General features: G+C 73.1%; 109 protein-coding genes, 4 tRNA genes and 1 other RNA gene (1 of these 114 cut by a window edge). 38 read left to right on the top strand and 76 right to left on the bottom strand.

The genetic code is table 11. From position 1 onward, the window contains the following. Positions 1 to 455 precede the first annotated feature (455 nt). Positions 456 to 1,991 carry a DNA polymerase III subunit gamma and tau gene (locus tag LN652_RS14570; protein WP_230441333.1) on the bottom strand — a complete coding sequence of 512 codons (1,536 nt, stop codon included), beginning with the start codon at positions 1,989 to 1,991 and terminating at the stop codon, positions 456 to 458. Positions 1,992 to 2,013: 22 nt separating this feature from the next. Then, an RNA gene (gene ffs, locus LN652_RS14565) (signal recognition particle sRNA small type) lies at positions 2,014 to 2,111 on the bottom strand. 91 nt (positions 2,112 to 2,202) lie between these two features. Between ffs and LN652_RS14560 the strand changes: the two genes are divergently transcribed. Continuing rightward, positions 2,203 to 2,288, top strand: a tRNA-Ser gene (locus LN652_RS14560). A gap of 68 nt (positions 2,289 to 2,356) precedes the next feature. Here the strand turns inward: LN652_RS14560 and LN652_RS14555 are convergent. From LN652_RS14555 to LN652_RS14520, 8 genes are all read right to left on the bottom strand, one after another. Next, the gene (locus LN652_RS14555) at positions 2,357 to 3,658 is read right to left on the bottom strand and encodes a UDP-N-acetyl glucosamine 2-epimerase (RefSeq protein ID WP_230441332.1); all 1,302 of its coding nucleotides are present in this window, start codon (positions 3,656 to 3,658) and stop codon (positions 2,357 to 2,359) included. Between the two features lie 39 nt (positions 3,659 to 3,697). Continuing rightward, entirely contained in the window at positions 3,698 to 4,762 is a 1,065-nt protein-coding gene (locus tag LN652_RS14550; RefSeq protein ID WP_230441331.1) for a sugar phosphate nucleotidyltransferase, read from the bottom strand. 58 nt (positions 4,763 to 4,820) lie between these two features. Then, on the bottom strand, positions 4,821 to 6,056 hold the full coding sequence (locus LN652_RS14545; RefSeq protein WP_230441330.1) for a S8 family serine peptidase: 1,236 nt from the start codon (positions 6,054 to 6,056) through the stop codon (positions 4,821 to 4,823). Beyond that, positions 6,053 to 7,474 carry a type VII secretion protein EccB gene (locus tag LN652_RS14540; RefSeq protein ID WP_230441329.1) on the bottom strand — a complete coding sequence of 474 codons (1,422 nt, stop codon included), beginning with the start codon at positions 7,472 to 7,474 and terminating at the stop codon, positions 6,053 to 6,055. Before LN652_RS14540 ends, LN652_RS14545 begins: the two co-directional genes overlap by 4 nt. A gap of 3 nt (positions 7,475 to 7,477) precedes the next feature. Beyond that, positions 7,478 to 8,860: a type VII secretion integral membrane protein EccD gene (gene eccD, locus LN652_RS14535; RefSeq protein WP_230441328.1), complete on the bottom strand. Its 1,383-nt coding sequence runs from the start codon at positions 8,858 to 8,860 to the stop codon at positions 7,478 to 7,480. Between the two features lie 151 nt (positions 8,861 to 9,011). Beyond that, entirely contained in the window at positions 9,012 to 9,302 is a 291-nt protein-coding gene (locus LN652_RS14530) for a WXG100 family type VII secretion target (protein WP_211734006.1), read from the bottom strand. 38 nt (positions 9,303 to 9,340) lie between these two features. After that, positions 9,341 to 9,652, bottom strand: coding sequence for a WXG100 family type VII secretion target (locus LN652_RS14525; protein ID WP_230441327.1), 312 nt, complete (start codon positions 9,650 to 9,652; stop codon positions 9,341 to 9,343). Positions 9,653 to 9,794: 142 nt separating this feature from the next. Further along, positions 9,795 to 11,174 (bottom strand): EsaB/YukD family protein, encoded by a 1,380-nt coding sequence (locus LN652_RS14520; protein ID WP_230441326.1) that lies wholly within the window; start codon positions 11,172 to 11,174, stop codon positions 9,795 to 9,797. Positions 11,175 to 11,291: 117 nt separating this feature from the next. On the opposite strand from LN652_RS14520, the gene eccCa reads away from it, so the two are divergent. After that, positions 11,292 to 15,296 (top strand): type VII secretion protein EccCa, encoded by a 4,005-nt coding sequence (gene eccCa, locus LN652_RS14515; protein WP_230441325.1) that lies wholly within the window; start codon positions 11,292 to 11,294, stop codon positions 15,294 to 15,296. Between the two features lie 186 nt (positions 15,297 to 15,482). On the opposite strand, the gene LN652_RS14510 is transcribed toward eccCa, so the two are convergent. Continuing rightward, positions 15,483 to 17,096, bottom strand: a complete 1,614-nt coding sequence (locus LN652_RS14510; protein WP_230441324.1) for a helicase HerA-like domain-containing protein — start codon at positions 17,094 to 17,096, stop codon at positions 15,483 to 15,485. A 57-nt stretch (positions 17,097 to 17,153) separates the two neighbouring features. On the opposite strand from LN652_RS14510, the gene LN652_RS14505 reads away from it, so the two are divergent. Both LN652_RS14505 and LN652_RS14500 read left to right on the top strand, forming a co-directional pair. Beyond that, the gene (locus LN652_RS14505) at positions 17,154 to 17,462 is read left to right on the top strand and encodes a type II toxin-antitoxin system VapB family antitoxin (RefSeq protein ID WP_230441323.1); all 309 of its coding nucleotides are present in this window, start codon (positions 17,154 to 17,156) and stop codon (positions 17,460 to 17,462) included. Next, complete coding sequence (locus tag LN652_RS14500; RefSeq protein WP_230441322.1) at positions 17,459 to 17,962, top strand: LytR C-terminal domain-containing protein; 504 nt, start codon at positions 17,459 to 17,461, stop codon at positions 17,960 to 17,962. The genes LN652_RS14505 and LN652_RS14500 overlap by 4 nt, the downstream gene beginning before the upstream one ends. A gap of 26 nt (positions 17,963 to 17,988) precedes the next feature. Here the strand turns inward: LN652_RS14500 and LN652_RS14495 are convergent, their stop codons facing one another. Then, positions 17,989 to 19,506, bottom strand: a complete 1,518-nt coding sequence (locus LN652_RS14495; protein WP_230441321.1) for a potassium/proton antiporter — start codon at positions 19,504 to 19,506, stop codon at positions 17,989 to 17,991. A 185-nt stretch (positions 19,507 to 19,691) separates the two neighbouring features. On the opposite strand from LN652_RS14495, the gene LN652_RS14490 reads away from it, so the two are divergent. The 3 genes from LN652_RS14490 to LN652_RS14480 are packed head-to-tail and all read left to right on the top strand — an operon-like array spanning position 19,692 to position 22,450. Continuing rightward, positions 19,692 to 20,114 carry a hypothetical protein gene (locus LN652_RS14490; RefSeq protein WP_230441320.1) on the top strand — a complete coding sequence of 141 codons (423 nt, stop codon included), beginning with the start codon at positions 19,692 to 19,694 and terminating at the stop codon, positions 20,112 to 20,114. Between the two features lie 4 nt (positions 20,115 to 20,118). Beyond that, positions 20,119 to 21,051 carry a hypothetical protein gene (locus LN652_RS14485; protein WP_230441319.1) on the top strand — a complete coding sequence of 311 codons (933 nt, stop codon included), beginning with the start codon at positions 20,119 to 20,121 and terminating at the stop codon, positions 21,049 to 21,051. Between the two features lie 55 nt (positions 21,052 to 21,106). Beyond that, positions 21,107 to 22,450 (top strand): hypothetical protein, encoded by a 1,344-nt coding sequence (locus LN652_RS14480; RefSeq protein ID WP_230441318.1) that lies wholly within the window; start codon positions 21,107 to 21,109, stop codon positions 22,448 to 22,450. 26 nt (positions 22,451 to 22,476) lie between these two features. Here LN652_RS14480 and LN652_RS14475 read toward each other — a convergent pair whose 3' ends face one another. The 3 genes from LN652_RS14475 to LN652_RS14465 all read right to left on the bottom strand — a co-directional run bounded on the left by LN652_RS14475 (position 22,477) and on the right by LN652_RS14465 (position 24,825). Then, positions 22,477 to 23,859 carry a VWA domain-containing protein gene (locus LN652_RS14475; protein WP_230441317.1) on the bottom strand — a complete coding sequence of 461 codons (1,383 nt, stop codon included), beginning with the start codon at positions 23,857 to 23,859 and terminating at the stop codon, positions 22,477 to 22,479. Positions 23,860 to 23,866: 7 nt separating this feature from the next. Then, positions 23,867 to 24,739, bottom strand: coding sequence for an AAA family ATPase (locus LN652_RS14470; RefSeq protein ID WP_230441316.1), 873 nt, complete (start codon positions 24,737 to 24,739; stop codon positions 23,867 to 23,869). A gap of 1 nt (position 24,740) precedes the next feature. Further along, positions 24,741 to 24,825: transfer RNA gene (locus LN652_RS14465), tRNA-Ser, on the bottom strand. An 84-nt stretch (positions 24,826 to 24,909) separates the two neighbouring features. On the opposite strand from LN652_RS14465, the gene LN652_RS14460 reads away from it, so the two are divergent. From LN652_RS14460 to LN652_RS21945, 3 genes are all read left to right on the top strand, one after another. Next, positions 24,910 to 25,371 carry a hypothetical protein gene (locus tag LN652_RS14460; protein WP_230441315.1) on the top strand — a complete coding sequence of 154 codons (462 nt, stop codon included), beginning with the start codon at positions 24,910 to 24,912 and terminating at the stop codon, positions 25,369 to 25,371. A gap of 63 nt (positions 25,372 to 25,434) precedes the next feature. Then, positions 25,435 to 25,525, top strand: a tRNA-Ser gene (locus tag LN652_RS14455). A 171-nt stretch (positions 25,526 to 25,696) separates the two neighbouring features. After that, positions 25,697 to 25,825 (top strand): hypothetical protein, encoded by a 129-nt coding sequence (locus tag LN652_RS21945; RefSeq protein ID WP_268932184.1) that lies wholly within the window; start codon positions 25,697 to 25,699, stop codon positions 25,823 to 25,825. Between the two features lie 170 nt (positions 25,826 to 25,995). On the opposite strand, the gene LN652_RS14450 is transcribed toward LN652_RS21945, so the two are convergent. The 4 genes from LN652_RS14450 to LN652_RS14435 form a co-directional block, all read right to left on the bottom strand. Then, positions 25,996 to 27,000 (bottom strand): TrmB family transcriptional regulator, encoded by a 1,005-nt coding sequence (locus LN652_RS14450; RefSeq protein ID WP_230441314.1) that lies wholly within the window; start codon positions 26,998 to 27,000, stop codon positions 25,996 to 25,998. A gap of 132 nt (positions 27,001 to 27,132) precedes the next feature. Beyond that, on the bottom strand, positions 27,133 to 28,968 hold the full coding sequence (locus tag LN652_RS14445; RefSeq protein WP_230441313.1) for a phosphoenolpyruvate carboxykinase (GTP): 1,836 nt from the start codon (positions 28,966 to 28,968) through the stop codon (positions 27,133 to 27,135). A 225-nt stretch (positions 28,969 to 29,193) separates the two neighbouring features. Continuing rightward, positions 29,194 to 31,449, bottom strand: coding sequence for a putative bifunctional diguanylate cyclase/phosphodiesterase (locus tag LN652_RS14440; RefSeq protein ID WP_268932183.1), 2,256 nt, complete (start codon positions 31,447 to 31,449; stop codon positions 29,194 to 29,196). A gap of 40 nt (positions 31,450 to 31,489) precedes the next feature. Continuing rightward, complete coding sequence (locus LN652_RS14435) at positions 31,490 to 33,325, bottom strand: phosphoenolpyruvate carboxykinase (GTP) (protein ID WP_230441312.1); 1,836 nt, start codon at positions 33,323 to 33,325, stop codon at positions 31,490 to 31,492. Positions 33,326 to 33,474: 149 nt separating this feature from the next. On the opposite strand from LN652_RS14435, the gene LN652_RS14430 reads away from it, so the two are divergent. Then, positions 33,475 to 33,547: transfer RNA gene (locus LN652_RS14430), tRNA-Arg, on the top strand. On the opposite strand, the gene LN652_RS14425 is transcribed toward LN652_RS14430, so the two are convergent. Further along, a complete protein-coding gene (locus tag LN652_RS14425; RefSeq protein WP_230441311.1) occupies positions 33,537 to 33,740 on the bottom strand; it encodes a hypothetical protein in 204 nt (67 codons plus the stop codon). The two genes, LN652_RS14430 and LN652_RS14425, sit on opposite strands and share 11 nt — an antisense overlap. 121 nt (positions 33,741 to 33,861) lie before the next feature. Between LN652_RS14425 and LN652_RS14420 the strand changes: the two genes are divergently transcribed. Both LN652_RS14420 and LN652_RS14415 read left to right on the top strand, forming a co-directional pair. Further along, positions 33,862 to 34,398: a hemerythrin domain-containing protein gene (locus LN652_RS14420; protein ID WP_230441310.1), complete on the top strand. Its 537-nt coding sequence runs from the start codon at positions 33,862 to 33,864 to the stop codon at positions 34,396 to 34,398. Between the two features lie 59 nt (positions 34,399 to 34,457). After that, positions 34,458 to 34,754 (top strand): helix-turn-helix domain-containing protein, encoded by a 297-nt coding sequence (locus LN652_RS14415; protein WP_230441309.1) that lies wholly within the window; start codon positions 34,458 to 34,460, stop codon positions 34,752 to 34,754. 15 nt (positions 34,755 to 34,769) lie between these two features. Here LN652_RS14415 and LN652_RS14410 read toward each other — a convergent pair whose 3' ends face one another. From LN652_RS14410 to LN652_RS14380, 7 genes are all read right to left on the bottom strand, one after another. Then, a complete protein-coding gene (locus LN652_RS14410) occupies positions 34,770 to 35,375 on the bottom strand; it encodes a ClpP family protease (protein ID WP_230441308.1) in 606 nt (201 codons plus the stop codon). Next, complete coding sequence (locus LN652_RS14405) at positions 35,372 to 35,983, bottom strand: ClpP family protease (protein ID WP_230441307.1); 612 nt, start codon at positions 35,981 to 35,983, stop codon at positions 35,372 to 35,374. The genes LN652_RS14410 and LN652_RS14405 overlap by 4 nt, the downstream gene beginning before the upstream one ends. A gap of 63 nt (positions 35,984 to 36,046) precedes the next feature. Beyond that, entirely contained in the window at positions 36,047 to 37,057 is a 1,011-nt protein-coding gene (gene speB, locus LN652_RS14400; protein ID WP_230441306.1) for an agmatinase, read from the bottom strand. A 33-nt stretch (positions 37,058 to 37,090) separates the two neighbouring features. After that, positions 37,091 to 38,572, bottom strand: coding sequence for an MFS transporter (locus tag LN652_RS14395; RefSeq protein ID WP_230441305.1), 1,482 nt, complete (start codon positions 38,570 to 38,572; stop codon positions 37,091 to 37,093). Continuing rightward, positions 38,569 to 39,132: a TetR/AcrR family transcriptional regulator gene (locus LN652_RS14390; RefSeq protein WP_230441304.1), complete on the bottom strand. Its 564-nt coding sequence runs from the start codon at positions 39,130 to 39,132 to the stop codon at positions 38,569 to 38,571. Before LN652_RS14390 ends, LN652_RS14395 begins: the two co-directional genes overlap by 4 nt. 60 nt (positions 39,133 to 39,192) lie before the next feature. Next, a complete protein-coding gene (locus LN652_RS14385; protein WP_230441303.1) occupies positions 39,193 to 40,329 on the bottom strand; it encodes an SGNH/GDSL hydrolase family protein in 1,137 nt (378 codons plus the stop codon). After that, entirely contained in the window at positions 40,326 to 40,646 is a 321-nt protein-coding gene (locus LN652_RS14380) for a TetR-like C-terminal domain-containing protein (protein ID WP_230441302.1), read from the bottom strand. The genes LN652_RS14385 and LN652_RS14380 overlap by 4 nt, the downstream gene beginning before the upstream one ends. 360 nt (positions 40,647 to 41,006) lie before the next feature. On the opposite strand from LN652_RS14380, the gene LN652_RS14375 reads away from it, so the two are divergent. From LN652_RS14375 to LN652_RS14365, 3 genes are all read left to right on the top strand, one after another. Then, the gene (locus LN652_RS14375) at positions 41,007 to 42,404 is read left to right on the top strand and encodes an FGGY family carbohydrate kinase (protein ID WP_230441301.1); all 1,398 of its coding nucleotides are present in this window, start codon (positions 41,007 to 41,009) and stop codon (positions 42,402 to 42,404) included. Further along, on the top strand, positions 42,340 to 43,608 hold the full coding sequence (gene xylA / locus LN652_RS14370) for a xylose isomerase (protein ID WP_230441300.1): 1,269 nt from the start codon (positions 42,340 to 42,342) through the stop codon (positions 43,606 to 43,608). Before LN652_RS14375 ends, xylA begins: the two co-directional genes overlap by 65 nt. 140 nt (positions 43,609 to 43,748) lie before the next feature. Beyond that, positions 43,749 to 44,792: an ROK family protein gene (locus LN652_RS14365; RefSeq protein ID WP_230441299.1), complete on the top strand. Its 1,044-nt coding sequence runs from the start codon at positions 43,749 to 43,751 to the stop codon at positions 44,790 to 44,792. Positions 44,793 to 44,803: 11 nt separating this feature from the next. Here the strand turns inward: LN652_RS14365 and LN652_RS14360 are convergent, their stop codons facing one another. From LN652_RS14360 to LN652_RS14335, 6 genes are all read right to left on the bottom strand, one after another. Further along, positions 44,804 to 46,036: an ROK family protein gene (locus tag LN652_RS14360; protein ID WP_230441298.1), complete on the bottom strand. Its 1,233-nt coding sequence runs from the start codon at positions 46,034 to 46,036 to the stop codon at positions 44,804 to 44,806. 9 nt (positions 46,037 to 46,045) lie between these two features. After that, positions 46,046 to 47,320 carry a sugar ABC transporter permease gene (locus tag LN652_RS14355; RefSeq protein WP_230441297.1) on the bottom strand — a complete coding sequence of 425 codons (1,275 nt, stop codon included), beginning with the start codon at positions 47,318 to 47,320 and terminating at the stop codon, positions 46,046 to 46,048. Between the two features lie 18 nt (positions 47,321 to 47,338). Beyond that, positions 47,339 to 48,115 carry an ATP-binding cassette domain-containing protein gene (locus LN652_RS14350; protein ID WP_230441296.1) on the bottom strand — a complete coding sequence of 259 codons (777 nt, stop codon included), beginning with the start codon at positions 48,113 to 48,115 and terminating at the stop codon, positions 47,339 to 47,341. A gap of 106 nt (positions 48,116 to 48,221) precedes the next feature. Beyond that, positions 48,222 to 49,316, bottom strand: coding sequence for a sugar ABC transporter substrate-binding protein (locus tag LN652_RS14345; RefSeq protein ID WP_230441295.1), 1,095 nt, complete (start codon positions 49,314 to 49,316; stop codon positions 48,222 to 48,224). Between the two features lie 208 nt (positions 49,317 to 49,524). Next, on the bottom strand, positions 49,525 to 50,712 hold the full coding sequence (locus tag LN652_RS14340; RefSeq protein WP_230441294.1) for a hypothetical protein: 1,188 nt from the start codon (positions 50,710 to 50,712) through the stop codon (positions 49,525 to 49,527). Between the two features lie 20 nt (positions 50,713 to 50,732). Next, entirely contained in the window at positions 50,733 to 51,335 is a 603-nt protein-coding gene (locus LN652_RS14335; RefSeq protein ID WP_230441293.1) for a Dps family protein, read from the bottom strand. An 84-nt stretch (positions 51,336 to 51,419) separates the two neighbouring features. On the opposite strand from LN652_RS14335, the gene LN652_RS14330 reads away from it, so the two are divergent. The 3 genes from LN652_RS14330 (at position 51,420) to LN652_RS14320 (ending at position 52,436) form a co-directional block, all read left to right on the top strand. Continuing rightward, the gene (locus tag LN652_RS14330) at positions 51,420 to 51,857 is read left to right on the top strand and encodes an SRPBCC family protein (RefSeq protein ID WP_230441292.1); all 438 of its coding nucleotides are present in this window, start codon (positions 51,420 to 51,422) and stop codon (positions 51,855 to 51,857) included. A 68-nt stretch (positions 51,858 to 51,925) separates the two neighbouring features. Continuing rightward, on the top strand, positions 51,926 to 52,201 hold the full coding sequence (locus tag LN652_RS14325) for a DUF7218 family protein (RefSeq protein WP_230441291.1): 276 nt from the start codon (positions 51,926 to 51,928) through the stop codon (positions 52,199 to 52,201). A 61-nt stretch (positions 52,202 to 52,262) separates the two neighbouring features. Continuing rightward, on the top strand, positions 52,263 to 52,436 hold the full coding sequence (locus LN652_RS14320; protein WP_230441290.1) for a CsbD family protein: 174 nt from the start codon (positions 52,263 to 52,265) through the stop codon (positions 52,434 to 52,436). 104 nt (positions 52,437 to 52,540) lie between these two features. On the opposite strand, the gene LN652_RS14315 is transcribed toward LN652_RS14320, so the two are convergent. Further along, positions 52,541 to 53,392 (bottom strand): DICT sensory domain-containing protein, encoded by an 852-nt coding sequence (locus LN652_RS14315; RefSeq protein ID WP_230441289.1) that lies wholly within the window; start codon positions 53,390 to 53,392, stop codon positions 52,541 to 52,543. A gap of 119 nt (positions 53,393 to 53,511) precedes the next feature. On the opposite strand from LN652_RS14315, the gene LN652_RS14310 reads away from it, so the two are divergent. From LN652_RS14310 to LN652_RS14285, 6 genes are all read left to right on the top strand, one after another. Then, the gene (locus LN652_RS14310) at positions 53,512 to 53,697 is read left to right on the top strand and encodes a hypothetical protein (RefSeq protein WP_211734085.1); all 186 of its coding nucleotides are present in this window, start codon (positions 53,512 to 53,514) and stop codon (positions 53,695 to 53,697) included. Between the two features lie 117 nt (positions 53,698 to 53,814). Next, positions 53,815 to 57,171 (top strand): exodeoxyribonuclease V subunit gamma, encoded by a 3,357-nt coding sequence (recC, locus tag LN652_RS14305; protein WP_230441288.1) that lies wholly within the window; start codon positions 53,815 to 53,817, stop codon positions 57,169 to 57,171. Beyond that, entirely contained in the window at positions 57,171 to 60,524 is a 3,354-nt protein-coding gene (locus LN652_RS14300; RefSeq protein ID WP_230441287.1) for a UvrD-helicase domain-containing protein, read from the top strand. The genes recC and LN652_RS14300 overlap by 1 nt, the downstream gene beginning before the upstream one ends. Further along, positions 60,521 to 62,299, top strand: a complete 1,779-nt coding sequence (gene recD, locus LN652_RS14295) for an exodeoxyribonuclease V subunit alpha (RefSeq protein WP_230441286.1) — start codon at positions 60,521 to 60,523, stop codon at positions 62,297 to 62,299. Before LN652_RS14300 ends, recD begins: the two co-directional genes overlap by 4 nt. 9 nt (positions 62,300 to 62,308) lie before the next feature. After that, positions 62,309 to 62,914, top strand: coding sequence for an ACT domain-containing protein (locus LN652_RS14290; RefSeq protein WP_230441285.1), 606 nt, complete (start codon positions 62,309 to 62,311; stop codon positions 62,912 to 62,914). A gap of 68 nt (positions 62,915 to 62,982) precedes the next feature. Further along, on the top strand, positions 62,983 to 64,596 hold the full coding sequence (locus LN652_RS14285) for a sensor histidine kinase (RefSeq protein WP_230441284.1): 1,614 nt from the start codon (positions 62,983 to 62,985) through the stop codon (positions 64,594 to 64,596). Here LN652_RS14285 and LN652_RS14280 read toward each other — a convergent pair. The 14 genes from LN652_RS14280 to LN652_RS14215 all read right to left on the bottom strand — a co-directional run bounded on the left by LN652_RS14280 (position 64,521) and on the right by LN652_RS14215 (position 76,087). Next, the gene (locus LN652_RS14280; protein WP_230441283.1) at positions 64,521 to 64,793 is read right to left on the bottom strand and encodes a hypothetical protein; all 273 of its coding nucleotides are present in this window, start codon (positions 64,791 to 64,793) and stop codon (positions 64,521 to 64,523) included. The two genes, LN652_RS14285 and LN652_RS14280, sit on opposite strands and share 76 nt — an antisense overlap. Beyond that, on the bottom strand, positions 64,790 to 66,838 hold the full coding sequence (gene flhA, locus LN652_RS14275; RefSeq protein WP_230441282.1) for a flagellar biosynthesis protein FlhA: 2,049 nt from the start codon (positions 66,836 to 66,838) through the stop codon (positions 64,790 to 64,792). Before flhA ends, LN652_RS14280 begins: the two co-directional genes overlap by 4 nt. Positions 66,839 to 66,927: 89 nt before the next feature. Further along, a complete protein-coding gene (locus tag LN652_RS14270; RefSeq protein ID WP_230441281.1) occupies positions 66,928 to 68,094 on the bottom strand; it encodes an EscU/YscU/HrcU family type III secretion system export apparatus switch protein in 1,167 nt (388 codons plus the stop codon). Between the two features lie 6 nt (positions 68,095 to 68,100). Next, positions 68,101 to 68,874, bottom strand: a complete 774-nt coding sequence (locus tag LN652_RS14265; RefSeq protein WP_230441280.1) for a flagellar biosynthetic protein FliR — start codon at positions 68,872 to 68,874, stop codon at positions 68,101 to 68,103. A gap of 3 nt (positions 68,875 to 68,877) precedes the next feature. Further along, positions 68,878 to 69,147 (bottom strand): flagellar biosynthesis protein FliQ, encoded by a 270-nt coding sequence (gene fliQ / locus LN652_RS14260; RefSeq protein WP_230441279.1) that lies wholly within the window; start codon positions 69,145 to 69,147, stop codon positions 68,878 to 68,880. A 15-nt stretch (positions 69,148 to 69,162) separates the two neighbouring features. Beyond that, the gene (gene fliP, locus LN652_RS14255; RefSeq protein WP_230441278.1) at positions 69,163 to 69,918 is read right to left on the bottom strand and encodes a flagellar type III secretion system pore protein FliP; all 756 of its coding nucleotides are present in this window, start codon (positions 69,916 to 69,918) and stop codon (positions 69,163 to 69,165) included. A 151-nt stretch (positions 69,919 to 70,069) separates the two neighbouring features. Further along, positions 70,070 to 70,582, bottom strand: coding sequence for a FliO/MopB family protein (locus tag LN652_RS14250; protein WP_230441277.1), 513 nt, complete (start codon positions 70,580 to 70,582; stop codon positions 70,070 to 70,072). Between the two features lies 1 nt (position 70,583). Beyond that, positions 70,584 to 71,345, bottom strand: a complete 762-nt coding sequence (fliN, locus tag LN652_RS14245; protein WP_230441276.1) for a flagellar motor switch protein FliN — start codon at positions 71,343 to 71,345, stop codon at positions 70,584 to 70,586. Next, entirely contained in the window at positions 71,342 to 72,298 is a 957-nt protein-coding gene (locus LN652_RS14240) for a flagellar motor switch protein FliM (protein WP_230441275.1), read from the bottom strand. Before LN652_RS14240 ends, fliN begins: the two co-directional genes overlap by 4 nt. Positions 72,299 to 72,356: 58 nt before the next feature. Then, positions 72,357 to 72,791, bottom strand: a complete 435-nt coding sequence (locus tag LN652_RS14235; protein WP_230441274.1) for a flagellar basal body-associated FliL family protein — start codon at positions 72,789 to 72,791, stop codon at positions 72,357 to 72,359. Continuing rightward, on the bottom strand, positions 72,788 to 73,681 hold the full coding sequence (locus LN652_RS14230) for an OmpA/MotB family protein (protein WP_230441273.1): 894 nt from the start codon (positions 73,679 to 73,681) through the stop codon (positions 72,788 to 72,790). The genes LN652_RS14235 and LN652_RS14230 overlap by 4 nt, the downstream gene beginning before the upstream one ends. Position 73,682: 1 nt before the next feature. Then, positions 73,683 to 74,453, bottom strand: coding sequence for a motility protein A (locus LN652_RS14225; RefSeq protein WP_230441272.1), 771 nt, complete (start codon positions 74,451 to 74,453; stop codon positions 73,683 to 73,685). Beyond that, a complete protein-coding gene (locus tag LN652_RS14220) occupies positions 74,453 to 74,734 on the bottom strand; it encodes a flagellar FlbD family protein (protein ID WP_230441271.1) in 282 nt (93 codons plus the stop codon). Before LN652_RS14220 ends, LN652_RS14225 begins: the two co-directional genes overlap by 1 nt. Positions 74,735 to 75,043: 309 nt before the next feature. After that, positions 75,044 to 76,087 carry a hypothetical protein gene (locus tag LN652_RS14215; RefSeq protein WP_230441270.1) on the bottom strand — a complete coding sequence of 348 codons (1,044 nt, stop codon included), beginning with the start codon at positions 76,085 to 76,087 and terminating at the stop codon, positions 75,044 to 75,046. Between the two features lie 87 nt (positions 76,088 to 76,174). Here LN652_RS14215 and LN652_RS14210 point away from each other — a divergent pair, with 87 nt between their 5' ends. Continuing rightward, on the top strand, positions 76,175 to 76,324 hold the full coding sequence (locus LN652_RS14210; RefSeq protein WP_230441269.1) for a hypothetical protein: 150 nt from the start codon (positions 76,175 to 76,177) through the stop codon (positions 76,322 to 76,324). A gap of 421 nt (positions 76,325 to 76,745) precedes the next feature. Here the strand turns inward: LN652_RS14210 and LN652_RS14205 are convergent, their stop codons facing one another. The 24 genes from LN652_RS14205 to LN652_RS14085 form a co-directional block, all read right to left on the bottom strand. Beyond that, positions 76,746 to 77,321, bottom strand: coding sequence for a T6SS immunity protein Tdi1 domain-containing protein (locus LN652_RS14205; protein WP_230441268.1), 576 nt, complete (start codon positions 77,319 to 77,321; stop codon positions 76,746 to 76,748). Positions 77,322 to 77,468: 147 nt separating this feature from the next. After that, the gene (locus tag LN652_RS14200; RefSeq protein WP_230441267.1) at positions 77,469 to 77,930 is read right to left on the bottom strand and encodes an NUDIX domain-containing protein; all 462 of its coding nucleotides are present in this window, start codon (positions 77,928 to 77,930) and stop codon (positions 77,469 to 77,471) included. A 115-nt stretch (positions 77,931 to 78,045) separates the two neighbouring features. Further along, positions 78,046 to 78,501 carry a hypothetical protein gene (locus tag LN652_RS14195; RefSeq protein WP_230441266.1) on the bottom strand — a complete coding sequence of 152 codons (456 nt, stop codon included), beginning with the start codon at positions 78,499 to 78,501 and terminating at the stop codon, positions 78,046 to 78,048. Continuing rightward, on the bottom strand, positions 78,498 to 80,726 hold the full coding sequence (locus tag LN652_RS14190; RefSeq protein WP_230441265.1) for a hypothetical protein: 2,229 nt from the start codon (positions 80,724 to 80,726) through the stop codon (positions 78,498 to 78,500). Before LN652_RS14190 ends, LN652_RS14195 begins: the two co-directional genes overlap by 4 nt. After that, positions 80,719 to 82,218, bottom strand: coding sequence for a hypothetical protein (locus tag LN652_RS14185; RefSeq protein WP_230441264.1), 1,500 nt, complete (start codon positions 82,216 to 82,218; stop codon positions 80,719 to 80,721). Before LN652_RS14185 ends, LN652_RS14190 begins: the two co-directional genes overlap by 8 nt. Before the next feature lie 152 nt (positions 82,219 to 82,370). After that, on the bottom strand, positions 82,371 to 83,720 hold the full coding sequence (locus tag LN652_RS14180) for a site-specific integrase (protein WP_230441263.1): 1,350 nt from the start codon (positions 83,718 to 83,720) through the stop codon (positions 82,371 to 82,373). 133 nt (positions 83,721 to 83,853) lie between these two features. Further along, positions 83,854 to 84,693 (bottom strand): flagellar hook-basal body complex protein, encoded by an 840-nt coding sequence (locus LN652_RS14175; protein WP_230441262.1) that lies wholly within the window; start codon positions 84,691 to 84,693, stop codon positions 83,854 to 83,856. Positions 84,694 to 84,717: 24 nt separating this feature from the next. Further along, positions 84,718 to 85,179, bottom strand: a complete 462-nt coding sequence (locus LN652_RS14170) for a flagellar hook assembly protein FlgD (protein WP_230441261.1) — start codon at positions 85,177 to 85,179, stop codon at positions 84,718 to 84,720. Between the two features lie 9 nt (positions 85,180 to 85,188). Further along, positions 85,189 to 85,746: a flagellar hook-length control protein FliK gene (locus LN652_RS14165; RefSeq protein WP_230441260.1), complete on the bottom strand. Its 558-nt coding sequence runs from the start codon at positions 85,744 to 85,746 to the stop codon at positions 85,189 to 85,191. A gap of 160 nt (positions 85,747 to 85,906) precedes the next feature. Beyond that, a complete protein-coding gene (locus tag LN652_RS14160) occupies positions 85,907 to 86,512 on the bottom strand; it encodes a hypothetical protein (RefSeq protein WP_230441259.1) in 606 nt (201 codons plus the stop codon). Beyond that, entirely contained in the window at positions 86,509 to 87,486 is a 978-nt protein-coding gene (locus LN652_RS21940; RefSeq protein WP_268932182.1) for a transglycosylase SLT domain-containing protein, read from the bottom strand. The genes LN652_RS14160 and LN652_RS21940 overlap by 4 nt, the downstream gene beginning before the upstream one ends. Beyond that, complete coding sequence (locus LN652_RS14145) at positions 87,483 to 87,947, bottom strand: hypothetical protein (protein WP_230441258.1); 465 nt, start codon at positions 87,945 to 87,947, stop codon at positions 87,483 to 87,485. Before LN652_RS14145 ends, LN652_RS21940 begins: the two co-directional genes overlap by 4 nt. After that, the gene (locus tag LN652_RS14140; RefSeq protein WP_230441257.1) at positions 87,947 to 89,248 is read right to left on the bottom strand and encodes a FliI/YscN family ATPase; all 1,302 of its coding nucleotides are present in this window, start codon (positions 89,246 to 89,248) and stop codon (positions 87,947 to 87,949) included. Before LN652_RS14140 ends, LN652_RS14145 begins: the two co-directional genes overlap by 1 nt. Then, positions 89,245 to 89,826 (bottom strand): FliH/SctL family protein, encoded by a 582-nt coding sequence (locus LN652_RS14135; RefSeq protein ID WP_230441256.1) that lies wholly within the window; start codon positions 89,824 to 89,826, stop codon positions 89,245 to 89,247. The genes LN652_RS14140 and LN652_RS14135 overlap by 4 nt, the downstream gene beginning before the upstream one ends. Further along, the gene (gene fliG / locus LN652_RS14130) at positions 89,810 to 90,820 is read right to left on the bottom strand and encodes a flagellar motor switch protein FliG (protein WP_230441255.1); all 1,011 of its coding nucleotides are present in this window, start codon (positions 90,818 to 90,820) and stop codon (positions 89,810 to 89,812) included. The genes LN652_RS14135 and fliG overlap by 17 nt, the downstream gene beginning before the upstream one ends. Then, the gene (fliF, locus tag LN652_RS14125) at positions 90,820 to 92,412 is read right to left on the bottom strand and encodes a flagellar basal-body MS-ring/collar protein FliF (protein ID WP_230441254.1); all 1,593 of its coding nucleotides are present in this window, start codon (positions 92,410 to 92,412) and stop codon (positions 90,820 to 90,822) included. The genes fliG and fliF overlap by 1 nt, the downstream gene beginning before the upstream one ends. Further along, positions 92,409 to 92,726 carry a flagellar hook-basal body complex protein FliE gene (locus LN652_RS14120; RefSeq protein ID WP_230441253.1) on the bottom strand — a complete coding sequence of 106 codons (318 nt, stop codon included), beginning with the start codon at positions 92,724 to 92,726 and terminating at the stop codon, positions 92,409 to 92,411. Before LN652_RS14120 ends, fliF begins: the two co-directional genes overlap by 4 nt. Beyond that, positions 92,726 to 93,118, bottom strand: a complete 393-nt coding sequence (locus LN652_RS14115; protein ID WP_230441252.1) for a flagellar basal body rod protein FlgC — start codon at positions 93,116 to 93,118, stop codon at positions 92,726 to 92,728. The genes LN652_RS14120 and LN652_RS14115 overlap by 1 nt, the downstream gene beginning before the upstream one ends. Further along, positions 93,118 to 93,477 carry a flagellar basal body rod protein FlgB gene (locus LN652_RS14110; RefSeq protein WP_230441251.1) on the bottom strand — a complete coding sequence of 120 codons (360 nt, stop codon included), beginning with the start codon at positions 93,475 to 93,477 and terminating at the stop codon, positions 93,118 to 93,120. The genes LN652_RS14115 and LN652_RS14110 overlap by 1 nt, the downstream gene beginning before the upstream one ends. Positions 93,478 to 93,667: 190 nt before the next feature. Then, positions 93,668 to 94,003 carry a hypothetical protein gene (locus tag LN652_RS21935; RefSeq protein WP_268932180.1) on the bottom strand — a complete coding sequence of 112 codons (336 nt, stop codon included), beginning with the start codon at positions 94,001 to 94,003 and terminating at the stop codon, positions 93,668 to 93,670. Further along, complete coding sequence (fliS, locus tag LN652_RS14100; RefSeq protein ID WP_230441250.1) at positions 94,000 to 94,401, bottom strand: flagellar export chaperone FliS; 402 nt, start codon at positions 94,399 to 94,401, stop codon at positions 94,000 to 94,002. The genes LN652_RS21935 and fliS overlap by 4 nt, the downstream gene beginning before the upstream one ends. A gap of 10 nt (positions 94,402 to 94,411) precedes the next feature. After that, positions 94,412 to 95,740 (bottom strand): flagellar filament capping protein FliD, encoded by a 1,329-nt coding sequence (fliD, locus tag LN652_RS14095; RefSeq protein WP_230441249.1) that lies wholly within the window; start codon positions 95,738 to 95,740, stop codon positions 94,412 to 94,414. A gap of 97 nt (positions 95,741 to 95,837) precedes the next feature. Further along, the gene (locus LN652_RS14090) at positions 95,838 to 96,635 is read right to left on the bottom strand and encodes a flagellin N-terminal helical domain-containing protein (RefSeq protein WP_230441248.1); all 798 of its coding nucleotides are present in this window, start codon (positions 96,633 to 96,635) and stop codon (positions 95,838 to 95,840) included. Between the two features lie 156 nt (positions 96,636 to 96,791). After that, positions 96,792 to 97,670, bottom strand: a complete 879-nt coding sequence (locus LN652_RS14085) for a sigma-70 family RNA polymerase sigma factor (protein WP_268932179.1) — start codon at positions 97,668 to 97,670, stop codon at positions 96,792 to 96,794. A gap of 212 nt (positions 97,671 to 97,882) precedes the next feature. Here LN652_RS14085 and flgN point away from each other — a divergent pair, with 212 nt between their 5' ends. Genes flgN through csrA form a run of 5 tightly spaced genes read left to right on the top strand, consistent with a single transcriptional unit; the run spans position 97,883 to position 101,413 of the window. Continuing rightward, on the top strand, positions 97,883 to 98,413 hold the full coding sequence (flgN, locus tag LN652_RS14080) for a flagellar export chaperone FlgN (RefSeq protein ID WP_230441247.1): 531 nt from the start codon (positions 97,883 to 97,885) through the stop codon (positions 98,411 to 98,413). 1 nt (position 98,414) lies between these two features. Continuing rightward, on the top strand, positions 98,415 to 99,815 hold the full coding sequence (flgK, locus tag LN652_RS14075) for a flagellar hook-associated protein FlgK (RefSeq protein ID WP_230441246.1): 1,401 nt from the start codon (positions 98,415 to 98,417) through the stop codon (positions 99,813 to 99,815). Next, positions 99,815 to 100,711: a flagellar hook-associated protein FlgL gene (gene flgL / locus LN652_RS14070; protein ID WP_230441245.1), complete on the top strand. Its 897-nt coding sequence runs from the start codon at positions 99,815 to 99,817 to the stop codon at positions 100,709 to 100,711. The genes flgK and flgL overlap by 1 nt, the downstream gene beginning before the upstream one ends. Continuing rightward, positions 100,708 to 101,136: a flagellar assembly protein FliW gene (fliW, locus tag LN652_RS14065; RefSeq protein WP_230441244.1), complete on the top strand. Its 429-nt coding sequence runs from the start codon at positions 100,708 to 100,710 to the stop codon at positions 101,134 to 101,136. Before flgL ends, fliW begins: the two co-directional genes overlap by 4 nt. A 34-nt stretch (positions 101,137 to 101,170) precedes the next feature. Continuing rightward, positions 101,171 to 101,413 carry a carbon storage regulator CsrA gene (csrA, locus tag LN652_RS14060; RefSeq protein ID WP_230441243.1) on the top strand — a complete coding sequence of 81 codons (243 nt, stop codon included), beginning with the start codon at positions 101,171 to 101,173 and terminating at the stop codon, positions 101,411 to 101,413. Between the two features lie 22 nt (positions 101,414 to 101,435). Here the strand turns inward: csrA and LN652_RS14055 are convergent, their stop codons facing one another. Beyond that, on the bottom strand, positions 101,436 to 102,095 hold the full coding sequence (locus LN652_RS14055; RefSeq protein ID WP_230441242.1) for a response regulator: 660 nt from the start codon (positions 102,093 to 102,095) through the stop codon (positions 101,436 to 101,438). Positions 102,096 to 102,157: 62 nt separating this feature from the next. Continuing rightward, entirely contained in the window at positions 102,158 to 102,598 is a 441-nt protein-coding gene (locus LN652_RS14050) for a nitroreductase family deazaflavin-dependent oxidoreductase (protein WP_230441241.1), read from the bottom strand. A 198-nt stretch (positions 102,599 to 102,796) separates the two neighbouring features. Between LN652_RS14050 and LN652_RS14045 the strand changes: the two genes are divergently transcribed. The 3 genes from LN652_RS14045 (at position 102,797) to LN652_RS14035 (ending at position 105,705) form a co-directional block, all read left to right on the top strand. After that, positions 102,797 to 103,741, top strand: a complete 945-nt coding sequence (locus LN652_RS14045; RefSeq protein ID WP_230441240.1) for a 1,4-dihydroxy-2-naphthoyl-CoA synthase — start codon at positions 102,797 to 102,799, stop codon at positions 103,739 to 103,741. A 102-nt stretch (positions 103,742 to 103,843) separates the two neighbouring features. Further along, entirely contained in the window at positions 103,844 to 105,004 is a 1,161-nt protein-coding gene (locus LN652_RS14040; protein WP_230441239.1) for a sterol desaturase family protein, read from the top strand. Beyond that, on the top strand, positions 105,001 to 105,705 hold the full coding sequence (locus tag LN652_RS14035; protein ID WP_230441238.1) for an NAD-dependent deacylase: 705 nt from the start codon (positions 105,001 to 105,003) through the stop codon (positions 105,703 to 105,705). The genes LN652_RS14040 and LN652_RS14035 overlap by 4 nt, the downstream gene beginning before the upstream one ends. Positions 105,706 to 105,720: 15 nt before the next feature. Here LN652_RS14035 and LN652_RS21930 read toward each other — a convergent pair whose 3' ends face one another. Next, positions 105,721 to 107,505, bottom strand: a complete 1,785-nt coding sequence (locus tag LN652_RS21930; RefSeq protein WP_268932178.1) for a sensor histidine kinase — start codon at positions 107,503 to 107,505, stop codon at positions 105,721 to 105,723. A gap of 70 nt (positions 107,506 to 107,575) precedes the next feature. After that, positions 107,576 to 109,348 carry a sensor histidine kinase gene (locus LN652_RS14020; protein WP_230441237.1) on the bottom strand — a complete coding sequence of 591 codons (1,773 nt, stop codon included), beginning with the start codon at positions 109,346 to 109,348 and terminating at the stop codon, positions 107,576 to 107,578. 115 nt (positions 109,349 to 109,463) lie between these two features. On the opposite strand from LN652_RS14020, the gene LN652_RS14015 reads away from it, so the two are divergent. The 4 genes in view from LN652_RS14015 to LN652_RS14000 are tightly spaced (at most 52 nt apart) and all read left to right on the top strand, a layout consistent with a single transcriptional unit that may run on beyond the window. Then, entirely contained in the window at positions 109,464 to 110,609 is a 1,146-nt protein-coding gene (locus tag LN652_RS14015; protein WP_230441236.1) for an acyl-CoA dehydrogenase family protein, read from the top strand. Then, a complete protein-coding gene (gene thpR / locus LN652_RS14010; protein ID WP_230441235.1) occupies positions 110,606 to 111,184 on the top strand; it encodes an RNA 2',3'-cyclic phosphodiesterase in 579 nt (192 codons plus the stop codon). Before LN652_RS14015 ends, thpR begins: the two co-directional genes overlap by 4 nt. Before the next feature lie 52 nt (positions 111,185 to 111,236). Then, the gene (locus LN652_RS14005) at positions 111,237 to 111,971 is read left to right on the top strand and encodes a VIT1/CCC1 transporter family protein (RefSeq protein WP_230441234.1); all 735 of its coding nucleotides are present in this window, start codon (positions 111,237 to 111,239) and stop codon (positions 111,969 to 111,971) included. Between the two features lie 21 nt (positions 111,972 to 111,992). Continuing rightward, positions 111,993 to 112,408 carry the 5' portion of a DUF2231 domain-containing protein gene (locus LN652_RS14000; protein ID WP_230441233.1) on the top strand. Its footprint extends 58 nt past the window's final position, so the window shows 416 of its 474 coding nt (coding positions 1-416); the start codon lies at positions 111,993 to 111,995; its stop codon lies beyond the right edge, outside the window.

Here is a 112,408-nt window from a genome sequence, read left to right as displayed (position 1 = left end):
CGGCGGAGACGACGGGCTGGCTGGGCGGGGCGGGCGGGCTCGTCTGGGAGGCCTCCGACGGGCCGCGGTGCCGGTCACCCAGTCGGGCGGCGTGCCGGGCGCCTCCTGCTGCGGCTGGCCGGGGGGACCCTCGGGGGCCGGCGCAACGGGCTGGGCCGCGGGGTTGGATGCCTGGCGCACGACCGGCTCCTGGGCGGCGGCGCCGCTCGGGTCGACGATCGACTCGACGCGCCAGTCCATCCCGACGACGTCGATCGCGGCCTGGCGCAGGATCTCGTCGCAGCCGCCGTTGACGAACGAGTCGCGGGCACCGGCGTTGGCGAAGCCGACCGTGAGCCGGGTGCCGTCGACGTCGACGACGTGGGCGTGCTGGGACAGCACCATCCAGGCGAGCCGGCGACGGTTCTTGGTCTGCTCGAGGATGTCGGGCCACAGGCGGCGTACGTCGACCAGGCTCAGCCCGCCGCGCGGACCGGCCGGCTGCGCGGCGACCGGCTGCTCGGCGGGGTTGGCCGCGGGCGGCTGGTCCTGCTGGACCGGCGCGGCCGGCTCCTCGACCTGCGGCGCAGGCGCCGGGGCGGGCGTGGGCGCCGGGGCCGACGTCGGCGCCGAGGTGGGGATCGGGGCGGCGGCGGGGGCCCGGCGTCGTGGCCCGGGGCCGGGGTCGGCGCCGAGGTCGGCACCGGCGGGGGCGGCGCCGGCTCGTCGGCGCGGGCGGCGGGCTGCTCCGGCGGGACGGGCAGGGACTGCGGGGCCGGCGGCTGGAGCGGCGCCGGGGCTGCGGGAGCGGCCGCCTCGCGGGCGGCCGCGGCGGGGGTGCCGGTGACGTCGAGGCGCCGCTCGAGCCGCTCGAGGCGGGCCATCACGCCGTCGGAGGTGTGGTCGGCGCCGGGCAGCAGGACCCGGGCGCAGAGCAGCTCGAGGAGCAGCCGCGGCGCGGTCGCGCCGCGCATCTCGGTGAGCCCGGCGGCCACGATGTCGGCGGCCCGGCTGAGCTCGATCGCCCCGAACCTCGCGGCCTGCGCGACGAGGCGCTCGCCGGCGTCCTCGGAGACGTCGATCAGGCCGGTGGCCGGCGCGTCGGGGACGGCGGTGACGATGACCAGGTCGCGCAGCCGGCGCAGCAGGTCCTCGGTGAAGCGGCGCGGGTCCTGGCCGGTCTCGACGACCTTGTCGACGACGGAGAAGACGGTGCCGCCGTCACGCGACGCGAAGGCCTCCACGACCTCGTCGAGCAGCGCGTCGGGGGTGAAGCCGAGCAGGTCGGTGGCGAGCTTGTGGGTCACGCCCTCGGGACCGGCGCCGCCGAGCAGCTGGTCGAGGACCGAGAGCGTGTCGCGGGCCGAGCCGGCGCCGGCGCGGACCACCAGCGGCAGCGCCGCCGACTCGATGGCGACACCCTCCTCGCCGGCGAGCTGGGAGAGGTAGTCGCTGAGCAGGCGCGGCGGGATCAGCCGGAACGGGTAGTGGTGGGTGCGCGAGCGGATCGTCGGCAGCACCTTGTCGGGCTCGGTGGTGGCGAAGATGAACCGCAGGTGGGGCGGCGGCTCCTCGACGAGCTTGAGCAGGGCGTTGAAGCCCTGCGTGGTCACCATGTGGGCCTCGTCGATGATGTAGACCTTGTAGCGGTCGCGCACAGGCGCGAAGAACGCCTTCTCGCGCAGGTCGCGCGCGTCGTCGACGCCGCCGTGGGAGGCCGCGTCGATCTCGATCACGTCGATCGAGCCCGGGCCGCCGCGGGCGAGGTCGCGGCAGCTGTCGCACTCGCCGCACGGGTCGGAGATCGGCGCCTTCGCGCAGTTGAGCGCGCGGGCCAGGATCCGCGCCGACGTCGTCTTGCCGCAGCCGCGCGGGCCGGAGAAGAGGTACGCGTGGTTGACCCGGTTGGCCGCCAGCGCCGCCCGCAGCGGCTCGGTGACGTGGTCCTGCCCGATGACCTCCTCGAAGGTCTCGGGCCGGTAGCGGCGATACAACGCGAGCGGTGACTCCACGTCGTGGAGCCTAACCGGCGGATAAGACAAGGCCCCCCACGCACCCGTCAGAGCTCACTGACCCTTGCTGCCTTCCGGCCCTGGGGGATTGGGCGAGGTGACGCCGCGTGGGGGGTTGCCGGGAGTCTAGGCGAGCCGGGACGGGCTCCCCAAACCCGCGACGACCCGGGCGATTTCACCGCCGCCGGGCGCAGTCGGTAGGCTCCGCCGCGGAGGTATCGCCTAGTGGCCTATGGCGCTCGCTTGGAAAGCGGGTTGGGTTAATAGCCCTCGGGGGTTCGAATCCCCCTACCTCCGCCGGACGAGGCCCCGGACACCGACATCGGTGTCACGGGGCCTCGCTCATCTCCGGTCGACGGTGCGGGTCAGCGCACCTGCGCCTTGAGGCCGTAGCGCCACTCCTCCGAGATCAGCAGGCTGCCCTCGTCGAGGCGGCGCTCGACGGCGTCGACGAGCATCGCGGACGCCTTCTCCGGGTAGACCCGCTCCCAGGACAGCTCGGCGCGGTGCTCGAAGACGTGGTGGATGACGCTGGTCATCAGGCCGCGGTCGACGGGCGGGGCGAGGAAGTTGCTGCCGGCGAGGAACGTCTCGGACCGGTCGGAGCCGAAGCGCAGCGTCACGCACGGCACCTGCAGCACGTTGGCCTCCTCCACGATGGAGCCCGAGTCGGTGACGATGACGGCGCACATCGACATCGCGGCGACCACGTCGAGGTAGCTGTCCCACACCGGCGTCGAGATCAGCGCGTCGCCGTAGCGGGCCTCGAGGTCCTCCAGCCACTGCCGGCGACCGAAGTTGTCGATGGCCGCCTCGGTGCCGAGGAGGCGGATGAACAGGACGTGGTGGCCCTGCTCGAGCAGGGACTCCATGGCGTCCATCAGCAGGTTGAACCGGTCGCGGTTGGTGGTGTTCTCGCGGCGGTGCACGCAGAAGCGCAGGAACGACCCGTCGCCCATCTGCGGGAACTTCTCCAGCACCTGGTTCTTGTCGCTGCCGGCGATCGCCTGCTCGAGCGCGTCGACGACCGAGTTGCCGACGACGTCGATGGCGGCGGGCGCGAAGCCCTCGTCGAGGAGGAACTCGCGGTTGAGCTCGACGGGCGCGGCGTGCAGGTCGGAGCCGGCGTCGCACACGCGGGTGTTGAACTGCTCGGGCGAGGGCTCCCGGCTCCCGCGCGACCAGCTCGCCCGGTCGCGCGACTGCTCGCGGAACGACGCCCAGTCGAGGTCGGCGCCCTGCTCCATCCAGTCGCGCAGCACCTCCGGCTTCGGCGAGAGGGTGCGCAGGCCGGCCTCGACGTGGACCAGCGCCTGGCGCTCGCCGAACGTGGCGAGCGACCCGGCCATCGCGGTCGTGGTGTCGCCGTGGACGTAGGTGATCGGGAAGCCGCCGCGCTCGGCGAAGCCGCGGAGGTAGAGCGCGAGCTTGGCGGTGATCCCGGAGACCAGGTCGTTGACGCCGCCGCGCACCTCGAGGTTGATGTCCTCGCGGACGCCGAACTCGTCGAGCATCGACTGCGACAGGTTGTGGTCGTAGTGCTGGCCGGTGTGGCACAGCACGACGTCGTGGCCACGGTTGCGCAGCTCGTGGTAGATCGGCGCCTGCTTGATGATGTCGGGCTTGGTGCCGACGACGACGATGTGCTGGCTGTTCTCGTGGGACATGGGTTCCTTCGGCTTCGGGGGTGTCGAGCGACGTGGGGGTCAGAGGAGGTCTTCGCGCTCGGAGGCGAGCAGCGCGCGCAGGTGCTCGAGGGGCCCCGCGCCCATCGCTCCCTGCTTGTCGAGGACGTACACGGCGTCGTCGTGGGTGACGACCACCAGGCCGGAGGTGCCGAGCGTGACGATCGGCCGGCCGTCCATGCTGGCGACGAGCATGTCGTCGCACTCGAGCTGGACCGCCGGACCGATGGAGTGCAGGCCCTGCTCGACGAGGACGTGCTGGAGCCGCTTCCAGGTGCCGATGTCGTTCCAGCCGAGGTGACGGGGGACGACGAGGCACTCCATCCCGGCCGCGAGCAGCGGGTAGAGCTCGTGGCCGCCGATCGCCGCGCCGCGGTAGCCGTTGACGTCGGGACGGTCGGCGGCGAACTGCTCGATGGTGTCGAAGACGAGCGGCATCGCCGCCCGGTAGGCGTCGCACGCCTTCGCGACGCGTACGCCGTAGCAGGCGGTGTTCCAGTAGAGGGAGCCCTGGTCGCCGAGCTCGTCGATCGTCGCCGGGTCGGGCTTCTCGTAGAAGCTCGTGATCACCTCGACCGGACCGCCCTCGCCCTGCGTGTGGATGTAGCCGAGGCTGCCGTCGAAGCCCGTCGGCTTCGCGCCGAGCACCACCATCGACTCGGGGCTGTCGTCGAGCTGGGTGAGCATGTCGCGCGAGGCCTGGTTGAAGGCCTCGTCCTCGGTGATGAGGTGGTCGGACGGCGCGATCAGCGCCGGAGCGTTGCCGTACCTGCGGGCGAGCGTCGCGATGCTCAGCGCGAACGCGGTCGCCGGTCCGGCCGGGTCCTCCTCGAGGATCAGGTTCTCCGGGGGCACCGGTCCGAGCGTCTCGCGGGCCGCATCGGCGAACCGGGCGCGGGTCGAGACGTGGATGCGCGCCGGGTCGACGATCTCGCTGAGCCGCTCGATGGTGCCGGTCAGCAGCGGGCGCCCGCCGACGACCGGCTGGAACTGCTTCGGTCGACGGTCGCGGCTGATCGGCCACAGGCGCGATCCCTGGCCACCGGCCAGGATGACGGCGACCGGCTCCTCCGTGGTGGCACTCATGCGGAGATTCCACCACGACCGCTGCGGCGGCGTCGGGGGAACACCCCCAGCGGAGCGGTCACCGGCGCCGCAGCAGCGGTCGCAGCATGACGGCCAGGGCCAGCAGCGAGCCGGCGCCGAGGCCGGACCACAGCAGCATCGCGCGGGGCGTGCTGAACAGGTCGACCGGCTCCGGGGCCGGCGGCGCCTGCGCGTCGGGGCTCAGCGCGCGTCGGGTCGTCTCCACCTTGCCCTGCCGGCCCGGCCGCAGCTCGCGGGTGAGGGCGTCGTAGGCCTGCACCACCCCGGAACCGGTCCACGGGTCGCGGACGTCCGGGTCGGTGGTGAGGCCGGCCCCCTCCGTGGTGGCCTCGAGGCGGGCGACGAGCTGGGCCGCGGTCTCCCTCGGGAACCGCTCGCGCAGCAGCGCCAGGACGCCACTGACCTCGGCCGCCGCCCAGGAGGTCGCGACGTCGGTGGTCGCGCAGACCTGGCCGGTCGCGTTGTAGGAGATCGCCCCCACGGTGGGGGCCGCAACGTCGGTGTCGAGGTTGGGCAGCACGTAGGTCACCGGGTCGGCGCCCTCCGGCGGCACGGCGCTGACCGCGAGCACGCCCGGGTAGTCGGCCGGGAACACGGAGGCGTCGTTGCCCTCGGTGCCGTCGAAGCCGGGGGCGTCCTGCGGTCCCTCCGGCTCGCGGTTGCCGGACGCCGCGACCACGACGGCGCCGGTGGCGACGAGCCGGGCGACCGCGGCCTCGAGGGCGGGGTCGGCCTGGTCGACGGCGAGCGAGATGGTGACGACGTCGAAGTCCTCGCGGCGGTCGGCGGCGAGGACCGCCTCGATGCCGGCGACGACCCCTCCGGACGTGAGCGCCTTCTCCCCCTGGGTGGGGTCGGCCGTCTCCTTGTCGTAGACCTTCACGCTGAAGACCTGCGCGTCGGGCGCCACGCCGCGCGGGCCCGCGACGAGGCCGGCGACGATGGTGCCGTGGCCGGACAGGATCGCGCCCGAGGCGCCCGCGACCGGGCCGAGCTCGGTGGCCGCGAGCCCCTCGAGAGGGCGTACGCCGCTGTCGATGACCGCGACCTTCGCGCCGCGGCCGGTGGCGAGGCGCTGGGCGTCCTCGACGCGCATCCGGTCGAAGACGGGGTTGTCCTTGGCCTTGGTGTCGGCGAGCTGCTCGGACCCGGGGATCTCCTCGGACGAGCACGGCGCCGTCTCCTCGGCCGCACGGGCCGGTGACGCCCAGGCGGGCACCGTAGCGGCCACCACCCCGGCCGCGAGCGCCGTGCGCAGGCGGGCGCGGGTCACGACCCTCCGTCCGCGGACGCGTCGTCCGGCGGCGGGGCGTCCTCCGGCAGCCGGCGCGCCTTGTTGGTCGACAGCGAGACGCCGGGGTCGAAGAACCCGAGCCACGCGCTCCAGACCTGCGGCGGCTGGACGTCGCCGTAGCCGATGTAGCCCGGGACGGCCGAGCCGACCAGCGCGTACTTCGAGCCCTTCGTGTCGATGACGTAGCGGGTGCCGTCGTCGGCGCCCTCGCCCGCTCCGGACAGGACGTACGCGCCACCGCTCGGGTCGACGTCGACCTCGTGGCTGCCGCGGTCGATGCCGCTCGGGTCGGCCGCGCCGGTCGGGTTGGTCGCCAGGGTGACCTCGGGCTCCTGGCCGACCTCGGGGTGCAGCACCGCGCAGAGGGCGCCGGTGCCGACGGCGGTCGGCACGCTGCCGGGCCACTCGGGCGGGGTGTCCGGGTCGTCGAACTGGGCCGACGGCCGGCCCGGGATCTCCGACGCCTGGCCGCCGACGATGCCGTAGAGCAGACCGGCGAACGGGCTGAGCTGCTGGGGGCCCTCGTCGCCGAGGAGGAAGAAGTCGCCCGCGGTCGTGACCAGCAGGTCACCGATGCTGTAGGCGGACAGGTCGACGTCGCCGCCGGAGTAGGTGACCGGCTGGCCGGTGGCGTCGACGCCGAAGGAGGCCGCCTCCAGCGGGTCGCCCGGCGGGAAGAGGTTGAGCCAGTCCGGGTCGACCTCGACCGGCGTGGCGCCGAAGCCGAGCGCGACGCCGAGGGTCGAGGCCTGCGTGGCGTCGGCCGGCATCGGGAAGCGGAAGGCCTGGCCGCGGTCGGTGCCGACCGGGGGCTGGGTGGCGATCAGCCACTGCTCGCCGTCGGAGGAGACGAGGAACGCCGACCCGGCGAGGTCCTCCACCCCGGGCCGGGACTGCACGGCGAGCTGGATGCCGGTGTCGGCCGCCGTGCAGGCGGTCCACCCGTCGTCGACGAGGTCCTCGGCCGCGGGCAGCCCGGCGGGGGCGCCCTCGATGCCGAGGTCGGGGCCGAGCGGGACGCCGCGGATGTACTTGTCGCGCACCGTGTAGGGCGTCAGCTCGGCGTCGCCGAGCAGCAGCTGGGCGGAGACGTAGTTGGGGACCCGCTGGAGCTCCGGGTCGTCGCCACCCCGGAGCACGACGTACTGCTCGCCGGTGTCCTTCGAGATCACGAAGCTGCCCTTGTCGAGCCACTGCGCCGGCGGGCGGCCGAGCAGGAAGCCGGCGATCGCCGCTCCGGCGAGCAGCAGCACCGACAGCGCGACGCCGCCGATCAGCACGCGGCCGGGGCGGACCGGCTCCACCTCACGCCCGCCCGGGGCACCCGAGACGAAGGCGGTCACCAGTCGGCGACGGCTGAAGGCGTGCGCCTCGACGAGGTCCTTCTTGGTCGCCACGGATCAGCCCGCCACGGCGGAGACGAGGCCCGCGGCCAGCACCATCAGCGGCAGCAGGGCGAGCAGCGTGAGGGTCTCGACGACGTCGCCCATCCGGCCGCGCCGCACCGAGGCGGACGCGGGGACGAGGGTCAGCGCGAGCAGGACGGCGCCGATGCCGGCGAGGCCGATCGCGGCGCCGGCGCGCCAGCCGTCGTGGATGAGCAGCATCGACACCGCGACCGAGACCAGGCCGAGGATCCCGGAGGTGAGGCCGGCGAGGACCTCGGAGCCGGTGCGGTACTGCCGGGTGCGGAACATGACGGCGAGGCAGCACACGGCAGCCAGGACCGTGCCGGCGACGCCCCGGTCGACGGCGAACGGCGCGAGCAGCACCAGCAGGGTGCCGACCGTGGCGGAGACCGCGAGCAGGATCTCGTGGCCCACCCGCGCGTCGTCGGCGACCTCGTCGGGATCGATGTCCTCGGGGTCGGCGGTGATGTCGTGCAGCGAGTAGAGCTGGTCGACCTTGGTGCCGGTCACGCCGAGCGCCAGCCACGGGAAGACGCTGCCGGCGAGCACGACGAGGGTGAGCAGCACGGTGAGGACCGCTCCGGGCTCGAACGACGTCACCCGGATCAGCAGGGCGCTGGCCAGCAGCACCGCACCCACCACGATCGCGGGGATGACGAGCGCGCGGCCGCGCTGGAGGCCGACGACCGCGACCAGCCCGACGGCGAGGGTGCCGAGACCGGCGAAGAGCATCGGCTGGGTGAAGAACTCCTCCTCCAGCGGCCAGGCCCAGGCGGGGAGGTCGCCCGGCGCGAGCAGCAGCCCGGCGACCGCGGCGTAGAGCGCGGCGAGCAGCGAGACCGCCACGCCCGCCTCGGGCTCCTGCTGGGCGCGGTCGAGGACGACGCCGCCCACCACGAGCAGCGCGGCGATGACCGCCGCGACGACGCCGCCGAGCAGGCTCTCGCCCTGCAGCAGCAGCGCGAGCGCGCCGAGGCCGAGCAGGATGCTGCCCGCGCCCAGTGCCGTACGCCGTCCGGCGGCGGGCTCCCAGGGCTTCAGCTCGTTCTCCACGACGTCGGCCATCGCCTCGACCACGTCGTCGTAGACGCGGGGGGCGGGGTCGTCGACGCCGGCGCTGACCATGAGCAGGCCGCCATCCTCGATGCCCTGCATCGTCAGGCCGGCGTTGTTGGCCAGCACCCGGCCCTCCTGCGTGACCAGCCGGTAGCCGCCGTAGACGGTCGAGGCGTCGAGCAGCCCCACCGACCGGGCCAGCTCCGGCACGAGCTCGGCGACCGGGATGGAGCCGGGCAGCACGAGATCGACGCGCCTGGACCCCGAGGCGATGGTCACCCGGACCAGGCCCGAGGTGACCGAGGACCCCTGACTCATTGGTGTTTCCCCCTGACAGTGCTTGTGCTGCGTCCGCCCGCGCGGTCGGCGCACCGAACGCGGAGCAGCCTAGGCCATCTCGCCCCGCCGAAAATGGCCCGAGGCCGGACGTCCCCGGAGGGACGACCGGCCTCGGACGGACGGGTGGTGCTCAGAAGCGGTTGGCGCCGCGCGCGTCGGCCGCCTTGTACTCCTGGTTGGACGCGTCGACGCCCTGGCTGGCCTGCTGGAGCAGCAGGGTCATCTCCTGCATCGCCTGGTCCCACTTCGCCTTGGCCTGGTCGTAGGCCATCTTGGCGTTACCGTTCCAGTCGCTCTTCAGCGGGTTGAGCTCGTTCTCGAGCTGGTCGAGGCGGGACTCGATGTCCTTGGCCGCCTTCATCACGTCGGCCGCACCGGCGTCGAGGCTGCCGTGCTGGACCTTGATTCCGTCGAAAGTCATGTCGATCTCCTAGATCTGTGCGAGTCGGTGTCGGCCGGTCAGCCGAGACGGCCCTGGAGGTTGGCGTGGGCGGAGGACTGGCTCTCGTCGGTCGAGACGTTGTCGCGCTCGGTCTCCTTCATCGACGCGGCGAGCTGGTCGAGGGCCTTGAGGATGGTCTCCTGCTTCTGGTCCCACGCGATCATGAGGTTGTTGAACGCGGTGGCACCCTGGCCGCCCCATCCACCCATCATCGTCTGGATGTTGCCGGACAGGACGCCGCACTTGTTCTTCACGTCGCCGCGGGCCTGGTCGACGTAGTCGGCCGCCTTGGAGAGCGCCTTCTCTGTCTGGCCGTACATCTCGCTCATGGAAGATCCTTGTCCCTCGGCGGTCGGACCGACCGAGATTCTGTGTGTGTTGGTGGTGCACTGGTGGTGATCCGGTGCCCGGGGAGACGTCCCGACCCCCCGCGCTGACGTGGCATCTACCCGAGCGGATCGGGCCTAAACATCACGACGTCAATTCCCACAGCCTGCGGAAGACGCCGGCCGCGACGACCGCCGCGGCGAAGGCGAGGCTGCCGCACAGGGACTCGGCGACCTCGGCACGGCGCGACCACCAGACCGAGCGCCAGCCGCGCCCGGTGGCGACGGCTGCGGCGAGCGCCACCGCCCCCAGGGCGACGGCTGCGTAGACGACCGTGCCGAGCTGGTCGGCGCCCGGTCCGACGGCCAGGAACGCGGCCAGCCACGCGAGGGCGGCGAGGCCGGCGAGGCGCAGCAGGTTGCGGGCGGCGACGTGGCGGTACGAGCGCGCGGCCAGCAGCAGCGACAGGCCCGCGAACAGCACCAGGCAGCGCGCGCCGATCCGGTCGAGGTCGATGGTGGCGCGGTGCAGCAGCAGCGGGCTCGCGACCGACACCACGACGAGGATCGCGACCGACGCGCCGGTGACGATGCGCGAGGCCCGCCGGACCAGGCGCTCCATCGCGTCGGCGCCGACGACGATCCGCCCGCGCCGGCCGGCGCGGCCGCTGTCGCGGGCCGACCAGGCGGTCACGGCGAGCCGGTCGAGGTCGAGCAGCGCCTCGTCGGGGACGTCGACGGCCAGCGACGGTGCGAACCGGGCGGCCATCATCGACAGGAACAGCAGGAGGGTCCACGCCACGCGGGCGTCCCAGCCGAGCAGAGCGGTCACGCCGCAGCAGGCGAAGACGGTGAGCCCCGTGACGATCCAGACCGTGGCGACCTCCTCGGCGCCGGAGCCGAGGGCCCGGCCGATGCCGGCGACGACCGCCGCTGCCATCGCCGATGCCCCGAGGATCGCGGGGAGCAGGTGGGCGCCGGGCTCGTAGAGCGCGGCGAAGCCCGCCGCGGCCGCGAAGGCGGGAGCCGCGGCCGCCCGCTGCTGCACGTGGCGGCCGAGCGGGAGCACCCCGGCCAGCGCGCAGCCGAGCAGCACCCCGACGGCGACGGTGCGCGCGGTGTCGTCGCCGGCGCCGGCGGCGTACCACCCGGCGAGCGCGGCCGCCCCGGCGGCGAGCGCGGCGATCGTCGCCGCGAGCTCCGGGGTCTCGGGCGCGTTCTTGGCCTTCTCCAGCAGGGTCGCCCGGCGCGGGCGGTGGACGCCGGTCGTGGCGACCAGCACGTCACCGGAGCGCACCCCGGCGTCGCGCAGGGCCACGGAGGCGTTGAGCCGCTCGCCGAGCGCGGTCTGCAACAGGGGTATGCCGGTGGCCTCCCCCGTCTCCGCGGCCTGCCGGGCGTACTCGCGGGCGACGTCGACGGAGGTCGCGCCGGACGGCACGACGAGGTCGAGCACGCCGGCCGTGCCGTGCACGCTCACGGCGATGGTCGCGTCAGCAGGGCTGGACATCGCGACGTCCGACACGGATTCCCCCTTCGCGTGCATCGGGACGGGCGCTTCTGCGCAGCAGGGTAGTCGCGCGGGTGCAGGAGCACACCTATCATCGTCGCGACTTCATCGGGCTGGGCACTGGGGGACGAGTTGAGCACGACATTGCGTGGCGGGCAGCGGCTCGACGAGCCGGAGATGCCGGGCGGGCAGATCGTCCTGCAGCCCCCGCCTGAGCTCCAGGAGGGCGAGGGCGCCGGCGGCGTGCTGATGAACGCCATCCCGATGCTCGGCAGCCTCGGCTCGATCGTGCTCGTGGCGACGATGGGCGGGGCGAACAAGAGCCGCAGCTTCCTGGCCGCCGGCATGTTCCTCTTCGCCACCCTCGGCTTCATCATCGTGCAGATCGACCGGCAGCGGAAGCAGCGCGCGCAGCAGGTCACGGGCTCGCGCACCGAGTACCTCCGCTACCTCAGCAACATCCGCAAGGTGGCCCGCGAGGCCGCCGACCAGCAGCGTCGCGCCCTCAACTGGCACCACCCCGAGCCCGAGGCGCTCCCCTCGCTCGCCGAGGACCGCACCCGCCTGTGGGAGCACACCGCCTCCGACGACAACTTCCTGCACGTGCGCTACGGCCTGTGCGCGCAGCCGCTCTCGCTGGAGCTGGTGCCGCCGGAGAGCGCGCCGGTCGACCAGGTCGACCCGGCCGCGGCCTCCGCGCTCCACCGGCTGCTCGTGGTGCACCGGCTGCAGCCGAACCTGCCGGCGTCGATCGACCTGCGCGCGTTCGACCGGATCGAGCTGTGCGGCGACGCCGAGGAGGTCCGCTCGACCGCCCGCGCGATGATCTGCTCGGCCACCGCGTTCCAGAACCCCGACCAGCTGGTCGTCGCCGTGCTGTCCTCGGAGCAGAACCTCACCCACTGGGACTGGGTCAAGTGGCTCCCCCACGCCCAGAGCCAGCGCGAGTCCGACGCGGTCGGGCCGATGCGCCTGGTGTCGACGTCGCTCGACGACCTCGGTGCGCTGCTGCCGCCCGACCTCAGCGACCGCCCCCGCTTCGGCGCCGACGAGCGCGCCGCCACGCCGCACATCCTGCTGGTCATCGACGGCGGCCACCTGCCGCCCGGCAACCACATCGTCCCGCCCGACGGCCTGCACGGCGTCACCCTCCTCGACCTCCCCAGCCGCTGGGACGAGCTCGAGGACGCCACCCGGCTGCGCCTGGAGTTCGTCGACGGGCCCGACGAGCTCGGCAAGCGCCCGGTGCGCGCGCTGCGGCTGCGCGGCGAGCCGGTCAAGGCGCTCGCCGACCAGTGCGACCTCGCGACCGCGGAGGCGTTCGCCCGCCGGATCGCGCCGCTCAAGACCGCCAGCGCCGAGGCGTCGTCGTCCGGCGGCACCGTCGACATCACCTCGACCACGCCCGACCACATGGAGCTGCTCGGCCTCGGCGACATCTTCGCCTACGACCCGGCCACCGCGTGGCGGCCACGACCGGCCCGCGACCGGCTGCGCGTCCCGATCGGCATCGGCGACTCCGGCGGCCTGATCCACCTCGACATCAAGGAGTCCGCCCAGCAGGGCATGGGCCCGCACGGCCTGGTGATCGGCGCGACGGGCTCCGGCAAGTCGGAGTTCCTCCGCACGCTCGTCCTCGGCCTGGTGATGACGCACTCGTCCGAGCAGCTCAACCTGGTGCTCGTCGACTTCAAGGGCGGCGCGACCTTCGCCGGCATGGCCGACATGCCGCACGTGTCGGCCGTCATCACCAACCTCGCCAACGAGCTCACCCTCGTCGACCGCATGCAGGACGCCCTGTCGGGCGAGATGACGCGCCGCCAGGAGCTGCTGCGCGACGCCGGCAACTACGCCTCGGTCCGCGACTACGAGAAGGCCCGCGCCAACGGCGAGCCGCTCGAGCCGATGCCGTCGCTCTTCATCGTCGTCGACGAGTTCTCCGAGATGCTGTCGGCCAAGCCGGAGTTCATCGACCTGTTCGTCGCGATCGGCCGCCTCGGCCGCTCGCTCGGACTGCACCTGCTGCTCGCCTCCCAGCGCCTGGAGGAGGGCCGGCTGCGCGGCCTGGAGTCCCACCTGTCCTACCGGGTCGGCCTGCGCACCTTCTCCGCCGGCGAGTCCCGCGCGGTCCTCGGCGTCCCGGACGCCTACGAGCTGCCCGCCGTCCCCGGCCTCGGCTACCTCAAGCCCGACCAGTCGACGCTGCTGCGGTTCAAGGCGGCGTACGTCTCCGGACCGCCGTCGAACCGCACCCGCGTCGCCCGCGACGAGGGCGGCGTCATCCGCGGCATCCTCCCGTTCACGATCTCCGAGGTGCAGTCCCTCGAGCCGCTGCGCGACGACGAGGAGGCGCCCGCGCCGACCCAGGCCGTCCAACAGCAGGGCGAGCAGCCGTCGCTGCTCGACATCGCCGTGGAGCGGATGATCGGCCAGGGCCCGGAGGCCCATCAGGTCTGGCTGCCGCCGCTCGACGTGCCCGACACCCTCGACGAGCTCATGCCCGACCTCGTCGAGCACCCCGACCTCGGCCTCACCTCGCCGCAGTGGCGCTCCGTGCCGGGCCTGGTCATCCCGCTCGGCACCGTCGACCGCCCGCGCGAGCAGCGCCGCGACACGATGACGCTCAACCTCACCGGCGCCGCCGGCCACGTGGCCGTCGTCGGCGGTCCCCGGTCGGGCAAGAGCACCCTGCTGCGCTCCATCGTGACCAGCATGGCGCTGGTGACCACGCCGCTGGAGTCGCAGTTCTTCGTCCTCGACTTCGGCGGCGGCACGTTCGCGCCGCTGACCCGCCTGCCGCACGTGTCCGGCGTCGCGACCCGCTCCGAGCCCGACGTCGTGCGCCGCGTGATGGCGGAGGTCGAGGGCATCGTCGACCGCCGCGAGGCGTACTTCCGCCAGAACGGCATCGACTCGATCGAGACCTACCGGTCGCGTCGCGCCCAGGGCCGCGCCGACGACGGGTGGGGCGACGTCTTCCTGGTGATCGACGGATGGAGCACGCTGCGCGCGGAGTTCGACGACCTCGAGATGGAGATCCAGCAGCTCGCCGCGCGCGGCCTGACCTTCGGCCTCCACATCGTGACCGCCTCGACCCGCTGGGCGGACTTCCGCGCCGCGATGCGCGACGTCTTCGGCTCCAAGCTCGAGCTGCGGCTCGGTGACCCGCTCGACTCCGAGGTCGACCGCAAGGTCGCGGCGCTGGTGCCGGTCGGGCGTCCCGGCCGCGGCCTGGTGCCGTCGAAGCTGCACTTCCTCGGCGCGCTGCCGCGCATCGACGCCAAGGGCGACCCCGACAGCCTCGGCGACGGCGTCGACGACCTGATCGACAAGGTGGCCGCGGCCTGGACCGGCCCGCAGGGCCCGAAGCTGCGCCTGCTGCCCGAGAAGGTCACCCTCGAGGCGATCCGCGAGGACGCCGTCCGCCGCCAGCTGCCGACCCGGCACCTCCTGCTCGGCATCAACGAGAAGGAGCTCGCGCCGGTCGGCCTCGACGTCGACGCCGAGCCGCACATGCTGGTCTTCGGCGACGGCCAGTCCGGCAAGAGCGCGCTGCTGCGGGCGTACGTCCACGAGGTGATGCGGACCCGGACGCCCAAGGAGGCGCAGATCGTCCTCGTCGACTACCGCCGCTCGATGCTCGGCGAGGTGCCCGACGAGTACCTCCTCAACTACCTGACGTCCGCGACGCAGGCGACGCCCACGCTCAAGGACATCGCGAGCTACCTCGAGGGCCGGATCCCCGGGCCCGACGTGACGCCCGAGCAGCTGCGCAACCGGTCGTGGTGGTCCGGCGCCGAGGTGTTCGTGGTCGTCGACGACTACGACCTCGTCGCGACCGCGCAGTCCTCACCCGTGTCGTCGCTCCAGCCGCTGATGGCGCAGGCGCGCGACGTCGGCCTGCACGTCGTGGTCGCCCGCCGCACCGGTGGCGCGTCGCGCGCGCTCTACGAGCCGGTCATCCAGTCGCTGCGCGACCTCGCGATGCCGGGCGTCATGCTCTCGGGCCCGCGCGACGAGGGCGTGCTGATCGGCAACCTGCGTCCGCAGCCTGCCCCCGAGGGCCGCGCCCGCGTCGTCACCCGCGACGGCGGCACCCAGACCGCCCAGCTCGCCTGGCTCGACCCGACGATGTGATCCGCCCGCGGGCCGCCCGCTCCCTGCCGGGCGGTGCGTGAGCCACACTTCCAGCGCCAGCAATGTGGGTGGGCCACCGCTCGAGCGCGCGTCGTACGCCGACACGCCGGCGGGCGGTGCGTGAGCCACACTTTCAGCGCCAGGAATGTGGGTGGGCCACCGCTCCCCGGGCTGGCGGCTGGCGCCCTACCGCCGGCCGCTCTTGAACATCCCGCGCGCGATCTCGCGGGCGGCGGTCCGCATGAAGTCCTTGAAGGCGGTCGACTTCACGACCGTCTCGACCATCGAGTCCTGCTCCTTCGCGGCCTTCTTCCGCGAGGCGGTGGTGACCCGCTCGTTCTTCTGCTCGCGGGCCATCTCCTGCACCCGGGCGTCCTCGGCCGCCTTGCGCGCGCCCTCCTCGAGCTTCTTCGCGAGCAGCTCGCGGGCCGACTCGCGGTCGATCGCCTCGGCGTACTTCGGGGTGAGGGGCGAGGCGGCGACCGCGGCGGCCATCGCCTCGGCCGGGGCGGCGTCCATCAGCGACTCGGGGGCGCGCAGGCGGGTCCAGGCGACCGGGGTGGGCGCACCGCGCTCGTTCATCACGGTGACCACGGCCTCGCCGATGCCCAGGCTGGTGAGGACCTGGGCGAGGTCGTCGTAGCCGCTCGTGGGATAGGTGTTGACGGTCGCCTTCAGCGCCTTGGCGTCGTTGGGGGTGTGCGCGCGGAGCTGGTGCTGCACGCGCGAGCCGAGCTGGGCGAGCACGTCGTCGGGGACGTCGGTCGGCGACTGGGTCACGAAGAAGACGCCGACGCCCTTCGAGCGGATCAGGCGGACGGTCTGGGCGACCTGGTCGAGGAAGGCGTCGGAGGCGTCGTGGAAGAGCAGGTGCGCCTCGTCGAAGAAGAAGACCAGCTTGGGCTTGTCGAGGTCACCCTCCTCCGGCAGGTCGTGGAAGAGGTCCGCGAGCAGCCACATGAGGAAGGTCGAGAACAGCGCAGGACGGTCCTGCAGGTTCGGCAGCTCCAGCAGGCTGATGATGCCGCGGCCGTCCTCGGTGGTGCGCAGGAAGTCCTTGGTGTCGAACTCCGGCTCCCCGAAGAACACGTCGGCGCCCTGCGCCTCGAACGCCACCAGCTCGCGCAGGATGACGCCGGCGGTCTGGGGAGACAGCCCGCCGATCGTCTTGAGCTCGGCCTTCCCGGCGGCGTCGGCGGTGAGGTACTGCAGGACCGCGCGCAGGTCGGCGAGGTCGAGCAGCGGCAGCCCGTGGGAGTCGCAGTAGTAGAAGACCAGGCCCAGCGAGGACTCCTGGGTCTCGTTGAGGTCGAGGACCTTGGCCAGCAGCGTCGGGCCGAAGGCGCTCATCGTCACCCGGACCGGTACGCCGGTGCCCTGGCCGCCGATCGCGTAGAGCTCGGTGGGGAACGCGGTGGCGGTCCACTCCTGTCCGACGCTCGCGGTGCGGGCGGAGAGCTTGTCGCTCGGCTCGCCCGCCACGCCCAGGCCCGACAGGTCGCCCTTGATGTCGGCGGCGAACACCGGGACGCCCTGGGCGCTGAGCTGCTCGGCGAGCAGCTGGAGGGTCTTGGTCTTGCCGGTGCCGGTGGCGCCGGCGACCAGACCGTGCCGGTTGAGCATGGCGAGCGGGATCCGGATCCGGGCGTCGCCCAGCGTCTCGGCGTCGAGCATCAGCCCGCCCAGCTCGAGCGCCGGGCCGTCGAAGCGGTAGCCCGCCGCGACCGCCTCGGAGATCGGGTCGGTGGCGCCGGGCGTGCTCCCGGAGGGGGCGGGCGTGGCCTCGGGGGTCTCCGTCATGGCGCGAGCCTAGTCAGCGGCGGCGGGCCCGACGAGGGCGTCGTTATGATCGCTCGCGTGATCTTCAAGCGGGTGGGCGTCGGCCGGCCCTACCCCGACCACGGGCTGACCTCCCGCGCCTGGGCTGACCTGCCGCCGCGGCAGGTCCGCCTCGACGAGCTGGTGACCACCAAGGACACGCTGCAGCTCGACGCGCTCCTCGACGAGGACTCGACCTTCTACGGCGACCTGTTCGCGCACGTGGTGTCGTGGCGCGGCGACCTCTACCTCGAGGACGGCCTCCACCGCGCGCTGCGCGCCGCCCTGCAGCAGCGCAGCGTGCTGCACGCCCGCGTGCACCACGCCGACGCGGGAGCGACCGGATGAGCGCCGGGCTGCGCTCGGCGCTGACCCTCGCCGTGCTCGCGCTGCTCGTGCTCGTCGGCGCGCTCTGGGGGTGGGCCGCGTTCACCGAGCCGTTCCCCGAGGACGAGCCCGTCGCGATCTGCGAGGACACCTCCGTCGACGCCGGGGCCGAGGTCCGCCGCGACCAGGTCGTGGTGAGCGTCTACAACGGCAGCGGGCGCAGCGGCCTCGCCGGGTCGACGAGCGCCGAGCTCGTCGAGCGCGGCTTCGTCGCGGGCGGCGTCGGCGACTCCCCGAAGCCGGCCGCCACCACCCAGATCTGGGCCGACGACGCCACCAACCCGGCCGTCCAGTTGGTGCGCCAGCAGTTCAAGAAGGCGAAGGTCGTGCCGGGCGACGCGCTCGGCGACGGCGTGGTCGTCGTGGTCGGCGAGAAGTTCAAGGCGCTGCGCACCAAGCAGGTCGAGTCGGTCGTCGCGGAGGCTCCCGCCACCTACTGCCGGGCGACCGGCGCCGAGTGACCGACGCCGGCCCCGCCTGACCTCGCTCAGTCGCCCTCGAACGGGCGCAGCTCCCCGGCCCACCGGGCGAGTCGGCCGTGCTGCGAGACCTGGCGCAGCCGCGCCTCGGTGGCCTCGCGCTGCTTGCGGGGGGTGACGACGACCAGGTCGTCGCCCGAGCGCAGGACCGTGCGCCGTTCCGGCACCAGCACCTCGTCGGAGCGGATCACCAGCGAGACCGACGCGCCGGCCGGCAGCCGCAGCTCGCCGACCTCGACCCCGTGCATCTTCGACGTCGGGGCGATCGTCACCTGCAGCAGGTCGGCGGCCACCCGCTCGAGCGGGGCGGCCTCGACGTCGAGCCCGCGCGGCTCCGAGCGCCGGGCGACCCGCAGCCAACGCGCGACCGCGGGCAGCGTGGGACCGGTCAGGAGCGTGTAGACCACGACCATCACGAACACGATGTCGAACAGGTCGTCGGCGCCGTCCACGCCCTCCGCCAGCGGGATGGTGGCGAGCACGATCGGGACGGCCCCGCGCAGCCCGGCCCACGAGATGAAGGCCAGGTCGCGCACGCCCATGCGCTGCACCACGCTGCTCACGACGACCGACAGCGGTCGGGCCACGAAGGTGAGCACCAGGCCGGTCACGAGTGCCTGCACGACGGTGGTGAGGTCGATCCGGCCCGGGGACAGGAGCAGGCCGAGCATCACGAACAGGCCGATCTGGGCGAGCCAGGCCACGCCCTCGGCGAACGACTTGGTCGCGACCCGGTGCGGGAGCTCGCTGTTGCCGAGGATCAGCGCCGCGACGTAGATCGCGGCGAACCCGGAGGCGTGGACGCCCGCGGCGGCGCCGTAGGCGGTGAAGGCCAGGCTCATCACGGCCAGGGGGTAGAGGCCCGAGGACGGCAGGGCGACCCGGCGCATCAGCCAGGCGCCGGCGACGCCGCAGACCACGCCGATCAGGCCGCCGGCCACGAGCTCGAAGACGATGGTGCCGGCCACCCCGAGCAGGCCGGCCTCCCCGGCCGCGCCGGTGGAGATCACGCCGACCAGGACGACCGTCGGGGCGTCGTTCAGGCCCGACTCGGCCTCGAGCGCCCCGGTGAGCCGCTTGGGCAGCGGCACGACCCGGAGGACCGAGAAGACCGCGGCGGCGTCGGTGGGCGAGCAGATCGCCCCGAGCAGGATCGCCAGCTCCCACGGCAGGCCGAGCAGCAGGTGGGCGCCGACCGCGACGACCGCGACCGACACCGCGACCCCGATCGTCGCGAGCGAGACGCCGAGGCGGATGCTGGGACGCATCTCGCGCCAGTCGGTCGTCAGACCGCCCTCGGCGAGGATGATCGCCAGCGCGCCGAACCCGAGCGCATGGGCCAGCTGGGCGTCGTCGAACGGGATCGCGAACGGCCCGCCCTCGCCGAGGAACACGCCGATCAGCAGGTAGATCAGCAGCGACGGGAGCCCGGCGACCGCCGAGACCCGCACGGCGAGGATCGCCGACAGCGTCACGACCGCACCGACCAGCACGAACGCGTCGAGCTGGTGGACGTCGAACGTCACGGACACCTCGTGCCATCGCCGGTGGACTGGTCGTGGGCACGATCCTATCGGCCCGCGGGCGCCCCTCGGCCCCCGACGGGTGCGGTGGGACGCCGACGCCGGGTCGGCGAGAATCGTCCCCCTCGGGACGACGTTTGGGAGCCCGCCCGGACGGGTAGGCGTCCACCGACGAAAGGGTGTGATCGATGTACGGCGACACAGCCGCCGGACGCAGGCGCGTGGCCCAGCTGCGCGAGCAGAGCGGTGACGTCCGGGCGCTCGCCGCCCGCCTGGTGTCACAGGCCGAGGCGGTCCCGTGGCGTGGCAAGGCCGCCGACGCGATGCGTGAGCGGGTCAAGGAGCGCGCCGCCCACCTCCGCGCCGCGGCCACCCAGCACGAGACCGCCGCCGAGTCGCTCGGCCGGCACCTCCTCGAGGTCGACGCCCTCAAGGAGGCGATCGAGGTCCGCTCGCACAAGGCCCACGCCCTCCTCGAGGACGCCCGCACCCGTGCGTCCGAGGCCGCGCCCGGCACCGAGCCCGACGCCTCCGACGCCGTGCTCCTCGCCTTCGACCCACCCCCGGCCGGCCACCAGGACTGGCTGACCGTCGAGCTCCCGGGACTCTGACATGGTGACCATCGACCTGACCACGCCACCCGCACCGCCCGCGAGCTTCCTCGACGCGATGGCCCGGCGGCTGGCCCTCACGCTGCCCGAGCTGCGGGCGGTCGCCGACCTCGCCGGCGGCGCCCCGCTCCCGTTCGACCTCACCCCGGCCGACCCCGGCTCCCACGGGGCCGGCTCGCTGTCGGGTCGGCTCGGCCAGAGCCGCGGGTCGGTGGAGGACAACGCCTACGCCGAGGCGCTGGCGTCGCTCCACGAGCCCCACGACACGCTCCGCCGCCGCGGCCTGCTGGGCGACGCGGGTCCCGACGCCGGCCTCGTCGGCGCGGTCGGCCTGCTCGCCACGCCCCAGCTGGCCCTCGACATCGACGTCGCGGCCGGCGTCACCCAGGTCAAGGCCTGGCACCGTCACAGCGACGGCGCCGTCGCCAGCCTGTCGACCTGCGACGGCATCGTCTTCGAGCTCGCGTGGTTCCCCGTCGACCAGTGGACCGCCGAGCTCGCCCGCGTGACGTCGGTGCCCGAGGACCTGGCGCTGTCGACCTCGCAGGTGCCGGCCCTCCTCGACGTCCCCTACGCGCTGGCCGACTCGGTCGGCGAGGCGCTGCGCGCCGGGCGCTCCGACCTGGTCCCGGTCCTGGTGTCGCAGGCCGACGGCGCGGTCCTCGGTGACGGCGACCCGCTCGGCGACGCCGAGGCGTCCGCCGCGGTCGCCGCGGTCCACACCGAGGGGCGCGGCCGGCTGCGGATCCTCGCCGCCGAGGTGTCCGACCGCGACACGACCTCGGTCGGCGTGGTGTCGTGGGTGCTGCTGCGCGACGGCTGGCACTCCCTGACGCCGCGCCACGACGACGACGGCCCGCGGGTCGCCGTGCGTCGCGTGGATCCCGACCACCTCGCCACGGAGCTGGCCCCCGTGCTCGCCCAGGTGACCACGTGAGCCCTCGCCGCGACCACCCCGCTCCCCCGACCCCCGACGCAACAGGTATCCCCCGATGAGCGACCTCGACATCCCCCGCACCCACGCCGACGCGCCGCCGCCCGACCAGCACGCGACGGCCGCCTCGGTGGCGGCCGACAAGTACGAGCAGATGCTGGCGCTCGCCGACCTCTTCGACGCCTCCGGCAGCGAGATGCGCACCCGGGCCCGGCTCGGCGCGGAGATCCTCGCCGACGACGACGTCGTCGACACCGCCGAGCTGTCCCGCGCGACCTGGGGCCAGGCCGAGGAGGACGTGCGCGCGGCGACCACCGGCAAGCAGGGCCTGCTGACCCGCTCGGTCGAGCTCGACGCCGACGCGCTCGTCGTCCGCGCCACCGTCCTGACCTACCGCTGGATCGACGAGCTGCAGCAGGCCGCCTACAAGACGCTCGGCTCCATCGCCGGGCGCGCCATCGGCTACCTCGCCCCCGAGGTCGCGCTGGGCGGCGCGATCGTCAGCGCCGGCCTGATCGAGACCGACGCGCTCGACCGCGAGGGCGTCACCGCGTACCTCAGCGAGCTCGCGGAGAACAACCCCGACCTGATGGACCACCTCTCCGGTGGCGGCGGCCTGCTCGACGGGCTGCACATGCGCTCGCTGCTGACGGCGGGCGTGCTGGCCACCGACCGGGGCACCCACGCCGCGCGCGGTGGCCTGCGCGCCATCGGCGTCGAGCCGTTCCCCACCGACGCGGTCTCCGCCTTCCGCGACTCGGCGGGGTCGTTCGTCGACACCGAGGAGGAGGCGCCCGAGGTCACGGCGGCCGAGTCGTCGGCGCCGCGGTCGCTGGAGGAGCTGATGACCACGCTCCTCGCCGAGGACCGGCGGATCAGCGTGCAGCGCGTCGGCGCCGGCCGCTACATCGCCTACCTCCCCGGCACGTCCGGCCCCGACTCCGGCCGGCTGCGCCTGGTGGGGGCCGACCCGTCGACCTCGGCGGCGCAGGTCGTCCGGGCGATCGAGAAGGCGCTCGCCGAGGACGACGACGACGCCCGCGTGATGCTCGTCGGCGCCGCCGCCGGCGGCACCCTGGCCGCGGAGATCGCCGCGTCGGTGAGCTCGTCGCGCTTCGTCATCGACCAGGTCGTCACCGCGGGCGCGCCGTCCGCGCAGGTGCCCCGGATCCCCGACGCCACCCGGGTGCTGTCGCTCGAGGACCGCTCCGACCCCGTCGCGCTGCTGGGCTCGCTCATCAACGCGGCCATCCCCAACCGGCTGACCGTGGTCTTCGACGGCGCCGGCCAGGACGCGGCCCACCTCTACGTCGCCGGCGCCCGGGCGGCCGACAGCGCCGAGCACCCGGAGCTGCGGGCCGAGATCAGCCGGATGCAGGAGCTCGGCTACCTCGTCGGCTGAGCCCCGCCGGGTCCCGCTCCACGGGGTCAGGCGATGCCGTGCACGAACTCGCCGAGCTGGGCCAGGCTGCGGCACTCCAGCATCGGCAGCAGCTCGGCGTAGCGGTCCGCGGCGCTGTCGCCGGTCCCCCAGTGCCGCGGGTGCTCGGGGTTGAGCCACCACGCGTGCCGCGCGCGGCCGACCAGGTCGGCGAGCACGGGGAGCGCGAGGTCGCTGTGGTTGGACCGCCCGTCGCCGAGCACCAGCAGCGACGTGCGGGGGCCGACGGCGTCGCCGTGGGACTCGGCGAACCGGGTCAGGGCCCGCCCGTAGCTCGTGCGCCCCCACATCGACGCGTGGGCAGTGCTCGCGGCGAGGCCCTCCATCACCTCGACCACGTCCGCGCCCGGCCGGAACCGGTCGGTGACCTCGACCACGTCGTCGACGAAGGTGAAGGCGCGGACCCCGCCGAACGCCTCGCGCAGCGCGTAGACCAGCAGCAGCGTGAACTGCGCGAAGCTCGCCACCGAACCGCTGACGTCGCAGAGGACGACCAGGTCCGTGCGGTGCGGCCGGCGCGGCCGGTGGTGGGTGGTGAGCGGCACGCCGCCGGTCGCGATCGAGGCGCGCACGGTGCGGCGTACGTCGAGCGGGCCGCGGCGCCGCGCGTGCTGCTCCTTGGCCAGCCGGGCGGCCAGCCGGCGGGCGAGGGGGTAGACCTCGCGGCGCATCTCCTCGAGGTCGGTGCGCCGCGCGGCGAGGAAGTCGAGCCGGTCGATGGTCGGGCGGACGGTGGCGTCGACGATGTGGGCCGGCCCCTTCTCCTCCGCGATCCGGCGGCGGGCGTCGCCCTCGACCAGCCGGGTGAAGTCGCCGATGCGGCGCGCGGCGGTCCGCCGCGCCTGCTCGGGGTCGACGCCGCGGCCCAGCAATGCCTGCACCAGCCGGTCGGCCAGCTCGGCGGGGGCGACCCGCTGGAGCGAGGTGTAGGCCGACCAGCTCGACAGCCCGGGACCGCGCCCGGGCATCGCGCCGAACCGGGCGACGGCGTCGACGGCGAGGTCCTGCAGCGCGGACGGGTCCCCGGAGGCGAGCGCCTCGGCCAGCGCCTCGCGGAACTGCGCGAGGTCGGAGCCCGAGTCGCGCACCGGTGAACGGTCCGCCCCGTCCCCCGGCGCGTCGTCGCTCGCCGCGCGGGCGCCGTCGCCGACCAGCCGGGGGAAGTAGACGTCGAAGACCGCGTCGAAGGTGACCCGCTGCGGCTGGCGCTTGACCAGCGTCGCGGCGTAGGCGGCGCGGACCGTCTCGCGGTCGTGCCAGCTGACCTGCTCCAGCGCCGCGATCGCGTCGAGCCCCTCGGCCAGCGACACCGGCAGCCCGGCGCCGCGCAGCGCCTCCACGAAGCCGATGTGGGTGTCGAGCAGGCTCACCGTCCGCTCACCTCGACGCCAGCTTGAGCTCCCGCTGCGCCCGCTGCTGGTCCGAGGCGTGCTTGAGCACGACGCCCAGCGTCCGCGCGACGACGTCCTCGTCGAGGTCGCCGACCTGCAGCGCGACCAGCGTGCGCGCCCAGTCGACGGACTCCGCGATCGACGGGGCCTTCTTGAGCTCGAGCTCGCGCAGGCGCACCACGACGTCGACGAGCTGCGCGACGACCCGGTCGTCGAGCCCCGGGACCTGGCTGGTGACGATCTCGCGCTCGCGCTCGGCGGACGGGTAGTCGAGGTGCAGGAACAGGCAGCGCCGCTTGACCGCCTCCGACAGCTCGCGGCTGGCGTTGGAGGTGAGGACGACGAACGGGCGGCGGGTGGCGGTGACCGTGCCGAGCTCGGGGATCGTCACCTGGAAGTCGCTGAGCACCTCGAGCAGCAGCCCCTCGACCTCGATGTCGGTCTTGTCGACCTCGTCGACGAGCAGCACGGTGGGCTCCTCGCGGCGGATCGCCCCCAGCAGCGGCCGGGTGAGCAGGAACTCCTCGGTGAAGATGTCGTCGTGGGTCTCGCTCCACGACGACCCGTCGCCGCTGGCCTGGATCCGGAGCAGCTGCTTCTTGTAGTTCCACTCGTAGAGCGCCCGCGCCTCGTCGAGGCCCTCGTAGCACTGCAGCCGGACCAGCTCGGCCCCCGCGGCCCGCGCGACCGCCTTCGCGAGCTCGGTCTTGCCGACCCCGGCCGGCCCCTCCACCAGCAGCGGCTTCTCCAGCGCGCCCGCGAGGTACGCCGTGAGCGCCGTCGCGTCGTCGGTGAGGTAGCCGGCGGACCGCAGCCGGGCGGTCGCGTCGGCCGGGGAGGAGAACCAGGTCGTCGTCACGCAGAGGGGGCGGGATTCGAACCCGCGGTAGGTCTCCCTACGACCGCTTTCAAGGCGGTTCCGATCGGCCGCTCCGGCACCCCTCCTCGTACGGCGCCGTGGCACCGCACGTGGCCGGACTCTACCGGGGCCGTGCGGCGCGGGGCCGGACGCCGTGGGAAAATCGGGGGGTGACGACCGAGACCCCCACCGTCTACCGCCTCGCCCCCGCCGTCGCGGCGCGCCTGCTCGGCCTCGTCCTGGTGGCGGTCGCGGTGCTGATCCTGGTCTGCACGCTCGCCATCGCCGTGCTGGACCTGCACACCGCCTTCCTGCTGGTGCCCGTCGCGCTCACCGTCGCGGTGCTGGCGGCGAACTGGTGGGCCTGGCGCGAGAAGGGCTGGGTGGCGCGGTTCACCGGCGAGGGCTACCGGGTCCAGTGGGTGCGGGGCGTCGGCGCGGCGTCGGGTCGGTGGAAGGACGTCGAGGACGCGGTCACCACCACCGTCGCGGACGCGCCGGTGGTCGTGCTGCGCCTGCGCGACGGCCGGACCACCACGATCCCGGTCGAGATGCTCGCGGTGGACCGCGAGTCGTTCGTGCGCGACGTCCAGCAGCACCTCCAGCGTGGACACGGGCTCACCAAGTTCTGACCTGATTCGGCGCCGGGGCGCCGGGCCTTGTAACCTTCGTTGCGCCCGGTGCATGCCGGGCATGGAGGCGTCGCCTAGTCCGGTCTATGGCGCCCGCCTGCTAAGCGGGTTTGGGGCTAAAACCCCATCGAGGGTTCAAATCCCTCCGCCTCCGCCGCCGGTCGGCCCCCTGCCCGCAGGGGGCCGATCGTCATTCCCGGGCACTGTTTTGCAGGATCGTGCATTGCACAGACCTGCAGACGCATCGACATGACGGGGTCCGAGGACCTGGGGGATGATGGGACGGTCATCCCCTGTGACACATGACAACGAGGTGAAAGCCAACATGACCCCAGTTCGCCGCATCGCAGCCGCCGTTCTCGTGGCCGCCCTGGGCACCGGCATCGTCGGTCTCGGGACCGCTCCCGCCAACGCCGACTACAGCTGGGGCACGAAGATCAAGGTTCCCCGCTGACCGACGTGCCATGATGGGCACGCAGTGAAGAGCTGAGACACGGACCCCCTCAACCCCCCACGAGTCTGGTCCGGCTGGCCTCCCCCACAGGCCCGTCTCGGCATTCGAGGGCAGCAGCTCACCCAGAGCTGCTGCCCTCGATCCTTGTCCGGACGACCGACGAGCCCGTCTCAGACGTCCGGGGCGTCGGCCTCGCGACCGGAGATCCCGCGCTTGCCCATCTCGTAGCCGAGCTGGAAGCGGGTCTCCACCTCGAACTCGCTCTTGAGGTCGGCGACGTAGCCGGCGTAGGTCCGAGGGCTCACCCCGAGGCGCTTGGCGCCCGCCGGGTCGGCCCGGCCCTCGAGCAGCATCCGGATGGTCATCGCGCGCTGCTCCGCCGCGATGTCGCGCATCAGGGACGACTCGCTGCTGGTGAACGGACGGGCGCGCTCCCAGTGCCGCTCGAACATGTCGACGAGGTAGGACACCATCGACGGCTCGCTGATCACCATCGCCGCGTTGAGTCCCTCGTGGCTCGGGATGACCGCGATCCGCCGGTCGACGACGATCAGCCGGTTGAAGAACTCGTCGAGGGTCCGCACCTCGGCGCCCGCGGCCGTCACCGCGGCGACGTACTTGCGGGTGTCGGTGCCGCGACGGGCGGCGTGCTGGTAGAGGGTGCGCATCCTCACGCCGCGCTTGAGCAGGGCGATCTCGCGGGCGGACACCTCCGTCAGCTGCTTGACCCCGCGCCGGTCCTGCGGCTGGGCGCTGAGCAGCTCCTCCTCGGAGTCCGCGACCATCGACTCGAGGAAGGTCCGGATGGTCGCGGCGCCGCGGATCTCGGTGAACGGGCCGCCGACCGCGCTGGGCGAGCGCCGCCAGGCGTGGGACAGGGAGCTGAACGCCTGGGCCCAGTGGGCGGACTCGGCGATCAGCTCCGCGCCCTGCTGGCCCAGCGGGGCCACGACACGCGCCTGCACGGCTGCGGGGTCGACGGCGCGCCAGCTGGTGCCGTCATCGCTCTGGACGACCAGACCGACCTCGGTGAGCAGCTCGAAGGCCTCGCGCAGCTCGCCGCGCCTGCCGATGCGGCGGTCGGTCGCGCTGATCCCTCCCGAGGTGACGATCTCCTCGTAGAGCGGCGCGGACCTCTCCTCGAAGACCGCGCGCTCGTGCTGCCCCAGGGGCATGACCCACCTCCACTCCCCCCGTCAGTCCCAGTGTGAGGATGGTGCCACACCCGCCCCACCGGACACGGGTGGAACGACGCCGACCTGCCCCCGGACGGATCGGGGACAGGTCGGCGGTCGACGGGCGGCGGCTCAGGCGTCCAGGCGCGCCTTCAGCGTGTCGAGCTCGCTCCACAGGACGGCGGGGAGGTCGTCGCCGAACTTCTCGAACCACTCCTCGATCTGCGGGATCTCGGCCTTCCACTCGGCGGCGTCGACCGCGAGCGCCTGGGCGAGCTGCTCCTCGGTGACGTCGAGGCCGTCGATGTCGAGCGAGCCCGGCGCCGGCACGTGGCCGATCGGGGTCTCCACCGCGGCCGCCTGGCCGTCGATGCGCTCGATGACCCACTTGAGGACCCGGCTGTTCTCGCCGAACCCGGGCCACAGGAAGTCGCCGTCGTCGCCGCGGCGGAACCAGTTGACGTAGAAGATCCGCGGCAGCTTGGCGGCGTCGTGGTCCTTGCCGACGTTGATCCAGTGGCCGAAGTAGTCGCCGGCGTTGTAGCCGATGAACGGCAGCATCGCCATCGGGTCGCGGCGCACCACGCCGACGGCGCCGACGGCGGCCGCGGTGGTCTCCGACGACAGCGTGGCGCCCATGAAGGTGCCGTGGTTCCAGTCGCGGGCCTCGGTGACGAGCGGGATCGTGGTCTTGCGGCGACCGCCGAAGAGGATCGCGTCGATCGGCACGCCGCGCGGGTCGTCGTACTCGTCGGCGAGGATCGAGCACTGCTTGATCGGCGTGCAGTAGCGGCTGTTGGCGTGGCTGGAGAGCTCGTCGGACTCCGGGGTCCAGGGCTCGCCCTTCCAGCTCGTGGCCTCGGCCGGGGTGTTCTCCAGGCCCTCCCACCAGACGTTGCCGTCGGGGGTGAGCGCGACGTTGGTGAAGACCGAGTTGCCCTTGCGGATGGTCTCCATCGCGTACGGGTTGGTGTGCTCGTTGGTGCCCGGGGCGACGCCGAAGAAGCCGTACTCGGGGTTGACGGCCCACAGCCGGCCGTCCTCGCCGATGCGCATCCACGCGATGTCGTCGCCGATCGCCTCGACGGTCCAGCCGGGGACGGTGGGCTTGAGCATCGCGAGGTTGGTCTTGCCGCAGGCGCTCGGGAAGGCCGCGGCGACGTACTTGGTCACGCCCTGCGGCGAGGTGAGCTTGAGGATGAGCATGTGCTCGGCCAGCCAGCCCTCGTCGCGCGCCATGACCGACGCGATGCGCAGGGCGTAGCACTTCTTGCCGAGCAGGGCGTTGCCGCCGTAGCCCGAGCCGAAGCTCCAGATCATCCGCTCCTCGGGGAACTGGACGATGTACTTGGTGTCGTTGCACGGCCACGCCACGTCGGCCTGGCCGGGCTCGAGCGGCATGCCGACCGAGTGCAGCGCCGGCACCCACTGGGGGTCGTGGCCGGCAGCGGTCAGCTCCTCGATGCGGCGCAGCACCTCGGTGCCCATCCGCGCCATCACGCGCATCGACACGGTGACGTAGGCCGAGTCGGTGACCTCGATGCCGAACATCGGCTTCTCGGCGTCGAGGTGGCCCATGACGAAGGGGATGACGTACATCGTGCGGCCCCGCATGCAGCCGGCGTAGAGCCCGCGCATCAGGTCCTTCATCTGCGCGGGGTCCATCCAGTTGTTGGTCGGACCCGCGTCGCGCTCGTCGACCGAGCAGATGTAGGTGCGGTCCTCGACGCGCGCCACGTCGGTGGGGTCGGACGCCGCGTGGAACGAGTTGGGCATCACGTCCGGGTTGAGCCGGGTGAAGGTGCCGGTGGCCTCGAGCGAGGCGGTCAGCTCCGCCCACTCCTCGTCGGAGCCCGTGCACCAGTGGATGCGGTCGGGCTGGGTGAGCTCGGCGACCTCGGCGACCCACGCGAGGATGGCCTCGTGGGTGGTCGGCGGGGTCGTCTGCGTGTCGATCGTTGCGGTCATGACCGGTTCCTTCAGCATTCGTCGCGGGTGGTTCGCGCGGCCTCGTTGTCGGCGACTTGCGCCGGACGCTAGCCCGTGCCCCGGGGGCCACCTATTGGATCGATCACAGACGTGTGACCTGCGTCTCCACCCCCCGGAAAACCGCCTGACTTGGGCTTTTCCGGTGCGCAAGTGGGTTCCGCAGGGGCTGCTTTCGGCCTCTGCGGGACCCTCACGACGAGGGCCTCAGCCGGCCCGCTGGGCCGTCCCGCCCGGGGCGAGGAGGAACGACGAGACGAACTCGTCGTAGGCCGCGGGCCGCCCGATCAGGTAGCCCTGGGCGAGGTCGACGCCCTCCTCGCGGCACACCTCGAGGATGGCCGGCTCCGAGACGAACTCGGCGACCGTGCGCTTGCCGAGGTCGCGGGCGATGCCGACGATCGAGCGCATGATCGTGCGGTCGACCGACGACTCGTGGACGTGGGCGACGAACTCGCCGTCGATCTTCACGTAGTCGAAGAACAGGTGCTTGAGGTAGTAGAAGGACCCGAAGCCCGCGCCGAAGTCGTCGAGCGCGAACGCGCACCCGAGCTGGGTCATCCGGGCGGCGAAGTCGCGGGCCAGGGCCACGTCGGCCACGGCCGCGGTCTCGGTGATCTCGAGGATCAGCGCCGACGGGTCGACCCCGTGCCGCGACAGCGAGTCGACGATCGCCTGCTCGATCTCCGGGTTGCCGATCGAGTGCCCGGACAGGTTGACCTCGAGGCGGAACCCCGGGTCGTGCTCGGCCCGGATGCGGGCGAGCAGGGCGAGGCTGCGGTCGACCACCCAGGCGTCGACCTGCGGCATCAGCCCGACCCGCTCGGCGATGTAGACGAAGCGCGAGGGCGGGACCAGCTCGTCGTCCTCGCGCAGGCGCAGCAGCACCTCGGCCGAGCGGATCCGGCCGTCCGCGATGTCCATGATCGGCTGCAGGTGCAGCTCGAAGCGGTCGTGCTCCAGCGCCTCCTCGATCCGGCTCTGCCAGTGCAGCCGGGCCGCCGCCCGCGGGCCGCGGGTGTCGCCCTCGGAGAGCAGCGCGACCTGGTTGCGGCCGGCCTCCTTGGCGTCGTACATCGTCATGTCGGCCAGCGCCAGGATGTCCGAGGAGTGCTCGGTGGCGGCGCGGAAGGTGACCGCGCCGACGCTCGCGGTGACCCGGCGGCCGACGCCGTCGAGCGTCGCGGCGTGCGCGCCGACGCGCTGGACGACGAGCTCGGCCACCCGGCGGGTGGCCGCCTCGTCGGCGTCGGTGAGCAGGATGGCGAACTCGTCGCCGCCCAGGCGCGCGACCACGTCGGTGCTGCGGATCGAGCGTCGCAGCAGCCCGGCGATGGTGATGAGCAGCTCGTCGCCGGCGTTGTGGCCGAGCGAGTCGTTGACCTGCTTGAAGTTGTCGAGGTCGAGCAGCAGCAGGGCACCGTTGGCACCGCTGCGCTGGCAGCGGTCGAGGTGGCGCTCGAGCTCGCTCTCGAAGCGGCGACGGTTGGCCAGGCCGGTGAGCACGTCGTGGTCGGCGAGGTGGGCCAGCCGGTCGAGGTAGCGCCGGCGCTCGGACATGTCCACCACGTTGATCATCGTGATGTGGCCGAGGTCGGCGTCGCTGACGAGCGTGCTGCTGAGCGAGACGTGGACGTCGTTGCCGCCCGAGTCGCGCAGCCGGCACTCGGTCTCCAGGGACTCGCCGCGGACCAGGTCGACGACCCGACCGAGGTGGTCGTCGATGCGGTCCTCCCCGGGCGTCTCGAACGCACTGAGGCGGTGCCCGACCATCTCGGGCGGGTCGAGGCCCAGGATCACGGCCATGGAGACGTTGACCCGCACCACGGTGCCCTCGCTGTCGAGCAGGGCGACGCCGTGCGGGGCGTCGTCGAAGAGTCGCTCGGCGCGGGCGGTCGCGACGCGCGCGCGCCGGGTCTGGCGGGCGAGGTCGCGCACCACGCGGTGCAGGACCGGGGCGACGATGACGGAGATCGCACCCCACATCAGCACCCGGCGCCAGTCGCCCAGCGCGTAGTCGGGAGGTCCGAGGACCAGCATCGGCAGGGCAAGCGTCGCCACCGCGAGCGCGCTGGCCACCCAGAGCTGGCGCAGGGTCCCGGTGACCGCGAGCCAGAGGATCGGCAGCAGGAGCAGCGCCGTCATGCCCGAGGCGGAGCCGCCGCGTCCGGCGCCGGCGGCGTCGTTGACGAGCCCGGCGTAGGGGAAGAGGAGGTAGGCCGCGAGCGGGTCGAGCCACCCCAGGTCGGGGCGTCGGCGGCCGAGGGCGAAGACCAGTGCCGATGCCGCCAGGGTCAGCGCGGCCAGGGCGGGCACCCACCACGGGCGCTCGTACGGCGGCAGCACGACCGTCAGCAGGCCGATGGCCGCCACGATGCCGAACGGCACCGCGAGCGCGGTCGTACCCCGCGCGAGGTCGGCGCTCGCCAGCCTCACGATGTTCTCGGGATGGTCACGTCGCACCACGAAAGGGTAACGACGCACGGCGCGCCCGGGGGCGGAATCACTCGTTCTCGAGGTCGGCCGCCACCCGGCGGTGTGCCTCCCAGATCTCCTCGGGCATCCGCTCGAACTGGGCGAGGTGCTCCTCGCGGAAGCCCATCTCCTGCCGCCAGCGCTCGGTGTCGATGGTGAGGATCCGCTCGAGGTCCTCGGCCGGCACGTCCATCCCGACCAGGTCGAGCTCCTCCTCGGTGGGCAGGATGCCGACGGCCGTACGACGCCCCTCGACCTCGCCGTTGCGCAGCTGGAGCAGCCACAGCAGCGGGCGGAGGTTGTCGCGGTAGCCCGGCCACAGGAAGTGGCCGTCCTCGGCGTCGCGCTGGAACCAGTTGACGTGGGCGAAGATCGGCTGGTCGGTGGCCGCGCCGACCACGTCGAGGTAGTGGCGGGCGTAGTCGCCCTCGCCGTAGGCCATGAACGGCCGGTTGGACATCGGGTCGTAGCGCAGCTGGCCGTCGACGCCCTCCGCGGCGAAGGTGGCCTCGGCGCCGAGGGTGAGCCCGTCGTAGACACCCTCCGCCAGGTCGGTGATCGCCCGGATCAGCGGCTCGCGGTCGCGGGTGCGGCCGCCGAAGATGATCGCGTCGATCGGCACCCCGACCGGGTCGTCGTAGTCGGCGGCGACGTTGGGCACGTTGGCCAGGGTGGTGGTGAACCGGCTGTTCGGGTGGGCCCACGCGGCGGTGTCGTTGTCCTTGCGGTCGGCCAGCGGCGCGCCCGTCCAGTCGAGCCAGCCCTTGACGTCGGTGGGCGGCTTCGGGGTCCGCCCCTCCCACCACACCTCGCCGGTGGTCGGGTTGTGGGCGACGTTGGTGAAGATGCAGTCGGTGCCCTCGGCGATCGAGGCCAGCGCGTTGGGGTTGGTCTTCTCGTTGGTGTCCTTCGCGACGCCGAAGACGCCGTACTCCGGATTCATGCCCATCAGCCGGCCGGTCTTCTCGTCGACCCACAGCCAGGCGATGTCGTCGCCGTAGAACGACACGTGGTAGCGGTCGCCGAGCGCGTCGGGGGCCGCCATCATCGCCAGGTTGGTCTTGCCGGAGGCGCTGGGGAAGCCGCCGCAGACGTGGTACGTCCTCCCGGTCTCCTTGTCGTGGATGCCGATGAGCATGTACTGCTCGGCCAGGAACTTCCTGCTCGCCCACCCGTCGTACGCCCCCTGGCGCAGGCCGTGGGCGATCTTGCCGAGCAGCGCGTTGCCGCCGTAGGACGAGCCGAAGTGCAGGATCGTGCGCTCGTCGGCGACGGTGACGAAGTAGCGCTGGTCGTCGGGGGTGCCCTGGCCGAGGTTCTCGAGGTCGCCGGTGACGTGGACGGCGCGCACGAACGAGTCGGGGTCCTCGAGGTCGTTGACGAACTGCACGCCGACGCGCGCCATCCGGATCATGTGCAGCACCACGGTGCGGGTGTCGGTCAGCTCGACGCCGGCCGCCCACGGCGCGAGCGGGTTGCCGGGAGGCGCCATCAGGTAGGGGACGACGTACATCGTCTTGCCCTCGGACGCGCCGCGCATCCGGTCGTGCAGCATCGGCTTCATCTCCGAGGCCGGGCGCCAGTTGTTGTAGACGCCGCGGTCCTTCTCGTCGTTCGTCGCGACGATGGTCCGCTCCTCGGAGCGGGCGGTGTCCTTGTGATAGCTGCGGGAGTAGTAGCGCCCCTCCCCGGCGCGCTGGAGCTCGCCCGTCCGGACCGCCTCCTCGAGCAGCCGCGCGTCGTCGGAGGCGTTGACCACCTCGACGTGCTCGGCGCCGGTGAGCTCGGCGTACTCCTTGACGAACTCGCGGACACGGGGGTTCGTCAGCCCGGCCTCGTCCAGGACTGCCTCGAGATCTGCCATCGCGCTGCCTCTCTTCGGTGGGGTGCTAGGCACCCTAGGCCACGGTCCGCGGGGTCGGACCGACTCAGGGGGTGGTGGTGATTTCGCTCGTCCGGCGCCCGTCGGCTATTGTCGTCGAGTCCTCGCACCGCTCGGCGGAGCACGGACGGGCGCCTGTAGCTCAACGGATAGAGCATCTGACTACGGATCAGAAGGTTTGGGGTTCGAATCCCTACAGGCGCGCAGGACGTTGGGCCCCGACCTCAGGTCGGGGCCCTTCCTGCATCCCGGGCCCGGCCGGGTGCGTCCGCTTGGCGCGCGTGGCGCCGAGCAGGAAGACGCACATGCCGAGGACGACGAGCAGCGCCATCACCGCCAGGCCCTCCGCGTAGACGAGTGGCGACCAGTCGTGCTGGACGTACTGGTGGGTCATCATCGGAGGCCTCCCGGGTGTCGTCGGTGCCTCCACCCTCGTGCGCGCGCCCGCGCGAGGGCAGGACCGAACGGCACCCGTCGGCGGGCCGGAGGTCCCGGGGTCGTCGACCTAGGCTGGCCCCGTGCCGATCGACGACGCCTCCCGACCTCGCGTGGCCGGTTCGGTCGACCTCACGCCCCGGCAGCGGATCGCGGGCGACCACCTGCGGATGATCCACGACCACTTCCGCGCCCAGCTCGTCGCGCTGACCCGGGCGGTCGCAGCGCTGCGCGACGGCACGGGAGCCGTCGACGACGTGCGCGCCGGGGTGCACGGCCTCGCCCCCGCCCTGTCGGCGCAGCAGGTCGCGGGGATGTGCGGCCAGGTCTGCCGCTTCCTGACGATGCACCACTCGATCGAGGACCGGAACCTCTTCCCCGCGGTCGCGACGCTGGCCGACTACGCGCCGGTGGCGGCCCGGCTCGCCGAGGAGCACCTGGTCGTGCACGCCCACCTCGAGCGCGTCGACGGCCTCGCGGTCGCCGTCGCCGCGGACCCCGCGCGGGTCGACGAGCTGGCCCGGGCGGTCGCGGACCTGCGTGCCGACCTGGAGTCCCACTTCACCTACGAGGAGGCCGAGATGACCGAGCCGCTGGGGCTGCTCGGGCTCGGGGTCTGATCGTTCCGCCCTGAGCGGAACTGCTGGGCACGGGCCCGCGGCGTGGCTAGCGTCGGGACATGGGCCAGATCCTCCCCTTCCCCGACCGTGACGACGCCGCTCCCACCTCCCCCGAGCCGCTGTGGCGCGAGCTGGTCGGCCGCGAGCTGCACCGCGAGCGCGCCCGCCGGGGCGAGCGGCTGGTCGACGTCGCCGGGCGCGCGGGCGTCTCGGTGCAGTACCTCTCCGAGGTCGAGCGCGGGCTCAAGGACCCGTCGTCGGAGATGCTCCAGGCGATCGCCGGCGCGCTCGACCTCGGCACCCGCGAGCTCGCCACCCGCGTCGCCCGGCCGGACGCGCTGGCGCTCGCCGCCTGACCCGCACAGGTCCGCTCACGAAGCGGTGAGCAGGGGCTGGTCGTGCAGCACGGTGTCGACGACGCCGTAGTCGACGGCCGCCTCGCCGGGGAGCACGAGCGTGCGGTCGGTGTCCTGGCGGATCTGCTCGGGCGTACGCCCGGTGTGGCGGGCCAGCACCTCCTCGAGCAGCAGCCGGACCCGGGCCACCTCGTCGGCCTCGAGGATCAGGTCGGGCACCGTGCCGCGCCCCTGGGTGGCGGGCTGGTGCAGCACCACGCGGCCGTGCGGCAGGATCGCCCGCCTGCCCGGGGCTCCGCCGGCGAGCAGGACCGCCGCGGTCCAGGTCGCCTGGCCCACGCAGACCGTCTCCACCAGCGGCCGGACGAACTGCATCGCGTCGTAGATCGCCAACGACGCCGAGATCGAGCCGCCGGGGCTGTTGACGTAGAGGCTGATCGGCAGCTCGGAGCTCTCGGACGCGAGGTGCAGGAGCTGGGCGATCACCACGTTGGCGACGCCGTCGTCGATCTCGGTGCCGAGGTAGACGATCCGCTCCGACAGCAGCCGGGAGTAGAGGTCGAGGGTCCGCTCGCCGCGCGGCGTCTGCTGGACGACGTAGGGGATCGGGTAGCCGCTCATCGCGCACCCGCCAGGCCGACCGCGTGCCGCCGTCCGGGGGTGACGTCGTCGACGCCGGTGATCAGGTGGTCGACGAACCCGTAGGCGAGGGCCTGCTCGGCGCTGAACCAGCGGTCGCGCCGGGAGTCGCGCTCGACGGTGTCGCGGTCCTGCCCGGTGTGCTCGGCGATCAGGCCGAGGACCGTGTCGCGGGTCTGGCGCAGGTCCTCGGCCTGCAGCTCGATGTCGACGGCGGTGCCGCCGATGCCGGCCGAGCCCTGGTGCAGCAGGACGCGCGCGTGCGGCAGGACGTAGCGCTTGCCGGGCGTGCCGGCGGACAGCAGGAACTGCCCGGCGCTGGCCGCCATGCCCATCGCGACGGTGCTGACGTCGTTGGGGATCAGGCGCATGACGTCGTGGATGGCCAGCATCGCCGACACGGAGCCGCCGGGGCTGTTGACCCAGAGGCTGATGTCGGCGCGCGGGTCGTCGGCCGACAGGAGCAGGAGCTGGTGCATCAGCCGGTTGCCGTTGCGCTCCTGCAGCTCCTCGCCGAGCACGACGATGCGCTCGTGCATCAGCCGGCGGACGAGCTCGTCCTCGATGCGTTCGGTGGTGTGGGTGCTCATGGCTCCAGCGTGTGCCGCCGCGGGCCGCGGGCACAGGGCGTTCTGCTGGGCGCGGATCCGCCGTCAGCGGTCCAGCAGCGGACGCGACGGGTCCCAGGTGGTGCCGTCGCGCTCGTCGCGGCGCTTGCGGGCGATGGCCGAGAGCGCCTCGAGCACCACGCGGTTGGCGAGCGCCGCGGTGATGTCGGCGTGGTCGTAGGGCGGGCTCACCTCGACCACGTCCACGCCGACGACGGGCAGCTCCAGGCAGATCCGGCGCACGGCGTCGAGCAGCTGGCGGGCGGTCAGCCCGCCCGGCTCCGGGGTGCCGGTGCCGGGCGCGTGCCCCGGGTCGCAGACGTCGATGTCGACGGAGAGGAAGACGCCCTCGCACGCGTCGGTGGCGATGCCGAACGCCTCGGTGAGGCAGTCGTCGAGGCCGCGGTGGACGATCTCGGTCATCTCGTAGGACCGCATCCGCTGCCCGGCCATCCAGTCGAGCGTCTCGGGGCCCGGCCAGTAGCCGCGCAGCCCGACCTGCAGGAACCGGTCGCCGCGCAGCGCCCCCGACTCGATCAGCCGGCGCATCGGCTGGCCGTGGCCCCACAGCGAGCCGAACTCGATGTCGCCGGTGTCGGCGTGGGCGTCGAAGTGGATCATCGAGACCCGCCCGTGGCCCAGGACGTTGGCGACCCCCTTGGCGTCGGGGTAGGCGATGGAGTGGTCGCCGCCGAGCACGACCGGGATCGCGCCGGCCCGGGCGACCTTCTCGACCGCCGCCTCCAGCACGCCGAGCGCCCGCTCGATGTCGCCCGGGGGCATCTCGACGTCCCCGGCGTCGACGACCCGCAGGTCGACGAGGCCGTCCGTGCGCAGCGCGAGGCTGGGCCGGGAGCCGTCGTGCGGGAGGTAGTCGGTCATCCGGATCGCCTGCGGCCCGAAGCGGGTGCCGGGGCGGTGGGACGTGCCGCCGTCGAACGGTGCGCCGACGACGACCACGTCCGCGTCGGCGTAGGACGCCTCGTCGTCCAGGTCGCAGGCGGGCACCCCGAGGAAGGTGATGTCGGGGCCGAACTGAGCGCCGTAGCGGGCCATGGAGGTGACTCTAGGGCGCGAGGCGGCCGCCGGTCAGTGCTGCGAGTCGTCGAGCGTGAGGTCCGCCGGCACCAGGCGCCACACGACGTACGCCGCCAGCGCGGCGCCGACCGCCCCGACCGCGCCCACGGAGGCGAAGGCCACGACGAAGGAGTCGGCCGCCTCGCCCGCCCACGGCCCGCCGGTCGCGCCGGCCAGGGACTCGCGCGCCGCCGCACCCACGCCGTCGGGCAGGCCGGCGAGGTAGACCGCTCCGACCAGGCTGCCGAGGAACGTGATGCCGAGCACGGCGCCCAGCTCGTAGGTGATCTCCTCGATGGCCGCGGCGGACCCCGCTTGGTCGTCGGTGGCGGTGCCCATGATGAGGGCCGAGCCGAGCCCGAGGGCCGACGTGCCCAGGCCGACCACCGCGAAGGCGACCGCGACCCAAGGGTAGGTCGCCGGCAGCACCGCGACCAGCGCGAGTCCGGTCGCCAGCACCATCAGCCCGGCCGAGAGCACCAGCCGTGGGCTCGTGCGCTCGGCGAGGGCCGGGGCGAACGGCGAGGCGACCATCGCACCGACCGCGAGCGGCAGCAGCGCGAGGCCCGAGCGCAGCGGGCCCATCCCCTCGACCAGCTGCAGCCACTGGCTGCCGACGAACAGCACCGTCGCCATCAGCATGCTGCTGGCCAGGGCCGCGACGACGCCCGCGCGGAGCACCGGCTGCCGGAAGAGGCGCACGTCGAGCATGGGGCGGTCGGAGCGCAGCGAGCGGCGCACGAACAGGGCGAGCGCCGCGACGCCGACGGCGAGCAGCGCCAGCGTCGCGACGGTGGGTCCGTGCTTGCCGAGCTGCTTGACGGCGTAGACGGCCGCGGTCATCCCACCCGCCGAGAGGAGCACGCCGGTCACGTCGATGCGGCCCGGGCGCTGCGAGCGGCTCTCCCGCAGGATCCAGAGCCCGGCGACGATCGCCACGGCCATCAGCGGCACGTTGACCAGGAAGGCCGCGTGCCAGCTGAACGCCTCGAGCAGCGCGCCGCCCACGACCGGGCCGACCGCAGCACCGAGCGCCGCGGTCGCGCCCCACACGCTGAGCGCGAGGGTCCGCTCGCGCGGGTCGGCGAAGGTCGAGCGGATCAGGGAGAGCGTGGACGGCATCACCATCGCCCCACCCAGCCCGAGCAGCGCCCGGATCGCGATGACCTCGGCCGCGCTGTCCGCCCAGAGCACGGCGAGCGAGCCGACCGCGAAGGCGGCGTAGCCCGTGACCAGCATCCGCTTGCGGCCCCACCTGTCGGCGAGGGCCGTGACCGGCACGAGCAGGCCGGCCAGCGCGAGGGCGTAGGCGTCCACGACCCAGAGCTGGGAGACCGCGCCCAGGCCCAGCTCGTCGGTCATCGCGGGGAGCGCGACGTTGAGGATGGTCATGTCCATGACCACCACGAGGAGGCTCGCAGCCAGCACGGCCAGCGCCCACCAGCGGCGCGGGTCGGAGGCGGTGCGGGGCGCGGACGGGGCGAGGCTGGTCATGACGGCGCGATCCCGGTGAGCAGGGTGGACAGGACGAGGTGGGCGACGTCGCGGCGGGCGACGTCGCCGAACCGCACGGCCTCGCGGCCCGCGACGAGCTGGCCGTAGACGGTGTGGCCGAACCAGCGCAACGGCAGGTCGGCGCGGACCACCCCGGCTTCCTGGGCGGCGGCGAACAGCACCGTCTCCCGGTCGGCGAGGCGCTGGGTGCGCTCGGCGAGCGCGGCGTTGCCGAGGATGACGTGGTCGGTCAGGGCGAAGGCGTGGTCGTCGGAGTCGTCGACGTAGCCCGCGACGAGGGCCTCGAGGGTGGCGCGGATCGTGGCGGCGTCCGCCGACGCGGCGGACCCTTCGACGTCCGCGTCGTCGAGGCGGCGCTCCCACTGGTCGAGCGAGCGCGTGCCGAGCTCGAGGAGCAGCGCCTCGCGGGACTCGAAGTGCCGGTGCAGCGTCGCCCGGCTGACCGAGGCGGCCTCGGCGATGGTCGACATCGACGCACCGGGGTCACCGTTGAGCAGGCGCTGTGCGGCGCCGAGCACGTCGTCGCGGTTCGATCCCACGGCCACCTCCTTGGTTGAGACATCAGTGTCTCATTTGAGGCAACGATGTCGCAACACGGGTCACCAGCCGGGCAGCGCCGCGAACCGCTCGCCGATCAGCCGGTGGGTCTCGCCGTCGGGGTGCAGGTTGTCGGGCAGCGGCAGCCGCTCGGCGTCGGCGGGGCCGTAGAGGTCGAGGCCGTCGACGTGGACCAGGTGCGGGTCGTCGCGACGCTCGACCACCTCGGCCAGCACCTCGCGGACCACCTCCAGGGTGAGCGCCCCGGCCGCGACCGCGGCAGGGTCGCCGCCGGCGACGAAGGCGACCCGACCCTCGGCCATCGCCGCCATGTCGGGCGCGGTGGGACCGGGGGTCGCCTCGTGGACGCCGCAGAAGATCGGCGACACGAGGCGGAGGGGGGTCTCGGGGTGGCCGTCGCGGATGGTGTCGAGCCAGCCGTGGACCGCCGGACCGAGCACCCGGCGGCGCATCACGTCGCCGTTGACGAGGTTGATGCCGAGCTTGACGCTGATCCGGTCGGCCGGGGTGTCGCGGATGGTGCGGGCCACGAACGGGTCGAGCATCGCGCTGCCGCCGAACCCCAGGTTGAGCAGGTCGAGGCCCGCCAGCCGGGCCGCGACGACCGGCCAGGTGCCGGTCGGGTGGGTGGCGTTGGAGCCGTGGCTGATCGAGCTGCCGTGGTGGAGCCAGCGCGGCCGGTCGTCGGCCAGCGGCTCGAGCGGCGCGTCCGAGCGCAGGGCGACGACCTCGGTCTGCTCGTCGTGCGGCAGCCACACCTCGACCGCCGTCTCCCCCGCCGGGAGCCCGACCGCGAGGGTCGTCGGCTCCCCGGCCTCGAAGGTGTGGGCGCCGGTCATCATGTCGACCGTGAGCACGTTGCCGCCGGGGGCGGTGAGCTGCTCGGCGAGCGCGCCGTCGACCAGCACGTCGTAGCGCCCGTCGGGTCGCGCGGGGACCCCGGCGTACTGCCGCTTGGTGGGCAGCACGTCGAGCTCGAGGCGGGTCGCGGTGGTCCGCACCGCGAGGCGTACGCCGGACGGCTGGGCCTCGACGAGCCGCAGCTGCGGGTCGTCGGTCTGCGCGCGCGCCCACGCCGGCAGCCGGTGCGGGAGCAGGCCGGCCGCGGTGGGCTCGAGCTCGATCGCGCCGCGCAGCAGGGCACGCACGTCGGGGACGGGGGTCAGGGTGCCGGTCATGGGGTGCGGGTCTCCCAGGTGTGGATGAGGGTGTCGAGGCCGTCGAGCACGCGCTGCCAGGTCTCGTCGGAGGTGGGGGCGCCGTCGACGTGACCGAAGGCGCCGGCCGCGTCGAGCGCGGCGTAGCCGTGGAAGGTGGCACCGAGCAGCCGGACCGCGTGGGTCGTGGCGTCGTCGTCGAGGTCGTAGCCCCGGAGCACCGCCCGCACCAGCTCGGCGTGCCGCGGACCGGCGCTGGCGGCCGCGGCCTCGTGGTCCAGCGGCAGGCGGGTGGCGGCGTAGCGCCCCGGGTGCTCCCGGGCGTAGGCCCGCCACACGTCGCCGAGCGCGGCGAGCGCGCGCGCCGCTCACGCCGGCGAGCGCCGCGGACGCGAGGTCGGCGGTCTCCTCCAGCGCGAGCAGCGCGACCCGCGTGCGGACGTCGGCGGCGCTGCGGACGTGGGCGTAGAGGCTCGGGACCGCGACGCCGAACTGCCGGGCGAGGGCGGTGAGCGTCACCCCGTCGAGCCCGACCTCGTCGGCCAGGTCGGCGGCGGCACGCGTGACGGCGTCGCCGGTGAGTCCTGCTCGCGGCACGGCTCCTCCTTCATCGGTGAGCCTTCAAACTAAGATCATTAGTTTCTGTTCGCAAGTCGGGGACCGTTGACTTTAGTTCGAGACTCGTACTTAATGGGTGGGTGACCCTCGTGCTCGGCATCGACTCCTCGACCCAGTCGACCAAGGCGGTCCTCGTCGACGCCGACGACGGCCGGATCGTCGACTCCCGCACCGCTCCCCACCCGCCCGGCACCGAGGTCGACCCCGGCGCCTGGCTGACCGCGGTCGACGCGGCCACGGACGGGCTGCTCGAGCGCGCCGACGCGGTCTCCGTCGCGGGCCAGCAGCACGGGATGGTGGCGCTCGACGCCTCGGACGTCCCGGTCCGCGACGCCCTGCTCTGGAACGACACCCGCTCCGCCGACGCCGCGCGCGACCTCGTCGAGGAGATGGGCGGGCCGCAGGCCTGCGCCGACGCGGTCGGCAGCGTCCTGGTGGCGTCCTTCACCGCGGCCAAGCTGCGCTGGGTGCGCGACCACGAGCCCGACGCCGCCGCGCGGGTCCGCACGGTGCTCCTCCCCCACGACCACGTCTCCCGCCACCTCGCCGCTCCCGGGACCGCGCCGTTCACCGACCGCGGCGACGCCTCCGGCACCGGCTACTTCGCCACCGCCACCGGCGAGTGGCGCCCCGACCTGGCCGCCCGGGCGATCGGCCGCGAGGTCGCGCTCCCCCGCGTCGTCGCCCCGGGCGCGGTCGCCGCGCACACGGCCTCGGGCGCCGTGGTCGCCGGCGGCACCGGCGACAACATGGGTGCGGCGCTCGGCATGGTCCTCGAGCCCGGAGACGTCCTGGTCTCGGTCGGCACGTCCGGTGTCGCGTCGGCCGTCTCCGGCACCCCGGTCGCCGACGGCACCGGCACCGTGACCGGGTTCGCCGACGCCAGCGGCGGCTTCCTGCCGATGGTCACCACGATCAACGCCGCCGGCATCCTCGACCTCCAGGCCCGCTGGCTGGGCGTCGACCACGCCGGTCTCGCCGACCTCGCCCTGGCCTCCACGCCCGGCGCGGGCGGCGTCACCCTGCTGCCGTTCTACGGCGGCGAGCGCAGCCCGAACCGGCCGACCGCCGTCGGCACCTGGACCGGCCTCACCCCGGCCACCACCCGCGAGGACCTCGCCCGGGCGGCGTACGAAGCGCTCCTGTGCTCGCTCGCCGACGCCGTCGACCGGCTCGTGGCGGCGACCGGCGAGGAGCCGCGGCGCGTGCTCATGGTCGGCGGCGCCACCCGCAGCGCCGCGCTCCGGGCGCTCGCGCCCGCCGTCCTCGCCGTCCCGTCCGGCTGCCGCCGGAGGGCGAGTACGTCGCGCTCGGCGCGCCCGCCAGGCCGCGTGGGCGCTCGCCGGCACCGACGCCCCGCCCGCCTGGTCGCCCGGCGCGACCACGGTCCTCGAGGCCGACCCGACCCCGCAGGTGCGCGAGTCCTACGCCGACCTGCGCGCCCGCACCGCCCCCTGGACGCCGACGCGTCCGCCTGACCACCGCCCCCACCCACGCAGCAGACGACGGAAGGCACCCGATGAGCACCGCGATCCCCACCCCACCCCCGAGGACAAGTTCTTCGGCCTCTGGACCGTCGGCTGGCAGGGCGTCGACCCGTTCGGGGGCGCGACCCGCCCGCCGATGGACACCGTCCACGCGCTGGAGAAGCTCGCGGAGCTCGGCGCCTACGGCGTGAACTTCCACGACGACGACGTGATCCCGTTCGGCAGCGACGACACCACCCGCCAGCAGATCATCGACCGCTTCACCAAGGGCCTCGCCGACACCGGCCTGGTCGTCACCACGGCCACCACCAACCTGTTCAGCCACCCGGTCTTCAAGGCCGGCGGCTTCACCAACAACAACCGCGACATCCGACGCTTCGCGCTCCGCAAGGTGATGCGCAACATCGACCTCGCCGCCGAGCTCGGCGCGAAGGTCTACGTCGCGTGGGGCGGTCGCGAGGGCGCGGAGTACGGCGCCAGCCAGGACACCCGCCTCGCGCTCGACCGGATGAAGGAGGCCTTCGACCTCCTCGGCCAGTACGTCGTCGACCAGGGCTACGACCTGAAGTTCGCCATCGAGCCCAAGCCCAACGAGCCCCGCGGCGACATCCTGCTGCCGACCATCGGCCACGCGCTGGCCTTCATCAACGAGCTCGAGCGCCCCGAGCTGGTCGGCGTGAACCCCGAGATCGGGCACGAGGAGATGGCCGGCATGAACGCCGCGGCCGGCTACGCCCAGGCGCTGTGGCAGGGCAAGCTCTTCCACATCGACCTCAACGGCCAGAACGGCCCGAAGTACGACCAGGACCTGCGCTTCGGCGCCGGCAACGTGCGCGGCGCCTTCTGGGTCGTCGACGCGCTGCTGGCCGGCGGCTACGACGGCCCGGTGCACTTCGACTTCAAGCCCTCGCGGATCGAGGACGAGGACGGCGTGTGGGTCAGCGCCGCCGCCAACATGCGCAACTACCTGATCCTGCGCGAGAAGGTGAAGGCGTTCCGCGCCGACCCCGAGGTCCAGGCCGCGCTCGAGGCGGCCCGCCTGCCCGAGCTCGCGCAGCCCACCCTGGGCGAGGGCGAGGACTGGAAGCAGCTGCTCGAGTGGGAGCTCCCCGACCCCGACCGGCTGGGCGCGATCGGCGCGGCGACCGAGCACCTCGACCAGCTGGCGCTCGAGCACCTCTACGGCGTCCGCTGACCGGTCAGCGGTCCGGCGCGGCCACCGAGGGGCTGCGCCGGGCCAACACCGCCGCGGTCCTGCGGGAGCTGCGCCGCTCGGGCCCGTCGTCGCGGGCCACCCTCGCGCAGCGGACCGGCCTGGCCAAGGCGACGGTCGGCGTGATCGTCGCCGACCTCGAGGCCGCCCGTGCGGTCGCCGAGGAGGAACCGCGGGCCGGCGCCCGCGGCCGACCGGGCCGCCCGGTCGCGCTGCGCGGGGACCGCTTCGTGAGCCTGGGCCTCGAGCTCAACGTCGACTACGTCTCGGCCGTCGTGCTCGACCTCGCCGGGCGCACCCGGCTCGCCGAGACCCGCGCGGCCACCACCAGCACCGACCTCGACGGCCTGCTCGCGATCGCGCGCGACGCGCTCGCGCAGGGGGCCGACGGGTGCACGGTCCTCGGTGCGGGCGTGGCGGTGCCGGCGCTGGTCCGCGGCGACGACCGGACGGTGGCGTGGGCGCCGAACCTGCGCGCCGGGGCCGAGGGGGCGTCGCTGGCCCGGGCGCTCGACGACCTGCTCCCCGGCGTGCGGGTGGGCGTGAGCAACGACGCCAACTGCGCGGCGTACGCCGAGGCGCACCACGGCGCCGCGACCGGCGTCGACCACGCGCTCTACCTCACCGGCACCGTCGGCATCGGCGCCGGGATCGTGCAGGACGGCGAGGTGATGCGCGGCGCGGCGGGCTTCGCCGGCGAGGTCGGCCACATGCCGATCGGCGACTCGACGGCGACCTGCGGGTGCGGCCGGCGCGGCTGCTGGGAGGCCTCGGTCGGGCTGCACGCCATGCTCGCCGCGGTCGGCATGCCGGAGCTCGACACGCCGCTCCGCTCCGCCGAGGCGGTGGCGGCGCGCGCCGCGGCGGACCCCGCGGTGCGGGCCGGCCTGGAGCGGGTCGGCCGCGACCTCGGGCTCGGCATCGCGATGCTGAGCAGCGTGCTCGACCCGGAGGTGGTCGTCCTCGGCGGCTACTTCGCCCCGCTCGGCGACCTCGTCCTCGACCCGGCGCGGCGCACCCTCGACGAGCGCCTGGCCTCGGCCGCGCAGGTACGACCGGAGCTGCGGCTCAGCAGCCTCGGCACCGGCGCCGCCGCACTCGGCGCGGCCGAGCTGGCCCTCGGCCCGGTGCTCGCCGGCGAGCGCGACCTCACCGGGCCCGGCTGAGCCCGGACCGCTCAGCCGGCGAGGCGTCCGCGGACGTCGACCAGCGCGCTGCCCAGGGCGGCGACGGGGTCGACGAAGAGCGGCTCGAGGGCGATCTCGGCGGCGCCCAGCAGCGGCGAGTCCGAGCCGAGCGCCGGCAGGGACAGCGTCACCGACTCCAGCGGGGCCGGGAGCGCGCGGTCGGCCAGGCCGGCCGAGACCTCCGGCCCGACCAGCCGGTAGAGCGAGCGGAAGTAGCCGCCGAGCACGACCATGCGCGGGTTGAAGGTGTTGACGATGCTCGCCAGCCCGTGGCCGAGCGCGGTGCCGGTCTCGCGCAGCTCCCGCGACGGCTGGGGGAAGCCGTCGAGCACCTCGTCGAGCTGCGCCACCTTGTCGGGCGGGCAGTGGATCGCCTCGGCGATGGCGTGGGCGCCGACCTCGGTCTCCCAGCAGCCGCGGTTGCCGCAGTGGCAGGGCCGGCCCTCGGGGTTGAACCGCAGGTGCCCGATCTCGCCGGCGTAGCCGCCCGCGCCCTCGAGCCGGTGGCCGCCGGCGATCACGCCGGCGCCGACACCGACGTTGCCGGAGACGTAGATCAGGTCGTCGACGCCGACGCCGGCGCCGCGGATGTGCTCCGCCAGCGCGCCGAGGTCGGCGTCGTTGGCGAGCGAGACCGGCACGTCGAGGCCGAGCGCGGCGAGGACGATGCCGCCGAAGGAGACGTCGTGCCACTCGAGGTTGGGCGCGAGCCGGATCAACCCGTCGCTGCGCCGCACCAGGCCGGGCACGCTGATGCCGATCCCGACCAGCGGCGCCGCCGCCGGGGCGTCCTCGACGACCCCGCGGATCAGGGCGGCCACCGACGCGCCGACCTGCCACGCCTCGCCGTCGCTCTGCACCGGCGCCTGGGCGCGCTGCAGGACCCGGCCGCCGAGGCCGATCCGTGCCACGACCGCGCGGTCCACGCCGAGGTCGACCGCGATGACGAACGGGCCCTCGGCGGCGATCCGCACCCCTGCCGAGGGGCGCCCGGCTCCCTGCCGTGCGCCCCCGACCGGGGTGGCCCGCTCGGAGATCCCGAGCGTCTCCAGCTCGCCCACCAGCGCCGCGATGGTGCTGCGGTTGAGCCCCATCAGGCTGGTGAGCTCGGCCCGGGAGATCTGTCCGGCGCCGTGGACGTGCCGGAGCAGCGTCCCGAGGTTGTGGCGCCGGACGGCCTCCTGGTTGGTGCCGAGGCCGGAGCGCCGCTGCTGCGGGCTCATGGTCGTGACCTAGACGCCTGCCGAGGAGCGGCGACGGCGCGAGATCGCATCCACGCTCGCGGCCAGCAGCAGCACGCCACCGGTCACGATGAAGTTGATGTAGCTCGCCTGGTTGAGCAGGCCCAGGCCGTTGGGGATCGTCGCGATGACGAGACCGCCGATCAGCGCGTCCATCGCCCGGCCCCGGCCACCGAACAGGCTGGTGCCACCGATGACCGCCGCACCCACGGCGTAGAGCAGGTCGTTGCCGCCGCCGGCTCCCGGGGACACCTTGCCGGTGTAGGACGCCGACAGCAGGCCGGCCACGGCTGCCATGGAGGAGCAGATGACGAACGCCGAGATGCGCACCCGGGTCACGTTGATGCCGGCGCGGCGCGCCGCCTCGGCGTTGCCGCCGACGGCGTAGAGGTGTCGCCCGAAGCGGGTCCTGGTGAGGATGAACGTCCAGAACAGCAGCAGCGCGATGACGACGGGGAGCACCCACGGGATGCCGCTGATGGTGAACAGGTTGGGGTTGGGTGCACGGTTCGCGCTGAGCAGTGCGGTGATGCCGAGCACGATCACGGCCAGCACGCCGATGCGCAGGACCACGAGGGCGATGGGCGGGTGGACCAGGCCCTTGGCCGACAGCGAGCGGTAGCGGTAGAGCGACAGCGCGGCGAAGCCGAGCACGATGACCAGGGCTGCGATCCAGCCGGCCGTGACCGGCACGTTCTTGATCGACAGCCCCCGCAGCACCGGGTCGTTGAACCGCAGCGAACCACCGGCACCGATCAGCTTGAGGGGCACGGCCTGCAGGCCGAGGAAGAAGGCCAGGGTGACGACGAACGACGGGATGCCGAGCATCGAGACGAGCGACCCGATGGCCAGGCCGATGACCGCGCCGACGGCGATGCCCAGGAGGGTGGCCAGCCACCACGTCCAGTCGTGGTCGATCAGCATCAGCGTGGTCACCGTCGCCGATGCGCCGCCGGCGACGCCCGCGGACAGGTCGATCTCGCCGAGCAGCAGCACGAAGACGATGCCCATCGCCAGGACGATGATCGAGCCGGCCTGGATGACCAGGTTGGCCATGTTGTAGGTCGTGAGGAACCGGTCGTGCAGCGAGCTGAAGACGATGAACAACACGACGAGGCCGAAGATCGCCGGCAGCGCGCCCATGTCGCCGCCGCGCAGCCGGTTGAGGTAGTCGCGGAACGCGTCACCGAGGCCGCCGGCCTGGCGGTTGTCGTTGTCGAACCCGCCGGCCGCCGGGGCGGACGCGGTGTCGGTGGAAGCAGTCATGGTGGTCTCCGGTCCTTCTCAGACGGTCGCGGTCGCGGGGTTCTCGGAGATGCCGAGGTCCCCGGAGCGTCCGGCGGTGATGAGCTCGACGACCTGGCTGTGCGTGACGTCCTTCGCCGGGACGTCCGCGGCCACGCGGCCGAGGTAGAGGGCGGTGATCCGGTCGGCGACCTCGAAGACGTCACCCATGTTGTGCGAGATCAGCACGACGCCGAGGCCGTGGTCGGCGAGGCGGCGCACCAGGTCGAGCACCTGGCGGGTCTGGGCCACACCGAGGGCGGCGGTCGGCTCGTCGAGCAGGACGACCTTGGAGTTCCACAGCACCGCCTTGGCGATGGCGACGGTCTGGCGCTGGCCGCCGGACAGGCTGGCGACGCTCTGGCGCACCGACTTGACCGTCCGCACCGACAGCGACGACAGCGTCTCGCGGGCGCGGGTCTCCATGGTGACCTCGTCGAGCCCGAACCGGGACGTCTCCTCGCGACCGAGGAACATGTTCTGGACGATGTCCAGGTTGTCGCAGAGCGCGAGGTCCTGGTAGACGATCTCGACGCCGAGGGCGGCCACGTCGCGCGGACCGTGGACGTCGACCTGCTGCCCGTCGAAGAGGTACTCGCCGCTGTCGCGGCCGTAGATGCCGGCGATGATCTTGACGAGGGTCGACTTGCCGGCGCCGTTGTCACCGACGAGCGCGGTGACCTGACCCGGGTAGACGGCGAAGTCGACGTCGTGGAGGACGTGCACCACGCCGAAGCTCTTGTTGACTCCGCGCAGCTCGAGCAGCGGTTGGGTCATGAGGATCACTTCCGATCGCGAACGAATTTGTTGTGCGGGTGGACGAGGAACGACGCCCGGCCGGGTCTGCCCGACCGGGCGTCGTCGCTCTGGGTGCGTCAGCGGATCAGGAGATACCGGCCTCGGCGCAGAGGTCGGCGAACTTGTCGGTGCACACGTCCTCGAGCTTCTGGCCGCCGTCGTCGATCACGTCGCCCACGTTGTCCTTGGTGATCGCCTGCGGGGTGAGCAGGATCGAGGGGACCTCGCTGTCGTCGGAGGAGTCGACCGTGGTGCCGGTGGTGTCGGCCTCGTCGCCGTTGGCGAGCGCGATGGCGACCTCGGCCAGCGCGCCGGCCTCCTGCGTGGCGGACTTGTAGACCGTCATGCACTGGGTGCCGGCGAGGACGTTCTGCAGGCCCTCGACCGTGGCGTCCTGGCCGGTGACCGGGACCTTGCCGGCCTGGCCGGCGCCCTCGAGGATGCTGATCGCCGCACCGCCGAGACCGTCGTTGGCCGCCAGCACGCCGTCGACCTTGCCGTCGGCAGCGGTGTAGAGCTGCTGGAAGATCGTGGCCGCCTGCTCGTTGTCCCAGTCCGGGACCGCCTGCTCGCCGACGACCGTGTAGTTGCTCATCTCGTCGAGCACGCTGTGCGCGCCCTCGGCGAACAGCGTCGCGTTGTTGTCGGTGGGCGAGCCGTTGAGGTAGACGATGTTGGCGTCCTTGTCACCGAGGCAGTCCGCGAGGCCCTGGCCCTGCAGCTCGCCGACCTTGGTGTTGTCGAACGACACGTAGTACTCCGCCGAGCCACCGAGGGTCAGGCGGTCGTAGTCGATCGTGGCGACGCCCTGCTCCTGGGCCTTCTCCTGGATGGCCGCGCCCGACTCGGAGTCGAGGTTGACGATGGCGAGGACGGTGACGCCGTTGCCGATCATCGAGTCGGCGATCTGGGTCATCTTGTTCGCGTCGCCCTCGGCGTTCTGGATGTCGTAGTCGACGCCCGCCTCCTCGAACGCCGCCTCGAGGGCCGGTCGGTCCGCGCTCTCCCAGCGCACCGAGGACTCGGTGTCGGGGAGGATGACGCCGATCTTGCCGGTCGCCTCCGAACCGCTGCCGCTGTCGCCGCTGCCGCCGTCGTCGCCGGAGTCGCTGCCGCACGCCGACAGGGACATGGCCGCACCCACGAGGGTGACGAGGACCAGACTGTGCTTCCGCTTCACACGAACCGCCTCCTAGCGATTTCGAATCGCACGTCGGCTGGTCCTGGGCGCCAAGCCGTCGTACATATGTTGTTCGGAACAACATATGGAGTGACCGTGGTCACGTCCAGAGCCGCGCGCGACCGTTGCCGGTTCGTTACCTCGCGTGACCCTCGCCACGCGTGCGGGCCCCTGGGACCGGACTGGACCAGTGGGCCCGCGGTGGCTGTCAGCGGGCGACGACGGTGCCGCTCCAGACGTGGCCCCCGTCGCCGGCGTCGCCGAGGAGGAGCAGCTCGTCGCCCTCGGCCGCCACGAGCGTGTGGTCGCCCGCGGTGGGGGGCTCGAGCGGCACCTCGACGCGGGTCCAGGCGCGGCCGTCCTCGCTGCGCCACAGCTCGTAGTGGTCCCCGGTGCTCAGGGTGGCGAGCAGGCCGAGCGGGGTGCGGGCGAGGGAGGCGACGTAGGGCGTGCCGCGCCAGTCGTCGGAGATCGCGCCGAACGCGACGGCGTCCGACCACGTGCCGTCCTCGCGCAGCCAGGCCGCGAAGGTGTCGCCGCTGCGGCCGACCGCGACGACCGTCCGGTCGTCGAGCGCCACGACGCGGTGGAGGTCCTCGAACCCCTCCCGGGCGGGTACGTCCTCGGCCGTCCACGCCAGCCCGTCCGGCGACGTCCAGGCGAGCGGGTCCTGGTCGAGGCGGTGGCCGATGCGGGAGCCGGCGCCGACGAGCACCCACTCCGATCCCGTCCAGCCGGCGGCCTGGGCGAGCGACTCGAGGTCGCCGTCGTCGGTGAGACCCGGCTCTCCCTCCACGCGGGTGAAGCCGCGCGGGTCGTCGGTGACCCAGACCCCGGGGCCCGACGTGCGGTTGCCGGCGATCATCCAGCCGGCGTCGCCGCCCGACACGGGCCCGACGTTCGTGGCGCTGACGCCGCCGTACTGCACGAAGGTGGTGCGGACGTCCACCAACCCCTCGCCCGCGGGGCGGAAGGTGGTGACCCGCGGGTTGCCGTGGGCGCCGCCGGCGCGCGCTCCCACCGCGACGACGCGCCCGCGCGAGCAGGCGACCGAGCCGAGGATGGCGCGCCGCCCCCAGTAGGTCGTCATGGTGACGGGCACCGCACGCCACGTCTCGCGGTCGGCGGAGAACCAGGCCGCGGGGCGGGTGTCGCGGGTCTCGGTCGGGTGGTCGAGGAAGACCGCGCCGACCACCCACCAGCCGCCGCCGCACGCGACGGCGTCGCGGACGACCGTCCGGCCCGCCGGCCCCGGCGGCGCCGGGAGCGGGTGCTCCGCCCACTGCACGGACGCGAGCACCGGCTCGGGGTCGGGCGCCGGCGACGCGGAGCAGCCGCCCAGGGCCACGAGGCCCAGGGCGGCTGCGACCGCTGCCGGTCCCGGGAGCCTGCTCACCGGGCCGAGTGTGCCAAGGCTCAGCGCTGGGCGGGAGCCCCTGCGCCGACGGTCGACTCGGCGGCCGCGACCTCGCCGGAGGCGCCGTCGGAGACCAGCGCGCCGCTGGTGCCCTGCAGGTGCGCCCGGACGAACCACTGGAACTGCTCGAGGTCGGCGGTCTGGCCGATGAGGATGTCCTCGGTGACCGGGTCGTCGCCCACGGCGGCGATCGCCTTGCGGTGGTCCTCGATGACGCCGGTGTAGACGAGGTCGAGGGCCGCGAGGTGCGCCGCGGTGTCGGCGCGGTCGAGGGAGTAGTCGTCCCACGTCCTCGCCGAGACGAGCGCGCCGGGCAGGCCGTTGGGCGGCACGCCGAGGGTCGACATCCGCTCGGCGAGGACGTCGACCATGTCGCGCACGCCGTCGATCTGCGGGTCGAGCATCTCGTGGACGCCGATGAAGTGCGGGCCCACGACGTTCCAGTGGGCGTGCTTGAGGGTGAGCTGCAGGTCGTTGAGCGCGTGCACGCGCATCTGCAGCGCGTCGGCGACGGCATGGCCCGTCGAGGTGGCGAGGCCGGGGACGGTCAGCGGCGCGTCCGAGCCGCTGGTGACGGTGGTGTCGGTGCTGGTGGTGTCCATGCCGTCCAAGGTAGGACGAACCTTGGACAAACTCACGGGCAGCGGCGATCTTCCACCCGTGCGGGTGGGCGCTAGCGTCGTGGCATGCCCTCGATTGCCCGCACCTTCACCACGTCCGCCGCGCCCGAGGCGGCCTACGCCTACCTCGCCGACTTCCGCAACGCCGAGGAGTGGGACCCGGGCACCCGGTCGTGCGAGCGGGTCGCCGGCGACGGGGGCGAGGGGACGACCTACCGCAACGTGTCGTCGTTCCTCGGGCGCGAGGTGGAGCTCACCTACACCGCGGTCGCACTGGAGCCCGGCCGCCTGGTCCACCTCGAGGGCGGCCGCGACGGCTTCGCGGGCCACGACCGCTTCGAGCTGGAGCCCTCGGGGTCGGGGACGCAGGTGCGCTACTCGGCCGACTTCTCCTTCTCCGGGATCGCCGCGCTCGGCTCTCCGGTCGTCGGGCTCTGGCTGCCGGTGCTGGCCGCGAAGACCCTGCCGCAGCTGCGCGCGAGCCTCGACCGCCTCGCCGGCTGACCCCGCCCTCGGCCCCTCACCTCCCGACGGGTGGTGCAGGACGACCACCCCGGTGGCACGGTGGAGGCATGGCTGAGAAGCGGAGGGACCCCGGACCGTCGGTCAAGGACCCGGAGGTCTACGAGGCCCTCCGCGACGAGGGCGCCAGCAAGGAGAAGGCCGCCCGGATCGCCAACGCCGCCGCCGCCGAGGGCCGCACGTCCGTGGGCGAGCGCGGCGGCGAGGCGCGCGACTACGAGGCCCGCACGGTCGAGGAGCTGCGCCACCGCGCCGCCGAGCTCGACATCGCCGGACGCTCCTCGATGACCAAGGACGAGCTGGTCGAGGCACTGCGCCACCACTGACCGACCCGGGCGCCCCTCACCCGAGGGCCGCGGGAGCACCACTCGACACGAGGAGCACACGATGGGCCTGGACGACAAGATCGGCAACAAGGGCGAGGAGCTCAAGGGCAAGGCCAAGGAGGCCACCGGCCGCGCCACCGGCGACGAGCAGATGGAGGCCGAGGGCAAGGGCGAGAAGACGGGCGCCAACCTCAAGCAGGCCGGCGAGAAGATCAAGGACGTCTTCAAGAGCTGACACGGGGGCCACGACCGTACGCGGTCGGGGGTGGGCCGGCACCGCACGTCACGCACGTGCGGGCCGGCCCTTCCCGTGTCCGGACCCCTCCTCGGACCCTCGGGTCAGCCCTCGGGATCGAGGAGGGCGAGCGCGCGCAACCACATGCGGTCCCCGTCCACCGGGGACGGCGACGGCTGCGGCGCGTGCTCGTCGAGCAGCTCCACGACGTGCGGCGGCGCCACGGCGCCCGACGCCTCGGCGACCGCGACCAGGACCCGCGCGGCCGCGAGCACCACCGGGCGGTGGGTGCTCACGACGGACTCGAAGGTGCGGGTGTCGCCCGGTCGCGACGGCACCTCCCAGGCGGACAGGACCGCTCCCCGCGAGGGCGAGAGCGTCACGACCGTCCACTCCCGGCGCATCGGGGAGTCGTCCGGGAGCTGGCAGCGCGCGGGGGTCGCGGTCGCGTCGGGGGGCAGGTCGCCCGCGCCGGCGAAGTCGGCGACGACCGCCGACCAGAGCGCGGTCCGGGCCAGCTCGTCCCAGCGGTGCTGCGACCACGCGTAGTTGTGGCCCCGCTGGAACGCGCCGAGCACGACGGCCCGCTCGGCACGCGCGAGGGCCTCGTCCTCGATGGCGTGCGAGGCGGCCACCAGGGCGCGGCGACCGAAGCGCTGCGGGCGCAGGTCCGGGAACTGCTCGACCAGCGCGGCGTGGACCGAGTCGGCGACGACCTGCTCGCTGCGGCGCGACACCGCGTCGATGGCGGCCTGCAGCGTGGCGCCGGACGACCGGACCTCGAGCACCTGTCGCACCTGGTCGACGTCGGCGTCGGTGAACCGGCGGTGCCCGGACGGCGCGCGCTCGCCCGCGGGGAACCCGAAGCGGCTCTCCCACGTGCGCAGCACCGTCGGCGTGAGCCCGGTGCGTGCGGCGAGCACGCCGATGCTGAACCCCTCGTTCGGACCGGCCATCGTCGTCTCCCTCGTGAAGGTCGTGCCTAGAAAGGTCTTGTCAACGTTGCGGAAGTAATCTATACATGATTGCAGAGGTTCCCGTCGAGGGAACCTCACCCCAGACCGAGGAGGTCCTCATGGGCAGCATGATCTTCATCAGCACCATGGCCATCATCGTCGCGATCGTGGGGTGCGCGGTCATCTGGCGGATGGACGCGCTCCGCGCAGACGAGATCGAGCGCCCCGCGGCGGCCCCCGTGCCGCGGGCCCTCGACCGGGGCGCTTCGCCGGCGCCCGCTCCGCGTCCGCTGCCGCGGCGCTGAGCACGACCCCCGCCGCGCTCCTTCCGCGCGGCGGGGGTCGACCCGGTCACCGGGTGGTCGACCCGGAGCGCGCCCGCCCCGCCCGAGGTGTCGGTCCCCGCCCATAGGGTGAGCGCCGTGACCCTCCACCTGCACACCGCCGAGCGGACCGACGCGCTCGCGGGTGCCCTCGGCGACCTGCTCGCCGTCCCGCTGGCGGACCCCTTCGCCCGCGAGGTGGTCGTGGTCCCCGCCCGAGGCGTCGAGCGGTGGCTCACCCAGCGGCTCTCGCACCGGCTCGGCACCGGTCCCCGCGGCTCGGACGGCGTGTGCGCGGGCGTCGACTTCGTCTCGCCCCACTCGCTCGTGTCGATGCTCCTCGACCGTGACGCCGAGGACCCCTGGAGCCCCGACCGGCTGGCGTGGCCGCTGCTCGCGGTGATCGACGACGCGCTCGGCTCCCCGGGCTTCGCCGACCTGACCCGCCACCTCGGTGGCGGCGACCCGGCCGACGAGCGCAGCGCGCGCCGTTACTCCGTCGCCCGACGGCTGGCCGCCCTCTTCGCCTCCTACGCGGTGCAGCGCCCGGCCCTGCTGGCCGACTGGCGCGAGGGCCGCGACTCCGACGGGGCCGGCGGTCGGCTCGACGACGACCTGCGGTGGCACGCGGAGCTCTGGCGACGGCTGCTCGACGCCGTCGGCGACCAGCCCCCCGACGTCCGTCACGCCGCGACGCTCGACCGGCTCCGCGCCGGCGGGGGCGACCCGGCCGGCCTCGACCTGCCGCCGCGGCTCTCCCTCTTCGGCCACACCCGGCTCCCCGAGACCGAGGTGTCGCTGCTCGCCGCGCTCGGCGAGGTCCGCGACGTCCACCTCTGGCTCCCCCAGGCCTCCACCGCGCTCTGGCAGGCCCTCGCGCCGTTCGCCGCCGAGGGGCCGGTGCCGCGCGCGGGCGACCGCTCGGCCGACGCGGTCGGCCACCCGCTCCTCGGCTCGCTCGGGCGCGACGCGCGCGAGCTGCGACGCACGCTGGGCGACCTGCCCACCGAGCCGGCCGGACCACCGCCCGTCGCGCCGGACACCCTGCTCGGCTGGCTGCAGGCCGACCTCCGCGCCAACCACGCCCCCGACCCGGACGAGCGGGCCGCGCGCGGCGGCGTCGACGACTCGGTCCAGGTGCACGCCTGCCACGGCTCCGCGCGCCAGGTCGACGTGCTCCGCGAGGTGCTGGTGGGCCTGCTCGAGGACGACCCGACGCTCGAGCCGCGCGACATCCTCGTGATGGTCCCCGACATCGAGACCTTCGCCCCGCTGATCTCGGCGGCCTTCGGCATGGCCGACGTGGCGGGCGAGGGCGCGGGCCACCCGGGCCACCAGCTGCGGGTCCGCCTCGCCGACCGCTCGCTCGCCGCCACCAACCCCCTGCTCGCGCTGGCCGCCCAGCTCGTCGAGCTCGTGCGGGGCCGGATGACCGCGAGCCAGGTGCTCGACGTCGCGGGCGCCGACCCGGTGCGGAGCCGGTTCGGCTTCGGCGACGACGAGCTCGAGCGGATCTCCCACTGGGTGCAGGAGAGCGGCATCCGGTGGGGCTACGACGGGCACCACCGCGGGGCCTTCGGCCTCGAGGGGCTCGAGGCCAACACCTGGGTGGCCGGCCTGCGTCGGGTGCTGCTCGGCGCTGCCATGTCGGGCCTCGACCACCGACAGGTCTCCGGCACCGTGCCGGTCGACGACGTGAGCGACGGCGACCTCGACCTGGTCGGCCGCTTCGCCGAGATGGTCGAGCGGCTGCACGCCTTCGTCGACGCGGCCGAGCGCGCGCAGACCGTGACCGACTGGACGAGCGCCGTCTCCGAGGCGGTGCACCGGCTCACCTCGACGCCGCCGACCGAGGTCTGGCAGGTCGCCCAGTTCGACCGCGAGGTCGCGCGGATCGCGGCCGGCGCCGCCGACACCGGCACGACCCTGCGCCAGGCCGACGTGCGCGCGCTCCTGCGCCAGCGCCTGCGCGGGCGTCCGACCCGCTCCAACTTCCGCACCGGCACCCTCACCGTCTGCACGATGGTGCCGATGCGCTCGGTGCCGCACCGCGTCGTGTGCCTGGTGGGGCTCGACGACGGCGTGTTCCCGCGGGTGTCGACGGTCGACGGCGACGACGTCCTCGCGCGCCGCCCGCGCACCGGCGAGCGCGACCTCCGCGCCGAGGACCGCCAGCTCTTCCTCGACGCGATCGTCTCGGCCACCGACAAGCTGGTCATCACCTACACCGGTCGCGGCGAGCACAACGGCGCCGAGCGTCCGCCCGCCGTGCCGCTCGGCGAGCTGCTCGACGCGCTCGACCGCACGGCGGCGGCGCCGGTGCGCGACCACGTCCTCACCCAGCACCCGCTCCAGCCGTTCGACGAGGGCAACTTCGTGGCCGGCCGGCTGCGCCCCGGCGGCCCGTTCACGTTCGACCGGTTCGCGCTCGCCGGGGCCACCGCGGCCCGCCACGACCGCGCCCCGGTGCGGGTGCTCGTGCCCGACCCGCTCCCGGCGCCCGCGTCGGCCGACGGTGACGTGTCGCTGGCCGACCTGCACGACTTCCTCGCCCACCCGGTACGCGGCTTCTTCCGGCGGCTGCGGATCGCCCGGCCCTACGACGCCGACGAGGTCAAGGACGCCATCCCGATCACCCTCGACGCGCTGGAGAAGTGGGCGGTCGGGGACCGCATCGTCTCCCACGTGATGGCCGGCGCCGACCCGCAGGCCGCCATGGTCGCCGAGCAGCTCGCCGGCACCCTCCCGCCGGGCGGCCTCGGCGTCGGCGTGCTCACCGACGTGGTCACCCACGCCCGCCCGCTGGTCGAGGCCGCCCAGCGGCTGCGCCGCGGCGCGCACCGCACGCTCGACGTCGACATCGACCTGGGCGGCGGGCGGCGCCTGTCCGGGACGGTGAGCGACGTGTGGGGCAACAACGCCGTCTCGGTGTCGTTCTCCAACCTCGGCGCCAAGCACCGCCTCGCCGCCTGGCTCGACGCCCTCGCGCTCGGTGCCGGGCTGCCCGACGAGAACTGGACGGTCCACACCATCGGCAAGCACCGCTCGGGCGGACAGGTCCAGCAGGTCGCGCCGCTCGCCCAGCACGAGGCCGAGCAGTGGCTGCGCGACCTCGTCGCCCTCTACGACCTCGGGCAGCGCGAGCCGCTCCCAATGCCGGTGAAGACGTCCCTCGCGTGGGCCGAGGAGCTGCGCCGGGTGCGCGCCGGCAGCGACGGCGACCCCGACGTGAAGGCCCGTGCCGAGTGGGAGACGCCCCGCTTCAACGACGCGGGGTTCCCCAAGGAGGACGCCGACCCGTGGCACGTCCGCGCGTTCGGCGAGCACGCCGACCTCGGGCTCCTGGCCGCACCACCGCGGCCCGGCGAGGACGGCCCGCACCGCCTCGGTCACTTCGCGTGGCGGCTGTGGGGGCCGCTGATCGACGGCGGCCACGCCCAGGTCAGGGGGCTGTGATGGACGTCTTCGACATCGCGTCCGACCTCGCGCCCGGCACCACCCTGCTCGAGGCGAGCGCCGGCACCGGCAAGACCTGGACCATCGCGGCGCTCGTGACCAAGCACGTCGCGCTCGGTTCCCCGCTCGACGAGATGCTGGTCGTCACCTTCACCCGCGCGGCGAGCCAGGAGCTGCGCGAGCGCGTGCGCCGCCAGCTCGACGAGGCGGTCCAGGTGCTCGGCGGCCGGCTCGAGCGCGACCCCGCCAACCGCCTGCACGACTGGCTCCTCGACGCCGACGCCGCCGACCTCGCCGTGCGCCTCGAGCGCCTCACCACGGCGCTGGTGTCCTTCGACGCGGCGACCATCGCGACCATCCACCAGTTCTGCCAGCTGGTGCTGCGCAGCCTCGGCGTCGCGGGCGACACCGACGAGTCCGCCACCCTCGTCGAGGACCTCGAGCAGCTCACCGCCGAGGCCGTCGACGACCTCTACCTCGCGACCTTCGGCCAGGAGCAGTCCCCGCCGTGGTCGCGCGCGTCGGCGCTCGAGCTCGCCCGCTCGGTCGTCGGCGACCCGCGCGCCGTCGTCGCGCCCGCCGAGGTGCTCACCGAGGCGCCCGACTCGACCGCGGCGATGCGGGTGCGGTTCGCGAGCCAGGTGCTCGAGGAGGTCGAGCGCCGCAAGCGCCGCCTCGGGATCCTCAGCTACGACGACCTGCTCGGCCAGCTCGCCGACGCCCTCGAGGACACCACCGCGGCCGCCCGCCGCCGCATGCAGCACCGCTGGAAGTTCGTGCTGATCGACGAGTTCCAGGACACCGACCCGGTCCAGTGGCAGGTCTTCCGGCGGGCCTTCTCCGCGACCACCACGATGGTGCTGATCGGCGACCCGAAGCAGGCCATCTACGCCTTCCGCGGCGGCGACGTCGTCACCTACCTCCAGGCCGCCGAGACCGCGTCGACCACCCAGACCCTCGGGGTCAACTGGCGCTCCGACCGACCCCTCCTGCAGGCGGTGCACGCGGTGCTCGGCGGAGCCCAGCTCGGCGACGAGCGCATCGTCGTCCACCCCGTCGACGCCCACCTCGACGAGTCCCGGCTGGTCGGGGCGGGCGCCCCGTTCCGGCTGCGGGTGGTGCGCCGCGCCGAGCTCGGCAAGGGACCGCGGTCCAGGCCGCCGGTGGCCCTGTGGCGCGACCACGTCATCACCGACACCGCCCACGACATCAAGCGGCTGATCGAGTCGGCCCCGACCTTCGACGGGCGCCCCCTGCAGCCCGGCGACATCGCCGTGCTCGCCGCCCGCCGCAACGAGCTCGAGGCGGTGCAGCACGCGCTCGCCGCGGTCGGGGTCCCGTCGGTCGTCAACGCCGGTGGGTCGGTCTTCCACACCCCCGCGGCCGCGGAGTGGCTCACCCTGCTCGAGGCGCTCGAGCAGCCGCACCGGGCCGACCGGGTCCGCGCCGCGGCCCTCACCTCGTTCTTCGGCCACACCGCGGGCTCCCTCGACGCCGGCGGCGACGAGCTGACCGACGAGCTCGCCGGCCGCGTCCGGACGCTCGCCGACGTGTTCACCCAGCGCGGCGTGGCCGCCGTCGTCGAGTCGACCGCCGTCGACGGGCTCACCGCGCGGGTGCTGGCCCGGGTCGGCGGCGAGCGCACCCTCACTGACCTGCGCCACGTCGGCGAGTCGCTGCTGCGCGTCGCGACCGAGGAGCGCCTCGGCCTGGTCGGGCTGCTGGCGTGGCTGCGCGAGCAGGTCGCCGACGACAAGCTCGAGGTCGCCTCCGAGCGCACCCGCCGCCTCGACTCCGACGCCGAGGCCGTCCAGCTCGTCACGATCCACGGCAGCAAGGGCCTGCAGTGGCCCGTGGTCTACCTCCCCACCCTGTGGAACCGCTACACCGGCCGCGACCCGGTCGTGCCGCTCTTCCACGACGAGCAGGGGCGACGCTGCCGCGACGTCGGCGGTCCCAGCCCCCACCACCGCGAGTCGCTGCGCCGCCACTGGCGCGAGGACGCCGGCGAGTCGCTGCGCCTGCTCTACGTCGCGATGACGCGCGCCCAGTCCCAGGTCGTGGCCTGGTACGCCGCGGCCGACCGGAACACCCCCGACTCGCCCCTCCACCGGATGCTGTTCGGCCGCCGGCCCGGCATGGCTCCGGTCCCCGACACGCAGGCGCTCGTCGACGAGGACCGGCTGATGACCATCCTGTCCGCCTGGCAGCAGGCGGGCGGCCCGAGCGTCGAGCCCGCCACCCTGGCCCCGCCCGACCCGCGCGAGCTGGAGCGCTCGACCGAGCGGCTCGAGGTCCGGTCGTTCACCCGCTCGGTCGACACCAGCTGGCGCCGCACCTCCTACTCCTCGCTGTCCGCCGCCAGCGCCGCCCACGCCGCTGCCGCCCAGGGCGCCGCCGCGCTGTCCGAGCCCGAGGTGGTGCCCGACGAGGACGGCGCCGTCGCGACCGACGGCCTGCTCCCCGGCCCCGACGAGCTCGCGTCCGCCGCGACCGCGTCGGTGCCCTCGCCGATGGCCGACCTGCCCGTCGGGGCGACCTTCGGCTCGCTGGTGCACGCCGTCCTCGAGCACGCCGACCCGGCGGCCGACGACCTCCGCGCCGAGCTGCTCCGGCTGGTCGAGGAGCAGCTCGTGTGGTGGCCGGTCGACCTCGACCCGGGCGAGCTGGCCGACGCCCTCGTCGCCGTCTGCACCAGTCCGCTCGGGCCGCTCGCCGACGACCGCACGCTGCTCTCGCTCGGGCTCCCCGACCGGCTGCGCGAGCTCGACTTCGAGCTGCCCCTCGCGGGCGGCGACACCGGCGCCGCGGCCGACGACGTACGCCTCGGCGACCTCGCGCCGCTGCTGCGCCGCCACCTGCCCGAGGGCGACGCCGTGCGGGTCTACGCCGATGCGCTGGACGACGACCCGGACCTCGCCGGCCAGTCGCTGCGCGGCTACCTCACCGGCTCGATCGACGTCGTGCTGCGGCTCGACGTCGACGGGGCGCAGCGGTTCCTCACGGTCGACTACAAGACCAACTGGCTCGGCCCGGTCGACCAGCCGCTCACGGCCCACGACTACCGCCCGGAGGTGCTCGACGAGGCGATGGCCCACTCCGACTACCCGCTGCAGGCGCTGCTCTACACCGTCGTCCTGCACCGCTTCCTGCGCTGGCGCCTGCCCGCCTACGACCCCGCGCGCCACCTCGGCGGCGTGCTCTACCTCTACCTCCGCGGGATGTGCGGTCCGGACACCCCCGTCGTCGGCGGGATGCCGTGCGGCGTCTTCTCGTGGCGCCCGCCGGTGGGCCTCGTGGAGGAGCTGTCCGACCTGCTCGACGGCGTACGTCGAGGGGCGGTGGCCCGGTGAACGACACCTTCGAGCCGGTCGACGCCCACGACCGCGACCTCGCCCTCGCGGCCGTCGGGACCCTGGCCGCCTTCAACGCGGCCGGCGTCGTCACCGCTGCCGACGTCCACGTCGCCACCACCCTCGGCCGGCTCGCCGGCGAGCCCGACGAGTCCGTGCTCCTCGCGGTCGCGCTGTCCGTGCGGGCGGTGCGGCACGGATCGGTGTGCCTCGACCTCGCCGCGGTCCCCGGCTCGCTCCCCGACGTCGACGTGCCGTGGCCGGAGCCCGACGGCTGGGCCCGGGCGGTGGCCGCGAGCCCGGTGGTGGCCAGCGGCCTGGTGCACGTCGAGCACGGGCTGGTCTACCTCGACCGCTACCACGAGCAGGAGACCCAGGTGCTGGCCGACCTCGGCGAGCGGGCGGCCGTGACCCACCTCGTCGACACCGGTCTGCTCGACGCCGCCCTCGAGCGCGTCTTCCCCGACCCGGCCTCCGCGGAGCAGCGGGCGGCGTGCCGCCGGGCGGCCACCCAGCCGACGACGGTCATCACCGGCGGCCCCGGCACCGGCAAGACGACGGCCGTGGCCGGCCTCCTCGCCGTCCTGGCCGAGCAGGCCGAGGCGCAGGGCCGGACCCTGCGGATCGCCCTGGCGGCCCCGACCGGCAAGGCCGCGGCCCGCCTCGAGCAGTCGGTGCGCGACTCGGCCGGCCGGTTCGACCCGGTCGACCGGGCCCGGCTCGAGGGCGCGACGGCGATGACGCTCCACCGGCTCCTGCGCCAGCACCCCGGCAACAGCACCCGCTTCCGCCACCACCGCGGCAACCGGCTCCCGCACGACCTCGTCGTCGTCGACGAGGCGTCGATGGTCTCGCTGACGATGATGGCGCGGCTGCTCGAGGCCACGCGCCCCGAGGCCCGGCTCGTCCTCGTGGGCGACCCCGACCAGCTCACCTCCGTCGACGCCGGCGCCGTCCTCACCGACCTGGTCCGCGGCTTCGAGCACCGCGCCGACACCCCGGTGGCGGCGCTGCGCACCGCCCACCGCTACGGCCGGGAGATCGGCCGGCTCGCCGAGGCCCTCCGGCTCGGTGACGGCGACGCCGCGATCGAGGCGCTGCGCACGGGCGGCGAGGCGGTCGAGTGGGTGACCGAGGCGGACCCCGCCGGCACCATCCGGTCGGCCGTCCTCCCCCACGCGCTCGCGGTCCACGACGCCGCGGCCGCGGGTGACCCGGCGCGGGCGCTCGCGGCGCTCGACCGGCACCGCCTGCTGTGCGCCCACCGCGACGGCCCGTTCGGCGTACGCCACTGGAACCGCCGCGTCGAGCAGTGGTTCACCGCCGAGACCGGCGTCCCGGTCCTCGACCCGGCCTACCTCGGCCGCCCGATCCTGGTGCAGTCCAACGACTACGCCCTCGGCGTCTACAACGGCGACACCGGCGTGATCGTGTCCGGCGCCGCGGGCCCGCGGGCCGCGATCGCCACGGGCGTCGGGTTCCAGGAGCTCGCGCCGTCGCGGCTCGGCGACGTGGAGACCATGCACGCGATGACCATCCACAAGTCGCAGGGCAGCCAGGCCGACGAGGTGACCGTGCTGCTCCCCGACGAGGACTCCCGCCTGCTCACCCGCGAGCTGTTCTACACCGCCGTCACCCGCGCGCAGCGCAAGGTCCGCGTCATCGGGTCGGAGTCGGCGGTGCGTGCGGCCATCGAGCGACAGGCGCTGCGCGCGAGCGGGCTGCGTGCCCGGCTGTCGGATACCCGAAACGTGGCAGACACAGATCCGGGCTAGCCTCGGCCCATGCCGTACCTGATGCGCGTGGAGCTCCCCGACGTCCCCGGGTCGTTGGGTCGCGTCGCGAGCGCGATCGGTGAGGCGGGAGGCGACATCGAGGCCATCGAGATCGTGGAGAAGCGTGACGGCTACGCGGTCGACGACGTGCTCCTCGAGATCCCCACCGGCACCATGCCCGACTCCGTGGTGTCGGCCTGCAGCGTGCTCGACGGCGTGAGCGTGCTGTGGATCAACCGCTACGCCGCCGGCGGCAACCTCTTCCTCGACCTCGAGGTGGTGGAGGCGCTGACCGAGGACCCGGCCTCGGCGCGCGACCGGCTGGTCGACCTGCTGCCGATCGCCTTCCGCGTCGACTGGGCGGCGCGCGTGCGCCCCGGCGCGTCCGGCGCCACCGTCGTGCACGCGACCGACGCGGCGCCGGAGTCGTTCGACCTCCCCCCGGTCACCGCGCCGGTCCGGCTGCCCGGCAGCGACACCTACGTCGAGTGCGCCGCTCCGCTGGGCGGCGACGTGCTGCTGATGGGCCGCCGCGGCGGCCCGGAGTTCCTCGACTCCGAGCTGGCCCGCCTCGAGCACCTGCTCGGCCTCGCGGTCACGATCAGCGGCACCTGACGCTCCGGCCCCCGGCCGCCCCTGGCGAGCAGGCTCCACGCGGCCCGACCGGCTGCTTCAATGGACGCATGGTCTTCTCTGGCGCTCCGGAGATGCGCCGCTCGGACCTGCTCTCCGTGGTCTCGGTGCTCGACGTCGACGAGGTCCTGGAGCGCGCCGCGACGATCGGGGCCGAGCGGACCGGCGCCGGGGCCGTCGTGCTGGCCCTGGTCGACGAGCGGCCCGTCGCCCCTGGAGGCGACGACGTCCTCGACGAGCCGCGGGTCACCGCACGCGGCACGGACCTGCCCCGCGCGCTGGCGCTGCGGGACCGGCTCGGCGACGCCGGGCTGGAGGGCGCGCCGGGCGAGCGGCCCGAGCACGAGGTGGTCCGCCTCCGCGACGCCGCCGGCGACGAGGTGCTGCGGGTGCCCGTGGTCGTCAGCGGCCGGCTCTTCGCCGACCTGCTGCTCCTCGACCCACCGGCGGACGGCTTCGCCGACGACGACGTCGAGAGCATCTCGGTCCTGGGCAAGGTCACCGGCGTCGCGGTCCGCAACGCCCTCAGCTACCACCTCAACGAGAAGCGCCGCGAGGCCGCCGAGCTGGCTGCCGCCGTCGACCAGTCGATGCGTCCGCCCTTCCTGCTCGCGGAGCCGACCAGCCGCATCGCCGACGGCGCGCTGCGGATCTCGGGCGCCCGCGCGGCCGCCGTGGTGGCGGCGTCGTCGGACGGGATGGACGTGCTGGCGACGGCCGGCGACGTCGACGCCGACCTGCCGCACCTGCTGGACGAGGTCGCCGACCGCGTCCGCGCCGCCGAGGCCGACGGGCGCGGCTTCGTGGTCCGTGCGGGAGGCCGCCCGGTCTGGGGCCTGCCGCTGAGCCCCGCCCACGCCCCCGCGGGCGTGGTGGTGCTGGTGCTCGACCCCGCCCGGTCGCACCCGTCCGCGGAGGACCGCGCGCTGCTCTCCTCCTTCGTGCGGCACGGCTCCCTCGTGCTCGACCACGGCGTCCTCCAGCAGGAACGCCAGCACGCGGTGCTCGCCGCCGACCGGGACCGGATCGCCCGCGACCTGCACGACGTGGTCATCCAGCGCCTCTACGCGACCGCCCTCCGGCTGCGCACCGGTGCGCGCGAGGGGCGCGGCGACGACGAGCACGTGAGCGAGGCGATCCGCGAGATCGGCGACTCGATCCGCGAGATCCGGGGCACCATCTTCGAGCTCGAGCGCGGGCGGTCCGCGTCGCTGCGCAGTGACGTCCTCGGCCTCGCGCGCGAGTACGGGCCGGCGCTGGGGTTCGTGCCGGTGGTCCGGACGTGGGGGCCGGTCGACTCCCTCGTGGGCGAGGACCTGGCCGGCCAGGCGACCGTCGTGCTGCGCGAGCTGTTGTCGAACTGCGTGCGGCACGCGGGCGCGGGCCGCTGCGAGGTCGACCTCGCGGTCGAGTCGGGCTGGTTCAGCCTGCAGGTCTGCGACGACGGCCGGGGGATGCCGGACGGGGACGTCGCCACGAGCGGGCTGCGCAACCTGCGCTCCCGGGCCACCGACCTCGGCGGCGAGCTGTTCGTGGAGCCGGCGGAGCCGCGGGGCACCCGGGTGCGGTGGCGGGTCCCCCTCGACCCTCAGGCGGGCTCGGTGGCGTCGCCCGCCGCGAGCGTCGCGTCGTCGTCGGCGGAACCGGCCGCCGGCGAGGCCTGACCCGCCACCGCGGTCGAGGGTGGCTCCGTCCAGAGCCACTCGGCCGCCAGGGCGAGCAGCACCCAGCTGATCGCGGCCACGACGAGGTAGCGGGCGAGCGCGACGTCGACCGGCACCGTCCCCATGGCGGCGCCGGCCAACGTCGGTGAGGTGAGCGCGGCGGCGACGAGGAGCATCGCCCCGGACACGGGCTTCATGCCGTCACCGCGAGACGGTCACCGGTGACGGTGCCGACCGACCGCACCTGGGTGGCGCCGGACAGCTCGGTGTAGGACAGGACGGCGGTGCTGGTGAGGACCGGGGCGACCATCCGCCGCACGGCGGCGCGGATCTGCGGGGCGCACACGACCACGGGTCGCAGGCCGCGCTCCTCGGCGGCGGTGCGGAGGTCGGAGAGCTCGCCGAGCACGCTCTGGCCCACGAGCGGGTCGAGCGCGACGACGGCTCCCTGGTCGCCGGGGCGCACGGCCTCCAGCATCCGTTGCTCGAGCATCGGGTCGAAGCTGATCACGTGCACGGCTCCCTCCAGCAGGTGTGGTGCGACGATGGCCGGTCCCAGGGAGGTGCGTGCCGCCTCCACGAGGGCGTCGGGGTCCTTGGTGACCTGGGCCTTGAGCGACAGCGCCTCGAAGATCCGCACCAGGTCGCGGACGGCGACGCCCTCGACGAGGAGGCCCTGCAGCACGCGCTGGACCTCGCCGAGGCTGAGCTGGGCGGGGGTCAGCTCCTCGACCACCACGGGGTGGCTGCGGCGGACCAGGTCGACGAGCATCTTGACGTCCTCGCGGCCGAGGAGGCGGGCGGCGTGCTGGCCGACCACCTCGGCGAGGTGGGTGGTGATGACCGAGGCGCGGTCGACGACCGTGGCGCCGTTGAGCTCGGCCTGGACGCGCAGCTCGGCGGGGATCCACGACGCCTCCAGCCCGAAGACGGGCTCGCGGGTGGCGCGGCCGGGCATCGACCCGACGTGGTCGCCGATCGCGAGGACGGTGCCGCGCGGCGCCTCGCCGCGGGCGACCTCGATGCCGAAGAGCTTGATGGCGTACGTGCTGGCCGGCAGGTCGATGTTGTCGCGGGTGCGGACCGGCGGCACGATGATGCCGAGCTCGCCGGCGATCTTGCGGCGCAGCGCCTTGACCCGGTCGAGCAGGTCGCCCCCGCTGGCCGCGTCGACGAGGTCGATCACGTCCGGCGACAGCTCGAGGCCGAGCGGGTCGACCTGGATCTCGGCGGCGAGCAGCTCGGGGGTGTCGGCGGGCGCGGTGAGCGCCTGCTCGGCCGCCACCTCCGCCTCGTCCCGCACGACGGGCGTCGCCACCCGGGAGGAGGCCAGCAGCATGATGCCGCCGGCGGTGATGAACGGCAGCTTGGGCAGGCCCGGGATCAGGCAGATGGCGAGCGCCCCGAAGCCGGCGATCTGCAGCGGCATCTTGTTGTTGGTGAGCTGGCGCAGGATGTCGGAGCCCATGTCGGAGTCGCCGGTGTTGCGGGTGACGATGAGGCCGGTGGCCGTGGACAGCAGCAGCGCCGGGATCTGCGAGACCAGGCCGTCGCCGACCGACAGCAGGCTGTAGGTGGTGATGGCGTCGCCGAACGACATGCCCTTCTGGGCCATCCCGACCGCGAAGCCGCCGATCAGGTTGACCATGGTGATCACGATCGCGGCGATCGCGTCGCCCTTGACGAACTTCGACGCTCCGTCCATCGCGCCGTAGAAGTCGGCCTCGGCGTGGACCTCGTGGCGGCGGCGCCGCGCCTCGTCCTCGTCGATCAGGCCGGAGTTGAGGTCGGCGTCGATGGCCATCTGCTTGCCGGGCATCGCGTCGAGCGTGAAGCGGGCGCCCACCTCGGCGACGCGCTCGGCGCCCTTGGTGATGACGACGAACTGGATGATGAGGAGGATCGCGAAGACGATCAGGCCGACGATCAGCGAGCCGCCGACCACGAAGTGGCCGAACGTGTCGATCACCTTGCCGGCGTAGCCGTCGAGCAGCACCAGGCGGGTCGCGCTCACGTTGAGCGCGAGCCGGAAGAGCGTGAGCACCAGCACCACGGCCGGGAAGGCGGAGAACTCGAGGGGGCGGTGCACGAACATCGCGACGAGCAGGACGAGCAGCGCGCTGGTGATGTTGAGCGCGATCAGCAGGTCCAGCACCATCGCGGGCAGCGGCACCACCAGCATCACGACGATGAGCACGATGCCGGCCGGGACGCCCAGCTGGATGAGCCGCTTCGGAACCACGTGGTGCCTTTCGGAGGGTCGCCGGGCAGGAGCCGGTCAGGCGGGCGCCCTCCATGGCACCGGGCGACGCCGTCCTGGCGTCAGGGTCCTCATCGGCCGGCGGCGACGACTCCTGAGGAAATCGCGGCAGGCTCCGTGACGGTGCGACGCCGGCGGCCGGCCACCGGGACGGCGGGGAGGTCGGCCTCGCTGCGCGGGCTGCGGTGCTCGCCGCCGCTCACCCCGGTGGACCGGCGCGAGATGACGAACGCCAGGACCTGCGCCACCGCGGCGTAGAGCTCCGGCGGGATCTCCTGCCCGACGACCGTGGAGCGGTGCAACGCCCGGGCCAGCGGGATGTCGCGCACCAGCGGCACGCCGTGCTCCGCCGCCTGCTCGCGGATCTTCTGCGCGACCACGCCGGCACCCCGCGCGACGACCTTGGGCGCACCGCGCTCGGCGTCGTAGCGCAGCGCGACGGCGACGTGGGTGGGGTTGACCAGCACCACGTCGGCGCTCGGCACGTCAGCCATCATCCGGTTGCGCGCCGCGGCGAGCTGGCGGGAGCGGATGGCGCCCTTGAGCAGCGGGTCGCCCTCGGTCTGCTTGTGCTCCTGCTTGACCTCGTGCTTGCTCATCCGGGTCTGCTTGCCCATCCGGCGTCGCACGATCAGGTAGTCGAAGGCCGCCATGACCAGTCCCGCGACCGCGACGCTCCGCACGAGCGACAGCACCTCGTCGCGGACCACCTCGAGCACGGCCGAGATCGGCACCAGGCCGCCGATGAGCGGCATCAGCGCGGCGATCGCGCCGTACGCCACGACGCCGACGACGGCGCTCTTGATGAGCATCTTGGCGCCCTCCCACAGCGCCTGCGGCCCGAAGGCCCGCTTGAAGCCCTGGATCGGGTTGAGCTTCTTCAGCGACGGCTTGACGCTCTTGGTGGCGAGGAAGAAGCCGCCCTGCGCCAGCGCCGCGCCGACGCCCACCAGCATCACGGCCGACCCGAGGGAGACCAGGGTGACCATGACGTGCCGGGCCCCTCGCCCGAGCAGGACCATCGCGTCGGCGACCTCCACCTGGCCCTGCATGGTGAAGCACTGCTTCATCAGCTCGGCCAGCGCGGTCAGCTCACGACCCAGCAGGGTCGGCAGCACCATGCCCACCAGCAGCAGGGTGGCCCAGCCGCCCAGCTCCTGGGTGCGGGGGACCTGCCCCTCCTTGCGGGACTCCTTGCGCTTGCGGGCTGTGGGTTTCTCGGTCTTCTCGTCGGACACCGCGCATCACCCCCCGCCCAGCAGCGAGGCCTGCGCCTCGTTGGCGAGCTCGACGAGGTGCCGCACGGCCTCGGGGAGCACCGGGAACGACATGCCGAGGAGCAGCAGGGTCAGACCGATCTTCGCCGGGAACATCACGTTGATCGCGTTGAGGTGGGGCGCCACCTTGGTCAGCAGCGCCAGGCCCAGGTCGGCCACGAACAGCACCGCCACCAGCGGCAGCGCGATCTGCACGGCGGTGAGGAAGAACATCCCGACGGCCGTGACCAGCACGTGGGAGGCGCCGTCGAGCTGCGGCGTCTCGCCCAGCGGGAGCAGGGTGAAGGTGCGCAGCAGGCCGCCGAGCACCAGCAGGTGCCCTCCGGTCGCGAAGAGGATCATCACCGCGAGCATCTGGTGGAGCTTGCCGAAGACGGTGTTCATGTTCATCGACAGCGGGTCGAAGCCCTGCGCGAGCTGGAAGCCGCCGAAGGTGTCGATGATGGCGCCGGCGGTCGAGACCGCGGCCAGCAGGACGTACGTCACCAGTCCGAGCGCGGAGCCCACGACCACCTGGGTGAGGGTGGTGACCAGCAGCTCGCCGGTCCCGGTGGGGATCGACCCGCCCTCGACCGAGGGCAGCACCGCGAAGGCGAGTCCGAGCGACAGCACGACCTTCGCCATCGTCGGCACCGACCGCCCGGCGAACGGCGGCACCAGCGCCAGCCACGCGATGATCCGCACCGACGCCAGCAGGTAGGCCAGCAGCGGCTCACCGGCGACGCTCAGGGTGAGGCCCACGGGTCAGCCCAGCAGCGTCGGGACCATGTCGAACAGGTCCCGGGTGAAGTCGACGAGGGTCTGGAGCATCCAGCCGCCGGAGACCAGCAGCGCGACGCCGACGCCGACGAGCTTGGGCACGAAGGCCAGGGTGAACTCCTGGATCTGCGTCATCGACTGGAAGAGCGAGATGGTGAAGCCGATGACCAGCGACGTCACGAGGATCGGCGCCGAGAGCTTCAGCGCGACCAGCATGGTCTGCAGGGCGATGTTGATGACGGTGGTGTCGGTCATGGCTGCTCTTCCTGGCTACTGATAGCTCGAGACGACGGACGTGATGACCAGACCCCAGCCGTCCACGAGGACGAAGAGCAGGAGCTTGAACGGCAGCGACACCATCACCGGCGGCATCATCATCATGCCCAGCGCCATGAGGGCGCCGCTGATCACGATGTCGATGACGAGGAAGGGGATGAAGACGATGAAGCCGATGATGAACGCCTGCTTGAGCTCGCTGAGCACGAACGCCGGCACCAGCGTCGCCATCGAGACCTCGCTGCGGTTCTTCGGCAGGTCGCGGCCCGCGACGTCGGTGAGCAGGCGCAGCTCGTCGTCGCCGGTCTGGTCGAGCATGAAGTCGCGCAGCGGCTCCACGCCGTCGGTGTAGGCCGCCGTCGCCGTCTTGTCGCCGTCGAGGTAGGGCTGCAGGCCGGTGTCGTTCATCTGCGACAGCACCGGCCCCATGATGAACAGCGACAGGAACAGCGCGAGGCCGGCGAGGACCTGGTTGGGCGGGATGCCCTGGAGGCCGAGCGCGTTGCGGGTGAGGCCGAGGACGATCAGCACCTTGGTGAAGCTGGTGCAGGTGAGCAGGATCGCCGGCAGCAGGGACAGCAGCGACAGCGCCACGATCACCGTGACCGGGGTGCTGGGCTTGTCGGTGATGCCCTTGAGGTCGATCGTCACCGAGCTGTCGCCGCCGGGCCCGGCCGGACCGGTGGGCGCGGTCGGGCCCCGGGGACCCTCCGGCGTCATCGGCAGGGTGCCGGGCAGTCCGGTCGTCACACCGGTCGTCCACGCCCGCCGCGACGGGCGCGGCCCGGCGACGTGTCGGCCGCGCCCGGCCGGGGCGACGATCAGCCCGAGGCGACCGCGAGCCCAGCGACGGCGGCGGCGAGCAGGCCCGCGACCGCCCGCACGGTGCGCCGGCGCCCGTTCACGACGCCTTCCCGGTGACGGCGGCGAGGGCCTGGCGCCAGGTCTGCGGTGAGAGGACGGAGCCGGCCAGCGCGCCGGTGCTCGCCGGTGCCCGGCGCGGAGCCGGGGCGGCGCGGTGCGACCCGCGCGCGGGACGCTCGGTGGCGGCGGGACCGGTGACGGCGGACGCGAGGGCGGTGAGGGTCGGGGCGGAGACCGGCGCGGCCTCGGGCGAGGCCGCGAGCGTCGGCATGGTGAGCAGGTCGGCGTCGGAGTCGTCCTCGGCGAGCTCCTCCGGGTCGAGCTCGGTGAGCAGGCTGACCTGCTGGTCGGTGGCGCCGACGACGAGGACGCGGGAGCCGACGGTGATGACGGCGACGGAGGCGCTGCGCGACAGCGGTTGCCGGTGCAGCACCTGCACCGGGGCGCCGGCGCGCGCGCCGTACCGCTTGCCCACCAGCCTGGCGAGCAGCAGCATGAGTCCCACGACCACCGCCAGGGAGGCGATGAGTCGCACCGTCAGCTCGAGCACGTCAGCCTGCTGCGCTCTCGTCGACGATCTCGGTGATCCGGAGGCCGAAGTCCTCGTCGACCACGACGACCTCGCCGCGGGCGATCAGCCGGCCGTTGACCAGCAGGTCGGCCGGGCTGCCGGCGGCGCGGTCCAGCTCGAGCACCTCCCCGGGGGAGAGCGCGAGCAGCTCGCGCACGGTCAGCCGGGCGCGACCGAGCTCGACGGTCACCTCCATGTCGACCCCGTGCAGCATCTCGATGCCGCGGGCCGCGGAGCCGGCGGGAGCGGCGGCGCGGGAGGCGGTCGCGGCGGGCATCTCGGTGGCGCGCATCGCCTCGACGGACGCCACGGCCGCGTCCGACACCAGCAGCGCGCCGGCCGGGACGCCGTCGCCGAGCAGCGGGACGACGGTCGCACCGCCGAGGTCGCCGAGCACCAGGTCCACCGCGACCTCGCGCGGCGGCACCGCAGCGGGCGCCGAGGGCACCGGCCGCGGCCTCGAGCGCGGGCTGGGCGGCGGCGGCGAGGTCGAGCCCGCCGAGCGGGCTGCTGGCCAGGGCCTCGACGAGGTCGGGACCGACGAGCACGGCGATGCGGGCACGCCCGGCAGGTGCAGCTCGGCGATCGCCGCGCCGGTGAGGCCGGCGGTGGCGTCGGTCCCGCCCGGGACGGGCGTGCCGGCGACCAGCGGGGTCGCGGCGGGCAGCACCTCCGCGGCGGCGGCCGCGGCGCTGAGGGCGACGCCGGCGAGGTCGGCGGGCGAGTCGGTGAGGGCGGTCATGAGTTCTCCTTGGTGGTGCCGACGACCAGTGCAGCGAGACGGGCGCCGTGGGTGCCGGCCGTCGCGTGGGCGAAGGTGGCCTCCCCCATCACGACGGACAGGGGCTCGGACGCGCGGTGCGCGAGCCGCACCACGTCGCCGACGGCGAGGTTGCTGAGGGTCCCGGGGTCGAGCCGGGTGGGGGCGAAGCGGACGACCGCGTCGACCGGCACGTCCTGGAAGCGACGGTCCACCAGCTCGGCGGCGCGCGAGCGCTGCATGCGCTCGTGCTCCGAGACGGGCGCCGGCGCCGCGGCGCGGACGAGGTAGGGGTGCAGGGCGGTGAACGGCAGGCACAGCGTCACCCGGTGCGGGCGGTCCTTGACGACCAGCTCGAAGGTCGCGACGCCGACGACGTCGCCGGGAGCGGCCGCCTGCACCAGCTGCGGGTTGTACTCGATGCCGACCAGCGCCGGGTCGGTCTCGACGATGCCGACGATGCTCTGCCCGAGCTCGCTGAGCAGGCGGGTGAGGATGCCGCGGACGACCGCGCTCTCGATCTCGGTGAGCGGGCGCTCGGGCTGCTTCTCGGTCCCGGGGCCGCCGAGCATCATGTCGAGCGCGCCCATGACCGCGGGCAGCGGCAGGTCGAGGAGGGTGAAGCCGGAGAGCGGCTCGGCCCGGAGCTTCACCGCGTAGGTCATCGCGTCGAGGGTGTCGACGTGCTCGCCGTAGGTCGTCTGGGCCACGCCGAGCAGCTGGGCGCTGCACACGGCGCGCAGCGCCGAGGTGAACGCGGTGCCCATCTGGCGCGCGAAGCCGTCGAGGCTCTCCTCCAGGATGCGGGTGTGCTCCCGCGACAGCTGGATCGGACGCCGGAAGTCGTAGGCCGTCGGCTCGGCCGCGCTGCGGGTACGCCGGCGACCCCGGGCACCGGAGTGCGCGGGTCCGCTCGGGGGCTGCGGGCTCGTCACGACCACCCCCATCGGCCCGGTCGAGCCGGACCTGAGGGATTTGCCGGACGAGCGCGGGCTACTGGGTGACGAACTCGGTGAAGTACACCTCCATCACGTCACCGTGGTACGCGTGCTCGAGCTCCTTCTCCAGCTCCTTCTTCAGCTCCTCGCGCTGCTTGTCCTTGATCAGCTCGGCCTGGTCGACCCCGCTGAAGAGCGCGATCGTCGCGTCGAGCGCCTTGCTGCCGTCGGCCTCGTGGGCGTCGGCGGTGAGCTGGAGGGCGACGCCGATGCGCAGGTAGTGGCCGTCGGCGAGGTTGACCTGGATCGGCTCCATCGTCATCACCTCACCCGGCTCGGGCTCCTTGGGCGCGCCGCTGGGCTTGAGGAAGAACCAGTAGCCCGCCGCCGCGGCGACCAGCAGGACGACCACGATGATGATGAGCTTCTTCTTCCCTCCCTTGGCCTCGGCCTCGGCCTCGGCGGGCTTCTCGAGGGTGGCGCTGCTCATGACTCTCCTCCGGTGGTCGAGTGGGTGTCCGCCTCTCCGGCGGCTGCGACGTCGTCCAGGAGCTCACGCGAGGCGGCCGGCAGCGAGGACAGGACGACGATGTCCACGCGCTTGTTGACGTCCTGCGAGCCCGGCTTCGACGGGTCGACGAGCGGCACCTCGTGGCCGAACGCGGACGCGCTCAGCCGCTCGGCCGGGATCCGGCCGGTCTCGTTGAGGTAGCGCAGGACGGTGATCGCCCTGGCCGCGGACAGGTCCCAGTCGGTGGCGAAGTAGCGCGGCTTGACCGGCACCTGGTTGGTGTGGCCGTCGATGCGCAGGTCCTCGGTGGCGCCGCGCAGCACGGGTGCGACCGCGTCGAGCACCCGCTGGCCGCGAGCGCTGAGCTCCGCCCGGTCGGGCTCGAAGACCACGTGCCGCGAGGTCAGGCTCAGCAGCAGCCCGTCGTCGGTGAGCTTGCGGGTCACGTCGCTGCTCAGCCCGGACCTCCTCAGCGCCTCCTCGAGCTCCCGCCCGAGCGAGTCGAGGCGCGCGGCCTCGAGCTGGGCGGCGCTGAGCTCGCGGCTCTGGCGCTTCAGGGCCTGGGCGGCCTGCTCGGCGACCGGCGCGGCGCCCGCGAAGGTCTCGGGCTTCACCGGCGCGACCGCCGAGACACCCGCCTCCTCCATGGTCGACTGCGACCCGGTCATCACCGACGTGGAGTCACCGAACCCGGCGGCGAGGCCGGCCTTGAGCTCGTTGAACTTCTTCTGGTCGACCGAGCTCATCGCGAACATCACGATGAACAGCACCATCAGCAGCGTCACCATGTCGGCGTACGTCACCAGCCAGCGCTCGTGGTTCTCGTGCTCCTCGTGGTCCTCACGGCGCTTGCGCCCACCGCCGCTCACGTCAGGCCGCCTTCTGGTCGGGCTGCTCGCCCGCCGGCAGCAGCGACGACAGCTTCTGGGCGATCACCCGCGGGTTCGCCCCGGCCTGGATGGCCGCGACGCCCTCGATGACGAGCTCCATGCGGGCCGCCTCGAGCTCGGTGAGCCGCTTGAGCCGGTTGCCGAGCGGCAGGAAGATCACGTTGGCCGACATCACGCCCCACAGGGTCGCGATGAAGGCGGCCGCGATGAGGTGGCCGAGCTCCTCGGGCGAGGCGAGGTTCTCCAGGACGTGCACGAGCCCCATGACCGTGCCGATGATGCCGATGGTCGGCGCGTAGGCGCCGGCGTCGGCGAAGAACTTCGCGGAGTGCTTGCCGTGGGCCTTGGTGGCGTAGACCTCGGACTCGAGGATCTCGCGCACCTCCTCGGGGTCGGTGCCGTCGATGGCGAGCGTGACGCCCTTGACGAGGAACGGATCGTCCACCTTCTTCAGGTCGTCCTCGAGGGCCAGCAGGCCCTCGCGGCGCGCCTTCTCGGCCAGCGCGACCACCATCGGCACCACGTCGGCCGCGGGACGCACCTTCGCGGTGAACGCCGTCTTCAACGACCCCACGGCGGCCTTGGCGTCGGACATCGTGCCGCCGGCGATGGTCACCATCAACGTGGTGCCGAAGACCAGGAGCATCGGGGCGACGAGCATGAGGCTCATCGGGTTGCCGCCCTCCATGATCTGGGCGACGAAGATGATGACGAGACCGACGAGGATCCCGATCAGGGTTGCCGGGTCCATCAGGCCTCACCCTCCCGGCCGGCGCGGTCGGAGACGGCGGTGAGGTGGGCCCGCGGCGCGTACGCGTGCGGGTCGACGCCCGCGGCGGGCACGGCCCCGGCGGCGATGATGCTCCCGCGCCAGGCACGCACCTGGTCGACCACCTCGACCAGGCCCTCGGCGACGACGTACTTCTTGCCGTCCACGAGGGTCACCACGGTGTCGGGTGTGCTGTCGAGTCGCTCGATCAGGTCGGCGTTCAGGACGAACGCCGAGCCCGAGAGTCGGGTCAGCAGAATCATGTCAGTGCACCATCCCTGTGCGTCTACGCGAGGCCCGTCCGTGGGCCTCGTCTGTCTCTTCGGCCATCGCCGTCCCCACCTGAGGGAAACGACGAGGTCATGGCGGGCGGCCGCGCGGGCGACCGCCCGCCATGACGTCAGCACGTCAGCGCTTCTGCCGGGATCTCGGGGGTGTCTCCTCTGTTCGGATAGAACGAGGGTGTCTCTGCCCGGCTCTCGGGCGGAAGCCTCGTCTCACCCGCGAACCTGTCTCTCCTATCGGCTGCCGAGCAACCACCTTGAGCCCAGAACTGGTCGGCGGGTTGGCACCTAGCGGCGCTGGCGCTTGGCCCGGTGGGCGGCCGCTTCCAGCCGCCTCTTGATGTCCGGGGTGTCCTCGACGTACAGCAGTGGCATGCCCATCGAGAGGACCGAGAACGCATAGCCTGGTCCGTCCTCGTCTGGCGGCGGGGAGAGCAGCGTCGAGATGGTGTCGCGGCTCAGTGGCTTGAGGCGGTGCTTGCCGGTCTGCTCGGTGTAACGCATCCGAGCGACGGTCCAGAGGTTCTCGATCTGGTCGATGACGAGGTGGGTGAGCGCGAGTCGACGATCGGCCGGTATCCAGTGGGTCGTCTGCTGCCACTGCTTGCGTCCCGCCTTGTCATTGGCGACGGCTTCGAGGAGCGTGATCGAGGGACCGTTGCTGGCCAAGAACGGGTTACCTGGGTCCTCTTGGGACTGCATCTGCATGGCCGCGTTGCCGGGGACGGCGCTGAGGCCGTGCTTGGCGGAGTTGTAGAGGCTTGCCTCGCGGTCGTGGCGGTCGCAACACTCTCCGATCAGGATCGTGAGGCCCTTCATCGCTGACGCCCATGCATCGTCGCTGGTGTCCGGAGGCGGCGTGTTGCGGTCTCGTCGGTAGTAGAAGACCTTGGCGAGGTTGTCCTGGGTGCCCGGTTCGAGAAGCCGTTTGCGGAGGTCACGCAGGCGGTTGGGGTAGGCGCCCGCCTGTTTGAGTCGGGCCACCTCTAGCCATGGGCACAGAGCGTCGTTCTCCAATGCGATGAGGAGGCGGAGCATCGTCTCGGCCGCGTGATGGAACAGGACGATCGCTTCGAGGGCGGCAAACAGGGTCCGGTCCTCGTCGGTCACCTCGTCGCCGCCCATGTTGCCGCGGCTCTCCAGTTCGCCCACCTTGAGGCCTGCGTCCAAGGCCGCTTGGACGTGCTCGCCGCCATGTGCGACGAGCATGGCCCCTTGTAGGCGGTGACGAAGGAAGACGTGTGGGGCGTGCTGGCCGGTGAAGAACTGGCGGTTGAGGTCGTCGTACTGCTCGACGGCCAGCCCGATGTCTTCGATGCGCTCTCCCCCCATGTGACAGAAGGTATGCGAACGGACGCGTAGATGCCGTCGAACGCGCACGCGGGCCTCGGCGGGGGCAAGCGCGAGTACCGTGGCGAAGTGGAGATCGACGACCGGACCAACCGACGGACCGCGCTGGCTGCACTGGTCGCGGAACTCGACGAGAAGTTCGGGAGGCCGGACCCCACCGAGGTGGAGCGCTTCGCACGGCGGTTCCTTCTTCTCCGCCGACAGGACGACCCGTCCTGACCAAAGACCACACCTCAGCCGCCGAAGAGACCCGCAGCCCGCCAAACAGACGGGTGGCCCGAGCCGCTGTTCACCCGGCTCGGGCCACCCTGGTCGGCTCGGTGAACCTGCAACCGCTCACCGAACCCGCACGCTGCCGCGAGAGCCCTAGCACCGGCCCTCGCGACCTCTGCCGAGCAGCCGGTCTGCCTGACACAACGGACCGGAACACCCGACGTCGACATTACGAGGACTGCTCGCGTCTGGGAAGGCACCGCAAGCGCCCTCATCGCGGCAGATCCGGGCGAGCGTAGCCGCCCTCAACGCGGCAGATCCGGGCGAGCGTAGCCGCCCTCAACGCGGCAGATCCGGGCGAGCGTAGCCGCCCTCAACGCGGCAGATCCGGGCGAGCGTAGCCGCCTCAACGCGGCAGATCCGGACGTCAGGAGTGCCCGAGCGCAGCAACTCGCAGTTGTCCCGTGAGGGTCCAGTACACGTCAAGGTCGGTGACGTCGAGGTTCTCGACTCCGTCGACCCCGCCCAGGAACAGCGGCACGTTGTAGCCCACGCATTGGTCGAACCGGATGGCCGCTGGATGTGCCTCCAGCCACTGATCGAAGAAGGTGGCCGCGAGCGCAGCGTCGGCGTACTCAGTGAGTTCGGAGTCATGGAACTGGGAGAACGCCGTCGGAATCTCCAGCGCCTCGCCCGCGCCGACGTCGAACAACAGGACTTCCGGGTCGTCGGGCCGCCCTCTCGTCGGGTCCAGTGAGAACTGCCTCCCCAGCCAGTCCATGCCGAAGCATGCGATCCGGCCCTCGAAGTCTGGGTATGCGTCGGCCACGAGGCGATCGGCGGCGGCCGCGCTGTGAGCCGTGTGCAGACGGTAGAGGCCACGTCCCAAAGTTGCTCCGGCGACGTGCCCCAACGCAGCACGCACCCCCGCGGGAGGCGTCCCAGAGTCGGCGGGGCCGGACACGCGCGACTGCGGAATAGAGGTCAGGAGGCGCTCGAACACCGTCACAACCTAGATCGTTCGGCGGTCATCATCCGGCAGCACGGTCCATCCGGATCTCGGCAGATCCGCGCGGATCGCGGCTACTAGGGGTGGCAGATCCGGGCGTTACGGTCGACGCTCCTTCAAGGCGAGAACCCTGACGACGGGCTAGATCCAGCCGAGGGCTGCAAAGGTGCTCCTGGCGAAGTCGCCGATGATGGGCTGGTCGAGTTCGCCGCGTGCGAACCAGCGCACTTGGTCGACCTCGTGCCCGTCGGGTGTCACGGTCGCATCGGGAGCCAGGCGCGCGCTGTAGATGATGCTGACGTAGGCGCACTGGTCGCCGTTGGGGTAGGTGAGGCGGAACTGGGGGCCGCCTATGGCACCGACGAGGCCAGTGAGTTCGACCTCGGCACCGATTTCCTCCCGAGCCTCGCGACGCGCTGCGTCCTCGGGTGCCTCGTCCTCGTCTACCGCGCCACCGATGGTGCCGTAGGACCCGAAGTCAGTCTGGCGGACTAACAGGACGCGATCGTCGTCGTCGATGGGCAGGACCGCTACGGAGGGAAGCAAGAGCAAGTCGTTCCCCACCTTGGCGCGTAGGCGGGCTATGTGGGGCGCAGCAGGCATGACTTCACCCTAGATGCCTGCAAAGCAGGCGACGGGACGCACCCGCCGCGATGACGCGGATCACGAGCAACCGCATCTCGGCAGATCCGGACGTACGACACGTCCGTGGCATGCATCATCCGACAGGCTGGAACGGCAACACGCGTGCTTCTTCGAGCCCCTGGTCGCCCTCGACGGCCCGCAGGCGCTCGTGTGCTGCGAGTGCGTAGCGGCGGAGGTGTTCGTGGCGCTCGGTGAGGGCGGCGTGCTCGGCCCGCAGGGCAGCAAGGGAGGCGTCGCGCTGCTGGAGGTCGTCGCGGAGTCGGGCGGCCGCTGCGGGGTCGACGATGTCGTCGGCCATCTCGGCGACGAGGTGCGGCACGTGCTCGCAGAGGGCGTCCAGAAGGTCGCCGTAGTGGGTCTGTGAACTGCCGTAGGAGTAGCCGCCGACCTTTGACATGCCCAGCCGGGTGGGGGCCCCGCCGCGGGCGCTCATCAGGACGGCGGCGATGAGGGCTCGGGTGGGGACAGCGACCTGCTCCTCGCGCAGGGCGTCGGCGAGGGCTTGGGCCAGTTCGCGGCTGCTGGTCATGGGGTGGGCTCCTCTTGGGCGGCGCGGGAGATGGGGAACGGGAGGTCGCTGAGGACGAGGCTGCGGACGGCGGCGTCGTCGAGGTCGGCGAACTCGGCTTCGAGGTCGGGGGCGTCCTCGTCGATCTTGCTTCGGGCGCGTTGGAAGACGCCGTCGCGTCGCGCCCAGCCGCGTCGTCGTAGTTCGAGTCGGGCGCGCTGGGCGCGGGTCATGGCCGAGTTCTTGCACTTGAAGGGGCGGCACAGGAGCCAGTCGGCTTCGTCCTCGCTGCCGCACAAGCCGCCGGGGCCCTGGACGCAGACCGTGAGTTCGCCGACGAAGACGTGCTGTGTCTTGCGGGCGAGGGCGTTCAACTGGCGTTGGGTGACGGCGCCCGTGGCGAGGTCGAGTGCGTTGGTCTCGTCGAGGAGGGTGCGGAGCCGCTCGCTGCCGCCTCCTGCGACTTCGGTGGGGTCGGCGTCGACGGTGGCTGCGATGTCGAGGAGTGCTTCGGTGCGTGCGGCTTCGACGGCCTCGTCGATCGCGTCGGGGTCGGCGAGATACACCGATCGAGGTAGGTGGCCGAGGTAGCCCTCCGCAACGGTGCGGTTCGACCAGTGAGCCTGCGCGGCCGCGAGCGCGTCGCCCCACGTCTGGCTCGCGTAAGACTGGATGCCAGTAATCCTGAGTGTGCGGTGACTCAGCCACCGCGGTAGGTCAGGGAGCGGAGGTACGAGGCCCCGCCCAGCCAGATGCTCCCCAGCGGTTTGGAACCACCTGAGCCACGACAGTTTGAGGGTGAGGGTGTCGGACTCCTTCTCGTCACCGCGCGCCCGTCCAAGGTCGGGGTGGAGGAGGACCTCACGGCCGGTCCGTGGGTGGAACTTGGGTTCGAGTCTCAGAGCCGCCTTCAGACGGTGCAGCACCTTGACGGCACGCACCACGTCATCGGAGATGACCCACGTGGCGGGGATGGGAGTGTCGCGGTTCTTCACAAGGAAGCCAGACATACGGGCGACCGGCACCTCGGCGTCTCCCCGGTCGTAGGTGCCGAACCGCAGGCAGTCGTGGGGAAGGGCGGCCAACTCCCGGTCGCGGACCGTTGTCAGCATGGTGATCGTTAGAGCGCAGGCGTATGCGAGAGCCGGGGTCCAGAAGTCCAGACCGAGGCGGTACTTGCTGGGCGGGAGTGAGTCCACCCACGGCACCAGCGCGCCCGACGCGTCAGGTACTTCGGTGATGCCGAGGTCGAAGCCGTCCTCGTGGGCAGAGACGGGCCGCTCCTGTCGCAGCCGGTTGAACTCCTTGCCTGAGCGTCCCACCGGGTTGCGCATGACCTTGTTCGAGCATCCGGCCAGCCGCACGAACACCCCCCACGAGGTCGTGAGTTGGCCCGTCTTGAGGTCGGGCGCGGCGGGCATTGGACGACCGCCTTGTTCGAAGTTCCGCAACACGTGAAGGACGTGCTCGTCCTGCTCGTCGCGACTGAGGGCCGACCGATCTGGCACGTCAGCGAGCGCCTCCAGTCGACTCAGCACGTCCTCCGCGCAGTGATCGATCATCCACAGCGCCAGCCCGAGCACGGGGCCGCACAGTTCGGCGTTGGGCCTCGTGGCGTTCAGGATCCGCTCGGGAACCTTGAAGAGTTGCTCGACTGTGCGGCCGTTGAACGGAGTGCCGCCCCATAGGTCCTGGTCAAGTCCAAGGACCGTTCGGTAGGACCAGAGCGAAATGAGGGGTCGGGCGTACCCAGCGAGGGTCCCGGCTGCCGCGTTTGGGAAGGACCGTCTCATCGTCGCGGCGAACTCGTTCCACTCGGCCACACCCAGTCGTTGGTGCCCGAGGCGGTCGAGCGCGGTCAGGCTAACGGCCAACGCGTAGATATATGCCGTCGCGCTCGGGACGGTGAGAGACCGCTCGTGTGCGGCAACTTCAGCCATCGCGACGTCCACGTGCAGGCCGGAGTCACCACTGCGCGCGAGGTCAGGGTTGAGCCGCATAAGTACCCAGTCTTTGACCGCCGGACGCCAGCGAGCGGGCACGGGGGTGAAGTCGAGGGAGGTGACGGTCTGGTTGACGAACGGGTACCCCTGGAAGTCCCAGCGGTCGTCCCCGTAACGGATGAGCGCGTCAATGCTGTGACCGTCGGCGAGTAGGTCGCGGACGTCGACGTGGTCGCCGAGGGTGTTGGTCGCTCCTTGGACGGCGAGCGGTCGCACCTGCGGGATGAGGGCTTGTTCAGTCACGACGGCGGCCTTCCAAGTAGACGCAGGCGATGAGGACGCGGGCGTTGTCCACGTCGTCACGACTGGCGGCAGCCACGACTGGCTGAGGGAATTGGTCGAGGGCCTTACGGGCCAGCGTGTTAAGGACTGGGGCTTCGCCTAAGAGCCACTCGTTGGGCTCGTGTTTGCGGATGCCGTCGGTGAACTCGACGGCAGCGACAAGACCGGGGATGACCTCGGGGGTGCGGTACCCGTTGGGGCACACGAAGCAGGCGACCGGCCCCAGTCCGCAAGGCTTCTCGTTGTCGGTCGGGGACTGCCCGTTGCTGGCGCACATGGCGACACCCACGTCCATCACCGTCGGCGCGGCCACCAGGTCATCGGCTGCCTCCTGGTCGTCTGACCGGGTGGGGATCATCTGGGTCCGCCAGTAATCCGTAACGCTGTTCTGGGTGTCGACCAATCCGGGGATGAGAATGACGTCCGGCAGGGCGTCTGCGAGGTAGAGCCGAGCGGTGCGACGGCTGTGCCCCACCACAACCCGTGCGTGCTTCTTGCCGCGGAGGAGCGCCGCCTTGCGCAGGCGGGGGAACGACAGGGTGGTGGGTCGCGGGACGGTTGGGTCGGGCCAGTCTGAAGCGGTGCTGCGCCACCATCGGTTGACCTGGGGGCTGGTCGTGACCTTGGTGGCTCCGGTGGCTACGAAGAGGAGGCGGGCGAAGTCGGACCCGTCGTCCCGGTAGTGCCGCTCGATCCGGGTGGCAGCGGTGACGAACTCTAGGAGCCCCGCATATGAGAACAGGCCTCCCCTCGGGGCCGGGGTATGGAGTATCTGCCGGTTCCGGGCTTTCACGCTCGTGACGAACGCCGTGTCACCGGCTGCGTCCACGGAGTCGCTTGTGTGTGAGTGGATGACGGCGAGGTTCGGCCCCTTGTCGTCGAGCAAACTCAACAACACCATCGCGGCGGCGAGTTCTTGGTGACTCACGACGAAGGCTTCGGGGCACGAGGGTGCCTCGCCGCAGAGGTCCTCCGCTGGCAAGCGCATCCAGTCCCGTGGCAGATCTCCGAGCGCGCCGCGAACCGCTTCCCGGTGCCGCACAAACCAACGTCCGACATGGACCCTCGCGACCCGCTCTATCGCGTCTGCGACGGCTGGCGAGTAGCCCTCCAAGGTGTGTTCCTGGACTGGGAGGGCGCGGCCGAGGAGCACGCTTCGATGCGCATGTGCGTCCTCCCGGACCGTAAGCAATGCGTCGGCCAGGAAGGTGCGGAACCGCCGCTGTTGGCCGGGGTCGACGCCGACGGATCGGACTCCATCCCAAGCGATCGAAGGCGTAAGGGCAGGGTCTGACAGGTCCGCAATGTCGTGCTCATTCGTGAGCCACGACAGGAAGCGACGAGACGAGTAGTGCTGGGCCGCTAGCGTCTCCCCGGAGGTCCAGGTCCCGCCCCTGACATGCGTCTGGTCCGCAAGGGCGGCGGTGAGTTGCTGTCCGGCGACTCCCTCCATCGGCGGGAGTCGCCGAACCTTGCTCGCGCCCCTAGTCCGCACAAGGACGGCGCCGTCACTCGGCAAGTCGATGTCCGTGATGAAGTGGACGTGGACCCCGGCGTCATCGGCGGTCTTACGCCGCGGAACGGAGCGATCGCTACGGCTAGGCATCAGGACCGCCCGAGGAAGTCGGCGAGCGTGTACCGCGTGAGCATGAGGCCGACCTGCTGGATGTAGAGCGCCGTCGTTCCTTCGTCGAGGTGCCCTAGCCCGACGCACGCCATCTGGATGGCGTTGTTGACGTCTACACGGTGGGGCTGGCCATGCATGTCTCGGGCACCGCTGGTGGGGACACCGAGCATGAAGGCCGCGGCGAGGTGGGTGGCGTAGGTGTGGCGGAGGTCGTGGGTGTGGACGTGCGGGAATGAGGACTCGTTCGCGTCAGCGTTGGCTTCAGCGATGAGGGAGATGTCGCCAGTGAGTTCCTGGAGGGTGTCCAACGACAAGGGCTTGCCGGTGTAGGCGTTGAGGAACAACAGAGCGGGGTGGCCATCGGGTGTGACGAGCCGACGACGCTCTTCGGGCTTGAGATCGTTGAAGGCGTACCGGCGTCCCCGGTCGTCGGTGATGCCCCAGAACCCGCCGGACTTCGTGTGTACCTCGGCGACCTGGATGGGGTCCTTCGGTCGCCAGTCCTTCAGTAACAAGCGACGAGAGCCGCTGGTGGGGTGTGCGTAGGACCAGACGTGCTGGAGGTGATTGCGAAAGGCGGGCAGGCGGACTTCGCGGCGGCCCTTGATGATGGCTCCTGGCAGGCGCATCTCGATCAAGTCGCCCGGCTGCGAGGGGTCTGGCAACTCCCAGACGGTGAGGTGGGCGAGCGCGTTGAGCCGAGCACCGCAGGCCAGTCCAAGGCCGATGAAGGCTGCGTCCCGCCCGGCGGTCAGGGTGTCACCGAGTGTGCCGTCGGGGCTCATGCGCCACGCGGCCGCGAGCAGATCAGGGATCTGCGACGGGGTGAGAGGTGTGCCTGATGCGGCCGAGGAGGGGACGCCTCGTCCTTCGCGCATCGACTCAACCGGACCGCGAGGCGTCTGGACGATGGTGAGGGTGAACGGAACTGCGACGCCATGGGTCTCACGGAGCCAGGTGTGGAACTGCTTGATCGCGGTCCTATCGCGCTTCCATGTGTTGCCTGACACGCGCGTGTCGGGATCGACAGTGCGCACTCTCACATACTCGATGAGGTGGTCACGGGTGGCGCCGCGCAGGTTCGAGTTGTGACGCAGGAGGTGAGCGACCCACACGGAGAGGCTGTCGCCGTATGACTGTGCGGTCTCCGTGCCGTCGGTACGGCTGTGAGTCTCAGCGAGCCAACGTGTGGCGTCGGGCTCGATCCGTCCGTCGACGAACATGACCGGCGAGAGCACCGGTCGGAGGTCGAGCGGCTGGACGCCGAGGTCGTCTTGGATGACCTCGGCGTCCCATGCGCCGCCTTGAATTACTTGCACGCGAATCACGCGCTTCCCCTGCCTCAGGCTGTGCCTGGTTGTTGTCGGATGGACTCTGGCAGAGACAACCGACATTCCGGGGATAACGCCTGTGGCGTGTCCTGCTCCAACGGCAGAGGAGACAGTTAGAGATTCCGGGGTCTCAGCGCTTGATGTTGACGAGCTCCTCGAGCACCTGGTCGGAGGTGGTGATCACCCGCGAGCTGGCCTGGAAGCCGCGCTGGGCGAGGATCAGGTTGGTGAACTCGGCGGAGAGGTCGACGTTCGACATCTCCAGGGTGCCGACCATCAGCTCGCCGCGGCTGCCCTGGCCGGCGACGCCGAGGTCGGCGGCACCGGAGTTGGCCGACTCGCGGAAGGCGGTCTCGCCCACCCGCTCGAGGCCGGCCGGGTTGGTGAAGTTGGCGACCGCGACGATCGCGATGTCGCGCTGCACGTCGTCGGAGAAGGTGCCGCGCAGGACGCCGTCGGCGCCGATCGAGTACGACGTCATCTCCACGCCGGCGGGCAGGGTCGCCTGCAGCGAGTTGAGGTTGATGTCGATCAGGGTGCCGCCGGCGTCGCCGGGGGCGTAGCCCTGGACCTTCTTCCCGCTGGCCGAGGTCAGGTTGCCGTCCTTGTCCCAGGTGAAGGCGCCGGCGCGGGTGTAGGTGCGCTCGGCGCCCGAGCCGAGCACGAACATGCCGTCGCCCTGGATCATCAGGTCGGTGGCGGCACCGGTCGACTGCGCCGAGCCCTGGTTGAAGTTGCCGCGGGTGGCCGCGACCTGCACACCGAGCCCGACCTGCAGCGGGTTGGTGCCGCCGACGGTGCCGTTGGCGGCACCCGCGCCGCGCATGACCTGGCTGAGGGTGTCCTGGAAGACGGTGGTGGAGGCCTTGAAGCCGACCGTGTTGGCGTTGGCGATGTTGTTGCCGGTGACGTCGAGCATCGTCTGGTTGGCGCGGAGGCCGCTGATGCCGGAGAAGAGCGAGCGGAGCATGGTGGTGTCCTTTCGGGTACGGCCTCAGGCCGCGGGGTCGGTGGTGGTGCCGGTCGGGGGCGTGGTGGTGGTGCCGACCGAGAGCAGCTGGGCGAGGGGGACCTGGGTGCCGCCGATGTCGAAGACCGGGCCCTCGGCGCCGAAGGTGACGCCCGCGATGGTGCCGGTGTGCGTGGTCTCGCCGTCGAGGTCGATCCACGAGACCTGCTGGCCGACCATGGCGCCGGCGCCGAAGGCCATCTGCGAGCCGAGCAGGGCCCCGACGCGGTCGGAGACGTCCTGCATCTTCTCCAGCGCCGTGAACTGGGCCGACTGGGCGAGGAACTCCCCGGAGTCGGCCGGGTTGAGCGGGTCCTGGTAGCGGAGCTGGGCCACCATCAGCTCCAGGAACATCTGCTTGTCCTCCGAGGTCGACGACAGCGTCGTCGTCCCGGTGGGGAACGCGGTGGGCGTCCCTGACACCGCCTCGGTCGCGGAGACCGTCACGGTCACTCCTCACATGGTCACGTCGACGCCCCGCGGGGCGCCTCGGACCGGTTCAGGACGGAGCGCGGTCGCTCCGTCGGTGAGGCCGTCCCTGGCTGCTGCTCCACCACGCGTCCGTGCGTGCTGGTCCTGCTGGCCGCCGTCCCGTCCGGGGGCGGAGGCGTCACCGCCGGCGCTCTGGGCGCCGTACGGCTGGTCGGAGGTGCCGGGCTGCTGGCCCGGGTGCTGGCCGGCGTGCTGGCCGAGCGAGCCCTGCTGGTGCCCGGCCGTCGCGGTCTGCTGGCCGGCGAGGTCGCGGACGACCACGCGGGCCTCGGCGGCCCCGGCGAGCTCGAGCACCCGGCGCAGCTCGGGTGCGCCCTCGGCGAGCGCGCGCGCCGCGTGCTCCCCGCCGGTGAGCTGCACCTGGACGGCCCCGTCGCGGAGCGTGAGGGTCACCCGGACCTCGCCGAGCGCCTCGGGCTGGAGCTTCATGGTGAGGCGGTGGACGCCGTCGCCGCGCTGGACCAGCCGGGTGACCTCGGGCACCACCTGGGTCATCGCCGGGACCGGGCGCGCGTCGGCCACGGGCGCCGCCGGGGCGGACGGGGCCGACGGGGCGAGCGACGCGACGCCGGCCGACGCCGCGGTCGCGGCTCCCGGGTCGAGCGGCGCGACGGGCGCGGCGACCGTCGGCGCCGGGGCCTGGGCCGCGGTGGCGGGCTGGCCGCCGGAGCCGGTCGCCCGGTCACCGGTCCGTCGCCGTCCCGGAGCCGCCCTGGTCGCCCGTCGCGGCGGCGGTGTCGCCGCTCGTCGAGGCGGGCGCGTCGGTGGTGGTGGCTGCCGTGGCGGTGTCGGCGCCGGTCGGCGCCGTGCTCCCGGTCGTCGTGGTCCCGGTCGTCGTGGTCCCGGTCGTCGCGGTCCCGGTCGCCGCGGCGGCGAGCGCGGGAGCGGTCCCGCCCGGAGCGGTGGCGCGGGTGACGACGGGGCCGTGGGCAACGCCCTCCACCGGGCCTGCCGCGGCGGCCGCGTCCTGGGCCGGCTTCGCAGGCACCTGCGGCGTCTGCGGCGAGACGGTGGCGGCGACCTGCGCCCAGAGCGGGACGGCCGTGGGGACGGCCGTCGCGAGCTGGTCGGTCGCGACCGCGGCTCCGGACCCGTCGGTGGTCTCCTCCGCGGTCGGGTCGCTCCCCTCGCCGGTGGCGTCCGGGTCGGTCGGCCCGGCGAGCAGGTCGGCGACCAGCGCGGCGAACGAGCCGGGGGTGGCCGGGTCGCCGGTCGCGGCGGCGCCGTCCCCGGCCGCCGGCCCGGTGGGCGCGACGGACGGTCCGGTCGTCATCGGCGTGATGCTCATGCGGCCTCCTGCCAGCTGGACATGATCGACTGCACGTAGTTCTGGGTCTCGGCGTACGGCGGGACGCCGTCGTAGCGGGCGACCGCGCCCGGCCCCGCGTTGTAGGCGGCGAGGGCCAGCTCGATCGAGCCGAAGCGGACGAGGAGCTGGTCGAGGAGCTTCGCGGCGCCCTCGACGGCCTGCGCCGGGTCGAACGGGTCGCTCACGCCGAGGCTCTTCGCGGTGGCCGGCATCAGCTGCATCAGGCCCTGCGCACCCGCCGGGCTGACGGCCGACGGGTCGAAGCCGGACTCCTGCCTGGCGACGGCCGCGAGCAGCGCCGGGTCGAGGTGGTGGGCCGCACCGGCGCGCGCGAAGAGGTCGGCGTACGGCGTGCCGGCCGGCAGCCCGCCGGTGCCGCCGACGGCGGACGTGGGCGTGACGGGCGCGGCCGCCGCGACGGGGGCGACGGCGGGGTCCGGGAGGACACGCCGGATGTAGTCCGGCGGCGTCGTGACGGGGACGACCTGCACGTGGCCGCCGGGACGCGGGGCCTCGATCATCATGCCGTCGCCGAGGTAGATCGCGATGTGGTCCGCGCCGACGTTGCGTCCGGAGTTGTCCCACGCGATCAGGTCGCCGGGCCGGGCCTCGGCCAGGCTCGCCACCGGCGTGCCGGCGCGGGCCTGGTCGGCGGACAGCCGCGGCAGCTCGATGCCGAAGGAGGAGTAGACCGACTGGACGAGGCCCGAGCAGTCGACGCCGCGCTGGGGGTCGGTGCCGCCCCAGACGTAGGGCAGGCCGATCATCTCGCGGGCCTTGGCGACGACCTGGTCGCCGGTGACGGACCCGGTGACGGCTCCGGTGGCGCCACCGAGCGCGGTGCGCGACAGGACCGAGGAGAACCCGGTCGAGCCCACACCGGACGACTGCGGCAGCAGGGCGAGCTGGGCCTGGATCTGGGAGATGCGTGCGGTGACGTCGGTGATGCTCATCGGGCCGCCTCCAGCTCGGCCGTCCGGTCGCGGAGCCAGCGCGCGGAGACGAGGTCGTCGACCTCGACCCGCTCGCGGCGGACCCGCTCCTCGCGGCGGCGCTCCTCGCGACGCTCGAGCAGCAGCTCGACGGCGGCGAGGCGGGTGCGGTCGCGCTGCCAGTGCTCGCGTGCCGCCGTGGTGAAGGTGACGGCGGTCTCGAGCGCGGCGCGCAGGGCGATCACCTCCGCGGCGGTGCCGGCGGCGGCCACCCGGGCGGTGGCGAAGCTGGCCGGGTCGACGGCGTCGGGGTCGGTGGCGGCGGCGAGGTGCGCCGCGGCGGCGGCGAGGCGCTGCTCGGCGGCGCGCTCCTCCGCGGCGGCGTGCGCGAGGCCGAGCCGGGCGTCCTGCTCGCGGACGCCGCGCACGCGGGCGACGGCGCGCATGCCGGCGTCCGGGTCCTGGTCGGGGGTGCGTGCCATCAGGCCACCAGCTCCCGCAGTCGCTGCCACGTCTCGGCGACGGGCGTGCTGTCGTCCATGTCCTGGCGCAGGAACGCGTCGATGGCGGGCATCCGCGCGAGCGCGACGTCCGCGTCGGCGTCCGCCCCGGAGACGTACGCCCCGATCTCGACGAGCTCGCGCACCGACCGGTGCGCCGCGAGCAGCCGGCGCAGCCGGGTCGCGTCGGCCCGCTGGTCCGGGGCGGTGACCGCACCGGTGACGCGGGAGATCGACTCGAGGACGTCGATGCTCGGGAAGTGGCCGGACGTCGCCAGGCGCCGCGACAGCACGACGTGGCCGTCGAGGATCGAGCGGGCGGTGTCGCCGATCGGGTCCTGCATGTCGTCGCCCTCCACCAGCACGGTGTAGAGACCGGTGATGCTGCCGGAGGGGGAGGTCCCGGCCCGCTCGAGCAGCTGCGGGAGCAGCGTGAACACGCTCGGCGGGTAGCCGCGGGTCGCGGGCGGCTCCCCCGCCGACAGGCCGATCTCGCGCTGGGCCATCGCGACGCGGGTCAGGCTGTCCATCATCAGCACGACGTGCTTGCCGCTGTCGCGGAAGTGCTCGGCGATGCGGGTGGCCACGCCGGCGGCGCGCAGGCGCTCGACCGGCGGGGCGTCGGAGGTGGCCACGACCACGACCGACCGGGCGAGGCCCTCGGGACCGAGGTCGTTCTCGATGAACTCGCGCACCTCGCGGCCGCGCTCGCCGACCAGGGCGATGACCGAGACCTCCGCCTCGGTGCCGCGGGCCACCATCGAGAGCAGGCTCGACTTGCCGACGCCCGAGCCCGCCATGATCCCGATCCGCTGGCCGCGGCCGCAGGGGGTGAGCGCGTCGAGGGCGCGGACGCCGAGGCCGAGCTGGTGCTCGATGCGCGGTCGGCTGAGCGCCATCGGCGCGGACTGCCCGACGTCGACGAGCGGCAGGTGGTCGAGCGGCGCTCCGCCGTCGACGGGACGGCCGAGGCCGTCCAGCACGCGACCGCGCAGCTCGTCGCCGACCGGGATGCGCAGCGGGCCGCCGGTGTGCCGCACGACGTCGCCGACCTGCAGGCCGGTGGTGTCGCCGAGCGGCAGGCAGGTGAGACCGGCGGGGCCGCTGGCGGCCACCTCGGCCAGCACGGTCGTACGCCCCTCGACGGCGACCAGGTCGCCGACGGCGGCCGGCAGCCCGGTGACGCGGACCTGGAGGCCGAGCAGCTCGGCCACCTGGCCCAGCTGCAGCGGCGCGACGGCCTGCAGGGCGCGGACCCGCAGGTCGTGCGTCAGCGCGCTCATCGCAGCACCTCCGCGAGCCGCGCCATCGTCTCGTCGACCCGCAGGTCGACGACGTGGTCCTCGGCGTGCGCCACGGCGTCGCCGAGGGCGAGCGTCGGGTCGGCGACGACGGTGATGCCGTGGTCGGCGAGGTCGCCTGCGACGGCGGCGACCGCGGGGTTCAGCCGGACCGACACGACCGCGTGGTGCGGCAGCAGCCCGATCACCCGGTCCAGCAGGTGCACGGGGTCGGCGCCGACCGCTCCGACGAGCTCGCGGGTCAGCTCCAGCGCCATCACGCTGGCCTGGTCGTCCACGCGCCGGCAGGTCTCGGCCAGGGCGCGGTGGGCCTGCGCGGCCGCCTCGTGCAGCGCCGCGACGGCCGCGGCGTGCTCGGCCTCGCGGCGGGCCTCGGCCGCGGCGACGGCGGCCGCCTGCTGCTCGGCCTCGACGCGCACCGCCTCGGCGGCGTCGCGGCGGCCCTGGGCCCAGCCCACGGCGTAGCCCTGGGCGCGGGCGGAGTCGTGGGTGGCCTCGACGGTCCGCAGCTCGGGCATCCGCAGGACGTCGGGGCGGGCGAGGTCAGTCGACGAACTCATCGTCGCCTCCCCGCCGCACCACGATCTCGCCGCGCTCCTCGAGCGAGCGGATCATCCGGATGACGGCCTGCTGGGCCTCCTCGACCTGGGTGAGGCGGACCGGGCCGAGCAGCTCGATCTCCTCCAGCACGTTCTCGGCCGCGCGCTCCGACAGGTTGCGGGTGATCTTGTCGCGGACCTGGTCCGGGACGCCCTTGAGCGCGAGCGCGAGCTCGGCGCCGTCGACCTGGCGCAGCACCTGCTGCACGTCGCGGTCGGAGAGCCCGACGACGTCCTCGAACATGAACATCCGGCTGCGCACCTCCTCGGCGAGGCGGGCGTCGAGGGACTCCAGCCCCTCGACGATCTGCCGCTCGGTCGAGCGGTCGGCACGGTTGATGATGTTGACGAGCGGGCCGAGGCCCCCGACGTGCGAGGAGTCGCTGGGCTGCAGCACCGACGACAGCCGACGCTCGAGCATCGTCTCGACGATGCGGATGCCCTCGGGGTTGGCGCGGTCCATGACCGCGATCCGGTGCGCGACCTCGGCCTGCAGGTCGGGCGAGAGCCCGGCGAGCACGAGGGACGCCTTCTCCGCGGTCATGTGGGCGAGAACCAGCGCGATGACCTGCGGGTGCTCCTCGCGGATGAACGAGCGCAGCTGGCCGGGGTCGGCGCGACCGAGGAACTGGAAGGGGAGCTGGATGGCACGGGCGGTGAGCCGCTGCAGCGCCTCCTCGGCCTTGTCGTCGCCGAGCGAGCGGCGCAGCAGGTCGCGGGCCAGGTCGATGCCGCCCTGGAGCAGGTGCTGGCGCGCGGCGAGCAGGCTGGAGAACTCCCCCATCACCGACTGCGCCTCGTGGGGCTCGACGGCGGCGAGGGCGGCGATCTCGGCGGAGACCGCCTCGACCTCCTCCTCGCTCATGTGGGAGAGCACCTCGGCGGCGCGCTCCTTGCCGAGCCGGACCAGGACGATGGCCGCCTTGCGGGCACCGGTGTTCGTCATGACGGGCATCAGGGACGCTCCACCAGCCAGCCGCGCAGCAGCGAGGCGACCTCGTCGGGCTGGCGCTCCACGAGCGCCATGAGCTCCTCACGCATCTCGTCGGCCGGCTCCACGGCGGCCAGCGCGAGCGCGGTCTGGGCCTCGGAGTGGGCGGACTGCGAGGCCAGCGCGGCGCGGGCGGCCTGCTCCTGGCGCAGCTGCTCCACGACGTACGACGTCGCCTCGTCGCGGGCCTTGGCGTGCTTGCGCGAGCGGCGCCAGGCCAGGCCGACGAGCAGCAGGACCACGCCACCGAGGGCGCCGTTGCGGATCATGGCGTTGCGGGCGTCCTTCGCCTCGGCGGCCTTCGCCGCCTTCAGCGCGGCGGCGTCGGCGTCGGCGACGGAGGTGTCGAAGGGGACCGACGACGTCTCGATGGTGTCGCCGCGGCCGGTGTCGAGGCCGATGGCGGACGACACCAGGTCGTTGATCTGGGCGGGGTCGACCGCGACCTTCGAGTTGGTGTCGATGACCACGGCGGCGTGCAGGTTCTTGATCGAGCCGGGCGCGGTCTCGGCCTGCTCGACGACCTTGTCGATGCCGTTCTCGCGCACGGTCGAGGAGTTGTCGTAGGTGCCGTCGCCGGTGGTCGTGCCGGTCTCGAGCCCGGTGTTCGGGCCGACGACGCCGCTGGCGCCGCCCGGGGCGCCGGTGCCGTTGTAGGTCTCGCTCTGCACCGACTCCGACAGCACGGGGACCTTCTCGTCCTTGCCGTAGGTCGTGGTCTCGGTGACCTTCTTGTCGAAGTCGAGCACCGCGGTGACCTGCACCGAGGAGTTGCCGGGGCCGAAGACCCGGTCGAGCATCGCCTGCGCCTTGGCCGAGAGCTGGTCCTGGTAGTCCTGCTGCTGGCGGCTCTGGGTGGTGGCGCCACCCGCTCCGCTCGCGCTGCCGTCGGAGAGCACGCGGCCGGACGAGTCGGCGACGGTCACCTTGGCGGGGTCGAGCCCCTCGATGCTGGAGGCCACGAGGTGCACGACCGCCTGGACCTGGTCCTCGGTGAGCTGGGTGCCGGCCCGGGTGTCGACCAGCACGGAGGCGGTCGCGGGGTCCTGCTCCTCGGCGAAGACCTGCTTGGGCGGGAGCGCGAGGTGCACCACGGCGGTGTCGACGCCGTCGATGGCCTCGATCGTCGTGGCGAGCTCACCCTCCATCGCCCGCTTGAAGTCGGTCTGCTCCTTGAACTGCGAGGTGGAGATGTCCTGGCCGTCGAGGATCGAGTAGCCGCCGTCGCTGCCGCTGCTGGAGGGGATGCCCTCCCCGCTGAGCGCGATCCGCTGGGCGTAGACCTGGTCCTGGGGAACGGAGATGGTCCCGCCACCGCCGCCGATCTCGTACTTCACGCCGTCGGCGTTGAGCTTCTCGACGACCGCCGAGGCGTCCTCGGGCGAGAGGTTGCTGAACAGCGGCGCGTAGGACGGCGCCGAGGCCCAGCGGAAGACCATGAACGCCGCCAGCAGCAGGGCACCGGTGCCGACGATCGCGACGACCTTCTGCCCGGGGCTGAACAGCGCGAAGCTGCGCCGGTAGCGGTCCAGCGCCTGCGTGATCCCGGTCCTCATCCGACCTGCATCCTCATGATCTCGGTGAAGGACTCGATGGCCTTGTTGCGCACGGCGACGGTGAGCTTGGTGGCCACCTCGGCCTCACTGGCGGCCAGCGTGTAGTCGTGGATGTTGGGCAGGGTGCCGGACGCCGCGCGGACGGCGAGCGAGTCGGCGTTGTCCTGCAGGCCCTCGAGGCGCTGGATCCCGTCGAGGACCATGCTCCCGAAGTCCTTGCCCGACGTGGCGGACGGCGCGGCCGGGGCCGGCGCCGCGACCGCGGGTGCGGCGAGCGGGGTGAACCCGATCGACTCGATGCCACCGATGCTCATCAGCGCTGTCCGATCTGGAGGGCTGCCGCGTAGGTGTCCTGCGCGGTCTTGGTCACCTGGACGGAGGCCTGGAAGCCGCGCTGGGCCTGCACGAGCGAGGTCATCTGCACGGACATGTCCATGGCGGGCGTGCGGACGTAGCCGTCGGCGTCGGCCAGCGGGTGGTCGGGGGCGTACGCCATGATCCCGGCGGGGTCGCCGGCCTCGATGCCGGAGACCTCGACACCGCCCTCGGGCAGGGCCCTCGCGACGACCAGCTGCTCCTGGAAGGCGTCCTGGTCGGTGGCCGTGACCGTGTTGGCGTTGGCGATGTTGTGGGCCAGCGCGTCGAGCCAGGTCTGGTGCATGCCCAGGCTGCTGTTGGCGATGCGCAGCATGTCGAAGGCGCCCATCAGAACGAGCCCGCCGCGGTGGTGATCATCGCGAACCGGTCGGACACCGCACGGGTGACCATCTGGTACTGGAACTGCGTCTGCATCGCCGCCAGCGACTCCTTGCGCAGGTCGACGTTGTTGCCGTCGAGCCCCACGGGGGCGTCGGTCGGGGTGGCGGTGGGGGTGACCCCGCCGGCCGGCATCTCACCGCGCTGCAGCGCAGCGGAGAGCGAGGACTCGAAGTCGACCGCGCGGGCGCGGAAGCCCGGGGTGTCGACGTTCGCGATGTTGTCGGCGATCACGTTCTGCCGGGTCGCGAGGCCGTCGAGGGCCGTGGCGAGCACCGAGGAGACGGCGTCGGGCATGCCGATGGACACGGGTGTCCTCCTGCTGGAGAAGGTCGGCCGGTCCATCGGCGCGGGGGGGTGAGCACTCCTTGCTCACGTGCTGCATCGGCCCGGCGGGGCCGCAGATGAGGAGTTGGTGGGCCTCGGACCCCAGAACGGTCCCGATGGCCCAGGCGGCACCACCCGAACGGGCCATGCCGGCACCACCCGGGTGGTCCCCTCAGGCGGAGATGTCCACGTAGGCCGGGGCGCGGTCGGCGGGCCGCAGCTGGGCGAGACCCACGCGGGTCTGCTCGATCGCCCGGGTCAGCCCCTCGCGGACGACGGCCTGGCGGCGGAGCAGGTCACGCGCCCGGGCCACGAGGGCGTCCGGGATCGGGCCGCGGGGCTGCGGCGGGAGCCAGGCGCCGGCGCCGGCGGACGTGGCGGCATCGGCGTCGAGGGGACCGGTGAGCATCCGCTCGGCGACCTGGACGTCGTGCTCGAGGGCCTCGAGGGCGTCCTGCCACGAGCGGACCAGGTCGGCGAGGTCGTCGCCGGGGACCCGGCCGATCATGCCGTCCTCGCGGTGTCGAGCGCGGCACGGCGCCACGCGTCACCGAGGCCGTCGACCAGGCCGAGGCAGTGGCGGGTGCGCTCGACGTCGCGCTCGACGTTGGCCTTCACCAGCTGCACCATCAGGTGGGCGTAGAGGCTGTTGAGCGCGGGACCGCCCTCCCAGACCTCCGGGCGCAGCGAGGACTGCAGCTCGGCGACGATCGCCTGGGCGTGCAGCAGCTGCTCGTGGGCCACGAGGTGGTCGCCGGACTCCTGCGCGGCGATCGCGCGCTGGCAGTCCAGGGCGAGGCGGTCGTAGAGCATGACCAGCAGCCGGGCGGGGCTGGCAGTCTCGACCGACGCCTGCAGGTAGGAGGCGGAGGAGGCGGCGCCGGAGTAGGCGGAGGCGTAGGCCATGGGGGTGTCCTTATCCCGAGGTCGTGAGGGAGGAGAGCTGTCCGGCCAGCCACGTGGACTGGCTGTTCATCTGGTTGAGCGCCGTCTCCATCGCGGTGAACTGCCGGGTGAGCGTCGTACGTCGCAGCTCGAGGCGGATGTCCCAGTCGGCGATGTCGTCACCGAGGCGGGAGATCGAGTCGTTGCGGCCGGTGATGGCGGTGGTGAGGGTGCCGTCGACCCGGTCGCTGGCGGCCTTCGCGGCCTCGCCGAGGCGGGCCACGAAGCCGGTGCCGGGCGCGGTGAGCCGGGTCTGCACGGCGGTCGGGTCCGCGTCGTAGGCCTTCTTGAACGCGGCCTCGTCGAGCACCAGCTTGCCGTAGCGGTCGGTCTGGATGCCGAGGTCGGCGAGGCTGGTGCCGTCGCCGGGGAACACGCTCGCGAGCAGCTGGTCGCGCACGGCGCGCACGTTGCCGTCACCCGCCAGGGGGCCCCGGGTGCCGGTGCCGCTGGCCTTGCTCTGGGTGTCGATGTCGGCGAGCACGGAGTTGACCGCGTCGACCAGCCCCTTGAGGGCCGTCGAGGCCGCCGCCTGGTCCCGGGCCAGCACCACCTCGGAGGTGGTGCCGGCCGTGGCGCCGGCCGCGAGCGTGACGGTGACCCCTGGCACCAGGTCCGAGAAGGTGTTGGACGAGGACGTGGCAGTGATCGTGTCCCCGACCGTGACCTGGGCGTCGCGGCCGGCGCGGACCGTGGCCCCGCCCAGCAGGGCGGAGCCGTCCGTGGCGGTGAGGGTGAAGTCTTCCTCGGCCCCCGTGGCCGAGGACTCCACCACCAGCCGGTACTGGTCGGTGCCGACCTTCACCGCGGTCGCCCGGACACCGGTCGCGTTGGCCGGGTCGTTGAGCGCGGTGACCAGGCCGGCGAGCGTGCCGTCGGTGGTGAGGTCGAGCGGAGCCGAGCCGTCGAGCCGGTCCAGCCGGACCGAGGTCGGCACGGTGCCGGCCGCGGTGCGGCCGACCGTCGAGGCGAGCTCGAGGCGGTGGGTCGCGGCGGTCTGGTCGACCCGGATCGAGAACGACCCGGGGCCGGCCGTCGTGACGGCCGAGACGGAGACCTTGGCGTCCGAGCTGGTCGCCGTCACCGGGTTCCAGGCGGCGGGCTTGCCGAGGTCGGTCGCCTTGGTGGCGAGCGCGGCGAGCTTGGTGTTGATCCCCTGGAGGATCGAGACGATGGACTTCTCCGACGTCTGGCGCGACTTCAGGCGCGTCTGCGACGCCGCCTCGAGCTGCATGAACTGGTCGATGATCGACGCGGTGTCCAGGCCGCTGCCCAGTCCGCTGACGCTCGCTCCGCTCATGGTCGTCCTCCGTCCTTCGATCCCGGGGACCCGGTGGCCGGGCCGGTCGTGAGACCGGCCCGGCTACCGCGGTCGCGCTGTCCCGTCAGTCCCGCCGTCAGCGGAGCAGGGAGAGGACGCCCTGCGAGGCCTGGTTGGCCTGCGCCAGCATGGCCGTGCCGGCCTGGGAGAGGATCTGCGAGCGGGTGAAGCCCATCATCTCCTGCGCCATGTCGGTGTCGCGGATCCGCGACTCCGACGCCGACAGGTTCTCGATCGCCACGTTCACGTTGTTGATCGTGTGCTCGAACCGGTTCTGCGTGGCACCGAGGTCGGCGCGCTGGGTGGAGACCTCGGTGATGGCGTCCTGCAGGGTGTTGCTGTCGGTGATGTCGATCGCGCCCATCGCGGTGCCGGCGGTGAAGTCGGCGAGGGCGGTGGCCGAGACGTCGATCGTGTCGGCGCTGTCGTAGCCCACCTGGAAGGTCAGGGCGGCGCCGCCGAACAGGTCGGTGCCGTTGAACTTCGTGTTGTCCTTGATGCGGGTGATCTCGGTGTTCAGCGCGTCGAACTCCGACTGCAGGGCGGCCTGCGACTCGGTGTTCTGGGTGCCGTTGTTGTACTGCACCGAGAGGTCGTTCATGCGCTGCAGCATGGAGTGGACCTCGGTGAGCGCACCTTCAGCGGTCTGCACGAGGCTGACGCCGTCCTGGGCGTTGCGGGCGCCGACCTTGAGGCCGCCGACCTGCGAGCGCAGGCCCTCGGAGATGGCGAGGCCGGCCGCGTCGTCGGCGGCGCGGTTGATCCGGAAGCCGGACGACAGCTTCTCGAGCGACTTGGACATCTGGCCCTGCGTGACCGACAGGTTGCGGTACGAGTTGGCGGCGTCGATGTTCTGGTTGATGCGAAGACCCATGATGGATTCCTTCCGTGGTTTCTGAGTCACGAGCTGGAGTCCGTCCGTGGACTCCGTCGAGGTCCTGTTCGGCGGGCCCGGGTCCCACCTGAGGGTTTCGAGGGAGATTCTTTCGACGCGCTTCGCAGCCTCGTCGTCCTCGCGCCGGGACATGGCTCAGGCGCTGGTCGCGACCCGCGGCACGTAGGTGCGCGCGACGGCGGCGTGACGGTCGGCGACCGCGGCGAAGTACGCCTCGCGGCGGCGCGCGGCGACACCGTCCGGCCGCTCGTGCGCGGGCACCAGCTCCGGGGCCAGCTGGGAGTTCAGGCCGTCGCGCAGCAGCACCATCGCCTCGGCGCGCAGCTGGGAGATCCGCGACTCGGTCACCCCGAGCTCGGCGGCGAGCTCGGCCATCGGCCGCTCCTCCAGGAAGTAGCCCTGCACCACGCGGCGCAGCCGCTCGGGGAGCTCGGCCACGGCCTCGGAGAGGTAGGTGAGCAGCTCGCCGTGCACCAGCGCCTGCTCCGGCGTCGGGGTGGCCGACGGCGTCGAGGCGGCGTAGGACCCGTGCTCGTCGCCGGCCTCCAGCGACATCACCTGGGCGCGGGCCAGGTCCTCGCGGTTGGCCAGCACCTCCTCCACCGGGATGCCGTGCGCGGAGGCGAGCTCGGCGTCGGTCGGGACCCGACCCATGGCGTGGGTCAGGCGCATCCGGGTCTCGTCGAGGCTGCGGGCGGTCCGGCGGACCGACCTGGTCGCCCAGTCGACCCCCCGCAGCTCGTCCAGCAGCGCGCCCCGGACACGGGTCGCGGCGTAGCGGGCGAACGGCACGCCCCGCTCGGCGTCGAAGCCGCGCGCCGCCTGCACCAGCGCGGTGAGGCCCGCGGAGGTGAGGTCGTCACGGTCGACGTGGGCGGGGACCCGGGACAGCACCTCGCGGACCAGGTGGCCCACGAGCGGGATGTGCTGGGTCACCAGGTCGTCCTGGCCGGGCGTCGCCACGGGGAGGGAGACGGCGGCCATCGGGGCGGGGGAAGCGGCGGGGGAGGTCACGGGTCGACCCTTGTCGAGTCCGAGCACCTCTGTTACCGATTCGAGGAGGAAGGGGTCAAAGGAGTAACAGAACGGGGACCGACGTCCTACAAGGGCATGGCCCGTTCGGACTATGCACGCCCCACCTGCACGGTTCGTGCACACATGGCACGTCCCCGTCAAAACCCGGAGGAAGTCCTCAGGTCGCCTCCACGACGACCGATGGGACGGGCGTGAACCTGACCGACCAGGCCCGCCTCGTTGCGGGCGGATCCGCGACCGCCACGATGGAGCGCCTGTCGCTCGTGCTGTGGCGCGAGCGCGAGCTGCTCTCCGAGCTGCACTACCGCCTCGAGGTCGAGCAGCTCGTCCTGGCGAGCGGCCGCAGCCGCTGGCTGGCCCACGCGACCCGCGACATCGACGCCCTGCTCGGCACCATCCGGGAGACCGAGGTGCTGCGCGCCGTCGCCGCCGACGACGCCGCGTCCGTGGCCGGGATGAGCGCCAACCCGAGCCTGGCCGCCCTCGCCGAGGCCGCCGGCGACCCGTGGACCACGATCCTCACCGAGCACCGCGAGGCGTTCGTGACGCTGACCGCGGAGATCGCCACGCTGGCCGACTCCAACAAGCACCTCATCTCCGCCGGCTACCGCTCGGCGCGCGAGACCCTGCTCAGCCTCGGCGAGTCGGTCGACGGGTACGCCGCCGACGGCACCGCCACGGCCGACGGCTCGCGCAACCGGCTCGTGGACCGGAGCCTCTGAGGTGGCGGGCACCTTCGGCTCGATCAACGCCACGGCGAGCGCGCTGCGCTACCACCAGGCGGTGATGGAGGTCGCCAGCGGCAACATCGCCAACGTCGCCACCGACGGCTACGCCCGTCGTCGCGTCGTCGGCGAGGCCGTCGGTGCCCCCGCCCAGCCCGCCATGTGGAGCCGGTTCGACGGCCACGGCGACGGCGTACGGGTCGGCTCGGTCGACCGCCTCGTCGACCCGCTGCTCGACTCGCGCGCGCGGCGCGAGCACGGCACCCAGTCCTTCCTCGACACCCGCGCGGCCGCGCTCGCCCGGGTCGAGTCCTCCCTCGGCGAGCCGGCGGGCGAGGGCGTGTCCAGCGCGCTGGCCGACGTCCGCCGGGCCTGGCAGGACCTCGCCAACAACCCCGACTCGGCCGCCACGCGGACCCAGGTGATCGCCACCTCGCGGACCCTCGTCGACGCGGTCGCCGGGCAGCGTCGCAACATCGAGGCCGAGGAGGGCGACCAGCGGGCCTCCCTGCTCGCCGACGTCGGCGAGACCAACACCCTGGCCCACGACCTGGCCGCCGCCAACGAGGCGATCACCGCCGCCCGGCTGGCCGGCAACGACACCTCGAGCCTGCTCGACTCCCGCGACCAGATGGCGCTGCGGCTCGCCGAGCTCACCGGCGGCACCGCCGTCGAGAACGGCCAGGGCGGCCTCGACGTCACCGTCGGCGGCGTCGCGCTGGTCACCGGCGGCAAGGCCGGCACCCTGTCCGTGGCCTCGGGCGTCAACCCCGACGGCACCTCCGACGGCCAGCCGCTCGGACTCGCGGTCACCCCGCCCGGGGGCACCGCGACCGCAGTGACCGGCCTGCGCGGTGAGGTGGGCGGCACCGCCGACCTGCTCGGCGGCACCCTCCCCGCCCTCCGGGCCGGCCTCGAGGCCGTCGCGCAGCAGGTGGCCGACACGGTCAACGCGGCGCACCAGGCGGGCTTCGACCGCACCGGCGCCGCCGGCCAGCCGTTCTTCGCCGTCGACCCCAGCGCGCCGGGCGGACCGCTCGTGCTGCTGGTGACCGACCCCGCGCAGGTCGCGGCGTCCGCGATCGGCGGTGGCCCGAACCGCGACGGCAGCAACGGCAACGCGATCGCGGCGGCGCTCGCCGGCCCGACGTCGTCCTACCAGCAGTTCGTCACCGGCCTCGGCAACGACGTCGCCTCCGTGCGCCGGCTCGCCGCCACCCAGCAGAACCTCACCGACCAGGTCGACGGCGCGCGCGACCAGCTGTCGGGCGTCAACATCGACGAGGAGATGGTCACCATGATGCAGTCGCAGCGGGCCTACGAGGCCGCGGCGAGGGTGATGACCACCCTCGACTCGGTGCTCGACACGCTCATCAACCGCACCGGGCTGGTGCGCTGATGCCCATCAACCGCGTGACCCAGTCGATGCTGACCGACCGGTCGCTCACCCGCCTGCAGGGCAGCCTGTCGCGCCTCGCCGACATCCAGGAGCACCTGTCCACCGGCCGGGTGCTCAACCGGGCCTCCGACAACCCCGGCGACGCGGCGACCGCCATGCGCCTGCGCGCCTCGCTCGGCGAGCAGCAGCAGTACGCCCGCAACGCCGAGGACGGCCAGGGCTGGCTGGCGTCGCTCGACTCCACCCTCGGGTCGGCCAACGACATGGTCCGGCGCGCCCGGGAGCTCGGGCAGCAGGCCGTCAACGGCGCCATGAGCCAGCAGTCGCGCGACGCCCTCGCCGCCGAGGTCGACCAGCTGCGCGCGGCCCTGGTGTCCGGCGCCAACACGACGTACGTCGGCCGGCCGGTGTTCGGCGGCACGACCGCCGGGTCCGCGGCGTTCACCGAGTCCGCCGGCGTGGTCACCTTCACCGGCGACACCAACCCGGTCAACCGGTCGGTGGCCGACGGCGTGGTCGTCGACGTCTCGGTGGCCGGCCCGGCCGCGTTCGGCGCGGACGGCGACAACGTGTTCGACCACCTCTCCGCGCTGTCGACGGCCCTGCGTGCCGGCGACGTGACCGCGGTGAAGGCCGGGATCACCACGCTCACCTCCGACAGCGACCGGCTCGTCGTGGCGCGCGCCGAGGTCGGTGCGCGCACCAACCGCGTCGACCTGGCCGTGACCCGCGCCGGGGACCTCGAGACCTCGCTGACCAACGCGCTCGCCGAGATCGAGAACGCCGACCTGCCCAAGACGATGGTGGACCTCAAGATGCAGGAGGTCGCCTACCAGGCGTCCCTCGCTGCCACCGCCCGCGTGCTGCAGCCGAGCCTGGTGGACTTTCTGCGATGATCGCCACGATGGACACCACGACGACGGTCACCAGCGACGTCCCCGAGATCCCGGTGATCGAGCTCGTGCAGCCGATGCCCGGATTCCCCGACCTCGCCCGCTTCGCGCTCGTGCAGGTCGACGACGACGGCGTGCTCTGCAGCCTCACCTCGCTCGACCGGCCCGGCGTGCGCTTCCTCGTCGTGCCGCCGATGCCGTTCTTCCCCGACTACGCCCCCGAGGTGGACGAGTCGGTGCTCACCGACCTCGGGTCCACGTCGGTCGACGACCTCGTCGTGCTGTGCGTGCTCACCGCGGGTGAGTCCCTCGCGAGCACCACCGCCAACCTCGCCGCACCGGTCGTCCTCGACACCTCGACCCACCGCGCCCTGCAGGTCGTGCTCGACGACCCGGGGCTCTCGGTCGCCACGCCGCTGATCGCGTGACCGCGACCTCGCCCGGCTCGGGTAGCGTGGCCGCATGCTGGTCGTGAGCCGCCGTGCGGGAGAGAGCGTCGTCATCGGCGACAACGTGACCGTCTCGGTGCTCGAGGTGCGCGGCGACGTCGTCCGCATCGGCATCGACGCCCCGCGCTCGGTGGCGGTGCACCGCCAGGAGCTGCTGGCGCAGCTGGCCCAGTCCAACCAGGAGGCGGCCTCGCCCAGCGACAACGCCGTCGACTCGCTGCTCACCGCGATCCGCGACCGATCCAAGGACGCCTGAGCGCCCCGTCCGCGACGTCGGCTCAGGCCTGGGGGCCGCGGCCGCGCTGCGACGCGATGACCGCCGCCTGCGTGCGTCGCTGCACGCCGAGCTTGGCGAGCAGGCCGGTGACGTGGTTCTTCACCGTCTTCTCGGCGAGGTAGAGCCGCTCGCCGATCTGGCGGTTGGTGAGCCCCTCGGTGATCAGGTCGAGGATCTCCGACTCGAGGTCGGTCAGCGCCGACAGGCCGGCCGGGGCGGCCGTCTCCCGTGAGCGCATCCGCTCGATGACCCGCACCGCGACCGCCGGGTCGATCAGCGACTGCCCCTGGTGGACCGCACGGATGCCGCTCACCAGTGCGCTCTCGTCGACCTGCTTGAGGACGTAGCCGCCGGCGCCGGCGAGGATCGCGTTGAACAGCGCCTCGTCGTCGTCGTAGCTGGTGAGGATCAGCGCCTTGATGTCCGGGTCGGCCGAGCGGACCTGGCGGCACACCTCGATGCCGTGGCCGTCGGGCAACCGGCCGTCGAGGACCGCGACGTCGGGGGCCAGCTCGAGGATCTGCGGGACGCCCTCGGCGACGGTCCCGGCCTCGCCGACGACCTCGATGTCGTCCTCGAGCTCGAGCACGGTGCGCAGCCCGCGCCGCACGACGGCGTGGTCGTCCAACAGGTAGACGCGGATCGCGGATGTACTGCTCATCTGGACCTCCCCTGAGTCCCGAGGACACCAGCCTAGGGCCCCACGGGCCCCACGTCGCTCGATCAGGCGCGTTCGAGCAGGAAGAGCGGGATCTCGCGGTCCGTCTTGACCTGGTAGTCGGCGTAGGTCGGCCAGGTGGCGACCGCGTGCTGCCACCAGTCCTCGCGCTCGGCGCCCTCGAGGACCCGCGTGGCGTAGACGTGCTTCTCCGCCCCGTCCTGCAGCTCGACCTCGGGGTGGGCGAGGAAGTTGTGGTACCACTCCGGGTTCTCCGGGGCGCCGCCCTTGGACGCCACCGCGAGGTAGGCGCCGTCGCGCTCGACCTTCATCACCGGGTTCTTGCGCAGGTTGCCGGACTTCGCGCCGACGGACGTGACGACTACGATCGGGTAGCTCGTGCCGGGCAGGGTGCCGGCCTCCGCGCCGTCGGAGGCCTCGTACGCCTCCACCTGGTCGCGGACCCACTCGGACGTGCTCGGGACATAGGTTCCAGTCAGTGCCATGCCCGCCACAACACCACTGCCGGCGCGGTTCTTCCAGCCCCGGGGCGCGCCCCGCCGCGCCGCGGTAGTCCAGTGAGGATTGGCTGCCGCCGGGCCGCGAGCTCGACCATCCCTCACTGGAGTACCGGCACGTGGCGACCATCCCTCACTGGACTACACCCCGGCGGGAGTCGCGACGGGCCCCGATAGCCTCGCCGCATGAGTGCTATCGAGGGTGTCAGCGAGATCTTCGACCCGGAGGACTGGGACGTCGTCCCGGGCTTCGAGGGCCTGACCGACCTGACCTACCACCGGGCGCGCGCGCACGGCACCGTCCGGATCGCGTTCGACCGGCCCGACGTGCTCAACGCGTTCCGCCCGCACACGGTCGACGAGCTGCTGCTCACCCTCGAGCACGCGCGCACCTCCGCCGACGTCGGCTGCGTGATCCTGACCGGCAACGGGCCGAGCGCGAAGAACGGCAAGTGGGCGTTCTGCACGGGCGGCGACCAGCGCATCCGCGGCCGCGCGGGCTACCAGTACGAGGACGTCAGCGCGGGCGCCGCCGACACCGGCGCGGAGGAGCCGAGCCCGATCGACCGGGCGCGGCTCGCGCGGCTGCACATCCTGGAGTGCCAGCGCCTGATCCGCTTCATGCCGAAGGTCGTCATCTGCGTCGTCCCGGGCTGGGCGGCCGGCGGCGGGCACAGCCTGCACGTCGTCGCCGACCTGACCCTCGCCAGCCGCGAGCACGCCCGCTTCAAGCAGACCGACGCCGACGTCGGGTCCTTCGACGGCGGCTACGGCTCGGCCTACCTCGCCCGCCAGGTCGGCCAGAAGTTCGCCCGCGAGATCTTCTTCCTCGCCGACGAGTACGACGCCGAGACCATGCACCGGATGGGCGCCGTCAACCGCGTCGTCGAGCACGCCGACCTGGAGAAGGTCGCCCTCGACTGGGGCCGGAAGATCAACGGCAAGTCCCCCACCGCCCAGCGGATGCTGAAGTACTCCTTCAACCTCCTCGACGACGGGCTCGTCGGCCAGCAGCTGTTCGCCGGTGAGGCCACCCGCCTGGCCTACATGACCGACGAGGCGCAGGAGGGTCGCGACCAGTTCCTCGAGAAGCGCGACCCGGACTGGTCGCCCTTCCCCTGGTACTACTGAGCCGATGAAGCCTCCCGTCGCGGGCGCGGTCGTGGGGGTCCTGGCCCTGCTCGGCCGGCTCCAGCCGTAGCCGGGGTCGACCCGATCGGGCACCATGGCCGCGTGAAGATCGACCTGACCGTCGCCGCCATCCCCGCGTTCGTCGCGGCGATGGGCGCGGAGTACGCCTGGCAGCGCACGCACCCGGTCGAGCCCGGCACCCGGGCGGGCGACTACCAGCTGGCCGACACCGTGGCCAGCCTGTCGATGGGCATCGGCAGCCTGGCCGCGCCCTACGTCGCGCGGAGGCTGCTGGACCCGGTCACGCCCGGGGTGGGGCGCCACGGGCGGACCCTGCTGGCGATCGGCGCGGCGACGGCCGCGCTCACCACGGTCGGCGACGTGGTGCGCCGTCGCCTGCGCGACGGCTCGCTGCCCGACCCGCAGACCGTGCCGGCCGACGTCCGCGAGGTGCAGGACGAGCTGGCCGGGATCCGCCAGGGGCCGGCGGTCCCGCGCGGCGACCGCACGCCTCCGGCCCTGCGCCGCACGCACGGCGCGCTCGCGGTGAGCGCGGTCGCCTCCACCGCGCTCGTCACCTCGACGACCTGGGCCGCGCTCACCGCGGGCAAGCGGCTCTTCGCGCGGTCCCCGCTCGACCTCGGGACCGGCCCGTGGGCGGCCGCGGCGGCGATCCTGGGCTGGGACTTCGTCTACTACTGGAACCACCGGTTCAGCCACGAGAGCCGCTGGCTGTGGGCGGTGCACGTGGTGCACCACTCCAGCGAGCGCTACAACCTGTCCACCGCGCTGCGCCAGCCGGTCGCCGAGGGCGTCACGCTGACCGTGCCGTACGGCCTGCTCGCCCTGCTCGGGGTCCGCCCGGCACTCATCGAGCAGGCCCGCGGCATCAACCTGATCTACCAGTTCTGGATCCACACCGAGGCGATCCGCCGGCTCGGCTGGGTGGAGAAGGTCTTCAACACACCCTCGCACCACCGGGTGCACCACGGCTCCAACCGCGACTACCTCGACCGCAACCACGGCAGCATCCTCATCCTCTGGGACCGCCTCTTCGGCACCTTCGAGGAGGAGGACGAGCCGGTGGTCTACGGCCTGACGACCAACCTCGACTCCTACAGCCCGGCGCGCATCGCCACCCACGAGTGGGCCGACATCGCCGTCGACGTCGCCGCGGCCGACACGTGGCACGACCGGTGGTCGTTCCTCCTGCGCCGCCCGGGCTGGGCCTACGCGCGACGCGCGACGGCGGGTGTGGCGTGAGCGGCCCGCGGGTCGTCGTGCTCACCGGCGCGGGGATCTCCGCCGAGAGCGGGCTCGCGACCTTCCGCGACTCCGACGGGCTCTGGGAGGGCCACGACCCGATGCAGGTCGCGACCCCCGAGGCCTACGCCGAGGACCCCGCGCTGGTCCAGCGGTTCTACGACGACCGCCGTGCGGCGCTGTCGCGGGTCGAGCCGAACCCGGCGCACCACGCCCTTGCGCGGCTCGAGGACGCGCTCGGCGACGACGTGCTCGTGGTGACCCAGAACGTCGACGACCTCCACGAGCGGGCCGGCTCGCGCCGCGTCCACCACCTCCACGGCAGCCTGCACTCCGCGTGGTGCACCGCGTGCGACGAGCGCCACCCCTGGCAGGGCGCGCTCGAGGACCGACCGCCGTGCCCCGCCTGCGCGGCGCCGGAGCTGCGCCCGGACATCGTCTGGTTCGGCGAGATCCCCTACGGCATGGACCTCGTCGAGGACGCCCTCGACGCGTGCGAGCTGTTCGTGTCGATCGGGACGTCCGGGGTGGTCTACCCGGCCGCCGCGTTCGTGACCTGGGCGCGGGGCACCACGCTCGAGCTCAACCTCGAGCCCAGCGCGGGCGCCACCGCGTTCGCGGAGTCGCGCCGGGGGCCGGCGAGCGAGCTGGTGCCGGCCTGGGTCGACGAGCTCCTCGGCTCGGCCGGCCCGCGGGGCTGACCGACCGCCCCGGCGTCAGCTCGTCGACGGACGGGGGAAGGAGAGGCGTACGGCCGTGCCGCGGCCGAGCTCCGACTCCACCTCGACCGTCCCGTCGTGGCGCTGCATGATCTCGCGCACGATGCCCAGCCCGAGCCCGGTGCCGGGGCGGCGCAGGGCGGCGTCGTTGGTCGAGCGGAACATCGGGGTGAAGATGACCGCCCGGTCCGCCTCCGAGATGCCGATGCCCTCGTCGCGGCAGGTGAAGACGACGCGCTCGTCGTCGACCTCGACCGACAGCCACACCTCGTCGCCCTCGTCGGAGTACTTCACGGCGTTGTCGACGAGGTTGGCCACCGCACCGGTGACCTCCCGCGGGTCGCCGAGGACGAGCGCCGGCTCGCCGGGCGGCGCCGGGTTGAGGGTGATCCCCGCCTGCTCGGCGACCGCGGCCATCGACGACGCCGCGTCCTGGACGACCTGGCGCAGGTCGACGCGCATCCGGGCCGGCGGGTGCTCCGGGTCGCTGACCCGGGACAGCAGGGCGAGGCCCTCGAGCAGCCCGGCGAGCCGCTCGGCACCGCGCACGATCGCCCGCGCGCGGCGCCGGTCGCGCTCGTCGACGAACTCGCTGCCCGTGAGGAACTCGGCGTTGGCGGCGATCACCGTCATCGGGTTGTTGATCTCGTGGGTGACGACCCGCAGGAACTTGCGGCGGGTCTCCTCGAGGTCGCGCAGCTCGGCGAGCAGGCGACGCTCGCGCTGGGTCGCGTGGGCGTTGGCGATCGCGCGGCCGAGGTCGTGGCCGAGCTCCAGGGCCGCGACCCCCTCGCCATCGGTCCACCGGCGCGCCCCGGTGCGCCGGGCGGCGATCAGCATGCCGAGCACCTCGTCGTCGACGCCGACCGGCGCGACCACCACGGCCTGGAAGCCGGCCTCGCGCAGCGCCCCGGTGAACCAGTCGGCACAGGCCGTCGCGAGCTCCGTGTCGCCCCACACCTGGTCGGGCTCGATGATGATCACGTGCTGGGCCGCCCACGCCCGGGCGGCCGCGCGGTCGAGCGCGCGGCGCACGTCGGGCGCCATGTCGAGGCGGAGGCTGTCGGGGCTCTGGGTGTCGTCGATGAACAGGCGGATCTCGAGCTCGTCGACCGACAGCGCGCCGAGCAGGGTGCTGCGCGCCTCGCGCACGAGGTGGCCGACGTCGTGGCGGGCCGGGTTGGACCGGGCGAGGCGGCGCGTGGCGCGGATGACCCGCATGTGGTCGGCGTACTCCTCGCGCTCGATCGCCGTGACGATCGAGCGCAGGGTCATCGACAGCGCCTCGGAGATCTCGAAGAGGCGCTGCTTGTCGGGCCGGCGCAGGTCGAGCGGGACGTCGAGGTAGAGCAGGCCTCGCAGGTCGCCGCGCTCGTCGGTGACCCGGGCGACGAGCATGTCCATCGCCCGCCACGCGTCGGGGTGGTCGGTGTCCGGCAGGTCGGGCACGACCACCAGCCCGTCGAGGCGCTCCAGCGCCTCGTCGGAGAAGCGCTCCTCCGGGATCCAGACGAAGTGGCCGATGGTGTCGCCGTCGGCGAGGGCGAGCTCCATCTCGGCGAGTCCGGACGCGGTGCCGAGCCGTTCCTCCGCGTGGACCGTGTCGCCGTGGATGGCCACGAACTCCAGCAGGCCCTGCGGCCGGACCACCTCGATCGCGCACACCTCGAAGCCGGCGCGGGTGGCCGCGTCCCGGGCGAGGGCATGCATCAGCGCGCGCGCACGCCCGTCGCCCCAGCTGAGGTCGCGCGTGCGTCGCTCACCTGCGCGCACCTGGTCCATGGCGCTCCGTCCCTCCGTCGCCAGGGGCGATCGTAAGCGCGGGTGCCAACCACAGGAAGGGGCGCGACGGTCAAGGTTCGCGCGGCTCCCCCGCACGGAGGGGGATCCAGACGGTGAACGTGGTGCCCTCCCCCAGCACCGACGCCAGCTCGACCTGCCCGCCGTGCAGCCGCACGACCTGCTCGACGACCGCCAGGCCGAGGCCGGTGCCGGGGCGCTGGCGTGCCGACGGGCTGCTCGAGCGGAAGAACGGCGCGAACACCCGGGCGGCCTCGTCCTCGGCGATCCCGATCCCCGTGTCGGCGCACGTGAGGCGTACGCCGTCGGTCCCGTCGCGCCGCTCGGGCCGCAGCCCGAGCGTGACGCGGCCCCGCGTCGGGGTGTACTTGAAGGCGTTGGACACGAGGTTGGTGACGAGCCGCTGCAGGCCCGCGGCCTCGCCCTCGACGACGAGGCCGTCGGCGACGTCGAGCTCCAGCTCGACGCCCTCCGGGGCGCCCATCGGGGCGAGGAACTCGCCGACGTCGCGGACGACGGCGGACAGGTCGACGGGCTCGCGCTCGACCTGGTGGCCCTCGGCGACCCGGCCGAGCGCCATCATGTCCTCGACCATGTCCTCGATCCTGCGGGTCGCCCGGTCGAGCGCACCGAGCGGGCCCTCGAGGTGGTCGGGCGCACCGTCCTCCTGGATCATCTCGAGGTTGGTCCAGAGCACCATGACCGGGTTGCGCAGCTCGTGGGCGAGCGTCATCACCATGTCGCGGCGGTAGTCGCTGAGCTGGCGGAGCTCGGCGTTGAGCTCGCGCTCGCGCTCGACGATCCGGGCGTCGAGCACCATGCCGGCGAGGTCGGCCGCCACCACCGACGCGGCGTTGACCTCCGAGTCGGTCCAGCGCGGCCCGGCGGCCGAGCGGCCCAGGCCGAGCGTGCCGAGGAAGTCCTCGCCCATCCCGATCGGCACCAGCAGCCAGGAGGCGAGCCCGCGGTGCTCCATCTCCTCCACCAGGCCGCTCGGGGTGGGGATCGGCACCTCCCGGGACCCCCAGGTCTGCTCGCGCTCCACGACCAGGTGGCCCCGTCGGCGCCACACCGCGGTCATCGCGTCCTCGAGGCGCGCCAGGTCGGGCGTCAGCCCGGGCAGGGAGTCGCCCTTCAGCACCACGTCGGCGCTGTCGACGTTCATCCGCTCGGCCATCGCGGCGGTCATCGCCGCGAGGAAGTCCGCGAGGGCGGTGCCGGGCGGGGTCGCCTGCATCGCCGCGCGGGCCTGGTTGACCATCCGGACCTGCTCGCCGTAGAGCTCGCGCTCGACGATGCTGATGATCGCCTCGAACAGGACCCCGGCGGCGGCGTTGACCGCAGCGGCGACCTCGGGCGTGGGTCGCAGCCCCGACAGCGGTTCGTCGAGGTAGAGCAGGCCGCGCAGCTCGCCGTCGGCGTCCTCGAGCAGCCGGACCATCTGGTCGTCGGGGTCCCACCCGTCCGGCAGGTCGGAGGCCGGGACGTCGGGCTTGTGGCCGTACTGGTCGAGCCAGGCCCGCAGGGTGTCGTCGATCCGCTCGCCGGGGATGTGGCGCCAGCCGTGCATCTCCTGGCCCAGGGTGACGATGTGCTCGAGCGCGAGCGGCGAGGCCTGGCCCAGCAGCTTGGAGCGGGCGTCCTCGTCGCCGGCGATCGCGACGAACTCGAGGTAGCCGTCGGCGCGCAGCACCTCCAGCGCGACCACCTTGTGGTGGGTGCGCTTGGCGATGTCCTCGGCGATGGCGTGCAGCACGGCCCGCTGGGACTCGTTGCCCCAGGCGAGCTGGCGTGGCCTGACCCACGTCCGGTGTTCCTCCGTCACGCTGCTCCGCCCCCTCCCACGCGCCAGCACCTGCGAGGCTACGTCGCACCGCCGTCCTGCGGGCGGGTTTGGGCAGAGATGGCCCACCTAGGTGACTGGTGGGTAACATAGCGGCATGAAGCGCGACATCTACGACGAGGACCACGAGGCCTTCCGCGCCTCGGTCAAGCAGTTCCTGGACCGCGAGGTCACCCCGCACCTCGAGTCGTACGCCGAGCGCCACGGCCTCGACCGCGACTTCTGGATCGCGGCCGGCAAGCAGGGCTTCCTCGGCCTCGAGATCCCCGAGGCGTTCGGCGGCTCCGAGGCCGGCGACTACCGCTTCAACGCCGTCCTCACCGAGGAGCTCGCCAAGGTCAACATGACCCTCCCGAGCTGCGTCGGCATCCACGCCGACATCACGGTGCCCTACCTCGTGCACCTCACCGACGACGAGCAGAAGGCGCGCTGGCTCCCCAGCGCCGCCTCCGGCGAGCTCGTCACCGCGATCGGCATGACCGAGCCCGGCGGCGGCTCGGACCTGGCGAACCTCAAGACCACCGCCGTGCGCGACGGCGACGACTGGATCATCAACGGGTCGAAGACCTTCATCACCAACGGCGGCTCCGCCGACCTCGTCCTCGTCGCCGCGCGCACCAGCCCGGAGAAGAAGGCCAAGGGCATCTCGCTGTTCGCCGTCGACACCACCCTCGACGGCTTCAGCGTGGGCCGCGTGCTCGACAAGGTCGGCCAGGACGAGTCCGACACCGCCGAGCTCGCCTTCGAGGACGTCCGCGTCTCCGGCGCCGACCTGGTCGGGCCGCTCGACACCGGCTTCATCTCGATGATGCAGTTCCTGCCCCAGGAGCGCCTCGGCTCGGCGATCACCAACCTCGCCCACGCCAAGCAGATCCTCGAGGAGACGGTGCAGTACGCCAAGGACCGCCAGGCGTTCGGCCAGCCGATCGGCGCGTTCCAGAACACCCAGTTCCTCCTCGCCGACCTCGTCACCCGCGTCGACGTCACCCAGGCGTTCGTGGACCAGTGCGTACTCGCACACAACCGCAAGGAGCTCACGCCGGTCGACGCCGCGAAGGCGAAGTGGTGGACCTCGCAGGTCCAGAACGACGTGCTCGACCACTGCGTGCAGGTGCACGGCGGCTACGGCTACATGAACGAGTACCGCGTCGCCCGCGCCTGGCGCGACGCCCGGGTCACCAAGATCTGGGCCGGCTCGAACGAGATCATGAAGATGCTGATCGGGCGCGACCTGGGCCTGTGACCCGGCTGTTCGTCGCGGTCGTCCCGCCCGCGGAGGTCGTGGAGCACCTCGAGGAGCACCTCGCGCCGCGGCGGGACGCGGCGTCCTTCCGCTGGACCGACCCCGGCCAGTGGCACCTCACGCTCGCCTTCGCCGCCGACGCGGCCGACCGCGACCTCGACGCCGTCGACGAGGAGGTCGGGCGGTGCGTCGCGCGACGCAGACCGTTCCGGCTCGCGCTGGCCGGGGGTGGCGCCTTCCCGGACCCCGACCGGGCGCGCGTGCTGGTGACCCGGGTCGACGCGGGCGGGCAGGACCTCGACGCGCTGTCGTCGCTGTCGGCGGGGTGCCGGGCCGCCCTGACCCGCGCGGGCGCGCGCGTCGACGGCCAGCGGTTCCGCCCGCACCTCACCGTCGGGCGGCTGGGTCGGCCGGCCAACGTCACGTCCTGGGTGCGGCTGCTCGACGCCTACCGCGGACCGGAGTGGGTCGTCGGCGAGGTCGCGCTGGTGGCCTCCCACCTCGGCGAGGGACCGCGCGGGCGCCCGCGCCACGAGGTCCTCGGCACGTACGCCCTCGGCCCGGGGCGGGGCTGAGCACAGCCTCACCTTCGTTGCGGCGCCCGGCCGTGCGGGCGACGATGGGCGGGTGAGCCTGGAGATCGGTACGGACGAGGAGCCCCAGCACTTCCACGACGAGCTCGGCGACCACGTCGGCACGCGGCTGAACTGGCTGCGCGCCGCGGTCCTCGGCGCCAACGACGGCATCGTGTCGACCGCCGGCGTGGTCATGGGCGTCGCCGGCGCCACCGACGACAGCGGTGCGATCGTGATCGCGGGCATCGCCGCCCTCACGGCCGGCGCGCTGAGCATGGGCGCCGGCGAGTACGTCTCGGTGAGCACCCAGCGCGACTCGGAGAAGTCGATCCTCGCCCTCGAGGCCACGGAGCTGCGGCAGATGCCGGAGACCGAGGAGCGCGAGCTGGCGAAGATGTACGTCGAGAAGGGCCTCACGCCCGCCACCGCGGAGAAGGTGGCGCGCGAGCTCACCGAGCACGACGCGCTGCGGGCGCACGCCGACATCGAGTTCGGCATCGACCCCGACAACCTCACGAACCCCTGGCACGCCGCGGGCGCCTCGATGGTGGCGTTCACCGTCGGCGCGCTGCTGCCGCTGCTGATCGTCGCGTTCGTCCCCGACAGCCTGCGGATCCTCCTCACCGTGCTCAGCGTGGCCGCCGCGCTCGCCCTCACCGGGTTCGTCAGCGCGCGCATCGGCCTGAGCCCGCGGATGCCGGCGGTGCTCCGCAACGTCGCGGGCGGCCTGCTCGCGATGGGTGTCACGTACGTCATCGGCATGCTCGCAGGCACTAGCCTCGGGTAGACCACCCACGGAGGAGCTCGGATGTTCGACACCATCGCAGGCCTGCCCGTCCACGCACTCGTCGTCCACGCGGTCGTGGTGCTCGGGCCGCTCGCCGCCCTCATGCTGCTCGCCTACGCGCTGCGCCCGACCTGGCGCACGGGCCTGCGCTGGCCGACCCTGCTGCTGTCGGCCGTCGCGGCCGCCTCGGCGTTCGTGGCGACCCAGAGCGGCGAGGCCCTCGAGGAGCGGGTCGGCGACCCGGCCTTCGACCACGCGGAGAAGGGCGACCTCGCCGCGATCTCGATGTACGTCCTCCTCGGTGCGGCGGTCGTCGTGATCTTCCTGCTCGCGCGCGCCGGCCGGGACGCCTCGACCTCGGCCGTGGGCACGGTCGTCGCCCTCGCGGCGGTCGCCTTCGCGGTCTTCGCGGTCTTCAACGCCGGCCACTCCGGCGC

Origin of the sequence: Nocardioides okcheonensis, from assembly GCF_020991065.1 — a bacterium.
GTDB lineage: Bacteria > Actinomycetota > Actinomycetes > Propionibacteriales > Nocardioidaceae > Nocardioides > Nocardioides okcheonensis.
Note: the sequence above shows the minus strand (reverse complement) of the source record. Positions and strands in the feature narration are given on the sequence as shown.

Excerpts from the sequence above, each read along its gene's own strand:
- LN652_RS14555 (WP_230441332.1), bottom strand. The coding sequence starts at position 3,658 with ATGTCCCACGAGAACAGCCAGCACATCGTCGTCGTCGGCACCAAGCCC.
- LN652_RS14550 (WP_230441331.1), bottom strand. The coding sequence starts at position 4,762 with ATGAGTGCCACCACGGAGGAGCCGGTCGCCGTCATCCTGGCCGGTGGC.
- eccD (WP_230441328.1), bottom strand. The coding sequence starts at position 8,860 with ATGAGTCAGGGGTCCTCGGTCACCTCGGGCCTGGTCCGGGTGACCATC.
- LN652_RS14530 (WP_211734006.1), bottom strand. The coding sequence starts at position 9,302 with ATGACTTTCGACGGAATCAAGGTCCAGCACGGCAGCCTCGACGCCGGT.
- LN652_RS14525 (WP_230441327.1), bottom strand. The coding sequence starts at position 9,652 with ATGAGCGAGATGTACGGCCAGACAGAGAAGGCGCTCTCCAAGGCGGCC.
- LN652_RS14510 (WP_230441324.1), bottom strand. The coding sequence starts at position 17,096 with ATGACGGAGACCCCCGAGGCCACGCCCGCCCCCTCCGGGAGCACGCCC.
- LN652_RS14500 (WP_230441322.1), top strand. The coding sequence starts at position 17,459 with ATGAGCGCCGGGCTGCGCTCGGCGCTGACCCTCGCCGTGCTCGCGCTG.
- LN652_RS14490 (WP_230441320.1), top strand. The coding sequence starts at position 19,692 with ATGTACGGCGACACAGCCGCCGGACGCAGGCGCGTGGCCCAGCTGCGC.
- LN652_RS14480 (WP_230441318.1), top strand. The coding sequence starts at position 21,107 with ATGAGCGACCTCGACATCCCCCGCACCCACGCCGACGCGCCGCCGCCC.
- LN652_RS21945 (WP_268932184.1), top strand. The coding sequence starts at position 25,697 with ATGACCCCAGTTCGCCGCATCGCAGCCGCCGTTCTCGTGGCCGCCCTG.
- LN652_RS14450 (WP_230441314.1), bottom strand. The coding sequence starts at position 27,000 with ATGCCCCTGGGGCAGCACGAGCGCGCGGTCTTCGAGGAGAGGTCCGCG.
- LN652_RS14445 (WP_230441313.1), bottom strand. The coding sequence starts at position 28,968 with ATGACCGCAACGATCGACACGCAGACGACCCCGCCGACCACCCACGAG.
- LN652_RS14435 (WP_230441312.1), bottom strand. The coding sequence starts at position 33,325 with ATGGCAGATCTCGAGGCAGTCCTGGACGAGGCCGGGCTGACGAACCCC.
- LN652_RS14425 (WP_230441311.1), bottom strand. The coding sequence starts at position 33,740 with ATGATGACCCACCAGTACGTCCAGCACGACTGGTCGCCACTCGTCTAC.
- LN652_RS14415 (WP_230441309.1), top strand. The coding sequence starts at position 34,458 with ATGGGCCAGATCCTCCCCTTCCCCGACCGTGACGACGCCGCTCCCACC.
- LN652_RS14410 (WP_230441308.1), bottom strand. The coding sequence starts at position 35,375 with ATGAGCGGCTACCCGATCCCCTACGTCGTCCAGCAGACGCCGCGCGGC.
- LN652_RS14405 (WP_230441307.1), bottom strand. The coding sequence starts at position 35,983 with ATGAGCACCCACACCACCGAACGCATCGAGGACGAGCTCGTCCGCCGG.
- speB (WP_230441306.1), bottom strand. The coding sequence starts at position 37,057 with ATGGCCCGCTACGGCGCTCAGTTCGGCCCCGACATCACCTTCCTCGGG.
- LN652_RS14395 (WP_230441305.1), bottom strand. The coding sequence starts at position 38,572 with ATGACCAGCCTCGCCCCGTCCGCGCCCCGCACCGCCTCCGACCCGCGC.
- LN652_RS14385 (WP_230441303.1), bottom strand. The coding sequence starts at position 40,329 with ATGACCGGCACCCTGACCCCCGTCCCCGACGTGCGTGCCCTGCTGCGC.
- LN652_RS14360 (WP_230441298.1), bottom strand. The coding sequence starts at position 46,036 with ATGAGCCCGCAGCAGCGGCGCTCCGGCCTCGGCACCAACCAGGAGGCC.
- LN652_RS14355 (WP_230441297.1), bottom strand. The coding sequence starts at position 47,320 with ATGACTGCTTCCACCGACACCGCGTCCGCCCCGGCGGCCGGCGGGTTC.
- LN652_RS14350 (WP_230441296.1), bottom strand. The coding sequence starts at position 48,115 with ATGACCCAACCGCTGCTCGAGCTGCGCGGAGTCAACAAGAGCTTCGGC.
- LN652_RS14335 (WP_230441293.1), bottom strand. The coding sequence starts at position 51,335 with ATGGACACCACCAGCACCGACACCACCGTCACCAGCGGCTCGGACGCG.
- LN652_RS14330 (WP_230441292.1), top strand. The coding sequence starts at position 51,420 with ATGCCCTCGATTGCCCGCACCTTCACCACGTCCGCCGCGCCCGAGGCG.
- LN652_RS14325 (WP_230441291.1), top strand. The coding sequence starts at position 51,926 with ATGGCTGAGAAGCGGAGGGACCCCGGACCGTCGGTCAAGGACCCGGAG.
- LN652_RS14320 (WP_230441290.1), top strand. The coding sequence starts at position 52,263 with ATGGGCCTGGACGACAAGATCGGCAACAAGGGCGAGGAGCTCAAGGGC.
- LN652_RS14315 (WP_230441289.1), bottom strand. The coding sequence starts at position 53,392 with ATGGCCGGTCCGAACGAGGGGTTCAGCATCGGCGTGCTCGCCGCACGC.
- LN652_RS14310 (WP_211734085.1), top strand. The coding sequence starts at position 53,512 with ATGGGCAGCATGATCTTCATCAGCACCATGGCCATCATCGTCGCGATC.
- LN652_RS14300 (WP_230441287.1), top strand. The coding sequence starts at position 57,171 with ATGGACGTCTTCGACATCGCGTCCGACCTCGCGCCCGGCACCACCCTG.
- LN652_RS14290 (WP_230441285.1), top strand. The coding sequence starts at position 62,309 with ATGCCGTACCTGATGCGCGTGGAGCTCCCCGACGTCCCCGGGTCGTTG.
- LN652_RS14285 (WP_230441284.1), top strand. The coding sequence starts at position 62,983 with ATGGTCTTCTCTGGCGCTCCGGAGATGCGCCGCTCGGACCTGCTCTCC.
- LN652_RS14280 (WP_230441283.1), bottom strand. The coding sequence starts at position 64,793 with ATGAAGCCCGTGTCCGGGGCGATGCTCCTCGTCGCCGCCGCGCTCACC.
- fliQ (WP_230441279.1), bottom strand. The coding sequence starts at position 69,147 with ATGACCGACACCACCGTCATCAACATCGCCCTGCAGACCATGCTGGTC.
- fliN (WP_230441276.1), bottom strand. The coding sequence starts at position 71,345 with ATGACCGCCCTCACCGACTCGCCCGCCGACCTCGCCGGCGTCGCCCTC.
- LN652_RS14235 (WP_230441274.1), bottom strand. The coding sequence starts at position 72,791 with ATGAGCAGCGCCACCCTCGAGAAGCCCGCCGAGGCCGAGGCCGAGGCC.
- LN652_RS14225 (WP_230441272.1), bottom strand. The coding sequence starts at position 74,453 with ATGGACCCGGCAACCCTGATCGGGATCCTCGTCGGTCTCGTCATCATC.
- LN652_RS14220 (WP_230441271.1), bottom strand. The coding sequence starts at position 74,734 with ATGATTCTGCTGACCCGACTCTCGGGCTCGGCGTTCGTCCTGAACGCC.
- LN652_RS14215 (WP_230441270.1), bottom strand. The coding sequence starts at position 76,087 with ATGGGGGGAGAGCGCATCGAAGACATCGGGCTGGCCGTCGAGCAGTAC.
- LN652_RS14200 (WP_230441267.1), bottom strand. The coding sequence starts at position 77,930 with ATGCCTGCTGCGCCCCACATAGCCCGCCTACGCGCCAAGGTGGGGAAC.
- LN652_RS14195 (WP_230441266.1), bottom strand. The coding sequence starts at position 78,501 with ATGACCAGCAGCCGCGAACTGGCCCAAGCCCTCGCCGACGCCCTGCGC.
- LN652_RS14185 (WP_230441264.1), bottom strand. The coding sequence starts at position 82,218 with ATGGAGGGAGTCGCCGGACAGCAACTCACCGCCGCCCTTGCGGACCAG.
- LN652_RS14175 (WP_230441262.1), bottom strand. The coding sequence starts at position 84,693 with ATGCTCCGCTCGCTCTTCTCCGGCATCAGCGGCCTCCGCGCCAACCAG.
- LN652_RS14160 (WP_230441259.1), bottom strand. The coding sequence starts at position 86,512 with ATGAGCATCACGCCGATGACGACCGGACCGTCCGTCGCGCCCACCGGG.
- LN652_RS21940 (WP_268932182.1), bottom strand. The coding sequence starts at position 87,486 with ATGAGCATCACCGACGTCACCGCACGCATCTCCCAGATCCAGGCCCAG.
- LN652_RS14145 (WP_230441258.1), bottom strand. The coding sequence starts at position 87,947 with ATGGCACGCACCCCCGACCAGGACCCGGACGCCGGCATGCGCGCCGTC.
- LN652_RS14140 (WP_230441257.1), bottom strand. The coding sequence starts at position 89,248 with ATGAGCGCGCTGACGCACGACCTGCGGGTCCGCGCCCTGCAGGCCGTC.
- LN652_RS14135 (WP_230441256.1), bottom strand. The coding sequence starts at position 89,826 with ATGAGTTCGTCGACTGACCTCGCCCGCCCCGACGTCCTGCGGATGCCC.
- fliG (WP_230441255.1), bottom strand. The coding sequence starts at position 90,820 with ATGCCCGTCATGACGAACACCGGTGCCCGCAAGGCGGCCATCGTCCTG.
- fliF (WP_230441254.1), bottom strand. The coding sequence starts at position 92,412 with ATGAGGACCGGGATCACGCAGGCGCTGGACCGCTACCGGCGCAGCTTC.
- LN652_RS14120 (WP_230441253.1), bottom strand. The coding sequence starts at position 92,726 with ATGAGCATCGGTGGCATCGAGTCGATCGGGTTCACCCCGCTCGCCGCA.
- LN652_RS14115 (WP_230441252.1), bottom strand. The coding sequence starts at position 93,118 with ATGGGCGCCTTCGACATGCTGCGCATCGCCAACAGCAGCCTGGGCATG.
- LN652_RS21935 (WP_268932180.1), bottom strand. The coding sequence starts at position 94,003 with ATGATCGGCCGGGTCCCCGGCGACGACCTCGCCGACCTGGTCCGCTCG.
- fliS (WP_230441250.1), bottom strand. The coding sequence starts at position 94,401 with ATGGCCTACGCCTCCGCCTACTCCGGCGCCGCCTCCTCCGCCTCCTAC.
- fliD (WP_230441249.1), bottom strand. The coding sequence starts at position 95,740 with ATGAGCGGAGCGAGCGTCAGCGGACTGGGCAGCGGCCTGGACACCGCG.
- LN652_RS14090 (WP_230441248.1), bottom strand. The coding sequence starts at position 96,635 with ATGGGTCTTCGCATCAACCAGAACATCGACGCCGCCAACTCGTACCGC.
- flgL (WP_230441245.1), top strand. The coding sequence starts at position 99,815 with ATGCCCATCAACCGCGTGACCCAGTCGATGCTGACCGACCGGTCGCTC.
- fliW (WP_230441244.1), top strand. The coding sequence starts at position 100,708 with ATGATCGCCACGATGGACACCACGACGACGGTCACCAGCGACGTCCCC.
- csrA (WP_230441243.1), top strand. The coding sequence starts at position 101,171 with ATGCTGGTCGTGAGCCGCCGTGCGGGAGAGAGCGTCGTCATCGGCGAC.
- LN652_RS14055 (WP_230441242.1), bottom strand. The coding sequence starts at position 102,095 with ATGAGCAGTACATCCGCGATCCGCGTCTACCTGTTGGACGACCACGCC.
- LN652_RS14050 (WP_230441241.1), bottom strand. The coding sequence starts at position 102,598 with ATGGCACTGACTGGAACCTATGTCCCGAGCACGTCCGAGTGGGTCCGC.
- LN652_RS14045 (WP_230441240.1), top strand. The coding sequence starts at position 102,797 with ATGAGTGCTATCGAGGGTGTCAGCGAGATCTTCGACCCGGAGGACTGG.
- LN652_RS21930 (WP_268932178.1), bottom strand. The coding sequence starts at position 107,505 with ATGGACCAGGTGCGCGCAGGTGAGCGACGCACGCGCGACCTCAGCTGG.
- LN652_RS14015 (WP_230441236.1), top strand. The coding sequence starts at position 109,464 with ATGAAGCGCGACATCTACGACGAGGACCACGAGGCCTTCCGCGCCTCG.